We start from the raw sequence: 115343 nt of genomic DNA, 5'->3' as shown, positions 1-115343 counted from the left end.
CAGATCCGGCCGGGTGGCGTGGGTCGACATGCCGGTCGGGCGCGTGTGCGGGACCCCCATCGGGATGGCCATCAGGCCGACGGTCAGACGCACCGCGAAACGGTCGGCGATCTGGCCGACGGCGGCGGCGAAGCGCTCCCACTGCATGTCCGGCTCGGGCCCGGTGAGCAGCAGGAACGTGTTGCCGACCTCGTCGACCATGGCTCGGATGACCAGCTGCGGAGCGTCGTAGTCGATGAAGGCGTTGCGGGCGAAGGTCAACGTGGGGCGCCGGGCGCGGTAGTCGATGAGCTGGTCGACGTCGAAGGTGGCGATCACGGTGCTTTCGAGCTTGTCCAGCAGTTGCGCGACGGCCAGGCTCACCCCGCTGCCGGCGTCGACGTATCCGTCCAGGGCATGCACCAGCACGGGGCTGGCCAGATCCTCGATCTGGGGGACTTCGAGGTGCAGCTCGTAGAGCTCACCCGGTTCGCCGGCCATCACATGGCCCTCCTGAACATCTCGTGTCGCTGTTCGTGCGCAGGTCGCACGCCACCATTGTGCGTCGTGGACGCACCTGTTGGTGGCCAACGGCCGGGGGCTCGTCGACATTCCCGGAATCGGCGACCGGCCGCGTCGGGGACGCCGTCGGTCAGCCGAAGACGACGGTCCGGAGTCCGTCCAGCAGCACCCGGTCCTGCAGGTGGTAGGCCAGACCACGGGCCAGGACGGCCTTCTCGATGTCCCGGCCGCGCCGGGCCATGTCGGCCGCGGAATCGGAGTGGTCGATCCGGATGACGTCCTGGTCGATGATCGGGCCGGCGTCCAGGTCGGCGGTGACGTAGTGGCAGGTGGCGCCGATCATCTTGACGCCGCGGGTGTGCGCCTGGTGGTACGGCCGGGCGCCCTGGAAGGACGGCAGGAACCCGTGGTGGATGTTGATCAGCCGGCCCGACCACTCCGCGCACAGGCGCGGCGGTACCACCTGCATGAACCGGGCCAGCACGATGGCGTCGGGGGAGTGGGTGTCGACCTCCGAGCGGATCCGGTCGAACGCGGCCGCCTTGCCGTCCGGGTCGGTGGGAACCGGGACGTGGACGAACGGCAGCCCGAACATCGACGCGACCCCGGCCAGGTCGGCGTGATTGCCGATGACGCAGGCGATGTCGGCGCCCAGGGCCCCGGAGTGCCACTGGGCCAGCAGCTCGTAGAGGCAGTGGCCCTCCTTGGACACCAGTACGACTGCGGTCTTCCGCACCGCCGAGTCGGTCACCTGCCACTGGTGGGCGTCCAGGTGGTCGGCGATCAGGGCGAACCGGTCGCGCAGCTCGTCGACGCCGAATGACAGCGAGTCGGCCCTGATCACCTGGCGGGTGAAGAAGTTCCCGGAGTCGGGGTCCGAATGGTAGGCCGCCTCGACGATCCAGCCGTCGATGTCGGCCAGGAACGTGGTGATGCGGGCGACGATCCCGGTGGCGTCCGGGCAGCTCAGGGACAGGGTGTATCGGCGCTCCATGGTCAGGAGGTCAGCGCGGCCGCGGTGTAGTCCGCCTCGCGATTGAGCAGGGCCGTGACCTGCTCGACCACGATGCCCTCGATCTTGCCGCCGAACATCGGGATCGGCACGTGGGCCTGACCCTCAACGCTCAGGGTCGATCCGGCCCCCGACGGGGCGAGGGTCATGGTGCCCTTCAGCGTGGCCGGGGCGCCCTTGATGACGACCGTGAACGGCGCGACGTGGCTCTCCCCGTCGGTGTGCCACTCCTCCGTGCGCTCGGTCACCGGATCGCCGGGGATCATCGAGGCCACCATCGACGGCAACGCGGACGACGGGATCGACTGGCGCGTGACGACTTTGGCCGCGGCGCCGTCGACGTCCAGGCTGACCACCGCCGGATCGATGCCGCCGGTCTCGGCGAGGCGGCGCTCCAGGAAGGCGCGGTCGGTCAGCAGCTGGTAGACCGTGGCCGGCGGAGCGGCGAAGTCGTGGGTGACGGACAGAGACGTTGGCACGGGTGCGCTCCTGAGGGTGACGGCCGATTGTCGGTCAACGGTGGGTCGGGCTCAACAGTAGGGCAGCGGGGCCGGAGGTTACTTGCGGGTAACGGAGCCGGGCCCGGACGGGCCGGCCACACCGGGCTTGCGGCGTGGCTGTCCGCCGGAATCCTCCCGATCATCGCCGCCTATATTTTCACGTGGCCGCATCGTCCTGACCACCCGGAGGCATCATGCCCGACACCGCGACGGCGGACATCTGCCCGATGTGCGGACATGCAGTGGTACGGGCCCGAACCGGGCCGTCCTGGTGCCCGGAGTGCGAATGGAATCTCGGGGCCTACGACCGGGGCGAGACGTCCACCGGGATCGGTTGGCAGCGCCCGGACGGATTCCAGCAGCGCATCAATCGCCGCATCGACCGCTTTCAGCATCGTGTGTCGTTCCGGATCAACCAGCGTGAGTCCGACCGGTTGCGCAGCGATCCCCCGGCCGGCGCCCGGCGGTCACCGGCGTTGATCGCCCTGTTGGCCATCTCGGCGGTGACGGTCCTGATCCCGCTGGCTCTGCTGGCCGGGTCCGTTCTCCTCGTCAAGATCGACGCGCCCCTCCCGATCGTGCTCGGAGCGGTGTTGGTCATGCTGGCGGTGTTCCTGCGGCCGCGCTTTCCCCGGTTCCCCGGTACCGAGGGATCTCGGATCCATCGAGCCACTCATCCGGTGCTGTTCGGTCTCATCGATGATGTCGCCGGCCGGATAGGCGCGCCGATCCCCGAGATCGTGGCGGTCGACGGCCAGTTCAATGCGTTCTGCATGCGGGTGGGGGCGCGTCGCACCCGCGTGCTCAACCTCGGCCTCCCGTTGTGGACCGCGCTCGACGCCGACGGCCGGATGGCCCTGCTCGGATACGAACTCGGCCACTTGATCAACGGTGATCCCGATTCCAGGCTGCTGGCGCAGCCCGCCCTGACCACCTATCGGCGCTTGGCCTATCTGTGCAACCCGCGGCGGGTGGTGACCGGCGGCCGCCGTCGCAACGGCTACGGCGAGCGTCTGGGCAGCGAGCTGGCCAGTGTCTTCATGTGGCCGGTGTACCAACTGACGACCCTTCTCGACCTCGGCGTCCACCTGCTGGCGATGCGTTCGGTCCGCCGCGCCGAATATCTGGCCGATGTCTACGCCTGCCGTGCCGGTGGCACATCCGGCGCCGTGAACCTGTTCACCGTTCTGGTGTTGGCCGGCCCGTTGCGCACGGCGATCCGGACGGCCGCCCTGTCCAACGCCGATCCGGGCGAATGGCACGAGGCCGGCTCCCGGACCGTTGCGCAGAAGGGCGCCGATATCCGGCTGTGGGAACAGCGATCGATCCGGGTGGACAGCGGGGTGCTGCACAGTCACCCGCCGGCCGGCCTCCGACTGCGGATGGCTCGGAGCTGGCCCCGGCTGGGCCTCGACCCGGCTGATCGGGACGAGCTCATGCTGACCATCGACCGGGAACTCGGCCTGCAGTACCAACGTGTCGCCCGCGACCTCCGAGGCTGACCGGCGGCAGCGGCTCAGCCTCTACCCTTGGCCGGTGCCCACATCAGTCCGCCTCGCCGACCTGACCACGCTGCGTCTGGGCGGTCCGGCGCCGGAGTTGGTCACGGTGACCACCGCCGACGAGGTGGCCGGGGCGATGCGCGCCTTCGCCGGCCAGGACGTCCTCGTCCTCGGCGGCGGATCGAATCTGGTGGTGGCCGACGCCGGGGTACCCGGCCCGGTGGTCCGCATCGCGGTGTCCGGGGTGCGCATTGCCGAGGACGGCGACGCGGCGCTGGTCACCGTCGGCGCCGGCGAGGACTGGGACGACGTGGTCGCGCAACTCGTCGATGCCGGGTTCACCGGCCTGGCGCCGCTGTCCGGCATTCCCGGGAGTTCGGGAGCGACGCCGGTCCAGAACGTCGGGGCCTACGGCACCGAGATCTCCGAGCTGCTGGAGTCGGTCACCCTGTACGACCGGCTGACCGGCGAGGTCAGGTCGGCGCCGGCGGCGGAGCTGGAACTGGCCTACCGCAGTTCCATCCTTCGGGGCACCGCGCGTGCAATCGTCCTGGACATCACCCTGGCCCTGACCCGGATTCCGACCACCGTCGCCTACGCCGAACTGGCCCGGACGCTGGGGGTCGCACCCGGTGCGACGGCGCCGGAACACCGGATCCGGGAAGCGGTCCTGGCCCTGCGGCGGTCGAAGGGCATGGTCATCGAGGCCGGGGTCGACGATCCGGACACCCGCAGTGCCGGATCGTTCTTCACCAACCCGATCCTGGACGAGGCGCAGCTGGCCGCGGCGGACGCGGCCATCCGGGCCGCTCACGGCCCGGACACGACCTACCCTCGTTATCCCACCGCCGATGGGCGGACCAAACTGTCCGCGGCCTGGTTGATCGAACGAGCCGGATTCGCCAAGGGCTACGACGGGCCGGGTGGTCGGGTCGGGGTCTCCACCAAGCACACGTTGGCCCTGGTGAACCGGGGGGCCGGCTCGACGGCCGACCTGCTCGCCCTCGCCCGGGAGATCCGGGACGGGGTACGGGAACGGTTCAAGGTCCGCCTGCACCCGGAGCCGGTGTTCGTCGGAGTCCAGCTGGACTGAGCCCGGGGTGCGTTCAACGGCGCATTGCAGATGTGTTGCGATCGTTGCGCAAACAGCGTGGGCAGACATGGACTTCACAACGGGCCTCTACCGTTGTGTTCCGACCCGTGATCGTCGGCGGGGCCGCAGGGTAGCCCTGCAGCTCGAGGGAAGTGGAGACATCTTCGTGGGAAAGCGCTCAGCCGCTCTGTTCGGCCGCCGCACGGCCGGCATCACCGTCCTGTTCGCCGCCGCGGCCCTGATCGTGTCGGCGTGCTCGTCCGGCAGCGTCGAGACGGTGACGGTGACGGTGCCCAGCAGCCAGGCGCAGGCCCAGCCGACGGTGGCTGCGCCCGAACTGACCTCCGCCGGGTCGTCGGCGCCCTCCACGGCCGAGTCCTCCTCCACCCAGACGGTTGCCGGCAGCAACGTGCGGATCACCGCCAAGCCGGCCTTCGGGTCCAAGAACGTCCCGCCCAACGACCCGGTGACGATCACCGTGTTCGCCGCGACCCTGGGTGACGTGACGCTCAAGGGCAACGACGGCCGTGTCATCGCCGGCAAGATCGCCTCCGACAAGGGGTCGTGGACCAGCACCCAACGGATGGCCTACAACACCACCTACACCTTCACCGGCACCGCGACCAGCGCCGACGGCAAGACCACCAAGATCAGCGGGAAGATCTCGACGGTGAACCCGAAGTCGACCGAGCGCGCCTCGATCCAGATCCCGGATGGCGCCACCGTGGGGGTCGGCGCGCCGATCATCATCACCTTCTCGGGCAAGGTCACCAACCGCGCGGCGGCCGAGAAGGCGCTGACCGTCACCACATCCGCCGGTTCGGCCGTCCAGGGCAACTGGGCCTGGATGCAGGACGAGCAGATCCAGGCCAACGGCCCGGTCCAGTCGCAGGTGCACTGGCGGCCCACCAAGTCGCCGGTCACCGGAGCCACCCCGTTCTGGCCCAAGGACACGAAGGTGACCGTCCAGGCCAACCTCAGGGGCGTCGACCTCGGCGACGGCCAGTGGGGCCGGGCGGACTTCACCAGCGGCTTCACCGTCGGGCGTTCGCAGATCGTGATCGCCAACGCCTCGACCCACCGGCTGATCATCACCGTCGACGGCCTGGTCACGAAGAACTATGCGGTGTCCTACGGCAAGGAGTCGGTGCCGGGCCGGGCCACCGTCACCGGGATCCACCTGGTCACCGAGAAGTATCCGACGTTCAAGATGTGCAATCCGCAGTTCGACTACTGCAATGCCCTGGAGAAGTGGGCCGTGCGCATCAACAACAACGGCGAGTTCATCCACGAGAATCTCAAGGCGGCGGCGGCCTTCGGTATCGCCAACGTCTCTCACGGGTGCATCAACATGGGCGAGCCGGACGCACAGGACTACTACAACTCGGCGATCTACGGCGACCCGGTGGTGGTGACCAACACCGGTGGACCGGCGATGAGCGAGAAGGACGCCGTCTACGACTGGATCTACTCGCCGACCGACTGGCAGGCACTCTCCGCCCTGTAGCGCGAATCCTTTCCTCGCACACAGGGCACAATCGACCTCGTGACCACCCGGAGTTCTCGACCTGCGCTGCGCCGGCTGGCGGCCATCTCGCTGCACACCTCGCCGCTGGCGCAGCCCGGCACCGGTGACGCCGGGGGGATGAACGTCTACGTCGCCCAGACCGCCGTGACGCTCGCGGCCCGCGGTGTCGAGGTGGAGATCTTCACCCGGGCGACCTCGTCGGACTGTCCACCGACGCAGGAGATGGTGCCCGGGGTGCTCGTGCGGCACATCGCGGCCGGTCCGTTCGAGGGCCTGGACAAGGACGAGTTGCCCGGCCAGCTGTGCTCGTTCGCGGCCGGGGTGATGCGGGCCGAGGCCCGTCAGGAGCCGGGCTACTACGACCTGCTGCACTCCCACTACTGGCTCTCCGGCCAGGTCGGCTACCTGGCCAAGGACCGCTGGGGCGTGCCGCTGGTCCACTCCGCGCACACCCTGGCCAAGGTGAAGAACGCGGCGATGGCCGAATCCGACCAGCCGGAGCCGCGCGGCCGGCTGATCGGTGAGGAGCAGGTGGTGGCCGAGGCCGATCGGCTCATCGCCAACACCGATACCGAGGCCAGGGAGTTGGTCGAGCTCTACGGCGCCGCGCCGGACCGGATTGACGTGGTGCCGCCGGGGGTCGACACCGAGCTGTTCCGTCCGGGGTCGAAGGCGGAGGCTCGGGCGGCGCTCGGCCTGGCCGACGACGAGGTGGTGCTCACTTTCGCGGGCCGGATCCAGCCGTTGAAGGCTCCGGACGTGCTGCTGCGCGCGGTCGCCGTGCTGCGCGACCGGTACCCGGGTCGCCGGTTCCGGGCGGTGGTGGTGGGCGGGGCCTCGGGCACCGGCCGGATCGCGCCCCACCGGTTGTCCGAGCTGACCGCCGAACTCGGCATCAGCGGCCTGGTCGATTTCCTGCCGCCGATGCCTCCGGCGCGTCTGTGCCAGGTGTTCCAGGCCTCGGATGCGGTGGCGGTGCCCAGCTACAACGAGTCGTTCGGGCTGGTCGCGTTGGAGGCGCAGGCCGCCGGGACCCCCGTGGTGGCCGCGGCCGTGGGCGGGCTCCGGGTGGCCGTCGACGACGGAGTCAGTGGCCTGTTGGTGGCCGGGCACCAGCCGCAGCACTGGGCGGACCGGCTGGCCGAGGCGGTGCTCGATCCACGGCGTCAGGCTCGACTGGCGGCGAACGCCCCGGCCCAAGCCGCGAAGTTCTCCTGGGACCGGACGGTCGACGGGCTGCTGGAGTCCTACGACCGGGCGCTCTTCGCCGCCGCTCCGGTGCACGTATGACGACGGCGACCACCGCGGCCCAGATCTCGGCCGCCCTCACCGAACTCGGAGTCACCTTCAGCGCGGAGCCGGACGACGCGTTCCTGCTCACCCTGCCCGGAGAGCGGCGGCACCGGACGTTGCTGTGGCTGCTGGTGGGGTCGCACGAACTGCTGATCGAGTCCTTCGTCTGCCGGGCACCGGACGAGAGCCGGGAAGAGGTCTACCGGTTCCTGTTGCAGCGCAACGCCAAACTCCGGACGGTGGCGTATTCGCTGGACCTGGCGGGCGACATCCACCTGGTCGGTCGGCTCGGGTTGTCCAGCCTCGGGCCGGACCCGGCGGCCGAACTGAACACCGTGCTCGGTGTCGTGCTGACCACCTCCGACGAGGACTTCAACCAGATCCTGGAGCGCGGTTTCGCCGGCGCCATCCGTCGTGAGTGGGCCTGGCGCACGTCCCGCGGCCACTCCCTGCAGAATCTGCAGGCCTTCCGGCACATGATCGAGAACACGCCGTAGACCCGGTGTTCATGGGCCGGGGATCCGTGGCCCAACCGTGACCGACGGCGTGCATCCGCCCGGTCGACTCCGTCCGTCCAGAGTAGTGAACTCACGGCCTCGATCGGGACCGGTCGATGGCCCGCCGCGGCCCGCGGGCCGCCTGCCGATGACGGAGAAGACATGGGACCCAAGCTCTTCGAACGAACGCCGGGCCGCGTGCCCGAGGTCCGCACTCGGCGGTTCGGGGCTCTGATCGCCCTGACCGCGCTGACCCTGCTGCTGGTCGCCTGCACCGGCGCACCGTCGCAGACGACCTCGGCCGCCAACTCAGTGGCCAGCGTGGGTGCCGGCGCGGTCGCAGCGGCGCCGTCCGCGCCCGCCGCCTCGTCAGCCGCCGCTTCCGCCGCGCCGTCGTCCGCCGCCCCATCGGCCGGCGGCGGTTCGGGGGACGCCGGTTCCCCGAACGCGAAGGTGAACGTGGCGGCCGGCGTGCAGGCCGAGAACCGTCAGGTGATCCGGACGGCCAGCGTGACGTTGGAGGTGCGGGTCAAGAGCACGGGCAACAGCGCCGCTCAGGTCGAAGCCGACCAGACCTCGGTGAACAAGGCCGTGTCCGACGCCGCCCTCGAAGTCCGTTCGCTGGCCAACGGTCCCGGTTTCGTCAGTGCGTCCAGCGGCGGCGGAGCCACCGTCTCGATCACGCTCCGGGTACCGGTGACCGGTTACGAGAGCGTGATGAACGCCCTGGCCCGCGACGGCATCGTCACGTCCGTCACCGAGAACACGCAGGACGTGACGGCCCAGATGATCGACATCAACAGCCGGGTGAAGTCGGCCGCCGACGTGATCGCATCGCTTCGTACCCTGCTCGGCAAGGCCACCAAGATCGGCGACATCCTGTCGGTGGAATCCCAGCTGAACAGCCGCGAGGCCGATCTGGAGTCGATGAAGAGCCAGCTGGCCGGTCTGTCCGACCAGACCTCCCTGTCGACCATCACCGTGGTGATCAAGGGGGTGATCACGGACGTCAAACCGGTGGTCCCGCCGAAGAAGCCCGCCCCGCCGGCGGCCCGGTCGGGGTTCCTCGGCGGCCTGGCCAACGGCTGGGACGCCGCCCGTGCCCTCGGGCACGCGGTGCTGACGGTGATCGGCACGGTGATCCCATTCCTGCCGCTGGTACTGGTGCTTTTGATCGCCGGGCTGATCTGGCGTCGGCGCATCCGCCGGGGTCACCAGACGCCGATCCTGGGCACCGGAGATCCCCGCTCGACGGAGTGAGCGGATCGGGCGACCTGGCCGGTCCGGTCACGGTGTGGTCGGGCCGACCGGGGAGGGCCCGATCCGACGCAGGGTGCGTGCGGTCGGTCCCACCACGTACAGCACGAACAACCCGGCCACGCACACGCCGATCACCGTGCCGAGGAACGTGAGGAGCGCATCGGACATGGGGGTCGACAGGTCTCGCGGGCGGTTGAGGACGCCGCGTAGATCGGCCGCCCAGGCGACGACGGTGCCCAGAGCGGTGGCGGTGACGATCCGGAGCACTCGGTGCGCGGAGAGGCGACGCAGGGCGGCGTCCAACTCGGTCCCGGCATCGGCCACGTTCCTTCGCAGCAGGATCTGCCGAAGGGCCACCGCCCCGACCAGCACGGTCGTCCCGAGGAGCATGCAGTCGAACCACACACCGGCTGCGCTCGGTGGGGCCGCGACCGCAAGGGCACAGTGGCTGCAGTTGCTGGCGGCTGCGTTCAGGCCGCCGGCCGTCCCGGAGCCGAAGATCGACCGTCCCGGAGTCGAGAAGACGCTGCTGCGGTTGCTGCCCGCGGTCGGGTCGATCAACACGAAGAACCATGCCGCCAACGCGGTCAGGCCAACCGTGGTGGCCGACCCGACCAGATAGCGGGCCCGGACGATCTCGCGCAGGGTGGCCCGGGACAGCGGCACCACCCCGACCGGTCCGGACTGCCGCGGCCATCGGGTCTCGGCCAGCATCACGATCAGCAGGGCAGCGATCCCGATCGTCCCGACGGCGCTCGCCGAGGACCCGGCCCATCCGAAGGAGCGCTGGGTCAGGGAGGCAGCCGCGAGTACGGCCAGGAGCAACAGCAGCCGCCCGACCGACAGCGTGGCGGCCTGGACGGCGTCCACGGCGGGCCCGGGCCCCAGCGTGGACGCCCTGCGTACCGAGCGGCTCAGCCCGACGAGCAACGCCCCGACCAGGATCGCCCCGACCACCCAGGCGGCCACACTGCCCACGGTCATACCGGCATCGTTTCCCCCTGTGTCGATCGACCACTGATTGAGACATATCGGAGGGGGTTGGGCAAGCCGATCCCGGGTTCGGGACCATCGCCGGTCTGCGGCAGACTGACTGCCATGACTTCGACTCTTATCCTGCTGCGCCACGGCGAGAGCACCTGGAATGCCACCAACCAGTTCACCGGCTGGGTGGATGTCCCGCTGTCCGAGAAGGGTATGGCCGAGGCCCGCCGCGGCGGCGAGCTGCTGGTCGGCGCGGGTCTGCTCCCGGATGTGGTGCACACGTCGCTGCTGCGCCGCGCCATCATGACGGCCAACCTCGCCCTCGACACCGCCGACCGGCACTGGATCCCGGTCCGTCGCACCTGGCTGCTCAACGAGCGCCACTACGGCGACCTGCAGGGCAAGGACAAGAAGGAGACCCTGCAGACCTACGGCGAGGAGCAGTTCATGCTCTGGCGCCGTTCCTACGACGTGCCGCCGCCGCCGATCAGCGACGACAACCCGTACTCGCAGGCCGGCGACCCGCGGTACGCCGAACTGGGCGACCAGGCCCCGAAGACCGAGTGCCTGGCCGATGTCGTGGCCCGGCTCGAGCCGTACCTGCGCGGCCCGGTGGCCGACGACCTGGCGGCCGGCAAGGTCGTGTTGCTGGCCGCACACGGCAACTCGCTGCGGGCCGTCGTGAAGCTGCTCGACGGCATCAGCGACGCCGACATCGCCGGGCTGAACATTCCCACCGGCGTGCCGCTGAGGTACGAGCTGGACGACAACCTGAAGCCGCTGGTGGCCGGCGGGCAGTACCTCGACCCCGATGCCGCCGCGGCCGCCATCCAGGCGGTGGCCAACCAGGGCCGCTGACCCGACGCGCAGCACCGTCTTCGTCGGTGATCGCCCGCCCCGGCCGGGCGATCACCGACCGACCGGCGTCAGGTCTCCAGCTTGTAGCCCAGCCCGCGAACGGTGATCAGGTATCGGGGCGCCGCCGGGTCCGGTTCGATCTTGGAGCGCAATCGCTTCACGTGGACGTCGAGGGTCTTGGTGTCCCCGACGTAGTCGGCACCCCACACCCGGTCGATCAACTGGCCGCGGGTGAGGACCCGTCCGGTGTTGCGCATCAGGTACTCGAGAAGATCGAACTCCTTGAGCGGTAGACCGATCTCGGTGCCGTGCACCGACACGACGTGGCGTTCCACGTCCATCCGCACCGGCCCGGCGGTGAGGGTCGACTCGACGCCCTCCTCGGGTTCCGCCCCACGGCGCAGCACGGCTCGGATCCGGGCGATCAGTTCACGGGTGGAGTACGGCTTGGTGATGTAATCGTCGGCCCCGAGTTCGAGGCCGACGACCTTGTCGATCTCGGAGTCGCGGGCCGTCACCATGATCACCGGAACCGCGGCCCTGGCCCGCAGCTGTCGGCAGACCTCGGTTCCGCTCATCCCGGGCAGCATCAGATCGAGCAGGACGATGTCCGCCCCGGACCGCTCGAACTCGGTCAGCGCCTCCGGTCCGGTGGCCGCGATGGCGGTGGTGAAACCTTCCTTGCGCAGGAGGAAGGCCAACGGATCGGCCATCGATTCCTCGTCCTCGACGATCAGAACCCTGGTCACTGTGCTCCATTCAGGACGGCACCCGCCGAGGCGGGGCCGGTGGTCGGCGGTTGGGCGGCGGGCGTCGCCTCGGGCAGGTAGTGCGGCAATCTGAGGGTGAAGGTCGATCCGGTACCGGGCTTGGACCAGAGGACGGCCGCGCCGCCGTGGTTGGCCGCCACGTGCTTGACGATGGCCAGGCCGAGGCCGGTGCCGCCGGTGGCCCGGGAGCGCGCCGGATCGATCCGGAAGAAGCGCTCGAAGACGCGGCTCTGGTTCTCCGGCGCGATCCCGATGCCCCGGTCGGTGACGGCGACCTCGACGAACCCGCCGCGCACGGCGCGGCTGATCGAGACCGTGCTGCCGGCCGGGGAGTAGTGAACGGCGTTGGCCAGCAGGTTCACCAGGGCCGTGACCAGCATCTGCCGGTCTCCCTTGACCAGCAGTCCGGACGGGGCATCGAGCAGGATCGTCATCCCGGCGTTCTCGGCGACGACGGCCGAGCGGGAATGGGCCTCGTCGACCACCGCGTCGATCTCCAGGACGGCGAGCTCCGGCAGCGGGTCTGCCCCCTGCAACCGCGACAGGGTGATCAATTCGTTGACCAGGGCCCCGAGCCGGACGGACTCCCGGAGCAGCTTCTGGCCGTACTTCTCGACGTGCTCGGGCTCGTCGTAGCCGTCCAGGACGGCCTCGGCCAGCAGTCCGATCGCGGCCACGGGGGTCTTGAGTTCGTGGGAGACGTTGGCGACGAAGTCCCGGCGGACCGCCTCCAGCCGGAGCGCCTCGGTCTCGTCGGCGGCGGACACCACCACGTACCCCTCGGCCGTGGCTCGGACGACGGCCTGGACCGAACTCGGCGGGCGACGGTTGCCGACCAGGTCGGCGATCGGCTCGACGTGCCCGAGTTCGACGTCGATCGGTTCGCGGGCCACCCGGGCCCGACCGACCGCATCGGCGATCCGGTGGTCGACCAGGCCGGCCCGGACCACCCCGAGTTCACTGGCCCTGGCGTTGGCCACCAGGACGTGCCCCTCCGAATCGAGGACGGCGTAGCCCGTGGTCGACGCGGCGAAGGCCACCTCGGCCAGCACTGCCTCGTCGGGTAGTGCCGTCGAGGTACTTCCGGGTTGGCGGCGCAGCGCGGCCAGGGTGATCAGCAACCCGATCAACCCACCGCCGAGGGCGGCCGCCAGATACCCGATCCACGACACAACTCGATGGTAGGTGTCGCGTCAGGCGCATCGGGACGAATGAGCGAGCGAACCGTCAGGCGTTGTCCGATTCGTCGCCCGACGCACCCGATCCGTTCAGCCGACGTTCACCCGTGCGACGGTGACCCGAGCCTTGGCGGGGGCCGACCGGACGAGCCGACGGATCCGCGCTGACCCGGCCGAACGTGACGGCACCGGTAGCGTGGACCCGGTGAGTGACAAGCGGTCGATTCCGGTGGGGCTGTCCACCGCCGCCGTGTTCCCCGAACCGACCGCCGTCGCGTTCCAGCTCGGGGCTGAGGCCGGTTACGACGGCATCGAGGTGATGGTCCAGACGGACCTGACCAGCCAGACTCCGGACGCGCTGATCCGGCTCATCGACCGGCACCAGATCCCGGTGCTGTCCGTGCACTCGCCCTGTCTGCTGATCACCGCCACGGTCTGGTCGTCCGATCCGCTGGTCAAGCTCGCCCGTTCCATCGACATGGCCGAGAAGATCGGCGCGCCAACGGTTGTGGTGCACCCGCCGTTCGTCTGGCAGCGGGCCGCGGCCGCCAGCTTCACCGCGTCGGTGGCCGAACTGCAGGCCCGTACCGACGTGGTGATCGCAGTGGAGAACATGTTCCCGGTCAAGGTGGCCGGCCGGTTGGTCAACAGCTACCGGCCGCACTGGGACCCGGTGTCGGCCGGGCACCAGAACTTCACCCTCGACCTCTCGCACACCGCCACGTCCAGTTCCGATGCCCTGGACATGTACGACCGGATGGGCTCCCGGCTGGCCCACCTGCACCTGGCCGACGGTTCGGGGTCGGCCAAGGACGAACACCTGGTGCCCGGCCGCGGCACCCAACCGTGTGCCGAGATCCTGGCCGCCCTGTCGGCGCCGGCCCGCGAGTTCGCCGGCTCGGTGGTGCTGGAGATCTCCACCCGCTCGGTCAAGGGCGACCAGCGCCGGGTCGACGTGGCCGAGGCGTTGGCCTTCGCCCGCCAACATCTGGGATGACGAATCCGGTTGCGGCGTTCCTGGCCCTCCCGCTGGGCACCCGGGTCGTCGTTCGTCACCGCATCGAAGGCGGCGCGACCGACGTCCTTGGCGAGTTGATCGGTCGGTCCGAGGCCACCTGCCAGGTACGCACCCGGGCCGGGGAGGTGACCATCGTGCTGGCGAACATCATTGCCGCCAAACAGATTCCACCGCCGCCGGCGCCTCGGTCGCGTCGTTCGGCCGCCCCGGACCGGGGGCTCAGGTGAGGACGATCGACCGGGTCAGGTTGCGGGGTGAATCCGGATCGAGCCCCCGATGCAGGGCCAGTGCGATGGCCAGCCGCTGGATGTGCACCAGGGTGGCCATCGGGTCGCCCGGGCTGATCTGCACAGAGGCGCCGGTGGCGGTGATCTGCTCGGCCAGGCCGGGCGGCGGCGTGCCGAGCGACCAGATCAGGCTGTGCGGTTCGGCCAGCGAGATCGGACCGTGCCGATAGTCGTACGACGGGTAGGACTCGGCCCAGGCCAGTGCCGCCTCCCGCATCTTCAGGGCGGCCTCGTTGGCCAGCCCGACGGCGGCGCCGGTACCCAGGAAGGTGAACTGCACCTTGTCCTGCCAGCCGGCCGGCAGCTCGGCCGTGAGGGCCGCCCGGGCCTCGGCGATCGCCGAGGAGAGGTCCTGTCCCAGACCGGCCCGCAACAGCGCCAGCGCGGTGGTGGCGAAACGCGTCTGCACGACCGACTGTTCGTCGGCGAAGTCGAGCAGGACGGTCCGCGTCGCGGCGGTGGCGCCCGGCGTGTTCGGATCGCCGATGATGCCCAACGTCGGCTGCTCGGCGGGCAGCGCCGCCAGCAGCTCCAGGACCTCGGTCGTGGTGCCCGAGCGGGTGATCGCGACGATCAGGTCGTACCGCCGGCCGGCCGGGAACTCCGACGCGGCGAAGGCGTCGGTGACACCGTGCCCGGCCTCCTCCCGGAGGGCGGCGTAGGCCTGGGCCACGAACCAGCTCGTGCCACAGCCGACCACGGCGATCCGCTGCCCGGCCTGGGGCAGCAGGTCGGCGGAGGTCCGGGCCAGCTCGGCCGCGCGAGCCCACATCTGCGGCTGTGTTTCGATCTCGGCCAGAACGTACTGCGCCGGGATGTTCGTCATGAAAGGTCCTTTGCTATTTGACGGCGCCGGCGGTGAGACCGCCGATCAGCCGTTTTTCAATGAAGGCGAAGAGCACGACGACGGGAACGATCGCGACGATCGACACCCCGAACACGTACTGCCATTCGGCGGTGTAAAGACCGAAGAACCGGGGCAGCGAAACGGTCAGGGGCTGCTTGCTGTTCGTCGTCATGATCACCGACGACGCGGCGTACTCGTTCCAGGAGGAGACGAACACGAAGATGATCGCGGTGACGATGCCGGGCCAGACCAGCGGGAGCGAAACCCGGAACAACACCTGAAGTTTCGAGGCACCGTCGAGCACCGCGGCTTCGTCGACCTCCTTCGGCACCGAGGCGAAGAAGGCCTGCATGATCCAGATCGCGAAGGCCAGGTTGAACGCGCCGTTCACCAGGATCATCGCGAACCAGGTGTCGTTGATACCCAGCTGGAGGAATTCCCGGAACAGGCCGACGGCCAGCACGGTGGGCTGCAACATCTGGGTGATCAAGACCAGGAACAGGAAAGCCAATCGGCCCGGGAATCTGAAGCGCGCCAGGTAATAGGCGGCCGGGGTGGCGGCCACCAGCACCAGCAGCGTGGCGAAGACGGAGATCACCACGGTGGCGATCAGGCCGGACAGCGGGTCGACGTCGGAGGACCACATGGTCGCGTAGTTGCTGAACACGAACGCGTGGCCGAAGTAGACCGGCGGGATGTGGGTGATCTCCGGCTGCGTCTTCAGGGACCCGAACAGCATGATCAGGTACGGGGCGACGAACACGGCGACGACGACGATGGAGCCGATCAGCATGCCGATCTTGTTCGGCGGCTTGTTCACGCCCGTGCTGCGCACCTTCTTGGGCTTCGGGGTGACGGTGGCCGGCGGCGGTGCCACGGTGGTGGTCATCTCAACGCTCCTTGGTGGGCTTCACGACGACGAGGTAGATGCCGATGATCAGCAGACAGACCAGGAAGTTGACCACCGAGAGGGCCGACGCGACACCGGGTCCGAGGGTCGTCTTGTACTTGAAGATCAGCGTGGTGGTGATGTCGGAGGCGTAACCGGGCAGTGAGCCGGTCAGCACCTTGAGGATCGGCAGCGAGTTGAACACGTTGATGATGTTGATCAGTACGGCGACCGCGAGGGCCGGCCGCAGGATCGGCAGCACGATCCGGAAGTAGCGGGCGGTCGCGCCGGCCCCGTCGACGTGGGCCGCCTCGATGACATCACCCGGCACCGCCTGCAGCCCGGCCAGGATGGTGTACGTGGTGAACGGCAGCGACACGAAGATCGCCACCACCATGGCCACGATGAACGCCGGCCCCTGTTGCTGGGTGAAACCGTAGGGCGCGGAAAGGATCCCGATGTCGACCAGGAACTTGTTGATGATCCCGTAGTCGGGGTTCAGCCCGTACTGGAACACCGAGGTCGTCATCACCACCGAAGCGGCCCACGGCACGATGACGGCCAGCCGGACGACCTTCCGGCCGCGGAACGCCTTGTTCAGGAACTGGGCCAGGGCCAGGGAGATGACGACGGTGAACGCCACCACCACGATGACCCAGACGAAGGTGTTGACGAAGACGTGCCCGATGTTGACGCCGGGAAAGGTCAGCGCGAGCTTGAAGTTGTTCCAGCCGGCGGCGCCGGTGTCGGTACCGACCTTGGTGATCTTGCGGAACGCCGTGTAGATCATGTAGCCGGCCGGGTACAGCACGACGCCGATGATCAGGATCAGCGCCGGCGTCAGCCACGGCAGCGCCGTCATCGTCTGCCGTGTCCGGCCCGGAGCCTTCGAAGGACGGTCGGTCACCGCCTCTGCCGTCGTCGTCGGGGGTGTCACCGTCGTCGTCATCGCTGGCCTTTCGCCGGGCTGGGCTGGGTAGGGCATGGATCAACTTCGCAGGCATGGATCAACTTCGCCGGCGTGGGACTGGAGTGACGTGAGTCGTCACTTTCGTCCATGCCTGCGAAGTTGATCCATGCCGAACACGGAGGGCGAAGAGGATCAGCCGGCGGCGTCCACCTGGGCCTGAATGGCGTCCAGAGTGGTCTTGCCGTCAGAGGTGGCGATCTCACCACCGTTGGCCTGCAGTGCATCCTGCAGGGCGGACCACTTCGGGTTGCCCTGGGGGAGGTACCGCACGGTCGGCAGAGCCTCGTAGAACGGCTTGTTGGCCGGGGTGGCCGCTTCCTGCAGCTTGATCGCGCCGGTGGTCACCGGGAGCAGACCGGTCGCCGCGGACCACTTGTTATAGACGTCCGGCAGGTAGAAGTAGTCCAGGAACGTCTTGGTCGCTGCCTTGCGGGTGGCGTCCTTGTTGTTGAAGGCCAGGATGAAGTCCGTGACGCCGAGGGCGACCGAGGTGGCGCCGTCCTTGGACGGGACCGGAGCCAGGGCCCACTTGATGTTCGGGAACTTCTTCGTCATGTCGGCGACCAGGCCGGGCTGGGTGACGTACATGCCCAGCTTGCCCTGGTTGAACAGGTCGGCGACATCCTGACGGTTGGACGAACCCGGGTTCGGCTGGGTCGCCTTGGCGTCGATGAAGGTCTTCATCTCGTTGAATGCGGCGATGTTGGCGTCCGAGTTGGCCTTGATGTCCTTGCCCGACAGCCAGTCCCCCTTGTTGCCCCAGATCCACAGGGTCGACTCGACCTGTGCCTCCTCCTTGCCCATCGGCATGCCGTAGCCGGAGATGCCGTTGCCGAGGGCGGCGATCTTCTTGCTGTCGGCCAGCAACTCGTCCCACGTCTTGGGGGCGGTCGCGATGCCGGCCTGCTTGAACAGGTCGGTGTTGTACAGCATGATGCGCGCCGAGGCGATGTCCGGTGCGGCCCACTGGGTTCCGTCGGTGCCCTTGCCGTTGGCGGCGAGGCTCGGAACGATCGAGGAGAACGTCGATGCCGACATGACGTCGGTGATCGGGTACAGCAGGTTGGCCTTCGCCGAGTCGGCGAAGTTGTTGTCGTTCAGGATGTCCGGCGCGTCGTTGCCCTGGATGCGGGTCTGCACCTTGTCGGTGAAACCGGTCCAGGCCTCGATCTGCAGCTTGACGGTGACGTTCGGGTAGAGGGCGTTGTAGCCCTTGATGATCGCCTCCCAGTCGGACTTGGAGCTGTCGGTGTAGGACGGCGCCAGGATGCTGATCGTGGTCTTGAGGCTGGTGTCACCGGTCGGCGCCGCGCCCGAGGCCGACGATCCGCCCGCTGAACTCCCCGCGGACGAGGACCCGGCCGACGAGGATCCGGCGGCACTGGACGACGCGGACGTCGCCGCGGCCGAGCTGGCGGCAGCCGGGCTCGACGACGAGGCGGACGAACTCGAACTCGAACTCGAACTCGAACTCGAGCTCGAGCTCGACCCGCAGGCGGCCAGGGCCAGGCCGCCGACCAGGGTGACGGCGGCCAGCTTGATGGACTTCTTCACGAGCACCTCCATGCTCTTCGACGCCGGGGACTTGCGTGGTGCCCGGTCGAACTGCTGGACTGAATGGATGCAGAAGGCTGATCGTAATGTGGTTGAAACACGCAATTCCAATCACGTAGTTGCAGCATGTTGCATGAAGACCGTGCCGTCAAGACCTGTCGAAAGGCTGTGACTGAAGCGTTGTCATAGGCGACCTGTTCGGATTGGTGACCTGCGGGCGGACGATCGGGACACGACGGGCTCCCGGGATGGTAGGCCGGTTCCGGGCCGAATGGTCGTCGGAGGCGGGGAAGCAGGCGGCGCGCCCCGTACCATGCTCGGGTGAGCCTGCATCTGTACGACACGGCGAGCCGCACTGTGCGGCCCTTCGAGCCACTGCGACCCGGTGTGGTGACGCTGTACAACTGCGGGGCGACCGTCCAGTGGTTTCCGCACATCGGTCACCTGCGCGGCGCCGGCATCGTCTACGACGTGTTGCGGCGCTGGCTCGTCCACTCCGGATACGAAGTGGTGCACGTCCGGAACGTCACCGACATCGACGACAAGATCCTGAACAAGGCGGCCGAGGCCGGGCGTCCCTGGTGGGAATGGGCCACCACGCACGAGCGTGCGTTCTCCGACGCCTACGACACCCTGGGCTGCCTGCGCCCGTCCATCGAACCCCGCGCCACCGGTCACATCCCGCAGATCATCGGCATGATCGCCGAGTTGATCGAGGCCGGCAAGGCCTACGCCGCCGCCGGTGACGTCTACTTCGCGGTGCGCTCGGACGACGAGTACGGCTTCCTCTCCGGGCAGCGGCTGGACGAGATGCAGCAGGGCGAGAGCGAGGGGGCCGGCAAGAAGGACGCGGCCGACTTCACCATGTGGAAGGCGGCCAAGCCGGGCGAACCGTCATGGGACTCGCCCTGGGGGCCAGGGCGTCCTGGCTGGCACATCGAATGTTCGGCCATGGCCCGCAACTATCTGGGCCGCGCCTTCGACATCCACGGCGGGGGACTGGACCTCATCTTCCCGCACCACGAGAACGAGGCCGCCCAGTCGCACGGCGTCGGCGATCCGTTCGCCAACTTCTGGATGCACTCGCACTGGGTGACGATGGCCGGCGAGAAGATGTCGAAGTCGCTGGGCAACGTGTTGTCCGTACCGGCGATCACCGAGCACACCCGGCCCGTCGCCTTGCGGTACTACCTGATCAGCGTCCACTACCGCAGTTCGATCGAGTTCTCCCGCAAGGCCCTGGACGACGCGGCCAAGGCGTTCGCCGGGGTCGAGGGGTTCCTGCACCGGGTGGCCGATCGGGTGGGTGCGGTCGGGACGGCCGAGCTGCCGGCGCCGTTCGTCGAGGCCATGGACGACGATCTCGGGGTGCCGCGGGCCCTGGCCGTGGTGCACGATCGGGTGCGCGTCGGCAATGCCGCGCTGGCGTCCGGGGATCACGCCGCGGCGGCGGCCGAGGCCGCAGTGATCCGGAGCATGCTCGCCGTACTGGGGCTCGACCCGTTCGTGGCCCCGTGGGTGGACGCCGGCAGTGACGACTCGCTGCACGCCGCCACCGACCGGCTGATCGCCCAGTTGCTGGCCGATCGGGCCGCGGCGCGGGCGGCGAAGGATTTCGCCACCGCCGACGCGATCCGGAAGACCTTGGCCCAGGCCGGTTTTGCCATCGAGGACACGGTCGACGGGCCGGTGTGGTCGGTCAATCCCGAGTAGTGGTCCAGGCGCCGCCCGGCCGGTGCCTGGTCAGTTCGGTCCAGATGTAGTGCAGTGTCCAGATGTAGTGCGGTGAAGACGCAAGAAACAGGAAGAGGTGACCCCGACATGGCCGGGAACTCCCAGCGCCGCGGGGCGGTCCGCAAGACAGGTACCAAGAAGGGCGCGGTGGTCGGCTCCGGCGGGCAGTCGCGCCGCGGGGTCAAGCCGAAGGGACCGACGCCTCCGGCTTCGGAGCGGACGGGCCACCCGGCCGCCCGCCGGGCCTCGGCGGCCGCTCGGCGCGAGGCGACGCCGAACGGGCGTCCGCAGCGCAAGGATCGGGGGGACCTGCCCGAGACCGTGGTCGGCCGCAACCCGGTCGTCGAAGCCCTGCGGGCCGGTGTCCCGGCCATGGCTCTGTATGTGGCCCAGGGCATCTCGGTCGACGAGCGGACCGCCGAGGCGGTCGCACTGGCCGGCAACAAGGGCATCTCGCTGCTGGACATCTCGCGGCCCGAGATGGATCGGCTGACCGGGAACGCCATCCATCAGGGATTGGCGCTGCAGGTCCCGCCGTACGACTATGCGCACCCGGACGACCTGCTGGCCCGGGCCCGCGACTCGGGCCGACCGCCGCTGATCGTCGCCGTCGACGGCGTCACCGATCCGCGCAACCTCGGCGCCATCATCCGCTCGGCGGCGGCGTTCGGTGCGCACGGCGTGCTGATCCCGGAACGTCGCTCCGCCGGCGTCACCGCCTCCGCCTGGCGCACCTCCGCCGGTACGGCCGCCCGCATCCGGGTCGCTCGGTGCACGAATCTGGTCCGCGCCCTCAAGGAGTACGCCGCCGATGGCCTCATGATCGCCGGTCTGGACGCCGACGGCACCGTCGACACCGACGACTTCGATCTCGCCACCGGCCCGTTGGTGCTGGTCGTCGGCTCCGAGGGCCGCGGCCTGGCCCGCCTGACCCGCACCGTCTGCGATGTCACGGTGTCGATCCCGATGGCCCGCACGGTCGAGTCGTTGAACGCGTCCGTCGCCACCGGTGTGGTGCTGGCCGAGGTCGCGCGCCGTCGGCGGGTTCTGAAGTAGGGCCGCTCCGGGCGGCGCCGCCGGTCAGGACGTGAGGGTCGGTCAGGACGTGAGGGTGGCCACCAGCCGGTCCAGCACCGTCCGGTCGGCGTGGCGCCCAAGGACGGCGGCCGGACCGCCGGCTTGCGCCACATGCGTCAGCAGGGCGCGGATGGCGCTTTCCGGCGCGTCCGCGATGCCTGGCGGGATGCTGGCCGGGTCGCGTCGGTTCTCCGGCCGAACCATGCCGGTGAGCTGGGCCAACACGGCCGGCAGGGCGTCCGTCGTCCGGACGAAGTCGGCCACGATGACCTCGTGATCGGTCCCGATCAGATCCAGTAGCAGGGCGACCGTGGTGCCGGTGCGGTCCTTGCCCGCCGCGCAGTGCAGCAGGACCGGCCCGCCGTCGGCGACGACCGTGGCCAGTTCGGACAGCCGGACGCCGGCCCGGTCGACGATGGCCCGGTAGAACGCGGCCAGGATGCGGTGCCCCTCCGGGATGGATTCGGGTTCCGGACGCGCGGCCCGGGGCGGCGCCTGCTCGTCCTCCGAGGGCAGGATCTGGTCGGCGACCGGGAGGCGCACCACCCGGACGCCGGAGGGCAGCACCGGAGCCCAGTCCGGGGGCACCTGCTCGTGTGGCTCGCGGAGATCGATGATGGTGCGGATGCCGGCTTGGCTGATCAGGGCCAGGTCGGCCCCATCCAGGTGGAACGGCTGCGCCGAGCGGAACAGGCGTCCCGGTTTCAGAGGGGAGTCGCCCGAGGTGGCGACATCCCGGAAGTTCAGCAAGGCCATCGCTATCAGCTCCGCACGTCGACCCAACGAAAGCCGGCCGGTCGCAGAACCCCCGCTCCGGCCGTGACGGACGCGACTGTACCGGCCACCTCGTCGGAGAAGGCGGGCACGGCCAGGGTCAGGACCGCTGAGGGGCCGTATTCGGTCCCGGTGATCACCACACCGCGGGACCGCAACTCGGACTCCACCCGGCCGGCCACCGCGTGGTCCACGGCGAGGGTCAGTAGCTCCAGTCGTCGCCGGCGAACGGTGACGGCGGCCGCCACCGCTGCGGCGGTGGCCGCGGAGTAGGCCCGCACGAGTCCGCCGGCGCCCAGAAGCGTGCCGCCGAAGTAGCGCGTCACCACGGCGGCCACGTCGGACAGGCCGGCCCCCAGGAGGACCTGCAGGATGGGCAGGCCCGCCGTGCCCGAGGGTTCGCCGTCGTCGCTGGACCGGGTCCGGTCACCTTGCCCGTTCACGTGCAGGACGAAGGCCGAGCAGTGGTGACGGGCGTCGTGATGTTCGCGGCGGGCCTGTCCGAGCAGGGCTTTCGCCCCGTCCTCGGAGTCGATCCGCGCGACGACGGCCAGGAACCGGGACCGCTTCACCTCGATCTCGGCCGACCCCTCACCGTCGGGGGCGATCGTCAACAGGTCCACCGGCCCATCCTCCCCGACCCTGGTCGCGAGCGATCCCATCGGTGGTCTACGATATGAGAACCATTATCAAATGCCGTCGGATTCGGAGTTCCAGACATGTACAGCACCGCCGCCCGGGTCCTATGGGGCCTGCTGCTCGCGGCGACCCTCGCCGCCGCCGGATGCTCCTCCACCTCGTCCACCGGCTCGACCGGGGTGGCCGTCGTCGCCTCGACCGACGTGTGGGGCAACATTGCCGCGGCGATCGGTGGCGACAAGGTCACCGTCACCTCGATCATCACCGACCCGGCCGCCGACCCGCACTCCTACGAGGCGAATGCGCAGAACGTGCTGGCCGTCTCGAAGGCCCGCCTGCTGATCGAGAACGGCGGCGGATACGACGACTTCTTCGACCACCTGATCAGTTCGGCCGGCTCGACGACGAAGGTCCTGAACGCGGTCAAGATCTCCGGTCACACCGGGACGGACGTGAACGAACACGTCTGGTACGACTTCCCGACCGTCGACGCGGTGGCCGAGCAGATCGAGACCGCGCTGGCCGCCGCGGATCCGTCCAATGCCGCCACCTACGCGGCCAACACCAACACCTTCGTGGCGCGGGTGGGCGCGCTCCGGGCCAAGGCGGCGGCGGTCAAGGCGAAGAGCGGGGGTGTCGGGGTCGCGATCACCGAGCCTGTCCCGCTCTACCTGCTGACCGCCTGCGGTTTGGTCGACCGGACGCCGGCGGCGTTCAGCCAGGCCGTCGAGAGCGACAGTGACGCCCCAGCGGCCGTGGTTGCGCAGACCCTCGCTCTGTTCACCGGCCGGCAGGTGAAGGCCCTCGTGTACAACGCCCAGACGACCGGTCCGCAGACCAAGCAGGTACTGGACGCGGCCAAGGCCAACAACGTCAATGTGGTTCCGGTCCGGGAAACCCTGCCCGCCGACACGGACTACGTTTCCTGGATGACGTCCAACCTGGATGCGATCGCGAAGGCCGTGGCGTGAGGGAGGCCGACTCGCAGCGGAAGGCAGTGGTCGAACTCGAGAAGGCCACCCTGGCCTTCGGCGACCGCACCCTCTGGTCCGACCTCGACCTGATCATCGAATCGGGTCAGTTCGTCGCGGTGCTCGGGGCCAACGGGGCCGGCAAGACGAGCCTGCTCAAGGTGCTGCTCGGCGAGCAGTCACTGAACTCCGGGACAGTACGGATCGCCGGATCGCCGGTACGCCGGGGCAGCGACGTGGTCGGCTACGTGCCGCAGCGGGTCGGCATCGACTCGGGCGTCATGGTCAAGGCCCGCGACGTGGTCCGGATGGGCCTGGACGGCCACCGCTGGGGGTTGCCGGTGCAGTTCGGCGCCAAACGCCGGGCGATGCGGCGGACCATCGACGAGATGCTGGCCGCGGTCGGAGCCACCGCGTTCGCCGATGCGCCGGTCTCGATGCTCTCCGGTGGGGAACTGCAGCGCATCCGGATCGCCGAGGCGCTGGCCTGCGACCCGGACCTGCTGATCTGTGACGAACCGCTGGCCGCGCTCGACCTGCGCCACCAGCAGGAGGTCGCGGCCCTGATCGACCGACGCCGTCGCGAGCACGACACCGCCGTGATCTTCGTGACCCACGAGATCAACCCGATCCTGCCGTACGTCGACCAGGTGCTCTACCTCGCCGGCGGCCGATTCCGGCTCGGCCCGCCCGACGAGGTGATGACCTCGGCGTCGCTGTCCGCGCTGTACGACGCGCCGGTCGACGTCATCTCCGCGCACGGCCGGCTGGTGGTGGTCGCGGCCAACGACATGACGGCCGGGCTGCCCCAGTCGCTCGACGACCACGCCGCGCACAGCGGTGACGGCGCGCTGCACGGCCTCCACGATCACGGGCACCACGACCCGGCCGACCGTTCGGCGTGGCGCCGATGAGCATCTGGGAGAAGATGTTCAACTTCGCGAACTACAGCGAACTGCTGCGGCTGGAACACAACTCGATCATCGCCGGGGCGGTCCTTGGCCTGGTCGGCGGTCTGATCGGCGTCTTCGTGATGCTGCGTGACCTGACCTTCGCCGTGCACGGCATCAGCGAGCTCTCGTTCGCCGGGGCGTCCCTGGCCCTGCTGCTGGGCGTCAATCTGGTGGCCGGGTCGGTGGTCGGGTCGCTCATCGCCGCGGTGATCTTCGGGGTGTTCGGTGTGCGGGCGCGGGAGCGCTCGTCGATCATCGGGGTCCTGATGCCCTTCGGTCTCGGGCTCGGCGTGCTGTTCCTGTCGCTGTACAACGGGCGGTCGGCCAACAAGTTCGGTGCGCTGCTCGGCCAGATCGTCGCCGTCGACAGCCCGCAGCTGCTCTGGCTCATCGTGATCTCGGCGATCGTGCTGATCGCGCTGACGATCCTGTGGCGCCCGTTGATGTTCGCCACCGTCGACCCGGACATCGCCGCCGCCCGCGGCGTTCCCGTCCGTGCTCTCTCGCCGATCTTCATGATCGTTCTCGGCCTGACGGTGGCGATGTCGGTCCAGGTGGTGGGGGCGCTGTTGGTGCTCGCCCTGCTGGTCACCCCGGCCGCGGCGGCGATGCGCGTGACGGCGTCCAGCCTGTGGGTGCCGGTGCTGGCGATGATCTTCGCCGTCACCGCGGTGGTCGGTGGCATCTTGCTGGCCATCGGTGGCAGCCTGCCGATCTCGCCCTACGTCACGACCGTGTCGTTCACCATCTACTGCATCTGCCGGGTGACCGGTGCCGTGCGGTCCAGGCGTGGCTGGAGCCGCCGTCCAGCGCCGGCGATCGGACCGGCCGACGCCTGACCCAGCCCCCACCCTCCGCTGCCCTGTACGTGACCTGGGCGGATCGTGGTGCCAGCACCACTGGACCGGTGTGGCCCACCTGCTGGCACGGCCCGGGGGTGGTCGCGGATGCTCGTCCGGTGAAGACAACAACGTTGCCGACCCGCGTCCGCCGCCGTTCGCTCGGACGGGCGGCCGCCGCCATCAGCCTGGCCGCCGTCGCCCTGTGCCTGCTGGGGGCGGCCCCGGCCTCCGCCGCTCCAGCGCCCTCGACCCCGCCTCCCGGGGTATCCAGCGGCTGTACCGCCGGTTCCGGTGCCCAGCTCCGGGAGCATCACTTCTCCCAGTCCGAACTCGACCACCATCCCGACCTGCGCTGCGCCGACCTGCAGAGCGCCGACCTCACCGGCCTGTCGTTGGTCCAGGTCGACCTGACCGGAGCCGACCTGCGACAGGCCCGGATGTCCGGGGCCAACCTGATCCAGGCCACGCTGACCGGAGCCCGGGCCGCCGGGGCGGACCTGTCGAGCGCAAAAATGGGACAGGCGACCCTGACCTCGGCCGACTTCACCGGAGCGGACCTGAGCTACGCCGATCTCAGCCAGGTCGAGGGAGCCAAGGCCACCTTCGTCGATGCCGATCTGTCCCACGCCGACCTGACCCAGGCCCAACTGCGAGGGGCGCACCTGGACCGGGCCAACCTGACCGGAGCCACCTTCACGCAGGCCACGCTGGACGGTGTGACCCTCGCCGGCACCCACGGCGGTGTCCGCTGGGATGTGTGGATCGCGGTCGCCGCGGTGGCGTTGTTCCTGATCTTCGCCCTGCGTCTGCTGGTGGCCGTCGGACGCTCGGGGCTGCGCGGCGCCGCTCGGGCCAAGGTGCTCGGCTTCGGCCTGCTGGGCCGGTTGATCCTCGTCCTGGGCATCCACGTCTTCGTCGCCGGCCTGTACGGCATCGTCAGCTCGGCCACCGGCGGTCCGTCCGTCGCTCTGTGCACCGGACCGCAGTGCGCGGTCGGGGTCGATCTCGGGATGTGGTCACCGTTCGTCGGTGTCGGCGTGGCCCTGGCCGGCCTGGCCGTGTGCACCTACGGCCGGGTGACCCAGCTGGTGGTGCGGCCGGCCCAGCCCGTCCCCTACCAGCCGTACTGACGTCCGCCGGTGCCGATAGGTGCACCGACAGCAAAGCGGGCGGCCCGGGGAAACCCGGACCGCCCGCTGCGCTGCGCGTTGCGCAGGACTACTTGTTGAAGACGACCGCGTCGGCCGGGACGGCGGCGGACGTGTCCAGGCGCAGGCCGGTGGACTTGTCGAACACGTGGATGTGGCGAGCATCCGTGACGGAGGCCCGGATCAGGCCGCCGACGCTCGGGTGGGTGCGGGCTTCGGCGCGGACGATGAAGCGATCGCCCTGCTCGTTGGTGCCGTGCACGAAGGACTCCGCGCCGAGCTCCTCGACGACCGACACGGTGATCGGCATGCCGTGGTCGGCCAGGGTCAGGTTCTCCGGGCGGACACCCAGCACGACGTTCGAGATGCCCTTGCTGGACGCCTCGGCCAGCTGCTCGCGGGTCAGCGGAATGACGATGTCACCGAACTTGACGCCCTCGCTGGTCAGCGTGGAGTCGATCAGGTTCATGGACGGGGAACCGATGAAACCGGCGACGAAGACGTTCGTCGGGCGGTCGTACAGCTCACGCGGGGTGTCGCACTGCTGCAGCACGCCACCGGGGGCCAGGACCGCGACGCGGTGACCCATCGTCATGGCCTCGACCTGGTCGTGGGTGACGTAGACGGTGGTGGTGCCAAGACGGGCCTGCAGGCCGGCGATGTTGGCGCGGGTCTCGACGCGGAGCTTGGCGTCCAGGTTCGAGAGCGGCTCGTCCATCAGGAAGACGGAGGGCTCGCGGACGATGGCCCGACCCATGGCCACGCGCTGGCGCTGGCCGCCGGAGAGGGCCTTCGGCTTGCGGTCCAGGTACTTCTCCAGGTCGAGCAGGCCGGCCGCCTCGCGGACCTTGGCGGCGATCTCGGTCTTGTTGACGCCGCGGAGCTTCAGGGCGAAGCCCATGTTCTCGGCCACCGTCATGTGCGGGTACAGCGCGTACGACTGGAAGACCATCGCGATGTCGCGGTTCTTCGGCGGGACGTTGGTGACGTCGCGGCCACCGATCAGGATGCGGCCCTCGTTGATGTCCTCGAGGCCGGCCAGCATCCGCAGGGCGGTCGACTTGCCCGACCCCGACGGGCCGACCAGGACGAGGAACTCGCCGTCGGCGATCTCCAGGCTCAGCTTGTCGACCGCGCGTACCGGAGGGGTGCCGGGGTAGACCCGGGATGCTTCGTCGTACGTGACGTCTGCCATGAACGTTCCTTCTTCCGATGGACCCGGCGCTCGCGGGCGGGCCCGTATGGGTTGGGCACTGCGGTACTGCGATCGGCGTGGAACACCGCCGACGGGGATGACCAGGACTGAGCCCTGGTGTTGCACGTCACGCTAGCGGCTCGGCGCCGGACTGGAAAGGGCATCTTGGTAAGCGCTTTCCCGATGCTGGCCATATTCACTCGTTCGGCGTAACAAGCGACTCGGTTGGGGTTCGCGGCGGCATCGATCGGGGTATTCCCCGGGCGCGGTGGGGACGGGCCGCCGGTCGAACGCCCCGGGCCGGGGAGTGGCATTGTCGTCGGACCCGGCCGTGCGGCTAACGTGCTTGCATGGAACGCTCCTCGAGGTCAAGGCCGCCGGCCACGCTGGCCTCCTTGGCGGCCGAACTCGGCATCTCCCGCACCACGGTGTCCAACGCGTACAACCGTCCTGATCAGTTGTCGCCGCAGCTGCGGTCGAGGGTGATGGACGCCGCCCGTCGGCTCGGTTACCCGGGCCCGGACCCGGTCGCCCGGTCGCTGCGCACCCGCAAGGCCGGTGCGATCGGCCTGTTGCTGACCGAGCAGATCTCCTACGCCTTCCGCGACCCGGCCGCCGTCGCCTTCCTGGAGGGCCTCACACTCGAATGCGACCTGGCCCGGGTCGGTCTCCTGCTGGTGCCGGCCCGTCCTGATTCGGACGACACCATGGCCGTGTCCAGTGCCGCGGTCGACGGCTTCATCGCCTACTCCATGCCCGACGACGACCCCCATCTGGCGGCCGTGCTGGCCCGGCCGGTCCCGGCGGTCATCTGCGACCAGCCCGCGGTCGCGGGCGCGGACCTGGTCGGCATCGACGATCGGGCCGCGGCCCGCGGCATCGCCGACCACCTGATCGCCCTCGGCCACCGCCGCATCGGTGTCGTGTGCATGCGGCTGGGCCGGGCGAATCGTGACGGCGCCGTGGATCTCGCTCGTCAGCAGGCCGCCCACTATCACGTGCAACGCAACCGCCTGGCCGGCCTGCGGGACGCGTTCACCGCGGCCGGAGTGGCCTGGGATCGGGTGCCGGTGGTGGAACGGTTCGACCACACGCTGGAGGCCGGCGCGTCGGGGGCCGCGCAGGTGCTCTCCCTCGACCCGGGCATCACCGCACTGATCGCGACGTCCGACGTGCTCGCCCTGGGAGCGATCGACGAACTGTCCCGCCGCCGTCAGCGGGTGCCGGACGACGTGTCGGTGACCGGGTTCGACGGGATCCGGGCCGCACTCGACGCCGGCCTGACCACCGTCGCCCAACCGGTGGGGGAGAAGGGCCGTCAGGCCGGACGGATGCTCCTGGACCCGGCCCGCAGTTCACACGGCCGCCGGGTCGTGCTGCCGACGACGTTCCTGCCCGGTGTCACCACCGGGCCGCCCCGCCTGTAGGGCCTGGCGTCAGACGCCCGACGCCTGGGTGCTGATCCGTCCCCGGGCCCGCCGGCGGCTGGCCTCCAGGACACGCAGCAGGTCGGCGACCCGGGACGGGTCGGCGATCCGGACGTCGGCCGCGGTCGTACCGGCGCCGACCTTCACTCCAACGTCCTCGCGGCCGAGGGAGAGGAACGCGTTCTCGTCGGTGATGTCGTCGCCGATGAAGATGATTCCGGTGCAATGGTTGTCGCGGGCCACCTGCTGGAGGGCGCGACCCTTGTCGGTCGCCACCACGGTCAGCTCCAGCACCATCTTGCCGCGCAGCAGGTGAACGCCGGGCCAGGTCGCCGGGTCCTCCTCGATCGCTGTCGTGACCGCCTTCGCGTCCTCGGCGTCGGCGCCGCGCAGATGCACGGCGATACCCGTCGGCTTCGGCTCCAGGGCCACCCCGGGGTACTGGCTGGTGATGCTCTGCAACGCCCGTCGCAACGAGGCCAGACGGGTGGATGCGGTGCTGGAGAGTTCGCTGCGGCCCGTGTGCTCGGGGTGCTGGGAGCCGTCGATGGTCATGGTCGACACCTCGGCCCCGTGGCTGCCGATCAGGTGCATGTTCTCCGTCTCGCCCAGCAGGATCCGCAGATCGGCCAGGGCCCGCCCGGATACGACGGCGACCACCGTGCCGGGGATGGTGGTCAGCGACCGAAGGGCCTCAACCGCCTCCGGGAGAGCCCGCGCCGTTGCCGGGTCGTCGACGATCGGGGCCAGGGTGCCGTCGAAGTCCGTCCCGATCAGGAGCCGCTCGGTCTCGGAGATCTCCATCAGGGCCGCCACCACATCGGCCGGGAGACGGTTGCGGGCCTCGGTCACGTGGTCCCGGGTGCCCTCGAGGGCCGACAGGAAGGACTCGGCCCACCGATCCACGTCGTGGGTCAGCACCTGACGCCGCAGCGAACGCATCTGCCGCCGGGCGGCCACCGTGGTCATGTTCAGGGCGGCGCGCAGGCCGTCCTTGACCCCGTCCGTGTCGTACGGGTTCACCTGGAGGGCCGCCCGCAACTCCCGGGCCGCACCGGTGAACTCGCTCAGGAGCAGGGTCCCGCCGCCGTCCACCCGGCAGGCCACGTACTCCTTGGCCACCAGGTTCATGCCGTCACGCAGCGGCGTCACCGTCATCACGTCGGCCGCGACGTAGAACGCGGCCAGTTCCTCACGGGGCAGGGACTGGTGCAGGTAGTGCACGGCGGGGCGACCGATCTTGCCGAAATCGCCGTTCAGTGAACCGACCTGGCGCTCGATGCCCTCGCGCATCCGGATGTAGGACTCCAGGCGCTCACGGCTGGGCGTGGCGATCTGCACCATCACCGCGTCGTCCACCGACGGATCCTTCTCGGCCAGCAACTCGCGGAAGGCACGCAGTCGGACGTCGATGCCCTTGGTGTAGTCGAGCCGGTCGACGCCCAGGATGATCTTGCTCGGGTTGCCCAGATCGGCCCGGAGCTTGCGGGCCGCGTCGTGCACCTCGGGGGTGGCGGCCAGCGCCGATTGGGCGGCCGAATCGATGGAGATGGGGAAGGCGCCGACCTTGATGGTGCGGCCGTCGTAGTTGAGCCGCCCCCCGCTGGTCGGCACGTCAAGCAGTGACTTGGCCAGCCGGACGAAGTTGCGGGTACCGCCGGGCAGCTGGAATCCGATCAGGTCCGCGCCGAGCAGTCCGGCGACGATCTGCCGACGCCACGGCAACCGGTTGAACAGTTCGGCCGGCGGAAACGGGATGTGCAGGAAGAAGCCGATGCGCACGTCCGGACGCAGCGCCCGCAGCATCTGCGGCACGAGTTGCAGCTGGTAGTCGTGGATCCACACCGTCGCTCCGGGGGCCGCCACTTCGGCCGCGCGGCGGGCGAACCGGTCGTTGACCCTGCGGTACGCCTCCCACCAGGGGCGATGGAACTCCGACGGCGCGACGGCGTCGTGGTACAACGGCCACAGGGTGGCGTTGGAGAAGCCCTCGTAGTACTGGTCCACCTCGTCCGAGGTCAGCGAGATCGGCTCGAGGGTGAGGCCGTCGGTGGTGGTCGCCTCGAGTTCGGTGTCGGGCGTCCCGGGCCAGCCGACCCAGGCGCCTTCGCGCCGGGAGAGGATGGGCTGCAACGCGGTGACCAGGCCGCCGGGAGCCTGCCGGGCCTTGGTGGTTCCGTCGGGCTGCGGCTCCAGATCGAACGGGAGGCGGTTGGCCAGCACCACCATCGAGGCCTGGCGCGGCGTGGTCGAGTCGTTCGTCTGCGGATGTGGCGAAGGCGGGACATCGGTTACCGGCACATACCTCACCTTACGGCGGTCCAGGACGGGCCCGTGCAGTGACGACGCGGACCGGCCGCTCAGTGCCCGAACGGATCGGCGTCGCGCCCGGGCAGCCAGGAACGCCCGGGGACGCCCCAACCGTTGGCCTTGACCATCTTCCGGGCGGCGCGTGCGTTCCGTCCGACCAGACGGTCTAGGTAGAGGTACCCGTCCAGGTGGTCCGTCTCGTGCTGCAGGCAGCGGGCGAAGAAGCCCGTTCCCTCCACCTCGACCGGCTGATTGTCCTTGTCGACCCCGGTCACCTTGGCCCATTGGGCCCGTCCGGTGGGGAAGTTCTCGCCCGGAACCGAGAGGCAGCCCTCGTAGTCGTCGTCCGGGTCGGGCATCGTCTCGGGGATGGCCGAGGTCTGAAGGACCGGATTGACGACGTAGCCCTTGTGCCGGACACCCTCGTCGTCGGGGCAGTCGTAGATGAAGACCCGTCGATCGTCGCCGATCTGGTTGGCGGCCAGGCCGGCCCCGTTGGCCGCTGTGTTCGTCTCGAAGAGATCGTCGATGAATGCCGCCAGTTCCGCATCGAACACCGTGACCGGGGTGGTCGGGCGGTGCAGAACGGGTTCGCCGCAGATGACGATGGGATGGATGGTCACGACGCAATGTTAACGGGGCCCGTCGCATCGTCCGCGGCGCCGACCTCCCCGCCGCTGACGGCAAGGCTCACCAAACCCAGCCCGGTGGATCATACGTCCCGACCTCCGTTCGGGGCGGCGCAATGTGTGCAGTTCACCGCCCTGAGCGTGATCCGGGGCACAGGAGGCCGACTTCTCCCGGATCGCGGTTGGGTGTAGCGTCCCCATAGATAGGTCAGCCTTACCAAACGGTTCGATGGCCCCCTTGGGGGTCACACCCCCGGACCGACCGTTCTCATCCCGGAGGCCCGCATGCTGGCGACGCTCGTGATCGGCCTGCGCGAGGGCCTCGAGGCAGCGCTCATCGTGGGCATCATCGCCGCGTTCCTGAAGCAGAGTGGTCGCACGGACGCGCTGAAGAAGATGTGGGCCGGTGTCATCGTCGCCGTGCTGCTGTGTCTGGCCGTCGGGATCGTCCTGCAGAGCGTCAACTCCTCGCTGCCCCAGCGTCAGCAGGAGATGTTGGAGTGCGTGGTCGCCGCGATCGCGGTCGTCATGGTGTCCTACATGGTCCTGTGGATGCGGGCCCATTCCCGGAGCCTCAAGGCCGACCTGCACCGGGCGGCCGGCGGCGCCCTGGCCAGCGGCAGCGCGACGGCGCTGGTGGTGATGGCCTTCCTGGCCGTGTTCCGCGAAGGGTTCGAGACGGCCGTCTTCCTGCTGGCCGCGTTCCAGTCGGCGGTTTCGCCGGTCCAGGCGGCCAGCGGAGCGGTGGTCGGAATCGTCGTCGCGGTGGGCCTGGGCTACTTGATCTACCGCGGCGGCGTCCGTCTGAACCTGTCCAGATTCTTCCGGATCACCGGCGCGGTCCTGGTCCTGGTCGCCGCCGGCCTGGTGGTCAGTACGTTCCGGGCCGCCTACGAGGCGGGATGGCTCACGGTCGGGCAGCAGCACGCGGTGTCGCTGTCCCTGATCGCCCGGCCCGGCACGATCCAGGAGTCGCTCCTCACCGGCGTGCTCGGAATCCGTTCCTCGATGCCGGTCATCGAGGTCCTGGCCTACCTGCTCTACGTGGTGCCCATGCTGGCCGTCGTGTTGTGGCCGGCCGGACGGGCGCTGACCGGACGGGCGCTGGGCCGACTGCTCGCCGGGGTGGCCGCCCCCGCACTGGTCGTCGCCGCCGGGTTGATCCTGCTGGCCCCGTCGGCGCCGTCCACGGCGCCGGCCGCGCTGACCGTGAACCTGACCACCGCCGGCACCGATCCGGCCACCGGAGCCGCGTCCGGCGGCACCACCACGGGTCAGCTGACCGCCACCGTCTCGGGGTCGAACAGCACGGCCGGGCTGACCGGCGCGTTGGCCGGGACGTCGGCCCTGCAGATCTCCGGTCACAGCACGGTCGGCGGGGTGTCGGCCGCCCGGTACACCGGGGCGCCGATCACCACCGGGAGCGCCGGGACCGCGCTCCCGGAGAGCTTGACGCTGAAGCAGGTGGCGGCCCTCGGTGACGGGCGGATGCCGATCGGGCTGTCGACCAACGGCAGCTCGAACGGCACCGTGCGGGCGGCGTACACCGACACGACCACGCCGACCGTGACGATCGATCCGACCAGCGGCGTCGTGCTCGAGGTCGAAGCCACCCGGGTGCGCACGCTCACGGTGACCAGTGCCTCCGGCGCGACCTTCCCGGTCGGCACCATCGCGACGACGACCATCACGACCGCCGCCGATTCGGTCTCCCAGCAGGTCCTTGCGGTTGGCCGCTTCACCGGTCGGCAGGCCGACCACCAGGTCCTGGGTGAGGTGATGCCCGGTCTGCTGGTCGTGTTCGCGATCGTTCTCGGTGGATTCGCGGCTCCACACCTGTTGCGCCGCAAGCCGACCGCTGCCCCGTTGTCGCCGACGGCGGGCCGTCACGAGACGTTGTCGCCGGTTTCGGCCGGTTCCCCCGAGAGCACCTGAACCCTCCCATCACCTGACCGAGACCGTGCCGACCCGGCCCGGCCCGGCTGTTCCGACCCCGAAAAAGCCCACCCGAGGAGATCACCTATGTTCACCCTGCGACGCGATCACCGCGCGGCCACGGCCGCCGGTTTGCTGACCGCCACCGCGCTCCTGCTCTCTGCCTGCGGGTCGAGCTCGTCCGGCGCCCCAGCGGGATCGACGACGGCCGCCTCGGCCGGTGCCACCGCCTCCGGGCCGACCGCGTCCGGCGGGGCATCGACCTCCGCGGCGGTCTCCTCCGGTGCCGCCGGGACCTCTGCGGTCGCGAGCAGTGCGTCGGCCGGCGGGACGTCCAAGGTCAGCATCAGCATCACCGACGCCAAGGGTTGTACCGCGACGCCGGACACCGTCCCGGCCGGCGTGGTCACCTTCACCGTCAAGAATGTCGACGCCACCGGCGTCACCGAACTCGAGCTGATCTCCGACCAACGCATCGTCGGGGAACGGGAGAACCTGACCCCGGGCTTCGACTCCACCTTCACGGTTCGGGTCGACGGCGGCTCTTACCAGATCTACTGCCCGGGCGGCGCGACCGAGAAGGTCCCGTTCACCGTGACCGGAAAGGCCGCCGCGGCCGACACCGGCGACACCGCCGCGTTGTTGCACCAGGCGACCATCGACTACGCGACCTACGTCGACGACCAGATCGAGTTCCTGATCCCGCCGGTGCAGGACCTCCTGGCCGCGATCAAGGTCGGGAACCTCAAGGCCGCGCAGGCCGCCTACGCCAAGGCCCGCCCGTTCTACGAGCGGATCGAACCGGTCGCCGAATCCTTCCCGGACCTGGACTCCGCGATCGATCTGCGGATCGGTGACGTCGAGGCCGGCACCCCGTGGACCGGCTTCCACCCGATCGAGAAGGGGCTGTTCCAGGCCAAGTCGACCAAGGGTCTGGAGACTCTGGCCGCCGGTCTGCTCGCCAACGTCAAGGATCTGCAGGCCAAGGCCGGTCAGCTGGCCGCGGACACGACCGCCAAGAACGGCAAGGGCTACCAGCCGTTCGAGATCGCCAACGGCGCGTCCGGCCTGATGGACGAGGTGTTGAAGTCGAAGATCACCGGGGAGGAGGAGGCCTACTCCCGTATCGACCTGCTCGACTTCGAGGCCAACGTCGAGGGTTCGCTGCAGGCGTTCGCCACGTTGCAGCCCGCGCTGAACAAGATCGACCCGACGGTCGTGCCGGCCATCTCGGCCAAGTTCACGGCGCTCACCAAGGTCCTCGACACCTACCGCGACCCGAAGGCGCTCGGCGGGTGGACGCCGTACGAGGATCTGACCGCCGCCGACAAGACCAAGCTGACCAACGCTCTGCTGGCCGTCCAGGAGCCGTTGGCCGCCGTCTCGGCCAAGATCACCCGGTGACGAAGCCGGCGAGCGGGATATCGCGATGAACGACAACATGCCCACCGGCGGCCGGGACGATGCGTCCGAGACGTCCGGCGTTCCCGGCTCCGCCACCCCCGGCGAATCCAGCGTCGGCGGGGGTGAGCGACCCGGTCCGAGCCGACGGCGATTCTTCGGCACGGCCGCCGCGACCGCCGCCGCCGCGCTGGCCGCCGGTGGGGTCGGCGGTTACGCGATCAAGGCGTCCAACGACCGCGACGCCACGTCGTCCGGCGCTGCGTCGTCCGCCACTGCGTCGTCCGCCGCCGAAGGCACGGGCGCGGCGAAGCCGGGCGGGGCGACCAGCACGGACCGGTCGGCGCTGATCGTCCCCTTCTACGGCGTGAAACAGGCCGGGATCACCACGGCGCAGCAGGAGCGAATGATGTTCGCCTCGCTCGACGTCACCAGCACCGATCCGAAGGACCTGCAGTTCCTTCTCGGCCGATGGGCCGCCCTGGCCGCGCGGTTCACCGCGGGAAAGTCCGTGAGTTCATCGCCCGACGACCCGGCGGCGCCCCCGCTGGACACCGGCGAGGCGCTGGATTCCGGTCCCTATTCGCTGACCATCACGGTCGGACTCGGGGCCAGCCTGTTCGACGACCGGTTCGGATTGGCCGGCCAGATGCCGGCCGCACTGGAGCCCCTCGGCACCATTCCGGGTGACGCCGTCCTGCAACCGGCGCTGACCGGCGGCGACCTCTGCATCCAGGCCTGTGCCGACGATCCGCAGGTGGTGTTCCACGCGGTCCGCAACATGGTCAGGGCGGCCCGCGGCACCGCCGTCCTGAGGTGGTCCCAACTGGGTTTCGGCCGTGCCTCGGCGACGGGCGCCGGCCAGACCACGCCGCGCAACCTGATGGGCTTCAAGGACGGCACGAACAACATCCACGCCGACGACGTACCGGCCACGTCGGAGCACGTCTGGGTCGGGGACGAGACCGACCAGGCTTGGATGAAGGGCGGCTCGTACCTGGTGGCCCGAAAGATCCGGATGGAGATCGAGTCGTGGGACACGGACGACCTGGACGACCAGGAGAAGATCTTCGGACGGACGAAGGTCAACGGTGATCCCCTCAGCGGCGGCACCGAGTTCACCCCGATCGACTTCGACAAGAAGGCCGCCGACGGCACGCCGGTGATCGATGTGCGGTCGCACGTCCGTTTGGCGTCGCCCGAAGCGAACGGCGGCGTACGGATCCTGCGTCGGGGCTACAACTACACCGACGGGCAGGACCCGGAGACGGGAAAGCTCGCGGCCGGTCTCTTCTTCATCTCCTATCAGCGGAACCCACACACCCAGTTCAAGGTCCTGCAGTCCCGGCTGGGGGCATCGGACCTGCTCAACGAGTACATAGCCCACGTCGGCGGCGGCATCTGGGCCTGCCCGCCGGGCGTGACGGCAGCCGGTGACTGGTACGCGAAGTCGCTCTTCAGGGCCATCTGAAGGCCGGGCGGCCGCTGCTCCGGATGAAGTTCACTCTCTCGAGTTGACTACGCCGTACGGGGAGAATTCAGGAGGAAATCCGCTGGCAACGCCCCCATCTGCTACGGAACGTAGCTGTGCAAACACAATACACTGCTCCGAAAGGGTAGTGCTGGGTGCTCTCGTGTGATTAGATGAGTTGTCGCCGCCCATGGCGACCACTGATCGGGTCATTCTCACCGGCACTGCGATCCGCCGCCGCTGGAACGGGTCCTGTGTCGAGGCGTACGCGCCGGCCGTGACGGGCCGGTGTGGCCCGGTACCGGTGAGCGACAACCATCGGAGACACCACATGAGCCAGGCCGTAGATTCGTGGTCCAAGGAGATGTTCGCGGCCGCCGTCTGTCGTTTGCTCCGTGACTCTCGGCGTCGGCAGAAACTGACCCAGGCCCAGGTGGCCGAACGTACCGGCGGCCTGATCTCCAAGGCGGCGCTGGCCAACTACGAAACCGGCCATCGGTCCTTGCGGGTGGATGTGCTCTGGGTGATCGCCAAGGCCCTCGGCGAGAACATCGGCAATCTGGTGGCCAACGCCGAACGCGGTATCGGGTACCGCCAGGACGCCGACGGCACGACCCCGATCACCATCGACATCGAGGAGATCCGGGACAACGGGGATCCCCGCCTCGGCCCGGTCCGGCGCTGGGTCGAACTGCAGCAGGGTGTCCGGCCGGCGGCCGGCGGGGTGATGACCTTGGATGCCGGTGCCGTCGCCGCACTCTCGTCGCTGATGGGCGTCACGGCCCCGGAGTGCCGGGCCATCCTGATGACGGTCGCCGGACGCTTCGACCATGCCGGCCAAGAGATCGCCCGCGAGAACGCCTCGGTCTGAGCGGTCCCGGCCGCCAGTTGGTCCCGGCGCGGTGAATCACCTGAGCCGCCGAGGGGACTTGAACCCCTAACCCCCGCATTACAAGTGCGGTGCGCTACCAATTGCGCCACGGCGGCGTGCTCGCAGTGGTACGCGAACTCGCCGCTGAGTTTAGGGCATCCGCCGGCCGTCGTCGGCCGCGAGCGGCGCACACGAGGGTGAGCGTCGACCGTCTTCTGGCACAGTGAACTGGTGCAGCAGCCAGGTCGGATCCAGATCGGGATCCTCGGCCCTCTACGGGTGGCCGTGGCCGGCCGACCGGTGGAGATCGCCGGGTCCCGGGTGCGGCGGCTGCTCGTGCGCCTGGCTGCCGACGCGGGACGCACGGTATCGGTCGGCGAGCTGCTCGACGCGGTCTGGCCGGATCACGAGGAACTCCCCGATGGCGCGACGAATGCCTTGCAGTCGTTGGTGTCCCGGCTCCGTCGGGCACTGGGCGACCCCAGCCTTGTCGTCGCTCGCCCCGGCGGTTATCGCCTCGCCGTCGAGCGGAACGACGTCGACGGCTATCGGTTCACCGACCTGGCCGCGGACGGGCGCCGGGAACTGCGGGCCGGCCGGCCGGAGGCTGCCCTGACCACGCTGGAGTCGGCGCTGGAATTGTGGCAGGGCAACCCCCTGACCGACGCCGACGATGCGGAGTACGCCGGCGCGGTCATCGCCCGGCTCGGGGAGCAGCGCATCCAGGCCGCCGGTGATCTCTTCGACGCCCACATCGCACTCGGTCGCGCGGCCGACGTGGTCGCGCCGCTGGAGGAGCTGGCCGCCGGAGACTCCTCGCCGGAGGCGTTCACCGGCCGCCTGATGACGGCGCTGGCCGCCGCCGGACGGACGGCCGATGCCCTGGCCGCCTACGAGCGGCTGCGCGAACGCCTGGCCGACGAACTCGGGGTCGACCCCGATCCTCGCCTGCAGGCGCAACACCTGGCCCTGTTGCGAGGCCAGACAGCAACGGTCGCAACCGATACCGAACGGGCCGGGGATCCGCCGCCGACTCGACGGGCGACCAACATACCGACCGCGCTGACCAGCTTCATCGGCCGGGAAGCCGAGCTGGAACGACTCGGTGACCTGCTGGACCACGGCCGGCTGACCACCATCATCGGTCCCGGTGGCGCCGGCAAGACCCGGTTGTCGGCGCAGGTCGCCTCGGCCTGGGTGGACCGGTGTCACGACGGCGTCTGGATGATCGAACTGGCGCCGGTCACCGATGAGGTCAACATCCCCCAGGCGGTGCTCGGCGCGCTGGGCCTCAAGGAAGTGAAGCTGCTGGACCGACGGGGCGACGGCAGCCCCCGGGACGCGGCCGACCGGTTGTTCGAGACATTGCGGGACGCGGACACGCTGCTGGTCGTCGACAACTGTGAGCACCTGATCGCCGCGCTGGCCACGTGGGTCGACGAGGTGCTGGCCCGGTGCCCGAAGGTGAAGATCCTGGCCACCAGCCGGGAGCCGCGGGCATCGTCGGTGAATCGCTGTGCGTGATCCCGCCGCTCGGCCTGCCGCCGGCCGACGTGACCGCCGATCGAGCGCCCGACTACCCCGCCGTGCGGTTGCTGATCGAACGGGGGGAGGCGGTCAGCGCCGGGTGGAAGGTCGACGAGTCGAACGTGCGGGCCGTGGTCGAGATCGTCCGCCGGCTGGACGGTCTGCCCCTGGCCATCGAACTGGCGGCGGCCCGCTTGCGGGTGTTGCCGGTGGCCGAGATCGCCGCTCGGCTGGGTGACCGGTTCAGGCTGTTGACCGGGGGCAATCGGGCCGCGATGCCTCGGCACCGCACGCTGCGGGCCGTCGTGGAATGGTCGTGGGACCTGCTCAGCCCGGCCGAACGCCTTCTGGCCGAGCGATTGTCGGTGTTTCCGGCCGGTGTCACCGATCAGACCGCAGTGGCTGTCTGTGCCGACGACCGGCTCTCGGCGGAGGAGATCCCCGACCTGCTACTGACGCTGGTGGACAAGTCCCTGCTGCAGGTGGTGCCGTCGGCGACGCTGCGGTACCGGATGTTGGAGACGATCCGGGAGTACGGCGTCGAGCGGCTGGCCGAGCGACGCGAAGTGGTGGCCGCCCGGACGGCGCACGGCCGGTACTTCGCCGATCTGGCGGTCCGGTTGGAGCCCGCGCTGCGATCGCGCGACCAACTGCGGGCCATGGCCGTGATCACCGACGAGCAGGACAACATGGCCGCGGCACTGCGCTTCCTCGGGGAATCCGGGGATCTGGAGCGCGCCGTCGAGATGGCGCTGGCCCAGATCTGGCACTGGAGTGCGACCGGCCGGGACAGCGAGGTCGTGGCCTGGATGGAGTTCCTGCTCGGTCTGCCCGGAGGAGCCGAGCATCGGTGGGCCCCACTGATGAAGGCGTCCCGGGTGCGGTCGGAATTGTCGACCGGGCGCGGCGAAGGCCCGACCGAGGGCAGCGAGCGGCAGCGCGAGATGCGGGCCATCGGCGACGAACTGGAGGCCATGACGTCGCCGTCCCCGTTCGACGCGCTGGAGCTGGCGGCCCCGTTGCTCTTCTTCTTCAGCGGCGATCACAAGCGGGCCGCCGCGTGGACGGACGCCCTGATCGACTCGCCGGCACCGTGGATCAGGGCCACGGTGCGGACGATGCGGGCCGCCTTCGCGGAGAACGTGGGCGACGTCGACTCGATGCGCCGCGAGGTCGAACTCGCCCTGGCCGACTTCGACGAGATCGGCGATCGGTGGGGGTTGGCCACGGCATTGGATGCGCGGGGCTGGATCCGCACCATCGACGGTGACACCCAGGGTGCGATCGAGGACTACCAGCGTGCCATCGGCTACTTCACCGCCCTCGGTGGGCAGGAGGACAACCTGATGGCCCACATGCGGCTGTCCGGGTTGTACTCGCGGATCGGAGATCTCGATGCTGCTCGCCGCAGCCTGGCCATGGCTCGCGATGGTGGCGACTGCGGCCCGCACATGGCGGTGCGAGAGTTGATCCTCGACGGAGTCGACGCCGTGCTGCACGAACGCGAGGGGGACATCGCCGGTGCTCGGGCGAGAGCGGCGGCCCTGCGGCAGCAGGTGCGGGCCCGCGAACCCTCGCATTGGATGCGCAGCCACCTGGCGGCACTGACCCTGTCCAGCACAGCCGGGATCGCCTTGCGCACCGGTGACGTCGACCAGGCGGCAGCCGATCTGGTGGAGGTGTACCCGGTGGTGCGCGAAATTCAGGACATGCCGATCGTGGCGTTGGTGGGTATCTCGGTCGCCGGCCTGGCCGCGGTCCGCGGGCACCACTGGGAAGCCGCGACCATCGTGGGGGCGGCGGCCCGGCTCCGCGGAGGGGACGATTTCGCCGATCCAGCGGTCGCCTGGGTGATCGAGAAGATCGATGCCTCCGGCTTCGCCGAATTCGAACCGGCCTACGCGCAGGGCAAGGTGCTGCCGATCGAGGCCTGCCTGGCCGTCATGGATCCGACACCCTTCGTCTAGTCCCTTCCCGGCGTGTCCGACGGCCGTAGTCGGGGTCGGGGGTGCGGGACGTTGCAGCGTCGGCCATGATCGTCACCGTGACCGACTCGCACCCGCTACCTGATCCGGACTCGCTCGCCGAAGCGCTGGCCTACTACGCGTCGTATCTGGAGTTCCAGCAGAAGCTCAGCCGGATCCCCGGCGTCCAGGCCGCCGTGTACGCGCGGGGGGCGGTGGAGCTGTCGGTCGCGTTCGGGCGGGCCGACGTCGAAACCGACACCGCGCTGACCACGGACCATCTGTTCCGGATCGCCTCGCACTCCAAAACGTTCACCGCCACCGCCGTCTTCCAGTTGCTGGAGGCGGGCCGACTGCGGCTGGACGACACCGCCGGGTCGTTGGTTCCCGCCGTCGCGGGCGGGCCGGCCGCCGCATTGACCGTGCGGGAGCTGCTCGGCCATTCCTCGGGTCTGACCCGCGACGGCCGCGACGGCGACTTCTGGCAGCTCGACCGGGCCTTTCCGGACGCGGCCGAACTGCTCGACGTACTGGCCGAACCGTCGGCGACCGTCATCGACGCGAACGAGCGATTCAAGTACTCCAACATCGCGTACTCGTTGCTGGGTCTGATCATCGAGGCGGTGACCGGGCGAAGCTATGCAGACGTCGTGACCTCCGAAATCGTCGACCGCCTGGGCCTGGCCTCGGTCGGACCGGAGTACGACCCCGCCCGGGCCGACCGGTACGCGACCGGCTACTCCTCGATGCAGTACTCCCAGCAGCGTCGGCCGATCGATCACGTGGACACCAAGGCCATGGCGGCGGCGACCGGTTTCTACTCCACCGCCAGCGATCTCGTCACCTACTTCTCGGCTCACTTCCGCGGCGACGACCGCCTGCTGACCGATGCCTCGCGACGGCAGATGCAGCACGTGGCCTGGTCCGTCGGCCAGGAGGACGAGGGCCGGTACGGACTCGGTCTGGCCGTGTCGAAGGTGGGCGACCGGGAAATGATCGGGCACGGCGGCGGCTACCCGGGCCACATCACGTCGTCCGTGGTCGATCCGGGCGCCGGGCTGGCGGTGTCGGTACTGACCAATTGCATCGACGGCCCGGCGCAGGCACTCGCCCACGCCGGGGTCAAGATCATCGACCGGGCCGGGGCGAAGCCGCGTCCGGAGCCGGGCATCGACCCGTCCCGGTTCGCCGGCCGGTACGCGTCGCTGTGGGGCGTGATCGACATCGCCCTGCTGGGCGGGCGACTGTACGAGATCGCCCCGGCCGCAGTCGATCCCACCGCTGCGGTGGCCGAATTGGAGATCGTCGACGAACACACGTTGAAGGTGATCGCCGGGCCCGGCTACGGGTCGTTCGGCGAGCACTACCGGTTCACCTTCGGTGACGACGGGACCGTCCGTTCGTTCCGTGGCGGCAGCGGTTCGACCCTGGTGCCCCTGGTGGATTACGTTCTGCCGGAGCGTATCTCGCGGCCGTAGGGCCGGCTCGGTCAGGCGCGCCGCCGGTAGCCGCGCAGGGCCAATGGGACGAACACGGCCAGCAGGACGCCCATCCAGCCCAAGGTCCAGAGCAGGTCCTTGGTCACCGGCCCCCCGGTCAGCAGGCCGCGGACGGTCGACACCAAGTGCGAGAGCGGGTTGACCTTGACGAACGCCTGAAGCCATCCGGGCATGGTGGCGGGATTGACATAGGTGTTGGACCCGAAGCTCAACGGCAGGACGAGGAGGAACATGATGCCCTGCACCGACCCGGCGGTCCGGGCGATCATGCCGATCCAGACCGACACCCAGCAGAAACAGAGGGCGAAGCCGATGGCCAATGCGATCGCGGCCAATGTGGCGAGCAGGCCGGTTTCGATCCGGAACCCCATGATGTAGCCGAAGCCCAGAGTGATCACGCACAGGATCAGGTAGCGGACGAAATCGGCCGCCACCGCACCGACCAGCGGTACCGAGCGGGCGATCGGCAATGAGCGGAACCGGTCGAACACGCCCTTCTCGATGTCGGCGTTCAGGTTCTGCCCGATGGCCACACCGGCCATGGCGATCGACTGGGCCAGCAGCCCGGGCAACAGGTACTGCAGGTAGTTGCCGGTCGATCCGCCGGCAATGGCGCCGCCGAAGATGTAGGTGAACAGGGCCAGGAAGACGATCGGTTGGACGGTGACGTCGATCAACGCCTCCGGGGTGCGCAGGGTCTTGATCAGGCTGCGCTTGGCCAGCGCCCGCACATGCCGGAAGAAATTTGCCCCGGATGTACCGTCGGCGCCGGAAAGCGTTGTCTGGTAGGTGGTTTCGAGTACCGAAGGGTTGGACTGGGTGGTGGTCACGCTGCGGTCTCCTCATCGGATGTGGTCTTGCCGGTCAGGGTCATGAAGACCTCGTCCAGGCTGGGCAGGTGGAGGGACAGCTCGGTCAGGGCAATTCCGGCGGCCGCCAGTGCGGAAACGGCGACCGGCAACGATTCCTCGCCCGGGACCGGGACGGACAGCCGATTGCGCCCGGACACGACCGGGGTGGCGCCCCCGATGCGGGCCAGGATGCGGTTGACCTCGTCCAGCTGTGCCGGATCGGTGGGCCGGACCTCGATCCGCTGCCCGCCGATGACGCGCTTGAGCCCGTCCGGGGTGTCGTGGGCGATGACCCGCCCGTGATCGATGACGCTGATCTCGTCGGCCAGTGCGTCGGCCTCCTCCAGGTACTGGGTGGTGAGCAGCACGGTGGCGCCGTCGGCCACGAGACGACGGACGACGTCCCACATGTCCTCGCGCTTGGCCGGGTCGAGGCCGGTGGTCGGCTCGTCCAGGAAGATCACGCTCGGTCGGCCGACCAGGCTGGCGGCCAGGTCGAGACGCCGGCGCATGCCACCGGAGAAGGTCTTCGCCGGGCGGGAGGCGGCATCGGACAGATCGAACCACTCGAGCAGTTCGGCCGCGCGAGCCTTCGCGTCGCGGGTCGTCAGGTTCAGCAGCTGGCCGATCAGGATCAGGTTCTGGGTGCCGGTCAGGTCCTCGTCGACCGAGGCGTACTGGCCGGTCAGGCCGATGGTCTGACGCACTTTGTGCGCGTCCTTGATCACGTCGTACCCGGCGACGGTGACCCGGCCGGAGTCGGCGCGGAGCAGCGTGGCCAAGATACGGACCGCGGTCGTCTTGCCGGCCCCGTTGGGCCCGAGCACACCCAGCACGGTCCCGGCCCGGGCCGCCAGGTCGACGCCGTCCAGGGCCTGGGTGGTGCCGAATCGTTTTCTGAGGCCCTCGGCCTCGATCACGTAGGTCATATCGTCTCCTGTGGTTCTGGGATTCTGTGGGTTGGTTCCGTCCGCACTATGCAAACCCGACCCGCTGACACCACTCGCACACGCCGCTGACAGCGTTGCCCGGTCGTCGGCGTGCGCGCGCTCGGCCGGGGACTGTCGGTGCTGGGTCGTACACTTGTTCGCATGGGGATGGACGAGATCGGCGCTGGTCAGCGCACTGGTGGGACGACCGAGCGGTCCGGGGACGGGTATTTCGACCCGGCTGGAGCGGGTGCGGCGCTGACCGCCGTGGCGGCGGCGATCGATCTCCTGGCCGCCGCCGATCTGTCACTGCCGGGTACCGGCGGGGTGCTCGATCTGCTGCGCGGGGTCGAGCGGCAGACGCGCCGGCTGTACGGATTGTCAGTGGCCTTGGTGGGTCAGGTCGAGCAGCGCGGCCTGGCCGCGCCGACGGGCCAGACATCCACGGCGTCGTTGCTGCGGCAGGTCCTGAACATCGGCCGGGGGGACGCGGCGGCGCGAGTCCGGCTGGCTGCGAAGGTGTGCCCAGCCACCGGCTTTTCTGGGGGAGAGGTGCTGCCGGCTCTGGGCCACCTGGCGGCGGCGGTCGGGACGGGAGCGGTGGGGGCGCGGTGCGCGGACATCATCGTGCACACCTTCAAGGCGATGCCGACCGGGACCGATCCGGAATTGCTCGACTCGGTCGGGGAGTTCCTCGTGGAACAGGCCGAACTGCTGGATCCCAAGACGTTCGACGGGGTGGCCCGTCGAGTCCAGCTGGCCGCCAACCCGGACGGCACGGATGACGAGAAGGACGCGCACGAACGTCAGGAGTTCCACATCGGGCCGCGTCGACCCAGCGGTCTGACGAAGGTCTGGGGCCTCCTTGACGACCTCACCGTGGAGGCACTGAGGACTGCCTTCGGCGCGGTGGGCGCGCCGGCCGCACAGCGGAGTCGATACGCCCAGCCCGATGTCGACGGCGCGACCGATGCTGAACCGGCTGCCACGACGCCGGCCGATGCTGGACCGGCGGACGGTGGGCTGGCCGATGCTGGACCGGCGGACGGTGGGTCGGCCGAGCCGATCCCGAACCGGATCGACGTCGCCCAGGAGCGGGGCCCGCTGGATCGGCCACCGTCTGCTCGGCCGCCGGACGCTGCGACGTTGAACGTCGGGGCGCCGGCCCCGTTGCCGGACCGACGAAAGTCTGGTGCCCCGCCTGATCCGCCCAAATCGGTTGGAGGGCAGGACGTCTGGGATTCAGCCAGGCCAGTTTTGGGCGCGGCCGGGGGCGCGCCCGAATCGTCAGGGGCCGCTCCGAGCGACGCGCCGATCTGGCGCCCCAGCCGCCCGCCCTACGAGTGGGCGCCGCTGGGCACGCTGCCCGGCGACTACCCCCCGCTGACTCCGCGCCTGTTCCCGGAGGAGCCGCCGGGCGGCCAATGCGAGGATCCGAACGTTCCGCCGGACCGGCGTACGGCCGGATGTCGGCGAGCCCAGGCCCTCGGGCTGATGATCCGCCAGTTCCTGGAATCCGGGACGGCCCCGACCCAAGGCGGCCAACGGCCGCAGCTGCTCGTCGTCGTCGACTAGGAATCGCTGCGGAGCCGGACCGGTGCGGGCACTCTCGGGTACGGCGAACAACTTCCCATCGAGCAGGTCAGGATGTTGGCCTGCGACAGCCGCGTCCTCCCCGCCGTGATGCGCGGCAAGACCGAACTGCTGGAGATGGGCCGATCGATGCGGGCCTTCAACGCGGCGACCGGAGCGGCCCTGCTGCTTCGGGATCGCGGTTGCGTCTTCCCGGGGTGCGACATCCCGGGTCAGTGGGCCGAGCGCCACCACATCCGGCACTGGGCGGACGGAGGCCCGTCGGACTACGGCAACGGCTGCCTCCTCTGCCGCCGCCACCACAGCCTGGTCCACCAAGGTGACTGGGAAGTCCTCCTCGACACCGACGGGACAGCCAGGGTGAAACCGCCCGGATCCGTCGACCCGCAGCGACGACCGCTCCGCAACACCCTGCACCGACCTCCGGAGTTCCCGTGGCCGGGTCGGGGTGGGGGAGCGACTATTGCGTGACCTGTACAACGTGATCGTGCACAGCGTGATCGTGCACAGCGTGACCCTGTACAGCGAGGCCCCGATCGGCGTGGTGCCGGGTCGGCCGAGATCGACCCGCCCCGCTCAGGCGGGGATCTCCCAACGGCCGCGCAGGGTGTCGACCCATTCCCGGACGTCGGCCACCATGTCGATGGCCGGGCGGCCGTCCTCGCCCGGGGGCAACGCCAGCCACTGGATCTGCAGGCCGTCGAGCACGGCGATGGTCATCTGGACGATGCGATCCACCGGCGCATCGGCCCGCACCGTGCCGGCTGCCTGTCCTTCGTGCAGGGCTTCGGTCAGTGTCGCCGTCGTGGCCATGAGGTGGTCCTGCAACCAGGCGCGAGCGGGGTGGTCGGGTTCGATCGCCTCCCCGGCCATGGTGGTGTAGAGCTGCACCAGGCCCGGCCGCTCGGCGTTCACCCGCACCAGTTCGACCAGCAGCTCGAACCGGTCCCAACCGGACTTGCCGGGCCCGCGCAGGGCCAGGTCCTTGCCGTCCATCTCGTCGCGTCGACGCAGCACCTCGGCCAGCAGATGAAGCTTCGACGGGAAATGGTGGAGCAGACCGGCCTGGCTCAGACCGGCCCGCTCCGCGATCTTGCCGAGTGACGTCCCGCGGAACCCGGCCGCGGCGAACTGCTCCACCGCGGCGTCCAGCAAGTTCGACCGGGTGCGATCCCCGTCGCCGCCGCGTGGGCGGCCGGGCCCGCGGCGCGCGGGTACGGGGGTCGTCATGTTCGGCACCCTAGTTCACCCACTCCGGTCACAACTCGATCGTGGCTCTGATGTCGCCCAGACCCCTTGCGAGAAGCAACCTTCCGCGGCCCGACAGCGTGCTCCATCGATCGGCCGTCGAGTCCCATCGTCGCCACATTCGGGCGTCGGCCGTGATCTCGACGGTGGCCCGAGCGCCGGCGGTCACCAGCACCGCCGTCCACCCGACCAGCCGCACCGGTTGGTCGGCCTCCTCCGGCTGGAAGTAGACCTGGACCACCTCGCGGCTGTCCCGACCGCCCGTATTGGTCACCGTGGCCCGCAGTGTCGGCGGCGTCGTGGCGGTCAGCGTGACGTCGCTGTACTCCCAGGTGCTGTAGCCGAGCCCGTGGCCCAACCAGAACAGCGGAGCCGGAGCATGTCCGGCGGCGTGGCCGCGGTACCCGATGAAGGTGCCCTCGGTGTAGGCGACGGTGCCCTCGACCGGTGTCACGTTCCAGGCCGGGGTGGCGGCGTCGGCGGTCGGGAAGGTGGTGACCAACCGGCCGGCCGGTTCGATCAGGCCAGTCAGGGCGGCGGCGATGGCATGGCCACCCTCCTGCCCCGGCAACCCGGCCCAGAGCACCGCATCGACCTGGTCCAGCCACGGCATCAGCACCGGGGTGGCCGCGTTGACGACGACCACCGTCCGCCGGGCCGCGGCCGCCACCGCGGAGACCAGCGCGTCCTGGTCGCCGGGCAGCGCCAGCGTGGTCTTGTCGACCGACTCGGTCTCCTGCTCCTCGGTCAGCCCGACCACCACCACCGCCAGGTCGGCCTGCCGTGCCGCCTCCACGGCCGTCGCCAGGGCGGTGTCGAGGGGCAACGGGGCCGGCCGGGCGATGAGGCTCAGCAACCCGAAGGACAGCAGTTCGTGGCCGGCCCCGCCGCCCGGTTCGGGCCGCAGGTCGGCGACGGCGACGATCTCCAGCTCGCCGGCCGCCTGCATGGTGATGGTGTGGGCCGGGGGACGCAGCACCGCTTCGCCCGGGTCGGTGGAGGTGGCCTTCACGGTCACCGAGAAGTGCTCGCCGCCGGCCGTCACTTCCCAGCGGGCGATCCCCATGACGCCGATCTCCACCGGCCCGTCGGCGGTGATCTTGGCGCGGAACTCGGCCCGGGCAGCCGGGCGCGGGAGATCATCGTCGAGCCCGACCATGATCGTCGGGCGGTCGTACTCGATCAGCGTGCCGCCGTTCTCGTCGGTCAGGGTGACGTGCGCCCCCGGCTCACCGGTGAGGGGGTTGACGACGAACCCGGGCCGGGCCGCCACCGGGCGGTGGCGGACCTCCACACCGTCGGTCACCGTGACCCGATCGCCGAGCAGCTCGCGCAGTCCCTGGGCCGCGCTGACCTGGTAGGGCGGGTTGACCTGGGCGCTGCCGCCGCCCATGTCGATCGTCTCGACAGCGTGACGGCCGATCAGGGCCACGGACGTGGTGTCGGCCAACGGGAGCACTCCGTTGTTGGTGAGCACCGTCATGCCGTCGGCGGCCAGTCGGGTCAGCTGTGCGCGTCGGATCGGGCTGTCCGGGGTGGGTAGGTGCGCCGGGAAGTCACGGGGCTCACCCAGGGCGCCGACCCGCCGGGCCAGCACCAGGATGCGTCGTAGGTGATCGTCGATCACCGATTCCGCGACCTCGCCGGCCCGCACCGCGGCGGCCAGGACGGCACCCCACGGGCCATCCGGGCCGGGCATCACCAGATCGAGACCGCCGTTCGCGGCCGGACCGGCGGTCTTGGTGGCGAACCAGTCGGACATGATCAGCCCGTCGAACTTCCATTCGCCCTTGACGATCCCGTTCTGGACGTGATCCTGCTCGGTGGCGGCCACGCCGTTGACGTCGTTGTAGGCGGCCATGATCGACCACGGTTGGGACTCGGTGACGGCGATCTCGAACGGGAGCAGGTACAGCTCGCGAAGGGTGGTCTCGTCGAGCCGGCTGTTCATCGAGTTGCGCAGGGTCTCGGACTCGTTGGCCACCAGGTGCTTGAGACACGCGCCGATGCCGCGGCGCTGCAACCCGCGGACGTAGGCGGCGGCGATCTTGCCGGTCAGCAGCGGGTCCTCGGAATAGGCCTCGAACAGACGGCCGCCCAGCAGGGACCGGTGCAGGTTGATGGTCGGCCCGAGGACGACGTGGATGTGCTGGGTCATCGCCTCTTCGGCGAGCAGGCCACCGACCAGCTCAGCCGTCTCCTCGCTCCAGGCGGAGGCCAGGAGCGTGGCGTTGGGGAACAGCGACACCTGGCGGCCGCCGGTGAATTTCAGGCCGCGGACCCCGGTCGGGCCGTCGGACAGAGCGATCTCGCCGAGACCGATCGACGGCTCGGGTGTCATGGTGAAAGTGGTGTGCCCGGTCAGCAGTTCGACCTTGCGCTCCAGGGACAGGGTGGCGATGAGCGAATCCAGGTCGTCGGCGACGGATGGGGTGGTCGCGGTCATGGGCGGGCCTTCTCGGTGTGGGGCGCGGCTCCCGGCCGGCCGGGCGGGACGATCCCCGGAGCGGACCCGAACGTGGCGTCGGGTGAACGACGCAGCGTGGGTGCCGCTGGGGAGTGGATGCATTGTGTCCGACTAATAAACTGATCGCTAGGTTAGTTATGTGTTCGTTACATGCGATGCCTGTGGTGCCCGAGTTTCGCGACGGCGTCTGGGGCGGGGCGGGCGGCATGGCGGACGGGGGCGGGCGGCCGGCTGGACGGGGCGGGCGGCTGGCTGGACGGGGCGGGCGGCATGGTCGACGTGGCGGCCGGCTGGCGGGCAAGGCGGGCCTGGCGCCCTGCTCTGAGCTTCCGTCTTGCCCGGTTGTGCCCGTTACGGCCCGACTGAGGTACGACGAGCGTCCGATCTGCCCGTCCGCTTGCGCCGGGCGGGCCCACCACCCAGACTCAAACGGACCGGAACGGGCGCAAGTCCACCGATGCGGGCAGGGCAGCGCGGCAATGGCGACGGGAGCGTGGGCATGAGCGAGACGGACGGGATCCGTTACGCGGTCGAGCGCCGTCAGCAGATCCTGACGCTGGCCCGTCAGGACGGCCGGGTCGCGGTCAACGATCTGGCCGCGTCGCTCCGGGTGGCACCCGAGACCGTTCGTCGTGACCTGGCCGATCTGGAGAAACAGGGTCTGGTGCAACGGGTTCACGGCGGCGCGCTGCCGGTGGACCGGATCGGCTTCGAGGGCACGGTCAGTTCGCGGGCCGAGCGGAACCAGCCGGAGAAGGCCCGCATCGCCGCCAAGGCGTTGACCGAGATCCGCGACGCCGAGGTGATCTTCCTCGACGAGGGGTCGACCGCCGTCATGCTGGCCCGCGCGCTTGATCCCGAACGACCACTGACCGTGGTGACCGGATCCATCCCGGTCATCACCGAGCTCAGCGCCCATCCTCGGATCTCGGCCATCCTGCTGGGTGGCCCGCTCCGGTCCGGTTCGATGGCCGCGTCCGGTTCGTGGCCGGCTCGCATGCTGGCCGAGATCGTGGTCGACGTCGCCTTCATCGGCACCAACGGCCTGACCGTCGAGCGCGGGCTCACGTGCCCGGATCTGGGCGTGGCCACCGTCAAGCGTGCGGCCGTCGCCGCCGCCCGACGAAGCGTGCTGCTGGCCGACGCCACCAAGTTCGGCCGGGACTCGTTCGCGGTCTTCGCCAAGGTGCCCGAGATGGACCTCGTCATCTCGGAAACGTCGGCCCCCCGCATGGTTGTCGAGCAGATCAGAAAGCAGGGCACCCCAGTGATCCTCACGTGATCATCACCGTCACGCCGGCCCCCGGGTTGGACCGGACCTACCGGGCCACCGAGTTCGTCGAAGGACGCGTCAACCGGGCGACCTCGAGCGAGGTGGAAGCCAGCGGCAAGGGGGTCAACGTGTCCCGGGCCCTGGCCGCCGCGGCCGCGGCGACCGTGGCCGTCCTCCCGCTGGGCGGCCCCGAGGGCCGTCACCTGGCCGAGTTGCTGACTGCCGACGGTGTCCCGTTCCTCGCCGTTCAGACGGACGTGCCGACCCGGACGAACACCACCCTGGCCGTCGCCGGCCGTCGCACGACCAAGATGAACGCCCCGTCGCCGGCGCTGCCGGACCAGGTGTGGGCCGACATCGAGCGAATCGTCGACGACCTGCTGCTCCAGCATCCCGGAGCCTGGGTGCTGTGTTCCGGGTCGGTTCCCGCTGGGGCGCAACACGTCCCAGCTCGGTTGGTGGAACTTGCCCGTCGTCACGGGGCCCGGAGCGCGGTGGACTCCTCCGGGACGGCACTGGAACTCGCCCTGGCCGCGAAGCCCGACCTGATCGCCCCGAACCACCTGGAGCTGGCCGAACTGGTCGGCGTGGATCCGCACACCCTCGATCCGGACGGTGGAGCAACCGGCCTGGTCGACCTGGCGGCGGGCTGGGCCCAGCAGATGTCCGCGCGCATCGACGGTGCCGTGCTGGCCACCCTGGGCTCCAGTGGCGCTGTCTATGCCGACGCGTCCGGCCGCTGGCACGGCGTCGCCCCGCCGATCGTCCCGGTCAACACGGTCGGCGCCGGTGATGCGCTGCTGGCCGGCTTCCTATCGGTCGCCGGGTCCGTCCGGCCGGGCCACGTCGCCGACCCCGGCGGGGCGCTGGCCACCGCCGTCGCCTGGGGCACCGCCGCGTGTGCCATGGAGAGCACCTCTGGTGACGTGGCCGCCGGGGCCGACATCGCCGCCGTCACGATCACCCAACTGCGCACTACCTGAGGGGAAACATCATGTCCGACAAGACATCTGCTCTCGATCTGCTGATCGTCGGTGACGGGTTCATCCCGGTCGACGCCTACAGCGACGCGTTGGCCCAGCTGCCGGCGCCGGACGCGGCCCGACTCCACCTGCGGGGTATCGCCCTGGCCGGCACCAAGTCCGAACATCATGCGGCCCAAGCCATCATGGAGGTCAAGGGGGCGAACGGAGTACCGGCGTCACCCGAGTTGCTCGCCGCCGTGCCCGGCGCCGCGATCCTCGGTCTGCACTTCGCGCCGGTCGGCGCCGACGTCATCGAGGCCGGCACCGACCTCAAGCTCATCTCCGTGGCCCGCGCCGGCCTGGAGAACATCGACATCGCCGCGGCCACCGCCCGTGGCATCGGCGTCGTCCCGGCCATGGGCCGCAACGCCGGCGCCGTGGCCGAGTTGCAGATCGGTCTGATGCTGGCCGAGACGCGGAACATCGCCCGCGCCGACCAGTCCATCAAGTCCGGCGGCTGGCGCAAGGAGTTCCCGGGCAGCCGGGTCGAGATCGCCCACTCCACCGTCGGTATGGTCGGATTCGGGCACGTCGGGAAGGTCTTCTCCCAGCGGGTTTCCGGCTTCGGCCCGAAACTGATCGCCTACGATCCGTACGCCTCGGCCGAGCTGCTCGCCGAGTCCGGAGTCACCAAGGTCGAGAAACTCAACGATGTCTTCGAGCAGTCCGATTTCATTCTCGTCCTGGCCCGCCTGTCGCCGGAGACCTCGCGGTTCATCGGCAAGGAGCAGTTCGCGGCGATGAAACCGAGCGCCTACTTCATCAACGGCGCCCGCTCGCGACTGGTCGACTACGACGCCCTCTACGACGTGCTGGCCTCCGGTGCGATTTCCGGTGCCGCCCTTGACGTCTTCGACGACGAACCCCTGCCGGCCGACTCGCCGTGGCGCGCCCTGGACAACGTCACCATGACGACCCACTTCGGCGGCGACACCACCGGTACCAACATCACCTCGGCCCAGATGGTGGTCGGCGCAGCGGCCGAATTCGCCGCCACCGGCAAGGTCCTCAAGGCGGTCAACGCGAAAGACCTGGGCTGGGTGTGACCGCCGCTCTCATCGACCGCACCCACGCTGACCGACGAGGTTCTGGGATCGGTGTGGCCCACGTGGTCGTCCTTGTCGCGGCCGAACGGTCGGAAGCGGCATGAACGCGCCAGACGGCGCGAGCCGTGACTACCTGATCGGCATCGACGCCGGACACACCGTGATCAAGGCAGCCGTGTTCGACGTCCGGGGCGCCGAGATCGGCCGGGGCGCGCGCCCCACGGCCACGTTCAGCCTCCATCCGCGATGGCAGGAACGCGACATGGACGTCGTCTGGCAGTCGGCGGCCGGAGCCATCGCCGATGCCCTGGTCGACGCCGGGATCAGCGGCCGCCAGGTCGCCGCGGTCGGCATCGGCGCCCACGGTGACGGCCTCTACCTGGTCGACGCGGACCGGCGTCCGGTGCGGGCCGCGATCCTGGCCACCGACACCCGGGCCGCGGCCTACTCCGAGCGGTGGAACACCGGCGCGGTGGCCGACGAGCTGATCTCGATCACCGGACAGGTGCCGGCCCCGTACTCGCCGCCGGCCACGCTGAACTGGTTGCGGGACAACGAGCCGGAGAACTTCGCGCGGGCCGCGCACATGTTGTTCTGCAAGGATTGGCTGCGGTTGCAGCTGACCGGGGAAGTGGCCACCGATCCTACCGAGGCAGCCGCCGGCTTCTGCGACGTCCGCGCCCGGGCCTGGTCGGCGCGGGCCACCGAGATCTGCGGGCTGGCCGATGCCGCCCACCTGCTGCCGCCGATCCTGGACAGCGGGGCGATCGCCGGGCACGTGACCGAAGAAGCAGCAGCGGTCACGACTCTGGCCGTCGGCACGCCGGTGATCACCGGCAGCCACGACGTGCACGCGGCCGCCCTCGGCATCGGCGCCCTGACCCCGGGCAGCGTCAGCGCCATCCTCGGCACGTTCAACATCAACCAACTGGTGACCACCGAGGCCCTGCCGTCCTGGCAGTGGCAGGCCAGGGGTTCCCTGGCGCCGGACCGGTTCCTGGTGATGTCGACCTCCCCGGCCGGAGCGACGGCCGTCGACTGGGTACGGCAGGTGACGGCGCAGCCGTCCGGCCTGGTCGCCGACGCGGTCTCGGCCGCCCTGGCCGACCGCGACGGCGTCGGGGTGCACGAGGACGATCCGTACTTCCTGCCGTTCGTGTACGGCACCATGCTCAGCCCGGCCATTCGCGGTGCGTTCACCGGGCTCGGCAGCTGGCACGGTCCAACCGACCTGCTCCGGGCCGGGCTGGAAGGTGTGGTGTTCACCCACCGGTACCACCTGGAGGCGCTGCGCGGCGCCGGGCCGATCGACGTCCGTCCGGTGCGGCTTTCCGGGGGCGGCACGCGGAGCGAGGAGTGGACGCAGCTGTTCGCCGATGCCACCGGATTGTCGGTCCAGGTGACGGACGCGGTGGAGTCCGGGGCCCGCGGGTCGGCGATGTTGGCCGGGGTCGGGGTCGGGTTGTTCGTCGATGTCGACCAGGCGGCGCGGGCCTGTGTCACCGTGGTCCGGACCCAGCACCCCCGGGCAGATCGGAAGGCCCTGCTCGATCGGCGCTATCTCCAATGGAGCCGGATCGCCGCCGCCCTGCAGTCCGCCGCCTCGTGACGACGGTGCCCCGGTGCCTCATGCGGCCGCCCTTGTGCGCATACAGTTCTGCCCGGCGCGCATCGAACTGCCCGGAAAGCGCCGGAGATCCGGCGCGCCGGGCAGTTCGGTATGCGCATCCACGTCAGCCGCCCGCGCCGCCCGAGCACTGAACCGCACGAGCACTGAAACCCGCACGAGCACTGAAACCCGCATGAGCACTGAATCCCGAACGAAGGAGTCGCTGTGACCCTGTCCGACCCCCGCCCGCTGCTGGCCGCGGCCCGATCCGGTGGATACGCGATCGGCGCGTTCAACGTGATCCAGATCGAGCACGCCGAGGCCATCGTGGCCGGGGCCGAGCAGGCCGGCCTGCCGGTGGTCCTGCAGGTCTCGGAGAACACGGCCGCCTTCCACCGCGGGCTGGCCGGGATCGGTGCCGCCTCCCTCGCGATCGCCGCGGCGGCCACCGTCCCGGTCGTGGTGCACCTCGACCACGCCGAGAGCGAGGACCTCATCGACCAGGCGGTGGCGCTCGGGTTCACCTCGGTGATGTTCGACGGCGCCAAGCTCGACTACGCCGACAACCAGGCCCGGACGGCCGACGTGGTCGCCCGGTGCCACGCGGCCGGGGTGGCGGTGGAGGCCGAACTCGGTGAGGTCGGCGGCAAGGACGGCGCCCACGCGCCCGGCGTCCGGACCGACCCGATCGAGGCGGCCGCTTTCGTCGCCGCCACCGGCGTGGACAGCCTGGCCGTCGCGGTCGGTACCTCCCACGCCATGGCCAACCGCTCGGCGCAGGTCGACCTGGAACTGGTGCGGTCCCTGCGCGCCGGCGTACCGGTGCCGCTGGTGCTGCACGGATCGTCCGGCGTGGACGATCCGGGCCTGGTCACGGCGGTCAGGGCCGGTATGACGAAGGTCAACATCGCGACGCGGCTGAACCAGGTCATGACGGCCGTCGTCCGTGAGGTGCTGGCCGAGAACCCGGGCGTCACCGATCCCCGCAAGTACCTGGGCCCCGGTCGCGACGCCGTGGCGAACGAGGTCGCGTTGTTGCTGCGGCTGCTCCGCGGCTGACCGTTCTCGCCGCTGGTCACGCTCGGTCCACCCGGTCCGGTGGGGTCCACCCGGTCCGGTGCCCGCCGCCGGGCACCGCCGCCGCAACGCGGGCGACGCGCCTAGGATCGTCACCGACGGGAAGTAGTCGGACCGGCAGCGAGGCCGGCGGATCAGAGAGTGAGAATCATGTCCACCATCACCGCGTCGCGTATCTCCGAGGTCGTCGAAGCGGTCCCCACCGGGCTGTTCATCGGTGGGGCGTGGCTGGACGGGGACGGCGGGGTGCCGGTCGAGGATCCGTCCAACGGCTCCATCCTGGCCGAGGTGGCCGATGCCACTCCGGCCCAGGGGCTGCTGGCCCTCGACGCCGCCGTGGCGGCGCAGAAGGATTGGGCGGCAACGGATCCCCGGCAGCGGGGGGAGATCCTGCGGAAGGCGTACGAGCTGCTCGTCGCGCGGACCGAGGAGTTCGCCCTGCTGATGACGCTCGAGATGGGCAAGCCGCTGGCCGAGGCCAGGGGCGAGGTCGCCTACGGTGCCGAGTTCTTCCGCTGGTTCTCCGAGGAGGCGGTCCGGATCGCCGGCCGGTACGCGGTCGCTCCGTCCGGCGGAACCCGGCTGATGACCATGAAGCAGCCCGTCGGCCCGGTCTACGCCATCACCCCGTGGAACTTCCCGCTGGCCATGGGTACCCGCAAGATCGGGCCCGCCCTGGCCGCCGGCTGCACTGTCGTCATCAAGCCGGCCGCGCAGACCCCGCTCACCACTCTGGCCCTGGCCAAGTTGCTGACCGAGGCCGGCGTCCCGGGCGGGGTGGTCAACGTGATCACCACCTCGCGTTCGGGTGCGGTCTCGGAACCGATCATCCGCGACCCGCGGCTGCGGAAGCTCACCTTCACCGGGTCGACCCCGGTCGGGCAGCGGCTGATCGAGCAGTCGGCCCAGCAGGTGCTCAAGGTCAGCATGGAACTCGGCGGCAACGCGCCGTTCGTCGTCTTCGCCGACGCCAACCTCGACCGCGCGGTCGACGGGGCGATGCTGGCCAAGATGCGCAACATCGGCGAGGCCTGCACGGCGGCGAACCGCTTCATCGTCCACGAGTCGGTGGCGGCGGAGTTCTCCGAGCGGCTGGCCCAGCGGATGGGGGCGATGAAGATCGGCCCCGGCATCGACGACGGGGTCCAGGTCGGCCCGCTGGTCGACGCGGCCGCCGTGGCCAAGGTCTCCGAGCTCGTGGCCGACGCCCTTGACTCCGGGGCCAAGGTGCTGACCGGCGCGAAGACGGTGGGGGACAAGGGCTACTTCTACGCCCCGACCGTGCTGACCGACGTGCCGCCGACGGCCGACATGTTCCACCAGGAGATTTTCGGCCCGGTCGCCCCGATCACCACCTTCAGCACCGACGACGAGGGCATCCTGCTGGCCAACGACACCGAATACGGTCTGGTCGCCTACGCGTTCACCGAGAACCTGACCAGGGCGCTCACCGTGGCCGAGCGGTTGGAGACCGGCATGGTCGGCATCAACCAGGGCATCGTGTCCAACCCGGCCGCTCCGTTCGGCGGCGTCAAGGCCTCCGGTATCGGTCGCGAGGGTGGCCTCGAGGGCATCGAGGAGTACCTGGAGACCAAGTACGTCGGCATCGCCCTGTAGCCGGCCCGAGGCCGGCGCTGGCCCGGGTTCAGACCTGGCCCGGGGCCATCCCGTACCGGGCCAGCGGTTCGACCAGGGCCCGTTCCTCGTACGACAGGTGCGAGAGCAGGGTGTCGGTCAGCGAGTCGACGGCCCGCTGCAGCCCGGCGTGGGTCGACGGGTCGCGGATGAACATCACCAGGGCCGCGTCCACGTCCTCCAGCACGTCGTGGATCACCAGGTGTTCGGCCTGCAGGCGGTCGATGGTCGGGGCAACGGCGGCGTCGGCGTGGCGCAGGTGAGGGAAGATCCCGCTGTCCTCCAGCGAGTGGTGGGTGGTGACCAACCGGCAGTACGACGCGCAGAACGCCCCCACCGTCCACTCGTTCTGCCGCATGGTCATCGCGTTGATGGCCGAGCGGGCGACCCCGGGGTCCAGCAACCCCGCCCGGACCTGCGCGATGACGTCGCGGAGCTGCTCCAGCTCGGACCGCAGATGGTTGTGCACGTCGATCAGATGGCCGGCGACGGCCCGCCCTCGGTCGGAGTAACGGATGCCATCGGGAATCGGTGGGAACGGCCGGGCCGACTCGTCCCACCGCGTGGTCGGCAGCAGCCGGGCGCCGTCGTCCGGCGTCGGCGTCACACCCAATGCGGCCGGTACCGTGACCTCCCCCGTTACCGGCCGGGCGAACTCCCCCGTTACCGGCCCGGCGACCTCCACCGGTCCGTGCTCGGCGGGTGCCGGTTCCGGCGGCGGCGCCTGGGTGCGTGCCCGTTCGACCGACTCCCTGACCGCCGGGGCGATCTCGGCCGCGTAGTGCTCGATCGTGCGCAGGTCGTCGCCGGGGGCGATGAACACGCTGACCCCGTACTCCAGCGCCCAGTCGGCCAGCCGGTTGACGTCGACGTCCTCCGGCCGGATGTTCAGCAACCGCCTGATCCTTCGCGGATCGCGTCCCGCGGTGGCGGCAGCCTCGTCGATCTCGGCGTTGCCGTCGGCCAGCGCGCCGATCGACGGGAGATACCCGACCGACGGCAGCCAGCCGTCGGCCAGGGAGCCGACCAGCCGCAGCATCCGCGGCTTGTAGGCGCCCAACCAGATCGAGATGTCGTGCTGCGGAGCCGGTCCGCGCTTCGCGCCGTGGACCGGATAGTGCTCGCCCGAACGGAAGACGCCACCTTTCTCGGAGGTGTCCCAGATGGCCCGGATGACGCCGATCGCCTCCGCGAGCGCCTCCACCGACTCGCCGGGGGTGCGCCGGCGCCCGCCCATGGCGTCGATCGCGTCCCAGAAGGCGCCGCTCCCCAGCCCCAGCTCGACCCGGCCGCCGGACAGGCGATCGAGAGCGGCGGCGGCCCTGGCCAGCACGGCGGGTGGCCGGAGCGGCAGGTTGAGGACGTTGCCGGTGATGCGGATCCGGGTGGTGCGCGCGGCCACGTAGGACATCAGAGTCCAGGTGTCCAGCAGGGCCGGCTGGTAGGGGTGATCCTGGAATGTGACGAGGTCGAGGCCGGCTTCGTCGGCGGCGACGGCCAGTTCGACGGCGCCGTCCGGATCGGCGGACGAGGATGCCCCGAAGGTCCCGAAGAGCAGGTCGTGTTGATAGTCCGGCATGGCAGTCCCTCGTGAATCAGACGGCGGCCCAGTGGCGGGCCCGCGGTCAGAGGGAACGGTACCGGCCGGCTCTTCGCTCGCTGCGCCCGTGGACGGCCAGGTCGGTCACGGCATCGATCTCCACGGCGAGCACGTTCCCCAGCCGCCGGCAGAACGCGGCCACCTCGCCCCCCGCGTGCCCGTACTCCGGAACGATCCGGTCGACCAGGCCGGACGCGCGCAGGTCGACGGCCCTGACCCGTTGCCGCGCAGCCAGTTCCGCGGCGAAACGGGTGTCACCGTCGTGGACGATCGCACTGGCCCCCTCCGGCGGCAACGGCGACAACCAGGCATGACGGGCCGCGACCACCCGGTCGGCCGGCAGCAGCGCCAGCGCGGCTCCCCCGGAGCCCTGACCCAGCAGCAGACATACCGTGGGCGCGGCCAGCTCGACCAGATCGGCCAGACAGCGGGCGATCTCTCCGGCCAGGCCGCCCTCCTCGGCCTCCTTGGACAGTGCGGCCCCTGGGGTGTCGACCACCGACACCAGCGGCAGGTGCAGTTCGGCGGCCAGTCGCATCCCGCGTCGCGCCGTGCGCAGCGCGGCCGGACCGAGCAGGCTGCTGCCGGCCTGCACCGACCGGTCCTGCCCGAGCAGCACGCACGACCGGCCGGAGAACCGGGCCAGGACCAACTGCAGGCCGGCCTGCTGCTCGCCCTGCCCGGTACCGGAGAGCGGTACCACGTCGGTGGCCGCGAACCGCAGCAGCTCCCGTACCCCAGGTCGATCGGGCCGGCGGGTCAGCCCGATGGACTCCCAAGCGGGAACATTCGCCTGCCGGTCGTCGTCGATGGGGTCCACCGGCGGTACCGGCCCGGCCGGCTGCAGCACCGTCAGGGTCCGAGAGGCGATGTCGGCCAACCGATCCGGCGGCAACACGGCGTCCAGCAAACCGTGGGCCAACAGATTCTCCGCGGTCTGCACGCCGGACGGGAACGGGTCCCCGTACAGCGCGGCGTAAACCTTCGGGCCGAGAAACCCGATCAGCGCGCCCGGCTCGCCGACGCTGACGTGACCGAGTGAACCCCACGAGGCGAACACGCCGCCGGTGGTCGGATGCCGCAGGTAGACCAGGTAGGGCAGGCCGGCCGCCTTGTGGGCGCTGATCGCGTCCGTGATCCGCACCATCTGCACGAACGCCGGCGTGCCCTCCTGCATCCTGGTCCCACCCGACGCGGTGGCGGCCAACAGCGGCAACCGCTCCTTCGTGGCCCGCCGGATGGCCGACTCCAGACGGTCGGCCGCCGCCACCCCGATCGACCCGCCCAGGAAGCGGAACTCCCCGGCCAGCACCGCCACCGGACGCCCGCGCAGGCGGCCGGCGCCGGTCAGCACCGACTCGTCCGTGCCGGCCTTTCGCGCCGCTAGGAGCAGTTCCTCGGCGTAACCCGGATCGATGTCGACCGGCCGGGTGACCGGGGCGTCCCAGCTGACGAAGGAGCCGGGGTCGAGCACGGCGCTGATCAGGTCGACCGCCCCCAGGCGAGGCGTTCCGCTCATCGTCGCAACGTAGTCCACCCACCGGGAATCCGATCCGGCCCGGCGGGGTTGGACCGGAGGAAACGACCGACCATCGAGGAGCCCGACCCATGAGCGAACTGCTGGACCTGCCCGTCACCACCCTGTCCGGTGAACCGACCACCTTCGGTGCCCTGGCCGCCGGCCGCGCCGCGCTGGTGGTCAACGTGGCCAGCCGGTGCGGGCTCACCCCGCAGTACGGCAAGCTCGAAGCCCTGCACGAGGAATTCGTCGGGCGGGGACTGACCGTCATCGGATTCCCCACCAACCAGTTCGCCGGTCAGGAGCCGGGGACGGCCGAGGAGATCGCCGAGTTCTGCTCGACGACCTACGGGGTCACCTTCCCGATGACCGACAAGATCGACGTCAACGGTGAGGGGCGCGACCCGATCTACGCGACGCTCACCGAGGCTCCGGACGCCGATGGGCGGACCGGTGACATCCAGTGGAACTTCGAGAAGTTCCTGGTCGCCGCGGACGGCCGGGTGGTCGGCCGCTACGGCCCGCGCACGGAGCCCGACGCGCCGCAGATCCGGGCCGACATCGAAGCGCTGCTGGCCTGACGTAGGGCGGCCGGCCGGACGTATCACGTGCCGGCCGCGGGCCTCCTGATGGGCAGAGGAAACGGGGAGCAGGAACACAGAACGGCCACCCTGCACCATCTTCAGCGGCGACCGGCATGCCGCCGGTTGCCGCCGGACCTCCCGGTCCGCCGCTCCGCCACTGATCCGGCGCCGGATCAGCCAGTACCCCGACGCGGGTACGGCGGCGCCGCTGGAGATGGCATCACCCGCCGTACCGCATGGCTGCGGCCTCCCAGGCCGCGTCGGCCTCGGGATCGGGTTCCTCCTCGTCGTCGTCCGGGTTCATCAGGCCGTTGCCCATCAGATCCGGGTCGAGCAGCGCCTGCTCGTCCGGGCGGAACCGCAACACGTTGTCCACGTACGACTTCACCGCGTCCTCGATGGAAACCTCGTGGCCGGCCGCCTCGGACAGGAACCATCGGTGCTCCAGCACCTCGTGGAAAATCTCGGCCGGTTCCAGTTTGGCGGCCAGATCCGGGGGGACGGCCTCCAGGACCGGCTCGAACACGTCCGTCACCCAATGCCGGGCGACGGTGTCCTCGTCCACCTCGGTCTCCGGCATGACGGCCCGCGAGCGGTAGGTGTCCAGGTCGTTGAGGACCCGCCGGGCCTGGTTCTCCTGCATCTCCAGACCGGTCAGGTTGAACATGCGGCGACGGTGGTGTCCGGCCTCGACGACCTGCGTCTGCACCAGGATGTGCGGGTCGCCGTCCTTCTCGTTGATCTGGATCTGGGCCACGTCGTAACCGAGCTGATTGAGGCGGGCCAGCCGCTTCTCGATGCGCCACCACTCGTCCTCGCCCATGGTCTGCGGCTGGGTGAGTTCGGCCCACAGTCGCTCGTACTTCTCGATCACGGACACCGCGGTGGCCAGCGGATCCACCGACTCCGACAGCAACCCGGACATCTGCAGATCGAGCAACTCACCGGCCAGATTGGTCTCGGCGATGTCCAGGTCCTGCTGGCGCTGCCCGTCGGACAGAGAGGGCCGCATCTCGCCGGTCTCGGCGTCGACCAGGTAGGCGGCGAGGGCACCGGCGTCCCGGCGGAACAGCGTGTTCGACAGTGAGCAGTCCTTCCAGGCGAACCCGACCAGGTGGAGCCGCACCAGGAGCTCGGCCAGGGCGTCCAGCAGCTTCGGCTCGAGGTCGACGTCCAGCCGCCGGGAGAACAGCGCCCGGTAGGGCAGCGAGAACCGCAGGTGCTTGGTGACCAGGGCGGCATCCAGTGGCTCGCCCTCGGGGGTGGTGCGATTGGCGACCACGCCGACCGCCTGCACCACCGGGATGCCGGCCTTGGCCAGATCCCGCAGCAGCTCGTACTCGTGCTCGGCCAGGCCCTGGCTGATCTCCTTGATGGCGTAGACGATCCCGCCCATCCGGACGAACCGGACGACGTGTCGGGAGATGCCCCGGGGCAGGCTGACCAGTTTCTCCTTGGGCCAGTCCTCCAGCGGGGTTGACCACGGCAGGGTCAGCAGGTCCGTCGGGTCGGGGCCGGTCGCGAATTGCATACGCACGCGGCAAGCGTGGCACAGCTCGGCGCCCGGTGCCGCCACGACTCCACTAACGGGGTATTCGCACCATCGTCGAGTCGATCCGATCCAACCGTCCGGCGCCGCAGGCCGCCATCGTCTGCCGGAATTCGGCGATCAGCCGGGACAGCACCGAGGTGACGCCGGGCTCCCCGGCCGCGCCCAGACCCCACAGCACCGGACGGCCCACTCCGACCGCGGTGGCGCCTAACGCGATGGCCCGCAGCACATCCGCCCCGGTCCGGACACCGCCGTCGACCAGCACCGGAACGCGGCCGGCCACCGCCTCCACCACATCGGCCAGCACGGCGGCGGTGGACACCACTCCGGACGCCTGACGGCGACCGTGGTTGGAGACGATGACGCCGGCCGCTCCGGCGTCGACGGCGATACGGGCATCGTCCGGGTGCAGGATGCCCTTGACGTGTACCGGCAGCCCGCTGGCGGCGGCCAGCTCGGCGATGTGTTCGGGCCGCAGATCGGAGTCGATCTGGGACGACATCTGTTCCCAGACCAGGCCCGGGAAGTTGCCCGGGCGGGCCGACATCCGGGGCTGGGTCTCGGTGCGGAACGGTGCGTTGGCCACCGAACCGGCCAGATCCACGGTGAGCACCAGGGCGCTCGCCCCGGCCGCCACGGCCTGCGCGACATAGCGATCACTGAGCCGACGGTCCCGCATCAGGTACACCTGGGCCCACCACGGGCCGGGCGCGGCGGCGCCGAACGTCGTCACGTCGACGGTCGCCGAACTGGAGTAGACCATCAGGGCGCCGACCGAGGCCGCCGCCCGCGCGGTGGCGACCTCGCCGTCGTCGTTGGCCAACCCGTGACCGGCGGTCGCGGCGACCATGATCGGGGTCTTCAGGTGGGCCCCGCCGAGAGTGAGGGACTGATCGATCGTGGCCAGCCCCTGCATCACCCGCGGCACCAGAGCGATCTGCTGCCAGGCGATCTGGTCGGCCTCGGGGTCCCCGTCCGCGGTGCCCTGGTAGTAGCTCCAGGCCACCGGGTCCAGTTGCGCCTGCGCGGTGGCCCGCAGAGTGATGAAGTCCATGGGTCAACCCGCCGCCGCGGCCAACGCCTGGAACAACCGCATGTCGGACCCGGTCTCCGGATGCCATTGCACGGCAACGACGAACCGGTCGGTCACGGTCTCCATGGCCTCCGGGATGCCGTCGTCGGCGGCGGCGCTGAAGACGAAACCGGGGGCGTCGAGCACCGACTGGTGGTGGTGGCAGGGGACGGTCAGGTCCCGACCGACGATGCCGGCCAGCCTGGAACCGTCCACCGTGGTCACGGCGACCGGGCCGTATTCGCCCGGACCGGGGGAGTGCTTGTCGTGGCCCACCAGATCGGGAACGTGCTGACACAGGTGACCGCCGGCGCGCGCGGCCAGCACCTGCATGCCCCGGCAGATGCCCAGCACCGGCAGGCCGAGGTCCTCGGCCGCGTCGAGCAGGGCGTACTCGGAGACGTCCCGGTCGTCACGCCACCCGGAGGTGTGGGCCTCCGGGTGCTGCCCGTAGCGCGCCGGGTTGACGTCGGCGCCACCGGCGATGACCAGACCGTCGAGGCGGCTCACCAGTTGCGCCGCATCGTCGTTCGGCCCGAGGGGCGGCAGCAGCACCGGAGTGCCGCCGCCGGCCCGTACGGCGTCCACGTACCGGGCCGGGACCAGCGCGGCCGGCACCTGCTGCCACTGACCCCAGGTCGCCGGTTCGCGGTACGTGCTGATGCCGATGATCGGGCGCGTCATACCGACCATCGTCCCTCATGCCCGAACACGCCTGCGCGTCAGTCCAGGGGCGTGACGTAGGCGCCGGAGATGCCTCCGTCGACCAGGAACTGCGACGCGGTGATGAAGCTGGATTCGTCCGAGGCCAGGAACAGCACCGCGTTGGCGATCTCCTCGGCCTCGCCGAACCGGCCCATCGGGATGTGCACCAGGCGGCGGGCGGCGCGCTCCGGGTCCTTCGCGAACAGCTCCTGCAGCAGCGGCGTGTTCACCGGTCCGGGGCACAGGGCGTTGACCCGGATCCCCTTGCGGGCGAACTGGACGCCGAGTTCGCGGCTCATCGCCAGTACGCCGCCCTTGGAGGCGGTGTAGCTGATCTGCGACGTGGCCGCCCCGAGGACGGCGACGAACGACGCGGTGTTGATGATCGATCCCTTGCCCTGCTCGATCATGTAGGGCAGGGCCGCCTTGCAGCACAGGTACACGCTGGTCAGGTTGACCTCCTGCACCTTGCGCCAGGCGGCCAGGTCGGTGGTCAGGATGGAGTCGTCCTCCGGCGGGGAGATCCCGGCGTTGTTGAACGCGATGTCCACACTGCCGTAGGCGCTCTTGGCCAGCGCGAACAGGGCGTTCACCTCGTCCGGGTCGGTGACGTTCGTGCGCAGGTAGCGCCCGCCGAGTTCCTCCGCGACGACCGGCCCGCGGGCGTCGTCGATGTCACCGATGACGACCTTGGCGCCCTCGGTGACGAATTTCCTGGCGGTGGCCAGGCCCAGGCCGGAGCAGCCTCCGGTGATGACCGCGACCTTGCCGGCAAGACGACCAGACATGTTGGCGTTGATTTCCCTTCTTGGGTGGGGCGAAGCGTGGAGGGGTGGAGCGGGACCGCAGCGTCCGCGCTCGGTGGTCGCGGTTGCGACCCCGAGACGGGACGGCGCGAAGGTTCAGGTGGCGATGAAGACGTTCTTGACCTCGGAGAACGCGTCCGGCGCGTCCGGCCCGAGTTCGCGGCCGAGGCCGGACTGCTTGAAGCCGCCGAACGGCGTCCAGTAGCGGACGGACGAGTGCGAGTTGACCGAAAGGTTGCCGGCCTCCACCCCTCGCGAGACGCGGATCGCCCGGCCAACGTCGGAGGTGAAGATGGACCCCGAGAGGCCGAACTCGCTGTCGTTGGCCATCTGGATGGCCTCGTGCTCATCCGAGAACGGCAGCACCGCGACGACCGGGCCGAACACCTCTTCACGCCAGATGCGGTCCTGGGTGGAGGAGGGAAGGACGACGGTCGGCGGGAACCAGAAACCGTCCCCGCCCGGGGTCGAGCCCGCGAACGCGACGTTCGTGCCCTGGACGTAGGCGCTCACCGAGGCGTGCTGACCGGCGGTGATCAGCGGCCCCATCTCGGCCTCCGGGTCGGACGGCGGCCGCACCCGGAACCCGGTGACGGCCGGCTCCAGCAGTTCCAGGAAACGGTCGTACACGCTGCGCTGCACCAGGATCCGGGACCGGGCACAGCAGTCCTGCCCGGCGTTGTCGAACACCGACCCCGGCGCCGAGGCCGCGGCCAGCTCCAGATCGGCGTCGGCGAAGATGATGTTGGCGCTCTTGCCGCCCAGCTCCAGGGTGACCGGCTTGACCTGATCGGCCGCCCCGCGCATGACCCCCTTGCCCACGTCGGTCGAGCCGGTGAAGCAGACCTTGCGGACCAGGGGGTGGGTGACGAACCGCTCGCCGACGATCGAGCCCTTGCCCGGGATGACGGTGAAGACGCCGTCCGGGATCCCGGCCTCCAGGGCCAGCTCGGCCAGCCGGATCGCGGTCAGCGGCGTCACCTCGGCCGGCTTGAGGACCACGGTGTTGCCGGCGGCCAGGGCCGGCCCGAACCCCCAACCGGCGATGGGCATCGGGAAGTTCCACGGCACGATGATGCCGACCACGCCGAGCGGCTCGTGGAAGGTGATGTCGATGCCTCCGGCGACCGGGATCTGGCGGCCGAACTGCCGCTCGGGCGCGGCCGAGTAGTAGTGCAGGACGTCCCGGACGTTGCCGGCCTCCCAGGTCGCGTTGCCGATGGTGTGCCCGGCGTTGCGCACCTCCAGGTCGGCCAACTCGGACAGGTGCTCGTCGACCACGGTGGCGAACCGGCGCAGCAGCCGGGCCCGATCACCCGGTGCGACCGCCCGCCACGCCGGGAAGGCCCGATGGGCCTTCTCGATGGCGGCATCGGTCTCGGCCAGCGAGGCCCGGGGGAGGGTGGTCAGTTCCAGCGCGGTCGCCGGGTCGATCAGGGTGGTGGTGCCGCCGTCCCCGGACAGCGGACCGGAGTAGCGCAGGGCGGTGGAGTTGGCGTGGGTCACGTGCTCAGAACCTTTCGAAGCCGCGACGCAGCTCCCAGTCGGTGACGGTCGATTCGAAGGCGGCCAGCTCGACATCGGCGGCGTGCACGTAGTGTTCGACCACGTCATCGCCGAACGCGGCCCGGCCGATGGATGAGGCCGCGAACAGGTCGCGGGCCTCACGCAGGGTCGTCGGCACCGTCGGCTTCCCCGAGGTGTACGCGTTGCCGACCAGGGCCGGTTCCAGCTCCAGTTCGTTCTCGATCCCGTACAGGCCGCCGGCCATCATGGCCGCGATGGCCAGGTACGGGTTGACGTCGCCGCCGGGCAGGCGGTTCTCCAGCCGGGCCGAATTGCCCTGACCGACCAGCCGGACCGAGCAGGTCCGGTTGTCCAGCCCCCACGCCACGGCGGTCGGAGCGAACGAGCCGAGAGCGAACCGCTTGTAGGAGTTGACGTTCGGCGCGTACAGGAGGGTGAACTCACGCATGGTGTGCAGGATCCCGGCGATGAAGTGGTCGTACAGCGGCGTCCGCTCACCCTTGTCCTTGTCCCAGAACACCAGGCTGCCGTCGGTGCCCCGGAGGGAGAGGTGGATGTGGCAGGAGTTGCCCTCCCGCTCGTCGAACTTGGCCATGAAGGTCAACGCCCGGCCGTGCTGCTCGGCGATCTCCTTGGCCGTGTTCTTGTAGACCACGTGGTTGTCGGCGGTGGCCAGCACCTCCTCGAAGCGGAACGCGATCTCGTGCTGGCCGAGGTTGCACTCACCCTTCGCCGATTCGACGGTCAGGCCGGCCGCGTACATGGTGTTGCGGATGTCGCGCAGCAGCGGCTCGATCCGGGTGGTACCCAGGATCGAGTAGTCGATGTTGTACTGGTTGGCCGGAGTCAGGCCCTTGTAGCCGGCGTCCCAGGCGTCCTCGTAGGTGTCGTTGAACAGGATGAACTCCAGCTCGGTGCCGGCGAACGCGGTGAATCCGGCCGCCGCCGCCCTGGCCTGCTGGGCCTTGAGGATCGACCGGGGCGACTGGTGCACCAGTTCCCCGTCCAGCCAGGTCAGGTCGGTCTGGATCATCACCGACCCGGGCAGGTGCGGCAGATGGCGAATGGTGTCCAGGTCGAGGGCGAAGATCATGTCTCCGTAGCCCTTCTCCCAGGACGACATCTCGTAACCGGGCACGGTGTTCATGTCGACGTCGACCGACAGGAGGTAGTTGCACCCTTCGGTGCCGTGGGCCAGTGCCTCGTCCAGGAAGAACTGGGCGTGCAACCGTTTGCCCTGCAGCCGACCCTGCATGTCGGTGAAGGCGACCACCACCGTGTCCACCTCGCCGCTGCGGATCAGGTCCTTGAGGGCGTCGATGCTGAGCAATCGGGGATTTCGAGGATGGTCGGTCACGTCAACTTGCCCTTCGTTTGGCCGAGGGTCCCGGCGAATCTTCAGGCGCGCTTGCGGGCGCACCAAAGGAGCGTACAAACATCGATGGTCCAGGTCACGTCGGTGGGTGGCCGATGGCCGCCGTCGAGCCGCGGAACACGAAACCGCGGGGCGGGCCTCGGATCGGTAGATCCTCGGCCCGCCCCGCGGGAGACGCCAGGTCTACTGCTCGCTCAGTTCCGCGAGCGCCTCGACCTGCTTGATCGGTCCGGTGAACCACTTCTTCACGCTGACGTGCCAGAAGATCCAGAGCAGGATCAGCACCCCGCCGACCAGGATCGGCGTGTAGTTGACGAACTTCCACGAGAAGCTCGGGTCCCACGGCATGCCGCCGAGTGAGTACGGGAACAGGGCGATGATCGACGTGAGGACGATCTCGATCAACGCCAGCGGGGCCATCCACTTGTACTTGCGGCCCAGGTTCCAGCTCCCGACCTTGAAGTTGTCGCCCTGGCGCCACCGGTAGTAGATGGGGATCGCGAAGGCGAGGTACAGCCCGACCACGCCGATGGATACGACGGCGCCGAAGGCGACCGGAGTCGGAACGCCGTTGATGTCCACCGGGACCAGTGCCGGAAGGGTGATCAGGATGGCGATGACGGCGGACAACATGACGCCGTTGGCCGGTACCTTCCGGCTGCTCAGCTTGGACCACAGCTTGGCGCCGGGGACGGCGCGGTCGCGGCTGAACGCGAACAGCATTCGCGACGAGCTGGTGAGGCAGGCGGTCGCACAGAAGAACTGGCCGGCCGTGGAAACCAGCAGAATCGTTCCGCCCCAACCGGAATTGAGGGCCTGGGCGATGATGGCGCCCGCGCCGCCACCGGCCGCGCTGATCTTGTCCGAGTCCTGCACGGCGAACAGCAGGGCGAGAAGCAGGATCCATCCGCCGAGGGCCGAGTACAGGATCGACTGCCAGATGCCCTTGGCGGCGGCGTTCGAAGCGCCCTTGGTCTCTTCGGAGAGGTGCGCCGAGGCGTCGTACCCGGTGATCGTGTACTGGGTCAGGATTGCGGAGATGGGCAGGACGAACAGGATGAAGGCGAATCCCTTGTTCCCACTGAAGATGCCCGTGTTGTTGATGACCTTGGTGAAGACGTCGCCGATGGTGGCGTGGTGGCTGGGGACGAGCACCAGGATGAGGATGATCGCCGCGGCCCCGAACACGTGCCACCAGACGGAGACGTTGTTGATGACGGCGAGCAGATGGCTGGAGAAGATGTTCACCAGCGCGGCGATCACCAGGATGGCCAGGAAGTAGATGAAGATGCGGCCCAGCTTGCCTGAGGTGTAGCCGGAATCGAAGACCCCGATGGTGATGTCGAGGAAGGTTGCGCACCCGTAGGCGACCGAAGCCACGATGGCGATCAGGCCAATCAGGTTGAGCCAGCCGGTGTAGTAACCGGCCTTGGCGCCCCCGAGCTTGCTGGCCCACCAGTAGATACCGCCGGATGTCGGGTAGGCCGATACCAGTTCGGACATGCACAGACCGATGATGAGGATGAACGCCGCCACAATGGGCCAGCCCCACGCGATGGCCGCCGGGCCGCCGTTGTTCCACCCCAGGAAGAACGACGTGAAACAACCGGCCAGGATGGAGATGATCGAGAACGAGATGGCGAAATTCGAGAACCCGGACCAGGAACGGGACAGCTCCTGGGTGTAACCGAGTTCGGCGAGCTGGCGCTCGTCCTCGTTCAGGTGATGGGTGGCCGTCACTGTGGATCTCCTTCAATGGTGGGGCAAGGCAGGGGAGGTGAGGACTGACGCGACATGGTACGGACAGGGCCACTCACGGCGGTGCCGCGGCGGCCAGAAGGCGCTCGAAATCCGGCGAGCCGAATGTCGCGACCGCGCGGACGTACTTCTGGATCGCCCAGTCCCAGAAATCGAAGTCGATCTCGCTGACCGAGTTCTGGATGACGCCCCAGAGGGTCCATCCGTATTGCGATGCCAGGGCCTGCAGCCGGCAGCGGGCCAGGAAGGTCTCGTCGTGGCGGCCGAGGTAGGCATCGGCCAACACTCCGAGGTGTTCGGGGGGCAGCGCCGCCTCGCTCCAGATGTTCCCCAGTTCGAAGCTGGGATCGTTGTTGCCGGAATATTCGTAGTCGATCAACCAGGTCTGGGTGCCGTCGTCGATCAGGTTGGCGGCCAGCAGGTCGTTGTGGCACGGAACCGTGACCGCGGGATGCATGGAGAGCACCGTAGCGACCCGGTCGAACGCCGGTATGAAATCCAGATACCGATCGGGTAACCGAAATCCGTGCGTCCTGGCCGTGTGGAGGTACTGTCGCTGCATATCGAACATGTTGAAGTCCGAGACGAAACGTGGCGAAGCATGCAGGCGCCGGCAGGAGCGGGCGATGCCGGCCAGTACAGCTGGTTCCCGGAGATCGGTCGGCTCCAGAGTGTGGCCCTTCACCCACTCGATCACCAGAACCCCGGCGCTGGCGACGTATTCGACAACTTGTGGGGCAATACCGGTGGAGGCTGCGGCAACCGAGTTACGGAATTCGGCCTCGCGGTCGATCGACAGGAAATCCGCGGACGGCCGGGACAACCGGGCCACGTAAGTCCCGGATGTCGTGGTGACCTTGCAATTGGTGTTGGTCAGGCCGCCGGGAAGTGGTTCCACCACGCGGGCCGGATCGGCGAGAGCAGCCACCTGATCGAGCCGTTCCTCCACGGAAGGCGTCCCGTCCCGCAACCAGGCGCCGTCGTCTGCGGGATCGGTCAACGTCGGCACCTCCAGCTCTGATTGCGCAAGTGACCCGGACGGCAGTCCGAGCGGGCCACCGACGTCTCCCGCAACACTGGGGATGGCGAGATGGTAGGGCAAAGGGACCCACACGGTCTAGACCGAACACGGAGTGACCGCTACGTTGGGCGTGCTCGAGCCGCCGACCGGAAGGCCAATTTCCATGACCACGATCGGCCGGACGCAAGTCCGTCAACCGTCATTGCCCGCGCGGGCCCGTGTCGTCGTCATCGGGGGCGGGGTAGGCGGTGCGAGCATCGCCTATCACCTGGCCGAGCTGGGCGAGCGGGATGTGCTGCTGCTGGACCGGGGTGAACTGACCAGCGGCTCGACCTTCCATTCGGCCGGGTTAGTCGGACAGCTGCGTTCGGATCCGACGCTGACCCGGATGAACATGTACTCGGTCGAGCTGTACCGCAAGCTCCAGCGGAGTGACGCGCCGCCGAGCTGGGTGGAGAGCGGGAGCATCCGGCTCGCCTCGAGCCCGGAGCGGCTCCTGGAATTGCGGCGACAGTTGGCCTGGGCCAACGTGTTCGGGCTGCCGATGGAGGAGATCTCGGCCGCCCGGGCGCAGGAGCTCTTTCCCCTGATGAGCACCGATGGCGTGCTCGGCGGCGTCTACCTTCCCTCCGACGGCCAGGTCGATCCCTCGCAGTTGTGTTATTCATTGGCCGCCGGTGCGCGGGCCGGGGGTGTGCAGATCGTGCAGCAGGTCCGGGTCACCGGGATCGTGGTGGACGGCGGGCGGGTCCGTGGGGTCCGGACCGACGGCGGCGACGTCGAGGCCGAGATCGTGGTGAACTGCGGCGGCATCTACGCGGCCGAGATCGGTCGGCTGGCCGGCCTCCGGATCCCGGTGGTGCCGATGTCCCACCAGTACGTGGTCACCGAGCCGATGTCCGGTGTGCCGGAGCCGGGCGGCCCCGTCCTGCCCAGCCTGCGGGATCCGGACCTGCTGGTCTACTACCGCCAGGAGGGCCGCGGCCTGCTGATGGGCGGGTACGAACGGAACCCGCTGCCGTTCACCGCCGACGCCACCCACTACGACCGGGTGCCGGCCGACTTCAACGCCAAACTCCTACCCGACGACTGGGACCGGTTCACCGAGATCGCCGACAACTCCGCGATTCGCGTTCCGGCCATGGGTGACGCCCGGATCCGTCGTCTGATCAACGGCCCGGAGGCGTTCACTCACGACAACGAGTTCTGCCTGGGCCAGACCGAGGTCGACGGCCTGTTCGTCTCGGCCGGCTTCTGCGCCCACGGTATCGCCGGGGCGGGCGGGGTCGGGAAGCTGATGGCGGAATGGATCGTCAGCGGTGAGCCGTCGATGGAAGTGGCGCACATGGACATCAACCGGTTCGGGCGTCAATACACCTCGCCGTCGTTCACCCTGAAGCGGGTGCTGGAGAACTACCGGACCTACTACGACATCCGCTATCCCGGTGACGAGAGGCAGGCCGGTCGTCCGCTGCGCCGCTCACCGGCGTACGCCTGGCACGTTGCGCACGGGGCCTCCTTCGGGGAGAAGAGTGGCTGGGAGCGGGTGAACTTCTACGCGAGCAACGAAGCGGCCGGCGACCGCCTCGCTCGGCCGAAAGGCTGGGCTGGGCAGAACTTCTCGCCGGCCGTCTCGGCCGAACACCGGGCCGCGCGGGAGTCGGTGGCGATGTTCGACCAGTCGTCGTTCAGCAAGATCACCGTCACCGGGCCGGACGCCGCGAAGTTCCTCGAATGGGTGTGCGACAACAAGGTGGCCCGCGGGGTCGGTCGGGTCACGTACACGCAGATGCTCAACCACCGCGGCGGTATCGAGGCCGATGTCACCGTCACCCGGCTCGGCCCGGAGACGTTCTGGGTCGTCACCGGAACCGCGTTCGGTTCTCGCGACGGTGCGTGGCTCCGCCGCCAGGCCAGAGCCGGGGCGAGCGGAGCGACGGGGGATGGGACCGGGGCGAGCGGAGCGACGGGGGATGTGTCCGGGGCGAGCGGAGCGACGCCCCGGCCGTTCGACGTGACGATCACCGACGTCAGCGGCGGGTATGTGTGTTTCGCCGTCTGGGGCCCGCGGGCGCGGGACCTGCTGGCCACCCTCACCGCGGCCGACCTGAGCCACACCGCCTTTCCGTTCATGACATCGCAGGAACTGCCCGTCGGCGACATCCCGTTGCGGGCGCAGCGGGTGACGTTCGTGGGCGAGCTGGGCTGGGAGCTGTACGCGCCGGCCGAGTACGGCGCGACCCTGTGGGAGTTGTTGTGGGACGCGGGCGCCGAGTTCGGCATCCGGGCCGCGGGCTATCGGGCCATCGAGAGCCTGCGTCTGGAGAAGGCCTACCGGGTCTGGGGTGCCGACATCACGGGGGAGACCGATCCGCTGTCGGCCGGACTGGGCTTCTGCGTGTCGTGGGACAAGGAATTCCTCGGCCGGGAGGCGGTGGAGCGGGTCCGCACGGCCGGACCGTCCCGGAAGCTCTGCTGTCTGACCCTGGACGACCCGTCCCGGCTGGTGCTCGGCGGCGAACCGGTCCGGATCAACGGCGAACTGGCCGGGCGCGTCACCTCCGGCGGCTTCGGCTACACGGTGGGCCGATCCATCGCGTTCGCCTACCTTCCGGTGGCTCTGACCATCCCCGGGACCAGGCTCGAGGTCGACCTGTTCGGCGAGTGGCTCTCCGGGCAGGTCGCCGACGACGTGCTGCACGACCCGTCGGGGGCGAACATCCGGCGGTGAGGGTCACACCGTGCCGCAGGCGCACCACGCCTGGGCGGTCGAGCGGAACGGGCCGTCGGGTGCGCCAAGGGCGTCCCGGGCCAACTCCCGCCATTGCTCGCGCTGGACCTCGTCGAGCGACCGGTAGAACAGGCCCATCGGTCCCACCCCGAGCGGCACCGGGCTCCACCAGTCGTCGAATCCGTCATACTCGGCGGTGGCCTGGATGATCTGTTGATGTGGATCGGCGACGCCGGCCGCCCGGAGGACCGAGACCAGCTCACCGTCCCTGGTCCCCAGCCGTCGATCTTCGGCTCCCTGGGCCGGGTCGAACCGGGCCGCGGTGGTGAACAGGGTGCGCAGCAGCGGCATCTCGGCGTAGTTCCAGAAGCACAGGGCCACGGTGCCACCGGGCCTGGTCACCCGCGCCATCTCGCGGACGCCGGCGATCGGGTCGGTCATGAAACCGACCACCAGGCTGGCCAGGGTGACATCGAATGTCGCGTCCTCGAAGGGCAGTTCCTCGGCCACGCCGAGCCGGACGTCGACCCCCGGGTTGGCCGCCGCGCACGCCTGCACGAACGATTCGGAGGGGTCCAATGCGCTGACCGCGGCCGGGCCGGCGCGACGGGCCAGCTCGCGGGTCAGCCCGCCGGGCCCGCAGCCCACGTCCAGCACCCGGAGACCGCCCACGACGCCGGCCGCGTCGGCGAACGCCGGGGCCAGGGTGCCGAGGTAACGGCCGATCAGCTTCTGGTAGGCCGTCGCCGGAACGTCGAAGGCCGCGCGCGTGCGGTTCGTCTCGTCATTGGTCACGTCTTGCCTCTCCTGTCTTGTAGGGGTCCAACGTTTCTCCCCGCGGTCAGGCCCGCGGATCCGCGGTCCAGTGGCTGCGCACCGAGATGCGGATGCGGTCGGGGCGGAACAGGTCGGTGGCGTACTCGACGGCCAGACCGGCCGCCGTGTGCGCGGTGCGCTCGATCCGCATGACGGCCGATCCCGGGGCCACGCCGAGGTGACCGGCTTGTTCGTCGTCGACGGTGGCCGGCTCAAGGTGTTCCACCGCGGTGTGCGGGCGCTGTCGATAGCGATTGCCGAGCAGGCCGTACAGCGACCCGGTGAGGCGCCGGTCGAGCAGATCGGGGAACACCTCGGCCGGAAACCACGAATGCTCGAGAGCCAGTGGAACCGCGCCGCCGAAACGGATCCGCACGATCTCGTGGACCGGGCCGCCTCGGCGCAATCCCAGCGCCGCGGCGACCGGGACGCCGGCCGGGACGGTTGCCGCCAGCAGCACTTTGGCCCGGGCCCTGACCTCGGCCCGCCGGAGTTGCTCGGTGAATCCGGTGAGGCCGGTGACGTCGCAGTCGATGACCGGCTCGACGATGTAGGTCCCGCCCGAACGGCCAGGCACTCGCTCCAGTAGTCCACGGGCATCCAGGCCGGACAGGGCTTGCCGCAACGTCATCCGGCTCACTCCGAAGAAGCGTGCGACTTCCGCCTCGGCCGGCAACCGGTCACCGGGCGAGAGGTGTCCGTCCCGCAGGGCATCGGTGAACCACCGTTGGATCTCCTGGTGGGCGGGGGACCCGGGATGCCGGGTCAGGGTCGCCCGGCCGTCGAAGAGATCCATGGACAACCTCCCTCCAGCTCCGGGCCGACCCCTGAATCAAACCCCATCGGAGCCGCGGCGGAGATCCGGTCCCGGAAATTGCTTGACAGCCGGGGCCAGCGGCGAGATAGTCAGAACATGACTAGTGAGGGCATGACGCGGGCGCGGCGCCCGGCTGTCAAGCCGACCCCACTGGCCCTGATGGTGCTCGGGCTACTGGCCGAACGTCCGATGCACCCGTACGAGATGCAGCGTCTGATGATCGAGCGCGCCAAGGACAAGGTCATCAACGTCCAGCGTGGGTCGCTCTATCCAGCGGTCGAGCGTCTGGTCAAGGCCCGTCTGGTGGAGCCGGCCGAGACCAGTCGTGAAGGACGCCGGCCCGAGCGCACCACCTACCAGCTCACGCCCGATGGCCGGGACACCGTTGCCGAATGGATGGTGTCCATGCTCAGGACACCGAAGGTGGAGTATCCGGAATTCGCCGCCGCCCTGGCCTTTCTGCCCCTGGTGACGCACGCCGATGCGCTCGCCGCCCTGGACGCCCGCAATCGCCGGCTCACGGCCGAACTCGCCGCACTCGAGGCCACCCTGGGCCTGCTGCCGACCGACTTCCCGCGCCTCTTCCTGGTCGAGACCGAGTATCAGCTGGCCATGTTGCGAGCCGAGAAGAACTGGGTCACCGGAATCCTCGACGATCTGAGGTCGGGTCGCCTGGCCTGGGATCTCGATCGGATCCGGGCCTGGTCGGAGCAGCTGGGGGCGGCCGGTGTCATCGCCCCGCCGACCTGATCGGCGGTACACACCTTCCGTTGGAGAAAGCTCCCGTAGGAGAAAAAAATGTCCGAACCGTCAGTATTGACGACCGCCACCGGTGTGCCGATCCGTGGTCACCGTCCGGTGCGTCCGGGCCTGATCATCGCCGTATTCTGTCTCGGTCTGTTCATGACCTTGCTCGACATCACCATCGTCAACATCGCCATTCCCGATATCGTCACCGAATTGCGGGCCAGCCTCGACACCGTGCTGTGGATCGGTTCGGCCTATTCGCTGGTGTATGCCGTGCTGCTGATCACGGCCGGGCGGGTCGGCGACATCCTCGGGCCGCGGACCATGTTCCTGGCCGGGATCGCGCTGTTCACCGTGGCCAGCTTCGCATCCGGCCTGTCGAGCGATTCCGCACAGCTCATCGCGTTCCGCGCCCTGCAGGGATTGGGCGCCGCACTCCTTGCACCGCAAGGGCTTCCGATCATCACGTCCACGCTGCCCGCGGCCCGACGCGGTCCGGCGTTCGCTGCCACCGGGATCATGTCGGGGCTCGGTGTCCTGCTCGGGCCGACCCTCGGCGGCTTCATCGTGACGCATTTCGGTTGGCGGTGGATCTTCTTCATCAACATCCCGGTCGGGGCGGCCACCCTGGTGCTGGCCTTCGCGTTCATGCCGGACATCCGGCCGGGGCTACGCCACCGACTCGACATCGCCGGCGTCGGCCTGCTGACGCTCGCCCTGCTGGGCATGGTCTTCGGGTTGATCGAGGGGCAGCGGTACGGCTGGGGCACCATTTCCGGACCCATTTCCATTCCGCTGGTCATCGCTGTCGGCGCGGTGTTCCTGGGGCTTTTCGTGTGGCGTCAGATTCGGCGGCAGAAGCTGGAGCCGTTGCTGCCGTTCTCGATCTTCCGCGACCGGACGTTCACCATCATGACGTTGGTGCTGCTGGCCATGGGTTTCGCCATGGTCGGCGTGTTCCTCCCGATGACCATCTTTTACCAATCGGTGCTCGGGTTGTCCGCGGTGGCCGCCGGCGTGGTGATCGGCACGCAGTCGCTGGCCATGATGATCACCTCCGGCATCGTCGGCGGCGCCGGCGGCTCGGGTCGGCTCAACCTGAAGTGGGTGCTGTTCACCGGGCTGGTGTTGTTCGCCCTCGGCGTCTCCTACGTTCTGCTGGTCGCTGCCCCGGACGTCTCCCGGTGGGCGTTCGTTCCCGGACTGGTCGTCTCTGGCCTCGGGCTGGGGTGCGTCTGGACCCCGTTGTTCGGGCTGGCCACGCGCGATCTGGATCCGGCGCGGTCCGGCGTGGCGGCCGGAGTGCTCGACACCCTGCAGGAGTTCGGCTCGGTGCTGGCCACGGCCGTGCTGGGTGCGGTCCTGGCCGGCCGGTTGTCGGTGGATTGGCACAACCGGGCCGTGATCGCTGCCGCCGCTCTGCCCGAACCGTCCAGGTCGCAGTTCCTGACCGGGATCGGTCAAGCAGCGGGCGGCGGGCTCCAGGTCGGGGCCGGGCAGGCGGCCCAGCTCACCCTGCCGTCCGACGTCGCCGCGGCGACGGCCGATCAGATCAGGACCGTGGCGGCCGAGACCTTCGGCGCCGGCTTCACCGATGCGATGCGTCCGACCATGTTGATACCGGTGGCGGTGATCCTGGCCGCGGCGGGAGCGGTGCTGTTCGTCCGCGACCGATCGACGACCGTGGGGAAGTCGCCGGGAGACTGAGACTTTCGGGCCTCGTCCGATGGTCGGCCCGGGTCGGCCGGCACATGTGAGCCGCCCCACCCGGGCTCAACGCGAGCCGATCGGTGCCGTCTTCTTGTGGAAGCATGATCCACGCAGAAGTGAAGAGACCCGACCAGAAATGCTCGACGAGACACCAGACAAGGCACGGAACCAAGATGAGCACGGCTCGGCCCCGCGCCGCACTCCCGACAAATCCGGCAACCGGAGCAGCGACGCGAAAGCCGCTCGCCGGATGTCTGGCCCCGCTGACCCCCAACCGTCCGCACCTGCGGTAGGACGCGGCCCGCGGATCGAACTCAGTCTCACCCAGATCCTGGGCAGCACCGCGGCCGCCGTCACGGCCGCCTTCCTCGGATCCCGTCTCGGCGTCGTCGGCACCCTGATCGGTGCGGCCCTGGCGTCCGTCATCTCGGTGGTCGGTGGCGCGATCTACACGACGTCGATCAAGGCCACCCGACTGCGCATGGCCCAGGCGCTCGTCGCCGCGCGTGGCCTGGACGACCGCCCCGGAACGCGGCCGCCGGTGGTGGTCACCCCGTCGGGCACGAGAGATCCGGCGCGCCCGCGACGGGTGCCGGGACGCCGGCCGGTCCTGCGCGGCATCCTGGTCGGATCGCTCATCTCGGCCGGCGTGTTCGCCGGCGCGATCGCGGTGGTCACCGGGGTCGAGACGGTCAGCGGCAGTGCCCTGTCCGGCGGCACCGCCGGCAGCCTGACCATCCTCGGCGGCGGTCCGGGTCGTCCTGATGTCCGGCCGGCCACGAAGACCGACCCGTCATCGTCGAGCCGGTCGCCGACGTCCGCTTCGACCGTGACGCGGACCGTGACTCGCACGGGGACATCGACCGCCGCGCCGACCGCGGATCGGATGTCCTCGTCCTCGTCCTCGTCCACGTCGACGCCGGCCACCACGGCCGCGGTCACCGCGACCGGGACAGCCACTGCGACACCGTCTGCCCCGACGACCGCTACCTCGACCACGAGCCCGTCGACGACGGGGACCACCGGGCCAACGTCCACCCCGACCGGTTCCACCGCCACCGCGTCGGCCACGGCCGCTCCCGCGTCGGGGACGGCCGGTTCCGGCGTCGCGGGCAACACCGCTCGCTGACCCGGCTGGGTCGCCGCCGACGCCCTACGCTGGTCGTCATGGACCGGCGGTGGAGTGGGGCGGCCGTCGTCCTGGTCGGGTTGATCCTCGCCGCGATCGTGCCGGTCGCCGTCGTTGGTCGTCACATCGCCGGATCGCCGACCGCGCTGGACGTGCCCGGACCCCCGGCCGCCGGGGATTGTCTGATCGGCCCGATCGGCGCGTCCAAAGGGGACACCTATCCGACGCTGGTGGCCGCGCCGTGCACCGGCCTGCGGATGGGCGAGGTGATCAGCACGTACACCGACCAGCGGCGTCCATCGGTCCGGACCGGCGACGGCTACCCGAACGACGATGCCTGCACGAGCGCAATCGACGGGTACCTCGGTCACACCCTCGGACCGTCGGCCGGCGGGTGGGAACTGCCCACCACACTGGCCGGTGTCGTCGAGCAGCCGTCCGCACTGCAGGCCGCGGTGGGGCAGCACTGGCTGGCGTGCGTGCTGGTGCTGCTGGGACCTGATCAGAGCCCGACCTCATGGTCCGGGACGGCCCGGAACGCGCTCGCGCCCGGGGTCAGGCCGCCAGCCGGGTTCGCCACCTGCCTGAGGATGTCCAGCTTGATCAACTACCAGCGGGTGGATTGTGCGAGGGCCCATGCGGCCGAGGCGTTCGGGTTGATGTCCACCGCCCGGGACGGGCTCACCCAGCGGGGGCTGGACGCTTCGTGCCTGACGCAGGTGCGCCGCCGGACCGCGATGCCGGATCCCACCGCCGGCGGGGTCCTGAGCGTGAAGGCGGTCGCGGTGCACGGAGCGGACGGGCCCCCGCGGGCCGGCCTCGGCAGCGCCACCGACGACAGCGGATTCGCTCTGTGCGAGCTCGTGACATCGGCCGGCCGCACCCTGGTCGGTCCCCTGCTCGGCCTGGGCACGGGGCCGGTCCCGCTGTCCGGCTGACCCTTGCGGCGCACCTCGGCCGACGGCCACCCCGATACTCCTGTGACTGATGAACGGTCGCGGGACGGGAGTGCCGTGGTCCCCGGCGAGCCGCGGCCCGGACACGCCGGATGCGCTGGACCCGGCTCCGCCGGGCGTGCCACCATGGAGCCGGAATGACACGCTTGTGATTCAACGGCCGCTCGGCCGGCGAAGTTCCGGGAGGACTTGATGGACAACTCAGCCGCACGGCCGGTGCCGGAGGATGTCGCGACGGACGACGGCGCCACCTCGGCCCAGGGTCTGTCCCGCCGGGACCGCGAAATCCTGGGTTTCGAACGACAGTGGTGGCAGTACGCAGGGCTCAAGGAGCAGGCGATCAAGGAGATGTTCGACCTCTCGCCGACCCGCTACTACCAGGTGCTGAACAACGTCATCGACAACCCGGCGGCACTGGCCGAGGACCCGCTCCTGGTTCGCCGTCTGCGCCGGCTCCGCTCGACCCGGCAGAAGACCCGATCGGCCCGCCGGCTCGGCTTCGACGCCTGATCGGACGTCGTTCCCCCGGACGGGCCTGGCCGTCATCTCAGGCGGCGGCGCTCCTGCACGCGACCGCGCACCTGGCCCAGCGCGCCCCGGCGCCGAGCGGAGGGCAGCGGAGTGCCGTCGGACGCCCGGCCGGCCACCCGGCGGCGGCGTGGCATCCGCACCGACAGCCGGATACGCCGGGTCGATGACCGGAAGATCCGCTGCTTGCGCGCGTCCATCCACAGCTCGGGATGGCGCTTGAGGTACTGGAACTTCCAGCTCGCGTAGGGCAGGTGCAGCAGATACAGGCCCAGGCCGATGGCCATGACCAGCTGCGGCTCGTAGAACTCCAGGGCCACCGCCGCCACCAGCAGCACCAGCAACGGGACGATGAGGCCGGTCGGCACGCGCACCGACTTCGGCGAAATGGTCGGCAGCCGTGACACAGCCAGCGACCCGACGACGACCAGCCAGCCGGCCACCACCCACTGGCTGCTGAACCAGTGGTGATCGCCCAGCCGGATGGCCAGCAGCAGGGGGGCCATCGCCAGCAGCCCGCCTCCGGGGGCCGGGATGCCGGTGAAGAAGCCCTTCGCATACGGCTTGGGGGTGTCGTCGTCCAGCAACGAGTTGAAGCGAGCGAGCCGCAGCGCCATGCAGACGGCGAACATCAGGCAGAAGGCCCAGCCGAAGCTGATCGAGTTGCCGTCGTTGAACCGCCAGACGTAGACGACCAGGGCGGGCGCGACGCCGAACGACACCAGGTCCGACAGCGAGTCCAGCTCGGCGCCGATCCGGCTGGTCGAGTTCAGCAGCCGGGCCGCCGGGCCGTCCAGGGAATCCAGGATCGCCGCGATGCCGATGGCCACGATCGCCGGGAACCAGTGGTGATCCAGCGCGAAGGCCACCGAGGTGAGCCCGGCGCACAGGGCCAGGACGGTGATCGCGTTCGGGAGGAACCGGACGCCGGGGACAGTCGCCATCTACGCGGGCCCCATCACGAGGCGACGGTGGGCAGATGGGCCAGCACCGTCTCACCGCCGATGGTGCGCTGCCCGAGGATCGCGTCGACCGTCGATCCGGCGGGCAAGTACGTGTCGACCCGTGACCCGAACCGGATCAGGCCGTAGGTGGCCCCGGCCAGCACCGAGGCGCCCGGCCTGACGTCGCACACGATGCGGCGGGCGATGAGCCCGGCGATCTGGGTGACGATGACCTCCGGTCCGTGGGTGGACCGGATGACCAGCGAGTTCCGCTCGTTGACCTCGGACGCCTTGTCCAGGTCGGCCGAGAGGAACTTCCCGGGCTTGTACGCGGCCTGGGTGATGACGCCGTCGACCGGGATCCGCTGCACGTGCACGTCGAACACCGACAGGAAGATCGACACCCGGGTCCGCGGCTGCGGGCCGAGGCCCAACTCCGACGGTGGAACCGCGTCCTCGATCAGTGAGATCAGGCCGTCGGCGGCGGCCACCACCAGCGAGCTGTCGGTGGGCGTCACCCGGCGCGGGGCGCGGAAGAACACCGCGGAGGCCGCCGTCCCGGTGAGCCCGATCCGCCCGACGAGCGACCCTAACTTCTTCAGCCCGACCGCTCGGAGCAGGAACCGCAGGCCCAGCGATCCGGCCAACGCGCCGAGCACGATCGGTCGGCCGCCGGGGTGGATCGGTGGCACGGTGGAGCGGATCAACTGCACCAGGTGGGAACCGGCGGTAGCACCACCCAGCGGCTGGGAACCGGAGGCCATGGAAGTTCTCGCCTGCACTTTCTGCGGTCGCACGTCTCGTCACGCCACCGGGCGGACCCGTCGGCGTTGGCGCGAAGGGCACGCCGATCAACACCGATACGGTATCGGAGTCGAGCGACGATCAGGCTCGATCCCCGGCGGGGGACGCGATCGCACAGGCAGATCTCACACGGTGACGCCGAAGTCCTGGGCGATGCCGGACAGACCGGAGGCGTAACCCTGGCCGATGGCGCGGAACTTCCACTCGGCCCCGTTGCGGTACAGCTCGCCGAAGACCATCGCCGTCTCGGTGGAGGCGTCCTCGGAGAGGTCGTACCGCGCCAACTCGACCTGATCGGCCTGGTTGACCACCCGGATGTAGGCGTTGCGGACCTGGCCGAAGGACAGTCCCTTGGTGTCGGCATCGTAGATCGAAACGGCGACGGCGACCTTGTCGATATTCGGCGGCACGGCGGCCACGTTCACCGTGATCACCTCGTCGTCGCCGGAACCCTCTCCGGTCAGGTTGTCGCCGCCGTGCTCGATGGCGCCGTCGGGCGACCGCTTGTTGTTGTAGAAAACGAAGTGCTCGTTCGAGACGATCTTGCCGTCGGCGCCGAGGCCGAGCGCGCTGGCGTCGAGGTCGAAGCTGCTGCCGTCGGTCGTGCGGGCGTCCCAGCCGAGACCGAGGGTGACCACGCTCAGGCCCGGCGCCGCCTTGGTGAGTGAGACGTTGCCGCCCTTGGTGAGATTCACGCCCATGTGTCGATTCCTCCAGCTTGTGCGTGGGCCGGCTGTTCCGGTCCCGCCTGCCCTACACAATGACCGATCCGGTCTGCGCGCGCTGGGCAAACGGCGGATTCGGGTGCGGAGCATCCGTGGGCATACGGTTGCCGGCATGACTGAGGCACGGGCCACCATGCCCCCTGGAGCGGGCGTGGTGATGCCCATCGGCGGCGCGGAGGACAAGCTCGGCCGGATGACCATCCTGCGTGAGGTGATCCGACTGGCCGGCGGCAGCGCGGCGCGCATCGTCGTGATCTCCACGGCCTCCTCCCTCGGTGACGAGATCACCCACGCCTACCTCCAGCTCTTCGCCGGCCTCGGGGTGTCGGACGTCGTCGGGATCCGGCCGGAGAATCGGGACCAGGCCGGCGATGCCGCTCTGGTCGCGACCATCGACCGGGCCACCGCGGTGTTCATGACGGGCGGCAACCAGACGAAACTGGCCACCGTCATCGTCGGGACGCCGGTCGGAGACGCGATCCGGGCCGCTCATCTGCGCGGAGCGGTGGTGGCCGGGACGTCGGCCGGGGCCAGCATCTGCAGCGAGCACATGGTGTCGTTCGGCAGCGGCGGTTCGACCCCGAAGTTCCGGGTCGGACAGGTGTCACAGGGGCTCGGGCTGCTGTCCGGCGTCGTCGTCGACCAGCACTTCACCCAGCGGAACCGGTTCGGCCGGCTGCTGGCGTTGGTGGCCGCCAACCCCGGACAGCTCGGAGTCGGCATCGACGAGGACACGGCCGCGATCGTGTCGGCCTCGGGCCGGTTGGAGGTCAAGGGCCGCGGAGTGGTGACGATCATCGACGGCGCCGACGTGATCACCACCGCCTACACCGCGACCGGCACCCAGCCCTTGATGATGTCGGGACTCACACTGCACACGCTGCCCCGGGGAGCGATCTTCGACCTGACCACGCGCCGGCTGGTCTCCGCTCCCGGTCTGCCCGACGAGACCGAACCGCCGAAGGTGGCCACCCTGGCCGACGTTCCGGAGGACATGCGCCCGCGGACCCGCCGGATCGCGGCCGAGGGGGCGCACACCACGACGGCCGAGCTGCGGCGCCGGCCCGCTTCGTCCTGAGCGGTCCGGCGGCACCGGGCCTTCACCGGGAGCCGTGACGTAGGCGATGATCAACCCCTCAGCTGTTGGCCCGTCAGCGAAAGGCCCCCCATGACCAAGCCCACGTCGGAAGACCAGCAGCGCGCGATCAAGATCCGGGAACTGCGGGTCTACCGCGGCCCGAACTACTACTCCTACGAGCCGTCGATCCACATGGTGATCGACCTCGGCCCCCTGGAGGCGGCCCCGACCGACCTGCTTCCGGGCTTCACCGAGCAACTGGTCGCCCTGCTCCCCGGGCTGCACGATCACCAGTGCTCCCGCGGGCACGACGGCGGGTTCGTCGAACGGCTGGTCGAGGGCACCTGGACCGGGCATGTCGCCGAGCACGTGGCGCTGGAGTTGCAGCGCACCGCCGGCCACGAGATGACCAGGGGCAAGACCCGCTCCACCGGTGAGCGCGGCGTCTACAACGTCATCTTCGGCTACCTGGACGAGACGGTGGCGACGCTGGCCGGGCGGCTGGCCGTGAAGCTGGTCAACCACCTGATCAGCGTCGTCGACGCCGAAACCGACGTCGAGGGCGCGGTCCCGGTCGATCTCGACTTCGACTTCACGGCCGAGCACGAGGCGTTCCTGCTGACCAGCCAGCGGGTGGCGTTCGGGCCGTCGACCCAGGCCATCCTGGACGAGGCGATCTCGCGCGACATCCCCTGGCAGCGGCTCAACTCCGGCTCGCTGGTGCAACTCGGGCACGGCAAGCTGCAGCAGCGGATACGCGCCACCATGACGTCCATGACGGGCTCCCTCGCCGTCGACATCGCGTCCGACAAGGAGCTGACCAGCCGGCTGTTGGCCGCGGCCGGGCTTCCGGTTCCCTCGTCCGAGGTGGTCCGGAACGCCGACGACGCGGTCCGGATGGCCCGCCGCATCGGATATCCGGTGGTACTCAAACCGCTGGACGGGAACCATGGCCGCGGTGTGGCCATCAATCTCAGCACCGAGGACGAGGTGCGCGCGGCGTTCGAGGAGGCCTACGACCAGTCCCGCCGCGGGTACGTGCTGGTCGAGTCGTTCATCACCGGTAAGGACTACCGGGTGTTGGTGATCGGCGGCAACATGGTCGCCATCGCCGAACGGATGCCCGCCCACGTCATCGGGGACGGCGTGAGAAGTGTTGCCGCGCTGGTGGAACAGACCAACGCCGATCCCCGGCGCGGCGTCGGCCACGAGAAGGTGCTCACCCGCATCGAAGTCACCGATTCGGCGGTGGAACTTGTTCGGGCCCAAGGGTTCGAGATGGCCGACGTGCCGCCGCCCGGTGAGATGGTCAAGCTCGCCCTGACCGGCAACATGTCCACCGGCGGGATCTCCATCGACCGCACGTTCGAGGCCCATCCGGACAACGTGGACATCGCCGAGGAGGCGGCGCGGGTGGTCGGCCTCGACATCGCCGGTATCGACTTCATCTGCCCCGACATCACCCAGCCGGTCCGCGAGACCGGCGGTGCCATCTGCGAGGTGAATGCCGCCCCCGGCTTCCGGATGCACACCCATCCGACCATCGGCGAGCCCCAGTTCGTCGCCAAACCGGTGGTGGACCTGCTGTTCCCACCCGGGACGGCGTCGCGCATCCCGATCGTCGCCGTCACCGGCACCAACGGCAAGACCACCACCAGCCGGATGATCGGTCACATCTTCAAGGGCATCGGTCGCAAGGTGGGCATGACCTCGACCGACGGTGTCGTCATCGACGACCGCCTCGTCATCCGGTCCGATGCGTCCGGCCCGCGGTCGGCGCGAATGGTCCTGCAGAATCCGCGCGTCGACTTCGCGGTGTTCGAGGTGGCTCGGGGCGGCATTCTCCGGGAAGGTCTGGGCTACACCCGCAATGACGTCGCCGTCGTGCTCAACGTGGCGCCGGACCACCTCGGGTTGCGGGGCATCAACTCGGTCGAGCAGCTGGCGAAGGTCAAGCAGGTGATCGTCGAGGCGGTGCCCAAGAACGGCGCCGCGGTGCTGAACGCCGACGACGTGCTGGTGGCCGAGATGCGACGCGCGTGCAGCGGCGAGATCGTCTGGTTCTCGATCAAGCCCAACAACCGGATGATCGCCGACCACTGCCGTCGCGGCGGAAAGGCGATCATCCTGGAGAAGGTCGAGCTCGGCGACCAGATCGTGCTGGTCCACGGGCGGCGCCGGATGCCGTTGGCCTACACCCACCTGCTGCCGGTGACCTTCGGTGGCAAGGCGATGTTCAACGTGCAGAACGCGATGGCGGCGGCCGCCGCGGCGTACTGCGCCGGGGCCCACCTGCACGACATCCGGGCCGGCCTGCGGTCGTTCACGTCGTCGTTCTACCAGGCCCCGGGGCGGATGAATCTGACCGAGGTGCGCGGCGTGAAGGTGATCGTCGACTACTGCCACAACGCCCCGGCCATGATCGCGCTCGGCGACTTCGTCGACCGGTTCTTCGAGGACAGCGTCGGGACGACGGTCGAACGGCCGCAACGGATCGGCGTCGTGGCCACCGCCGGTGACCGCCGGGACCAGGACATGGTCGATCTCGGCTATCAGGCCGGAAAGCACTTCGACCGGATCATCGTCCGCGAGGACGAACGCCTGCGCGGACGCCAGCCCGGCGAGACAGCGGGGTTGATCGTCGACGGCGTGCGCCGCGCGCAGGGCGAGGGGGCCAGGGTCAAGGAGGTCGAGGTGGTGCTGGACGAGATCGACGCCACCCGGGTCGGGCTGGAACGGGCCAACGCCGGTGACCTGGTGGTGCTGTGCGTCGACCGGGCCCGGGCCGTGTGGGACCAGCTGCAGACCATCGGCAACGTCGCCCAGGCCGGCGCCGGCGAGGAGTTCAGCGACGCGTGAGTGGCGCGGCGGGTGGTCACTCCACCCGGCGCCGCGTCACCAGGTTGATGATCAGGAGCAACAGCAGCGAACCGAGCACGGCGACGCCGAAACTCGACCAGTGCCAACCGAAGTCCCACTTCTTGCCGGTCGTGAGCTGATAGATGAAGCCGCCCAGCAGGGCGCCGAGGATGCCCGTCACCATGTTGGTCAGGCAACCGCGGTGTTTGTCCCGGATCACCAGGGACGCGACCCAGCCGGCCAGGGCGCCGAACACGATCCAACCGAGAACATTCATGCCGATCCCTCCTGGGTACTCGGGCGTGCGGCGATCACGTCCCGCAGGTTCTGCACCGCGGTGGTGGGGCTCATCCCGTTGGCGACCGCCAGCCCGACCAGGTAGCAGGTGAGGGGACCGGCGATCCGGGCCACGCCGTGGGCCACCTCGCGGGTGAGGTCGAGCAGGTCATCCCGCAGGTCGACCGTCATCGGTGCCGGGGGCAGCGCCAACGCCTGTGCGGCGTCGGCCATCCAATCGTCCAGGGTGCTCATCGTCCCAAGGTAGCGGCCGGCGGTGCCGTCGGCATCAGGGATGTCACTGATCGTCGAGTGGCGGCCGGCTCGAAGGTGGTGGCAGGGCGGCGCCGCTCAGCCACCGCGGAGCGCAGCGACGGCCAGGTCGACGTCGTCGGTGGTGTTGTAGAGGTGGAAGGAGGCCCGGACCCGGCCCGCGCGAACCGCGGTTCGGACCCCGGCCGCCGCCAGTCGCTCGGCCCCGGCCGCGTCGACGGTCACGATGGCGCTGGGGCCTGGCGGCTGGTCGAGGGCGGCCAGGAACCGGTTGGCCAGGGCGACGTTGTGCTGGTGGACCGCTACCGGATCGAGCTCGGCGAGCAACTCGAGGGCCTCGGCGGCGCCCAGCCAGGCGAACCAGGCCGGCGAGAGGTCGAACCGGCGAGCGCTGCTGGCCAACCGCAGCGGTGAGCCGTAGATGGAGTCCCACGGATCTTCGCCCGCGTACCAACCGCCGGCCAGTGGTCGGAGGGTGTCCATGGCACCGGGGTGCACCGCCAGGTAGGCGGTGCCGCGGGGCGACAGCAGCCATTTGTAGCCGCCGCAGACGACGAAGTCGAAGGCCGAACAGTCCAGGGGCAGCCATCCTGCCGACTGGGTGGTGTCCACCAGGAGTCTCGCGCCCGACGCGGTGGTCGCGTTCCGGATTGCCGCGAGGTCGGCCAGTCGCCCGTCGGAGGACTGCACGGCACTGACGGCCACGAGATCCGCGCGGCCCGCTTCGGCCGCGAGCGATTCGAGCGGTACTTCCCGCACGGTGATTCCGCGGTCCGCGTGAACCAGGAACGGAAAGACGAGTGAGGTGAATTCACCTTGCGCGATCACCACTCTCGCGCCGTCCGGCAGGCCGGCGGCGACGAGTCCGACGAATTCGGAGACCGTGCTGCCGATGGCCACCTGATCGGTCGGCACGTTGCTGATTGACGCCCACGCGGTGCGGGCCCGGTTGACGCAGAGGTCGAATTCCGGTGGGTGCAGTTGGCCCTTGGCCCAGCGCCGGTGGACCTCCGCGAGCTTGTCGACGGCCCGGTTCGGCGGCACCCCGAGCGACGCGGTGTTCAGGTAACCGGGGTCGGGAGCGAATTCGTGGGCGACGGCGTCGATCACCCGAGCAACCAGACCTCGACCGGGGCGCCGGCGTCGAGGTGGGTGACGCCTGCCTCGACCACGATCATGGCGTCCGCTCCGGCCAGCCAGGACAGCAGGTGGGAGCCGGGCCCGCCCCACGGTGCGACGGTGCCGTTGGCGGCGTCGAGAACGCCCCGCCGGAACTGCCGTTTGCCGGCCGGGGAGTCGATCGGCTGCGACAGGGGTAGGCGCAGTGCCGGGCGCGTCAGCTGCTCGTATCCCATGGCCGCCCGGATGGCCGGTCGCAGGAACACCTCGAAGGACACGTACGAGCTGACCGGGTTGCCCGGCAGGGTGACCATCGGAATTCCGTGGAAATGGCCGGCGCCCTGCGGCATTCCCGGTTGCATGGCCACCTTGGCGAATTCCACGCCCCGGCCGGTCAGGGCATCCTTGACCACCTCGTACGCGCCGGCCGACACCCCCCCAGAGGTGACGATGAGGTCCACGCCGGTGCTCGCCGCCGACAGGGCCGAGTTGAAGGCATCGACGTCGTCCGCGACGAAGTGCGCGATCCGCGCGTGGGCACCGGCGGCGGTGACGGACGCGGCCAGCATGTACGAGTTGGACTCGTAGATCTGCCCCGGACCCAGTGGTTGGCCAGGGGTGACCAGCTCGGTTCCGGTGGAGAGCACCAGCACCTCCAGCGGCCGGCGCACGGGAAGCTCGGCGAAACCGAGCGCGGCGGCCACGCCGATCTGCGGCCCGGCGATCACCGCACCGGCGTGCAGTACGACCGCTCCGGTCCGCACGTCCTCGCCTCGGGTTCGGACGTGGATGCCGGCCGGGGGTGCATCGTCGATCCGGACGGTTTCCGTTCCGCCGTCGGTCTTCTCGACCTGGACGATGGTGTCCGCCCCGTCCGGCATCGGCGCCCCCGTCATGATCCGGGCGGCCGTCCCCGGAGTCAGCGGCCCGGTGTCCTGCCGCCCGGCCGGAATGTCCTGCGATACCGGCAGGGTGATGGGGAAGGACGGGAGGTCCGCCGCACGCACGGCATAACCGTCCATCGCCGAGTTGGGGAAGGGGGGCAGGTCGATGGGGGCGATGAGGTCGTGGGCGAGGACCAACCCGGCCGCGTCGTGCAGCGACACGTTGACGCTTGGGCTGGGGGACAGCAGGTCGCTGACGATCTTGGCGTGTTCTTCGACGGAGCGCATGGCCTCATCCTGCCTTGCACGGCCAGGCGGCCGTGCGGTGGTCGATCGGTCAGAAGGGTGGCGTGTCGGGGTCGGGCCGGGCGGCGGCGAGGGCGGTTCGGATGGCGGTGGTGAGCTCGGTGCGGTAGCGGTGGGAGAACTGGCGGCGGTGCAGGTACTCGGCCAGGGTTTCGTCGGGGTCCTTCCCGGGTCGGTCGGGTCGGTGGTGCAGGTGCACGGTGGAAGGTGGGGTCACGATGTGGGGCGGCCGAGGAGGTCCCGGACCCGTTGTGCGGTGCGGGTTTCGATCTCGGCGGCCGAGACGGCCTGCGCGTGATCGGGTGGTTGCTCTCCGTGACCGTTGCCGCGCAACAGCTCGACGATCATTTCCGCGCCGGCTACTCCTGTTCAACCGGCCACTCGCTCCGCCACCTGCTCGGCGCTCATCTCCGAACCGCCACGACGCAGGATGTCGGCCGCCATTTCGGCCCGCTGCTCGAGGGCGCAGACCGCGATCGACGACCCTGCGGGCAGGCCGAGATCCAGCAGATATCGCAGTGCCGAGAGCTCGTCCGGTTCCTCGGTGACCTCCAGCACGCCGGCCTCGGCGGCCCCGGACCGCCACAGGCCTTCCATCTCACCCGGTTCGCGACCGCGCAGGTACTTGTGACGGGCCGCGATGACCATCACATCCGATCCGGCGGCGGCCATCTCGCCCATGGCGTGGATCGCCTCGTCGGTCCGGTCGCCGGCCGTGCCGACCACCACCGCCAGCGACCCGCCGGCCAGACGGAGCGCCCCGGACACCTCCAGCAGTGACTCCAGCGACGCTTCGTTGTGGGCCAGGTCGAGCACGACGGCCAGCCCGGAAACCAGGTACACGTTCAGCCGTCCGGCGTTGTGTTCGGCTCCGGACGTGAACGAACGGAGGCCGGCGCGGACGGCCTCCAGGGACGCACCCACCCCGAGCGCCGCCGCCGTCGCGGCCAGCACGTTCGACACGTTCACCCGTGACGTGCCGGCCAGGGTCAGCGGCACCTGCGCCACCGGCAGTACCCGGGTCGGGTCGAGACCCCTTGACAGCACCACGATGTCGCCGTCGATCACGGTGATCGCCTTGCCGCCGGCCTCGAGAGCGTCGTCCAGGAAAGGGTTGTCCGGATCGGGGGAGTAGAACCAGGGCCGGGCGCGGGACACCAGCCGCATCTCGCGGACGAGCGGATCGTCGGCGTTCAGCACGGTCCAGCCGCTCGGTTTGGTGATCCGGGCGACCACCGACTTCACCTCGGCCAGTTGCTCGACGGTGTGCACCCCGAGAAGGCCCAGGTGATCCGCGCTGATGTTCGTCACCACCGACACGTCGTTGGCCGCCGTGCCGACGCCCCGCAGAAGGATTCCACCGCGGGCGGTTTCGGTCACGGCAACCGTCACCGACGGATCGGACAGCACCCGCGCCGCCCCGCCCGGGCCGGACCAGTCGCCCGTTTCGACCTCGACGCCGTTGATGACGATCCCGTCCGTCGACGACCAGCCGGGTATCCGGCCGTCGGCCTGCATGAGGTGGGAGATCAGCCGGGTGGTCGTGGTCTTGCCATTGGTCCCGGTCACCGCGATCACCGGGATCGTCGGACGCAGCGGCGTCACGACCTCGCCCGGATCCACCCCGGCCATCGCGACGGCGACGTCGGCCAATGCCACCTGCGCATCCACGCCGCCGCGGGTGATGCGGTCGAAGGCCACCGCCACCGCCTCGCCGAAATGCTCGGCCAGGCCGCGGCGCCGGAAGGGGAACGCGACCACGACCGTGCGGCCGTCGCCCCCGCGGCCGACGGCCGGGACCCGGGTGTCGATGACACCGCCGCTGCGCCGGACGACCGCTGCGGCCAACTCCGCCGCGGCATCGACCCGAACGGCCGAATCGGCCATCCCGACCGACGGGTTGCGCACCCGAAGGGCGCGCTGCCATCCGACGACGGTCGCCGGGTCGGCCTCCATCACCCCCGAGGCGTCCAGGGTGAGCTTCACCGCCGGTCGCGGGAAATACAGGTTCGGGCCGGTCAGCACCCTCAGCTCGATGGGCACCTCGGGGTGCTCGCCAGTCATGCGCCGAACCCTACGACCGCAAGGCCGGACGCGACATCGGGGTCCATCCGGCGAAGCCGCCGTGACGACGAGCCGGCCCATCTAGGCTGGGCCTGTGTCGGTCGACCTCACTGGGCAGCGCCTGGGCCATTACCTGGTGCAGGAGGTGATCGGCCGGGGCGGGATGAGCGTCGTCTATCGAGCGGTGGATGAGCGCCTCGAGCGGGCCGTCGCACTGAAGGTGATGAGCGAGAATCTGTCCACCGACCCGGAGTTCCGGGCCCGGTTCATCGAGGAGGCACGGGCCGCCTCGGCCATCGACCACGTCAACGTGGTGCCGTTGTACGACTTCGGTGAGGTCGACGGCGCCCTGTTCATCGCGATGCGCCTGGTCGACGGCACCGACCTGGCCCGCGAACTGGCCCGCGGCCAGATGCCCGTTCGTCGGGCGCTGGCCCTGCTCGGCCAGGTCGGCGCCGCCCTTGACGTGCTCCACGAGCGGGGCCTGGTGCACCTCGACGTCAAACCGGCCAACGTGCTGATCACGCGGAACGAGTCGGTCGGCCAGGAACACGTCTACCTGGCCGACTTCGGATTGACCAGACGGGGGGTCACCGGCCACCAGACCGCGTCCGGTGACTTCCTCGGCTCGCCCACCTACGCGTCCCCGGAGCACCTCCGCGGACAGGAAGTCGGACCGTGGTCCGACGAGTACTCCCTGACCTGCGTGCTGTTCACCGCGCTGGCCGGGCGGGCGCCGTACGTCGGGGATGTCCGGACGGTGATCACCGGCCATCTGTCGGGCGTGGTCCCGTCGCTCTCGGCGCTGGCCGGCCTGCCGCCGGCGATCGACCGGGTCATCGCCCGTGGGCTGGCCGCCGACCCGGCGTTGCGCTACGGCACCTGTGCCGACCTGCTGAGCGCGGCCCGGCGGGCCATCGGGTCGCACCCCGACGACGAACGGACGCGCGGCACCGCCGAGGCGACGAACCGACCGGCCGATCGACCGGCGGAGCAACGCAGCGGCCCTGGATTGTCGGCCGAGCCGACCGGATGGCGCCCCCAGCCGAACCCGACGTGGACGCAGATCCACGCTGCCGGGGCGCGTCCGCCCGGACCGGGGACGCCTCCGCCTCCGCCACCGCCCGGCGTCCGGCCCCCCGTCGGCCGGGGCCAGTTCCTGGCCTCGCAGTTCAGCCCCGAGATCACCGGCCGCCGCCCGTCGAGCCACCGGATCGAGCCGGTCTCGCCGAAGAAGCGTTGGCCCTGGTATCTCGGCGGCGGTGTCCTGGTGGTCGCCGCCGTTGTGGTGGTCGTCCTGACCAACGGTGCCTCCGGCGTCACCGATCAGCCGACCGTGTCGCCGGGCGGCCTGCCAAGTACGTCGGCCGGCTCCGGGGCGGTCACCCCTCGATCTACGGCGACCCTGCTGCAGCCGTCCGTCATACCGACCGGACTCACCACGGTCAGCGGTCTGCCGAATCCGCTCACGGGCGCAGGCTGAATCGGCGGGAGCTATCGTCGGCCGACGAATGCCTTCCCGTTGGCGTCCACGGCCACGCAGAAGGCGTTCGACGAGCACGACACGGAGGTCAGGTTGCTCGCCCCGCGTACCGCCGTGGGTGCGGTCCAGGTGCCGTTGCTGCGCAGCGTCGTCACCCGACCCTTGTTGTCGACCGCCGCGCAGAAGGACGACACCGGGCACGACACGGACAGGTCGAAGACTCCCGGACTTCGGTCGATGGACCGCGCCGCACGCCAGGCCGAACCGCTGAACGTGTACGCCCTACCGGCGCCGTCAACGGCGACACAGAACGTCGTCGACGAACAGGACACCTCGGTCAGCGAGTTCGTGTCGTCGAACAACGTCCGTGATCTGCGCCAGGACGTCCCGTTGAACACCATCGCCGTCGCTCCTTGCAACCCGACGCAGAAGCTTGCCGACACACAGGACACCGACCGGAGGGATTCGCCGACGAACCGGGGGGCGGACCACGTGGAACCGTTGAACGTGACCACGTAACCCGGGTTGGTCACGCCGGCGCAGAAGTGACTCGACGGGCAGGACACCGACACCAGACGGGCCACGGGGTTGGGCGCCGGCGCCGTCCAGCCGGTTCCGTTGAAGGTGACGACATCCGAGGAATCCTCGTCGTCGCTGAGCGCTGCGCAGAAGGAGCTGGACGTGCAGGACACCGTCACCAGGTTCCGGCCCGGGGCGGCACTGACCGGAGGGGACCATGACGTGCCGTTGAACGTCACCGCGTCGCCCAGCTGGCCGACCGCCGCGCAGAACGTTCGGCTCGAGCAGGACACGGACGACAAGCGCGGATTCGCCTTCGGCAGAGTGGTGACGGTGAAGACCGAGCCGTTCAGGACGGCCGCCTTGCCGGTGCCGTCGACGGCGGCGCAGAACGTCGGGCCCGCGCACGAGAGCGACGGCGAGCCGAGGCCGGTGGCGACCGGAGAACTCCAGGTGACCCCGTCGTAGATGACCGCCAGGCCGGCGAAGTTGACCGCCACACACCTGGTTCGACTGGTGCAGGCCACTGCGGTCAGCCCGAAGCTGTCGTCGATGACGGGTGCGTCCTGGTCGAAGGCGGTACCGTCGAAGGTGATCGCATGGGCACCGTCGAGCACCTCGCAGAACGTGCGGGAGATGCAGGAGATGGCCCGGACGTTGTCGGCCGGGAACCCCGGTCGGTTGTTCCAGGTCGAGCCGTCGAACACGGAGACGCCGCCGCCGCTGCCGAAGACGCAGAAGCCGACTTCGGGACACGAGACCGACGTCGCGGCGGTGGCGGACAGGTACGTCGGACCGGACCACGTCGCTCCGTCGAACGAAACGGCGAACCCGTTGGACTCCGGACTCTGGAACACCGGCTCCGCACCGCCGGCCACACAGAAGGACGGCGACGCGCAGGACACCGAGCCCAGGAAGGTGCCGGCCGGCGTGATCTCTTTCGGGGCGCTCCAGGTCTGCCCGTCGAACGTCAGCGCAACGTTCTGCCCGACCGCGAGGCAGAAGCCAACGGTCGGGCACGAGAGGGCAGTCAGGCCGGAGCCATCGATCGGGACCGCTCGGGTCCAGCTGGTGCCGTTGTAGATCATGCTGCTCGCGCGGTCGATGGCAACGCAGTACGTGCTGCTCGGACAGGAGATCAGATTCGGCCGGGCGGCACCGGACGGGATGGCCGTCCCGGTCCACTTGAAGGGCTGGGCCGACGCGGCGACGGCCTGCCTTCCGGTCGGTCCGGCCGCAACGGCCACACTTGTCTCGACTAGCCCGAACGAGGCAACCACGGCGACAACGAAGAGTGTGAACAGTGCAAAAGGACGGAAATTGCTCCGCCGAACTACACGTAGGAGTGAGACAGGTCGCGCATTCGACGTGGACACTGTCACAGTATGTCACTGAACGACCGTGGTGAGAAGGGGTCGGAGCCTGTGGTCCGGCCGTTCTCCCGGTTGGCGCGGGACGAGCCGTACCGGTCGCCACTTCTTGCACTCACGGCCCCCGAGTGCTAAACCTGAATTGGCACTCGAGTAGTGTGAGTGCCAGGTCGAACCGGTGAGTACCGGCCGATCCATTGGCCTCCGATGGTCAAGGACCGGAAGGTGCGTCCGTCGCGGGCATCGTCGAGACCGACCACACGCCAATTGCTTACCGACTTCTTGACGCTGACCGGCGGAGAAGAGGTCGGCCGATCTGGAGGATCTACACCTCATGGCCAAGCTGATCGCTTTCAACGAGGAAGCGCGTCGCGGGCTCGAGCGCGGGATGAACATCCTCGCCGACGCCGTCAAGGTGACGTTGGGGCCGCGCGGCCGCAACGTCGTTCTGGAGAAGAAGTGGGGCGCGCCGACCATCACCAACGATGGTGTGTCGATCGCCAAGGAGATCGAGCTCGAGGACCCGTACGAGAAGATCGGTGCCGAGCTCGTCAAGGAAGTTGCCAAGAAGACCGACGATGTTGCCGGTGACGGCACCACCACGGCCACCGTTCTGGCTCAGGCCCTGGTTCGCGAAGGTCTGCGCAACGTCGCGGCCGGCGCCAACCCGCTGGCTCTGAAGCGCGGCATCGAGAAGGCCGTCGAGGCCATCTCGGCTCAGCTGCTCGAAGACGCCGTCGAGATCGAGACCAAGGAGCAGATCGCGGCCACCGCCTCGATCTCCGCCGCCGACGCCACCATCGGCGAGCTCATCGCCGAGGCGATGGACAAGGTCGGCAAGGAAGGTGTCATCACCGTCGAGGAGAGCAACACCTTCGGCCTGGAGCTCGAGCTCACCGAGGGCATGCGCTTCGACAAGGGCTACGTCTCGCTGTACTTCGCGACCGACGCCGAGCGCCAGGAAGCCGTCCTGGACGACCCGTACATCCTGCTCTACGGCTCGAAGATCTCCGCGGTCAAGGACCTGCTGCCGATCCTCGAGAAGATCATGCAGTCCGGCAAGCCGCTGCTGATCATCGCCGAGGACGTCGACGGCGAAGCCCTCGCGACCCTGGTCGTCAACAAGATCCGTGGCACCTTCAAGTCCGTCGCCGTCAAGGCTCCTGGCTTCGGTGACCGCCGCAAGGCCATGCTGCAGGACATCGCGATCCTGACCGGTGGCCAGGTCATCTCCGAGGACGTCGGGCTCAAGCTCGACTCGGTCGATGTCGCCCTGCTGGGTACCGCCCGCAAGGTCGTCGTCACCAAGGACGAGACCACGATCGTCGACGGTGCCGGCGACGCCGAGCAGATCGCCGGCCGCGTGGCCCAGATCCGGGCCGAGATCGACAAGTCGGACTCGGACTACGACCGCGAGAAGCTGCAGGAGCGGTTGGCCAAGCTGGCCGGCGGCGTTGCCGTCATCAAGGCCGGTGCCGCTACCGAGGTCGAGCTGAAGGAGCGCAAGCACCGCATCGAAGATGCTGTGCGGAACGCCAAGGCCGCCGTCGAAGAGGGCATCGTCGCGGGCGGTGGCGTCGGACTGCTGCAGGCCGGCACCAAGGCGCTGGCCACCCTGACGCTGACCGGTGACGAGGCGACGGGCGCGAACATCGTCCGGGTCGCCATCGAGGCGCCGCTGAAGCAGATCGCCATCAACGCCGGCCTCGAGGGCGGCGTCGTTGCGGACAAGGTCAAGAACCTGCCTGCGGGCCAGGGCCTGGACGCCGCCACCGGCGAGTACAAGGACCTGATCGCGGCCGGCATCATCGACCCGGCCAAGGTCACCCGCTCGGCGCTGCAGAACGCCGCGTCCATCGCCGCCCTGTTCCTGACGACCGAAGCGGTCGTCGCGGACAAGCCGGAGAAGTCCGCTGCCCCGGCCATGCCGGGTGGCGGGGACATGGACTTCTGAGTCCGAGCGCTCCCGCTCCACGCACCACTCGCAAGGGCGGTCCCACCACGGTGGGGCCGCCCTTGCGGCGTCCCGGCCCGGCGCCGGCCGTCCCGCCGAGACCCAGCCCGATCAGGCGTCAGCCGCCGGCGTAACGGGCCGGGGACACCCCGAAGGCGGCGGTGAAGTCGCGGGTCAGGTGAGCCTGGTCGCTGAAACCGAGGGATCGGGCCACGTCGGCCCAGGCCACCGGGCGTCCCTCGGATGCCGCCTCGGCCGCCTCCAGCAGCCGGTACCGCCGGATCACCCGCTTGGGTGGGAAGCCGACACACTCCCGGAAGAGGCGCTGCAGCGAGCGGGTCTCGATCCCGGTCCGCGCCACCAGGTCTTCCACCCGGCACAGCGTGCGGTCGGAGGCGATCAACTCCGAGGCGGCGACGGCGTCCTGCACGTCAGCCGGTACGGCGGACGGCGCCAGCCCGGCCATGAAGGACCGCAGCAGATCCGCCCGCGAGCGATCCACCTCGTCCGACGAGCCGGGCACCTGGGAGATCCGGTCGGCCAAGCCGGCGCCGGCGGCCCCCAGCCGGTCGATCGGAACCACCCGGTCCACCCACTCTCGCAGGGCGGCATCCAGGAACGGCCGGGCCGCCCCGGGCCGGAACATCGCCGCGACGGCCCACCCGGCTCCGGACAGGTGCTGCCGCCCCAACCGACTGGTCGGTCCGTAGACCGCACCGCGGCCCGGCTCGACGACCACGTTGACCACCGGATGGGCGAGAACCGGCTGCTCGAACGATTCCCCCGGGGGCAGATCCCAGCTCACGCACCAGAAGCGGTCGACGTACGGTCCCAGGGTCTCGCCGGCCGGGAACCGATGCAGCTGGAAGTGCTCGAAAGCCCGTTGTGGGTGCAGGATTCCCCGGGTGTCGGTCACGCCGTCAGACTAGAGCCGGAACCGTTCGACGGCCCGGTGTGCCCGGCCGCGGTCACCCCGCCGGCCGGCGGGCACCCGAGAGCTAGCGGGGCGAGCGTCCGGCGAACCCCAGGAACCGGTCAAGGCCGGAGGCGTCGTCCGGCACCTCGACGATGTGACCGAACGGCATGCCCGGACCGCGGTACTCGGGGGACAGGAGCGGGGTGAGGCCGATGCGGGCCGCCTCGGCCTCGGCGTCGGTGTACTCGACCGGTTGGCCGGTGGCCCGCGCGAGGTCCCAGCCGTGGGCCAGGTACTCGCCGGTCATCATGGCCACCGAGGCCGCCGCCGGCATCGACCCGGAACTGAGGGTGACCGGGGCGTCGTCATCGAGTTTCGCGTATCCGGCCACGGCCTTCGCCGCGGCCCGCTCGAACTCGGCCGAGGCATTGTCGATGGTCTGCCCCTCCGGGTCCTTCGGCTGCGGGTCCCCGGCCCCGGCGTTGGCGAAAACCTTGACCCAGCTGACGATGTGGTGCACCAGCTGATCAACCGAATAGTCCTCACAGGGTGTCCGTAGTTGGCCCTGGTCGGGTCGGACGCCGGCCACGATGGCCCCGGTCTTCCGCAGGACGGATTCCAGGGTGGTGGTATCAGTCATGTTCCCCACGCTAATCCGCCGCTGCCCGCCCGGCTTGAAGGAATGCGACAGCCTTGCGGTCCGGCCCCGGGCCGGGACGATCCACGACGGACACCTCACGGAAACGTCCGGTCCCTACCGTCGTCGGGATGACCGAACTCGCCGTTCCGCCGGTCACCGGACCCGTTGCCCCGGACACGGTGGCCGGGCACGTCATCGTGTGCGGCTTGCGCGGTATCGGGCTGCGGATCGTCGAGCAGCTGCATCGCTCGGGGGAACGGGTGGTGGTGCTGGCCGAGTACGCCGATCGCACGCAGCTCGAGGTGGTGGCCGCGTGGGGGGTCGGAATCGTGGTCTCCCAGGGCAACTCGGCGGCCACGTTGACCGCGGCCGGCATCTCGGCCGCCCGGGCGGTGGTGTGTGTGGTCGAGAGCGAGATCGCGAACCTGGAGATCTCGCTCGTCGCCCGGGAGTTGCGCGACGACGTCCGGGTCGTCGCGCAACTCAGCAACCAGGCCATCGGTCGGGCGGTGGCCGGTGGCAACGGTCCAGGTGCCGTCCTGGACGTCGCCGACCTGGCCGTGCCGGGAATCGTCGAGGCCTGTCTGCGCCGCCGCATCCACGCGATGGAGATCGGTGACGAGACGTTCCTCCTCGCCCGGCTCCCAGTGGATCGCCCCTCGACCCTCCGCGGCCTGTTCGGCCCGCTGGCTCCGATCGCCGTGCTCCGTCCGGCGGCGGGCCACCTCGCGGCGACGGTGGTGGACTGCCCGGGCCGGGACTTCCCGGTGCGGCCGGGCGACGTCGCGGCCATGCTCGGCACGGCCGAGGACTTCGCCCACCAGAACGTCGATCTCGAACACGATGCGGTCGATGCGGTCCGGGTTCGGCCGGGCCGCCTCCGGCGGGGGCTGACCGCGATCGTCGGCGTCCTGCGCGACTTCGACCGCGGCCTGTACAAGGCAGTCGCGGTGCTGGCCGGCCTGGTCGTGCTGTCCAGCCTCGTGCTGTCCGTCGGCTACGCCTCGCCGAAGATGAGCTGGCTGGATGCCTGGTACTTCAGCACGGAGACGGTGGCCACCGTCGGCTACGGCGATTTCAGCTTCGTCGACCAGGCGCCGTGGTTGCGGATCTGGGCCATCTTCCTGATGTGTGCCGGCATCACCTGCACCGCGGTGCTGATGGCGTTCCTGACCGACATGCTGGTCAGCCGGCGACTCGGCGATTCGATCGGCCGCCGCCGGGCCCGCAACCTGTCCGGGCACGTGGTGGTGGTCGGGCTGGGCACGTTCGGCATCAGGGTGGCCGCCGCGCTGGTCGCCTCCGGCCGGGCGGTGGTGGTGGTGGAACGGGACTCCGGCAACCGCTTCCTGGCCGACGCCCGGGAGCTCGGCGTCCCGGTGATCTTCGGCGACTCGACCCTGCGGTCCACCCTGGATGCGGCCCGGGTGGCCGAGTCGAGTGCGGTGGCCGTGATGACGAGCAATGACATGGTGAACATCGAGACGGCGATCGCCGTCCGGGACATGTTCAGCGCCCAATGGGCCGGAACCGGGGCCGTACCGGTGGTGACCAGGGTGTTCGACCGGTCCCTGGGACGCACCGTGGCCCGGCGGTTCGGGTTCGAGAACGTCCAGTCGACCGAGGAGCTCACCGCCCCGTACTTCGTCGGCGCCGCACTCGGCCTCGAGGTGCTCGGGTCGTTCCCGGTGGCTCAGCAGACGTTCATGGTCAGCCGGCTGACGGTCGAGCCCGGCAGTTCGCTCGCTGGTCTGGCCATGAACGAACTCTCCGCCAACACCCGCGTGATTGCCCTGACCAGGGCGGACACCTGTCGCATGGAGCACCCGCCGCGCCGGGGCACCCGATTCAAGGCCGGAGACCTGGCCTATCTGGTGGGACCGTACGAGGAGTTGCTCGGAGTGCTGCACCGGGCTCGGCTCGCCGATGACCCGCTCGCCGTCGACCGTCCGGCGGTCCCCGACGTCACCGGGTGAGCCGCACCCACAGGAACGTGCCGTAGCCGATGAGCACCAGCACCAGGGCCCACAACAGCTGGTCCCACTGCAGCGGGATGTCGGTGACGACGCTGATCACGGCCGCACCGATCAGGATCAGCAATGCGATCAGCCCCAGCAGAACCACGCCGAATCGGCGCTTGTCGTGCGCCGACCGGCGACCCTCTGGCCCGAACTCGTCGATCTGCGCCAGGTGCGGGTGCGGATGCCTGCCCATGAATCCAGTGTCCGCCGGCGACGGTGAGATCGCCACTGCGGCGCTGACCGTCCCGGAGCCGGCAGTGGCCCTGGCGACGGCCGGTCGAATCGTTTGAAATGATGCCGGTGTGATGGAGCGACGGCAGCGGAGCATTGCCCTCCTGGTGGCCGGCACGTTCTTCATGGAGAACCTGGACGGCACCATCGTGTCCACGGCGGCACCCTCGATGGCCCGGTCGCTCGGCGTCACGTCGGCCGACATCGGCGTCACGATCACGGCGTACCTGCTCACCCTGGCCGTACTCATCCCGCTCAGCGGTTGGATCACCCAGCGTCTCGGCGTCCGGCGGGTCTTCCTCAGCGCCATCGCCGTGTTCACCCTGGCGTCGGTGCTGTGCGCGCTCAGCACGAACGTCGTCGAGCTGACCGCCTTCCGGGTTCTCCAAGGCATCGGCGGGGCCATGATGGTGCCAGTCGGACGCCTGGCCGTGCTGCGCAGCACGGCCAAGGCCGACGTCATCCGGGCCATTGCCCTGCTGACCTGGCCGGCCCTGGCCGCGCCGGTGATCGCCCCGCTGCTCGGCGGCCTGTTCACCGCCTACCTCACCTGGCACTGGATCTTCCTGGTCAACGTGCCTCTTGGCGTCGTGGCGTTCGTCGTGGCCCTCCGGTTGATCCCGCAGCGGGCGGAGCAACCGCCCCCCGGACTGGACTGGGCCGGCCTGGCGCTGACCTGCCTGGCCGTGGCTGCCCTGGTCGTACTGGCCGACATGCTGGCCAGCGCGGACGTGGTGCCGGCCGCATCGGCGGCCGTCGCGGTGGTCGCGATCGTGCTGGTGGTGGCCTCCGTCGTGCATCTGCGCCGGACCGCACACCCGTTGCTGGAGTTGACCATCCTGCGGGTGCCGACCTTCCTGGTGTCCCACCGCGGGGGCGCGGTGTTCCGGGTGACCGTCAACGCCGTGCCCTTCCTGCTGCCGCTGATGTTCCAGGACGCCTTCGGCTGGTCGCCCGTGAAGGCAGGCGCGATGGTGCTGTTCGTCTTCGTCGGCAACCTGGCCATCAAGCCGGCCACCACGCCGCTGCTGATGCGGTTCGGCTTCCGCCCGGTGATGGTCGCCGCGACCGCGGGAGCCGCACTGAGCATGGCGCTCGAGGGTCTGCTGCGGTCGGACACCTCGCTGGTGCTGGTGATCCTCGTCCTGACGTTCGGCGGCATGGCCCGTTCGGTCGGGTTCACCGCCTACAACACGATCGCGTTCGCCGACGTCGAGGAGCCGCAGCTGCCCGGAGCGAACACGCTGTCCTCCACGGTTCAGCAGGTGGCGATCGGCTTCGGCGTGGCCGTCGGCGCGGTGGCGCTGCGGGCCGGTGACCCGATCGCCGGATGGACCCATCTGGCCGAGCCGGACGGTGCCTACCGCATCGCATTCTTCGTCATCGCCGCATTGACCCTGTTCCCGGTGGTCGAGGCCCTCCGGGCCGACCGCAACTCCGGCGACGCGTTGCGGGCGCGGGCCTGAGACGTCAGCGGGCCGGGACGTAGTCGGCGATACCGGGTGCGGTCTGCAGCCAGATCAGCGGTCGCAGGCCGGCCGGGGCGCTGGGATCGGCTCGTGCGATCGAGGAGACCCGAGTGGCGGGCAGGGCCGAACCCACCACCAACCCGGGATCGCTGGGCCCGAACAGGGAATCGACCGAGGCCGGCCCGACCGTCGTCATGGCCGTCACCACACCCTGGTGGGTCAGGGTGCGGGCGGAGCAGGCCTGCGTGAGGATCCGCCCCCACGCGGCGCCGACCCCGTAGCCGGCGATGAGTTCGGCTCCCGGACTGGTCTGCCCGGAGGCGACGAACTCCTTGGCCACGGCGGCCGCGCCCGGGTTGTCCGATCCGTAGGCCGGGGTGGGCAGGGTGACCAGCAGGCGGCCGCCCGGCGCGGTGATGGTGCCGGGGTCGTAACCGCGGAGGTCGGTGACGATGTCGACGTCGTTCCTGGTGGCATCGACGGTGGCCACCACCTGCGCCGCCGGTGCCATCACCAGGACCGCTCGAACCGATCCCCAATCGGTCGGAACAGTCGACGCGGCAACCATTTTCGCGTTGATCGACACGGAGTTCCTGGCCGCCCACCAGCGGGCCCCGGCCAACGCGTTGGCGGCGTCGACCGACGAGTCGGTCAGCACCCCCAGCGTGCTCCCGGACGGCAGCCGACCGACCGAGCGGAGGTAGGCCAGGGCGTTGATGGCCTCGATGTCGGCGGTGGCGCCGATGACCACCGGCCCGGTCCGGGTGAGGGTCGACGAACTGCCGCCGAGGGTCAGGGTGGGGATCTGGTCGGCGCTGGACAGCGCGGCCAGGGTCGGGGTCTCGGCTTCCGAGGGGAGGGTGATCAACCCGAGCGTGGCGCCTGCGATCCGGGCGTAGGCGTAGGCCAGGGACTCGGAGGGCCGGTTGGCGGTGGTCTGGACGCGCCGCCCGCAGATGCCGCCCGCGCTGTTGGCCGTCTTCTCCCACAAGGCCACACCGGTGCTGAATCCGCGGTCCTCGGTGGCGTTGACCAGCATGCCCAAGGTGATCGTGCGGTCGGTGACGCCGGCCCCGGCGAGAAGACCGTTCGGGGTGACCGGGGTCAGCGTCATGCTGCTGGACGCGGTGGCCGCGGTGGTCCGGCCCGGCGACGGTGGGGCGCTGAGGCTCACCGTGCCGGTCGAGCCGAGCGTGGCGCCTGACGTGCACCCGGCGGCCCCCACCGCCAAGGTCATCACCACGGCGGTCGCGAGCGACAACGATCGGCGGGACACGGATTCACGGTACCGGCTGTCCGGCACCGTCCGGCCCTGCCCCGTACGGGTGATGGAGGGGGCGTTCGGGTCCACCCCGGGTAACGGTTGGGTGGGGATCGGGGCTCGTCAGCAACGGTCCGGATGTGATTGGGTGAACGAAGCGCACACGACTCGTGCCGCTGACCACCTTGTGCCGCGGCTGCGAGCAAGAACATATGGGGTGAGGGATGGCGGCGATACCGCAGAGGCTCCGGCCTGCCCTGTCCCGGGTGCGCCGGTATGCCTCGCGGATCGGGCCCGGCCGCGGCGTCGCCGGAGTGTGCGCGGTCGCCCTGGTCGGCATCGGGGTGGTCGCGGCGACCCAGCACGGATTCGCCCAGCAACCGCCGGCACCGGTCAACCGTTCGGCCTGGGTCCTCAACGCCGACAAGAGCCTGGTCGGCCGGATCAACCCGAGCGCCGCCGAACTCGACTCGGCCCTGACCGTCAGGGGTTCGGTCGCCCTGTTCCAGGACCCGGTCGTCGGTACCCCGCTGTTGCTGGACAAGGCCGCCCATGAGTTGACCCTCGTCGATCAGGCGACCGTCACCGTCGGAGCCCGGGCCGCCGTTCCGGACAACGCCGAGGTGGCGATCGCCGGCGGCGTGGTCGCGGTCGCCGACCGGAATGACGGCCGCCTGTGGTTCGGTGCAGCCACCGCCGTCGCCTCGGTCGATTCGCACCTGGTCAAGCAGAAGGCGACGATCGGGGCCCGCCCGACGCTGGCCGTCACCACCGCCGGCACGGTCCTGGCCGTGGCGCCCGGCTCGGACCGGATCACGGTCGGGCGCCTGGACGGGTCGGTCGGCACCGTCCCGGTGGCCGGTGGACGGACCGCGGGCGCGTCGCCGTCCGGGTCCGACATCCAGCTGACCGCGGTCGGGGAAACGCCCGTCGTCCTCGACCGGACGGATCGGACCCTTCGGGTGGCCGGCCACCGCTTCGTGCTGCCCCTTGGCCAACGCATCGAGGCCGCGGTGCTGCAGCAGCCGGGGCCGGCGGCGTCCATGGTGTACCTGCAGACGCCGACCAGCCTGCTGTCGGTCGACCTGGACTCCGGGGCGGTGACCACGTCCGCCGTCGTGACCGGCACCGCTGGTGCCGTCCGCCCCGTCGTCGCCGGTGGGTGCGTCTACGCCGTCTGGGGCGGGACCCTGACGGCGGGGGAGCGGCTCTGTCCAGGTGCTCCGGCCATCCCGCGGCGCCTTGACGGCACCACCGGCGCATCGGTCCTGCACCTGGCGGCCGTCGGTGACGTCGTCACCGTGAACGACTCCGTCACCGGCCTGAGCTTCCTCGCCTCGGACGATTTCCGGGTGGTGGACAACTGGAACGACGTTGCGCCGCCGGCTGTCTCCGATCCCGACAAGACCGGTGTGCAGAATCAGAACGCCTCCGACCAGACCCCGCCACCCCCGCCGAGCTGCACCTCGGTGCCGATCGGCAAGCCACACGCACAGAATGACGAGTACGGGGTCAGGGCCGGTCGGGAGACCGTGCTGCGGGTGCTCGACAACGACCCGACGACCGACTGCACGTCGGTGGTGATCACCGGGGTCTCGGCCTGGCCGGCCTCGGTCGGCACGGTCAGCGTGGTCGCCGGCGGGACCGCGCTGCAGGTCAGCACCGCCCCGGAGGCGACCGGAGTGTTGCCGGTGCTGCGGTACCAGGTCGGCAACGGCCGCGGCGGCACCGCCGAGGCGTCGGTCACCGTCACCGTTGCCCCGCCCGGCGAGTCGAAGGCGCCGGTCCGGATCCGCCGCCCGGCGGCCGACGTCGAGGCCGGGGCGACCATCACCTACAACGTCCTGGACGACTACTACTCGCCGGTCGGTGACGACCTGTACCTGGAGTCGGCCGTCACCGACGCCGGTGATGTGGTGTCCTTCCGCCCGGATGGATCGATCACCTATCGCAGCACCGGTACCGGAATCGGCTCTGACCGTCGGGTGCAGTTCGTCGTGTCCGACGGCCGGACCCGGACCTCCGGGGTGATGGCGGTCAGCATCACCGACGTCGGTTCCAGCGCGCCGGTCTCGTTCCCGGTCTATGCGCACGGTCGGGCCGGGTCCACGATCCAGACCGACCCCACCCGCACCCTGACCACCGCCTCGGCCAAGCCGGTGGTCATCAGCAAGGTCACCGCAGAGGGGCCGGACGCAGGGGCCACGGCGACGGTCAGCCCGGACGGTCGACGGATCTCCGTCTCGTCTTCGGCCGCTGGCACCTACTACTTCAGCTTCGAGGCCGCGACCGGTGACCATGCCACCACCGGAGTGCTCCGGGCCGACTTCACCGCCGGCGCCGCGGCCGCGGTCCCGATGGTCGACGTGGCCTACCTCCCAGCCGGCGGTTCGGCCGTGGTCGACCCACTGGCCAACGACTCCGACCCGGCTGGCGCCGGCCTGGCCGTACGCCGGGTCGACGTCCCGGCCTGGGCCGGCCTGACCGCCGCGGTGTCGGACCTGCACCTGGTGCGGATCGAGTCGCCGCGTCAGCTCGCCCGCGAGGTCACCCTCGCCTACGACCTCTACGACGGCCACGCCGATCAACCGGGACAGATCCGAGTGGTGCCGGTACCGGCCACCGCTGCGGCACCGCCCCCGGTCGCGACGCCCATCTCGGTGACCGTCCGGGCCGGGGATGCGGTGACCATCCCGGTGGCCGATCACGCCTACGCGCAGGACGGCACCCAGGTCACCGCCGTCCTGGACGCCGCGGAGGTCGCCGCGATTCCGGGCCGGGCGTTCTCCACCGGGAGCGAGATCCGCTATCTGGCCCCGGCGATCGCTCCGGCCGGACCGATCACCTTCGGCTACACCGCGATGGCCGCGTCGAGTACACCCACCGAACCGGTGCAGGCTCGCTCCGCGGTGAGCATCACCGTGGTGGGGGCCGACGCGTCCGTCGACCGGCCGCCGGCGTCGCCCGCCCCGGTCGTGGCCCGGGTGTTCGCCGGGGGGTCGATCACAGTCGCCCTGCCCCTGGACGGCATCGATCCGGACGGCGACTGGGTGGTCACCTCGTCGCTGCAGCAACCGGAGGCGCCCCTGGGATCGGTCTCCCTTTCCGGCGCGGACTCGTTGTCCTACACCGCTTTCCGGACGCCCGGGGTGGATCGCATCAGTTACCGGGTGACCGACCCGTACGGCAAGACCGCGGTCGGCACGGCCACCGTACTGGTGGTCCCGCCGCTCCAGGAGGCCGCGCCGCCGATCGCCCCCGATCTGAGCGCGTCCGTCCGGCCCGGCCGCAGCATCCGCATCGAGCCGTTGGCCAGCGTCGTCGATCCGGGCGGCCGGAGCGTCACGTTCGCGTCCCCGGCCTTCGAGGCGCCGAGCGGGGTGAGTGTGGTTCGCGACGGCGACGGCCTGGTGGTGACCGCACCGAACAGACCGACGCAGATCAGCCTGCGCTACAACGTGATCAACACCCAGCACCTGGCCGCGACCGGGGCCATCAGCCTCACGGTGAGCAAGGACGCGCCTGTCCCGCCGCCGGAGGCGACCGACGTCTTCGTCCCGCCGTCGGCCATCCAGGCGGGCGCCGCGACCGTGAACGTCGACGTGTCCGACCACGTCACCAACCGCAGCGGCCGGCGTGACCAGCTGACCATCTCGGTCGACCCGGTGTCGGCGACGGTCGCCGTCATGGACGGCCGGTACAGCCTGCGGGTGACGCTGTCGGACCACCGGCAGGTGGTCGCCTACCGCGCCCGCAACAACGACGGCGGCACGGCGACCGCGTTCGTGGTGGTCCCACCGCGGACCCAGCTCGACCCGCCGCGACTTCTCGTCGGTGCCCCGGTCATCTCGCTAGAAGCCGGGGGATCGGTCACCGTGCTGATCGCCGACCAGGTGGCCGTGGCCACCGGGACGCCACAGATCGCTGCCGACCCGGCGCTGCGCGCCACCCAGGGTGCGGCGATCCGGCTGTCCGCCAACGCTTTCCGGTTGACCGCGCCGGCCACCGCCGGCGGGGCCGCAGTGGTCTACGTGCCGATCAACAGCGGCTCGGGGCCACCGGTCGTGCTCGGTCTGGCCGTGACCATCGTGCCGAAGGTGATCCCGGCGCCGCAGCTGGACAACACGCTGCTGCCGGTGGAGGTGGGCCAGTCGGCTCAGGTCGACCTGCGGCCGCTGACCACCACGTTCGACACCTCGCAGGCGGCGGGGCTGGTGTACTCGGCCGGAGCTACGCCGGCCGGGGTCACCGACTCGATCAACGGCAGCGTCCTGACCGTCACCGTCCCGCTCGGTGTCCCTCGCGGGACCGAGTTCACCCTGCCGGTCCAGGTCACCGACGACCAGGGCAAGATCGGCCGCGCGGTGGTCACCGCCCGGGCCACCGGATCCCGTAAACCGTTGGCCACCTTGGTCTCCCAGCACATCAGCGGCGGCCGCGGCGGCGTGCCGGTGACGGCCGACGTCCTGACCGGCAGTTCCGACCCGATCGGACTCGGCCTGACCGTCGGGTCGGTGAAGGTGACCGCAGGCGCGGCCGGGGTACGCAGCGGGCCGACTCTGAGCGGCTCGAAGATCACCGTGGTCCCGTCGCCCGGATACGTCGGGGACATCGTCATCGGCTTCCAGGTCACCGACGGGACGAAGGACCAGGACCGGGCGGTCGCCGGGACCCTGACCGTCACCACCCAGGACGTCCCGTCGGCACCGGGCACGCCGTCGGTCGTCGCCGGCACCCTGTCCGCGCACAGCGTGGAGCTCACCTGGGCGGCGGCCGATCCGAACGGTGCCCCGATCACCGGTTACACGGTCAGCGGCAACGGCATCAGCCAGACCTGTCCAGGGAACGCCCCATCCTGTCGGCTGGACGGCCTGCAGGCGGGCGACGGTTACCGATTCAGCGTGATCGCCCACAACGCGATCGGGAACTCGCCACCGTCGCCGGTGTCGGCAGCGGTGGTCCCCGATGCCCTCCCGGCCGCTCCGGCCGCTCCGGTCGCCGCCTACCTGGGCCGCGGCACGGTCCGGGTCACCTGGACCCAGCCCACCGGGGATTTCACACCGGTCACCACGATGACCCTCCGAGAGGTGATCGACGGCACCGTGGTGGCGACGGTGACCGGCCGGACGAGTCCGTTCCAGGCGTCCGGGTTGGACAGTGCAAGCCAGTACCAGTTCCAGGTCAGGGCGACCAACGCGTTCGGTGACGGGCCATGGTCGGAGCTCAGCGCGCCGGTGATCCCGTCCGGGGTGCCGGCCGCCCCGATCGGCGTGGTCGCGACCTATCTGTACGACGGATCGATGCAGCGCGTCCGCATCACCTGGTCGGCGCCCCCGGACGACGGCGGAGTGGCTGTGTCGTCCTACCGCTTATTGCAGGACGGCCTGCCGGTCGACCAGCACGCCGACAGCCCCACCATCCGCTCCGTGTCGGGCACGGCACCGGTCACGTTCAGCGTGGCGGCCATGAACAGCCGCGGTGTCGGGCCGGAGTCGGCCCGGGTGGTCATCGATCCGTGGATCACGCCGACCGCACCGGGGCCGCCGCAACTGACCCCGGGTGACACCACCGTTGCGGTCGGGGCGAGCGGGGGGACCACCCCGGGAAGCACCGTGCGCGGCTACCAGTACCAGGTCGGGGGCGGCGGCTGGCGGGACCTGGCGTCCGACGCCTCGGCTGTCCTCACCGGTCTGACCAACGGTCACCCGTACTCCGTGGCCGTCCGCGTCTGCAACACCGAGTCCGGGCCGTCCACCCTGACCTGTTCGCCGGCCAGCCCGTCCGTCACCGTCACCCCGTTCGGACCGCCGGGCAAGCCGGTGATCACCGACATCTCCGCGCCCGACAGCGCACCGACCACGGTGACCGTGCGCTGGACGTGGCCCGATTCCGGCGGCCGGCCGGTCGGAGCCCGCACTGTCACCATCAAGGTCGGCGGTACGGAGGTCGCCGGGGTCGACGCCGGGAGCGGGACCTGGACCGGCGACGCCCACTGGGGCACGACGGTGACCGCCGACGCCAGGTTCTGCGTCACCGATCCCGCCACCTGCACCGACGCCGACCAGAAGTCCTACTCGACCCCGCCGGTGTTCTCCTACCAGGTGGACGGCGGCAGCCTGGGTGGCACCTGCGCCGCATCGGCTTCCTACGGCGGTGACTGGGTGCTCGACCGGGCGTCCTGTGACGGGACCTGGCAGCCCAACGGAACGACGGTGCAGGTGCGGTACTGCCGGACCGGGGCGACCTACAACCAGGACCCGGGGGATGATCACCCGGTCTCCACCCCGCCGACCACCGGCCCGACGACGCCGACCGATCCGACCACCCCGACGACGCCGACCACGACGACCTCACCGCCCACGTCGTCGAACTGGTACGTCGACGTCGACGGGCTCTGGTACCGGGCCCCGGCGTTGACCGGGTCAGGCGCGTCCGGATGCTGAGCCGTCGCCTTCCGACAGCCCGGCCGGCCCCCGAACCGCCCCGCACACCGAACTTCCAGCGTGAGGAACACACCGTGACCGCCGTTGCCGCCCCCGTCCTGAGCGTCGAAGAGGCCGCGGCCTTCCACGACCACTTCGAGCAGCTGGTCGGCCATGTCGGGCGCGTGGTGGTGGGCAAGCCCGACGTGATCCGGCTGGCCTTCGTGTGTCTGCTGGCCGAGGGTCACCTGCTGCTCGAGGATGTGCCCGGCACCGGTAAGACGACCCTGGCCAAGGCCTTGGCGTCGAGCATCTCCGGCACCAGTTCGCGGATCCAGTTCACCCCCGACCTGCTGCCGTCCGACCTCACCGGCGTCACCGTGTTCGACCAGCGGACGAGCGAGTTCGAGTTCCACCCGGGCCCGATCTTCGCCTCCATCGTGCTGGCCGACGAGATCAACCGCGCGTCACCCAAGACGCAGTCCGCCCTGCTGGAGGTGATGGAGGAGGCGGCGGTGACCGTCGACGGCGTCACCCGGCCGGTCGGGGCTCCGTTCATGGTGATCGGCACCCAGAACCCGATAGAGCAGGCCGGCACCTACCGGTTGCCGGAAGCGCAACTCGACCGGTTCCTGATGCGAACCGGCCTCGGGCATCCCGGCACCGACGCGGCGCTGTCCATCCTGGGCGCGGTCGGCACCCGGTCGAGCCGGCTGACCCTGTCCGCCATGACCACCCCGGCGGTCATCCTGGACATGACCGGCGACGCATCGCGCGTTCACGTCGACCCGGCCCTGTTCCGCTACATCACCGCCCTGGTGGAGGCCACCAGGGCCGTCGACGACGTGGCGCTCGGTGTCTCGCAGCGCGGCGCCATCGCGCTGCTGCGGACGGCGAAGGTCAGAGCGGCCTCGCAGGGCCGCAACTACGTGACCCCCGACGATGTGAAGGTCCTCGTGCGGCCCGTCCTGACCCACCGGATCGCGGTGCACGCCGAGGCCGAGTTCAACGGCGTCAGCGCCGACGACGTGATCACCGCGGTGCTGGCCCAGGTACCGCCGCCGCGGACCGACACCTGATGACCGGCCGGCGGTCCGCCCCGGTGTCGAGGCACCGGGTCCAGCGTCCCCCGTCTCCCCCGGAGGAGGACTCGGCCACCCCGTTCGACGCGGCCGGCGACGGCTGGCGCGGGGCGTTGCGCGTGGTCACCTCGCTCGGCTGGACGGTACTGGTCGCCATGGTCGTGTCGATCGCCGTCGGGGTCGCCACCGGGTGGACCGAATGGACCGGCATCGGCCTGGCGCTGGCCCTGATCTTCCTGGTTTGCGTCGCGATGTCATTGGGCCGCTTCGCCTTCGCCCTTCAGCTGCGCGTGTCCGACCGCCGGCTGGTGGCCGGCGAGCCGGGCCGGGTCGGCGTGCGGGTGCAGAACACCTCGCGCCGACGACTGATGCCGGCCGCGATGGAACTGAAGGTGCGCAGCTCGGCCGACGTGGACGCGCCGGCCACCTTCACCGTGACCATCCCGTCGCTGCCCGGGCACGGCGCCCACGACGTCATCCTGCCGGTGCCGACCCAGCGGCGGACCGTGCTGGTCGTCGGCCCGGTCCGGGCGATCCGCGGTGACGTCCTCGGCCTGATCCGCCGGGTGGTCGGGTGGCCGCTGGCCGAGAAGGTGTACGTCCACCCGAGGACGGTCCGGTCGGCCACCACCCTGGCCGGTTTCGTCCGCGACCTGGAGGGCGAGGAGTCGAGCGTACGGACGGCCAGCGACCTGTCGTTCCATTCGCTGCGGGACTACGTGCCCGGAGACGACCGTCGGCACGTCCACTGGAAGAAGACGGCCCGCACCGGGACGCTGCTGGTCCGGGAGTTCCTCCAGACGCGTCGGTCGATGGTCGTGGTGGTGCTGTCCACCGACCCGGCGGACTACTTCGACGACGACGAGTTCGAGCTGGCCGTGAGTTGCGCGGCATCGATCACCGGGGACCTGCTGCGCGCCGGGCGCGAGGTGGTCGGGGGAGTCGCGGCGGGCGACATCCGCGGGGTCGCGGTGCCCGGGGTCCTCGACCAGTACGCGGCCCTGCAGAAACTGAGCGGAGCGGGCGCCCTGGTTCCGACGGCCAAGGCGGCCGTTCGTCGTCATCCGAACCTGTCGTTGCTGATCCAGGTGTTCGGCTCGACCGTCACCGCGGCGCAGGTGCGGGCGGCCTACGACACGAAGCCGCCCGGTGCGACGCTCCTCGGCGTCCGCGTGCACGGGGCGGCCTCGGATGTCCAGGGCGGATATCTGGCCGGAGACACCGTCACCGTCCGCGAACTGGCCGAACTACCCATCGCGCTGCGCTCGGGCGCCACCGGGCGGGGGGTCCGCCGGTGACCTCGGAGTTGCGGTACCGGCTGGTGGATCTGGGCGTTCTGGTGCTCCTGGCCGTACTCCCGACACTGCTGCTGGTGCCGGTGTACGGCGGGGTGGCCCCGGTGGCGGCCGCGGCCACCGGCGCGCTGCTGGTCGGTCTCGTCTTCGCCGCGGCCACCCGGTTGGGTTGGTCCGGATTAGTGGCCGCACCGATCGCCGCCCTGCTGGTGGTGCTGGCCGGTTCCTGGGTCGCCGTCCTGTCCGGTCCGCAGGTCACCGTGCGCGGCCTGGTCACGGGCTGGCGCGACATGTTGACCGTGGCCGCACCGATCGGCACCACCGGAGACCTGCTCGTGCCGCCGCTGCTGATCGGCGCGCTGGTCACCGGAGTGGCCGGGCTGATCGCCGACACCCGCCGTCACCAGTTCGCGCTGCTCCCGGTGGCCGCCGGGTTCGCCGGATGCGCGTTGCTGGGCCAGGCGTCGGGCGTCGGCTCCGCGGCGGCGGCGGTGGGCGGCGGCTGCGTCGTGGTCGCGTTCGGCTGGCTGAGCTGGCGTCGTCAGCAGGAGGTGCAGCGAGTCGGGTCCGCCGCGGCCCGCTGGCGCCGCCCGTTCACCGCGGTGGCCCTGCTGCTGGTGGCCGGGCTGGTCGCGTCCTGGGTCGGTGTCTCCGGCGCGGCCACACCCGGCGGCGGCTCGGCCCGGTTGGCGCTGCGCACCGATCTGGCCGTCCCGGTCGACCCGGCGATGCTGCCGAGCCCGTTGTCGGACTTCCGCCGGAACGTCAAGGACGACGCCGCGACCATCGACTTCGAGGTGACGGGGGTGGTCGCGGGCGATCGGCTCCGACTGGCCTCGCTCGACTCCTATGACGGTCAGGTCTTCACCGCCACCGCCGCCGAAGGTCCGTTCGCCCGAATCGGCGACCGCACCGATCGTCCGGTGATCGACTCGTCGGTCGGCACCGCGCGGACCGTGCAGGTGCAGGTGGCCGGCTATCACGGCGCGTACGCACCGATGCTGGGCCAGCTCCGGTCGGTGACCTTCTCCGGTCCGCGGGCCGGTGCGCTGACCGAGGGATTCCGGTACTCGGTTCCGGCGTCGACCGGACTGCTCGCGGACGGGTGGCAGGTCGGCGACACCTGGACCGAATCGACGGTGGTCCCCGCCGTTCCGGCGGTCCAGCAGCTGGCCGGCCGTTCGATCGCCGCCGTTGGGTTCCCGGCCACGCCCCCGATCCCGGACGCGTTGCGGGTGATCGCCGGCCGGTACACCGTCGGGGTGTCAGGGCCGGCCGCCCAACTCGCGGCGCTCGCCACCGGTCTGGCCCGGGACGGGTACTTCAGTGACGGCAAGGGCGGCCAACTGCGCTCCCCGTCCGGGCACGGGCTCGACCGCCTGCTGGGTATGGTCGCCGGATCCGGCATGGTCGGTGATCAGGAGCAGTACGCCGCCCTGATGGCCGTCCTGGCCCGGTCGCTCGGTATTCCGGCCCGGGTGGCCGTCGGCTACCTGGTTCCGGCCGGCGCGCAGGGGACCGTCCCGCTGACCGGCGCGGACGTCACGGCCTGGGTCGAGGTGCCGTTCGACGGCTGGGGGTGGGTGGCGTTCGATCCGACCCCGTCGCGGACCCGGACGAGCCTGGACCAGCAACCTCAGGCTCAGGCGGGCCGGCACGTGAGCAACAACCAACCGCCACCGGCCGCGGCCGGAGCCGATTCGGCGACGATCGGGTCCAGTGACTCCCAGCATCTGCGGGACCCAGCCGCCCCGGCCCCGCCGCGTCTTCCGGCCGCACCGCACGTGACGCCGTGGTGGGTCTGGGTGGCCCTGGCCCTCGCGGCGCTGCTGGTGCTGCTCGCCGGGCCGGTGCTGCTGATACTGGGCGTCAAGGCGCTGCGGCGCCGACGCCGCAGCCGGATCGCCGAGCCCGGGGCGCGGATCAGATCGGCCTGGCGCGAGGTGCTCGACGCGGCGGTGGACGCCGGCTACCGGCCCGGCGCGGCCCAGACCCGAACCGAGATCGCGGCCGGCCTGGCCGCCGCGCTGGCGATCGACTCGGGGTACATGGCCACCGTCGCCGACGCCGCGGAGTTCTCGCCCGCCGCCGTGGCCGAACATGTGGCCGTGACCCAATGGTTGACGGTGGCCGATCGGAGGCGGGACATCCTGCGCGGCCTGCCCTTCGCCGCCCGCTGGCGGGCCCGGGTGTCCCTGGCGTCGTTCGCCTCCGCCGGCCGCTGAGTCACGGCCCGGGTCGGTCGGCTCAGCCGCCGCGGACCTGGTCGGTCATTCGCCGCCCGGGACGGCCGGGCCCAGCAGGTCGTCCGCGTCCGTGATCCGGTAGGCGTAGCCCTGCTCGGCCAGGAACCGCTGACGGTGCGCCGCGTAATCGGTGTCCAGGGTGTCGCGGGAGACCACCGAGTAGAAGTGGGCTTGGCGCCCATCACCTTTCGGGCGCAACAGGCGACCGAGGCGCTGGGCCTCCTCCTGCCTCGAACCGAAGGTCCCCGACACCTGGACGGCGATCGTCGCCTCCGGCAGGTCGATGGAGAAGTTGGCCACCTTGGACACGACCAGGGTCGTGATCTCCCCGGACCGGAAGGCGTCGAACAGCCGCTCCCGCTCGACGTTCTTGGTCGAGCCCTGGATGATCGGTGCGTCCAGGGCCGCCCCCAGTTCCTCCAGCTGGTCGAGGTAGGCGCCGATGACGAGGGTCGGCTCACCGCGGTGCTTGTCCAGGATCGCCTGCA

At 70.1% G+C, this 115343-nt stretch carries 95 protein-coding genes and 1 tRNA gene (2 of these 96 cut by a window edge); 48 read left to right on the top strand and 48 right to left on the bottom strand.

Translation table 11 applies throughout. The features are described 5' to 3' along the window. The 3 genes from BLS97_RS04495 to BLS97_RS04485 form a co-directional block, all read right to left on the bottom strand. A protein-coding gene (locus BLS97_RS04495; protein WP_090474778.1) for a proteasome assembly chaperone family protein crosses the window boundary here: on the bottom strand, positions 1-480 show its 5' portion. The gene continues 429 nt to the left of window position 1, outside the view; 480 of the gene's 909 nt are visible here — the first part of the coding sequence; the start codon lies at positions 478-480; its stop codon lies beyond the left edge, outside the window. A gap of 151 nt (positions 481-631) precedes the next feature. Beyond that, a complete protein-coding gene (purU, locus tag BLS97_RS04490) occupies positions 632-1495 on the bottom strand; it encodes a formyltetrahydrofolate deformylase (protein WP_090474777.1) in 864 nt (287 codons plus the stop codon). A gap of 2 nt (positions 1496-1497) precedes the next feature. Further along, a complete protein-coding gene (locus BLS97_RS04485) occupies positions 1498-1992 on the bottom strand; it encodes a DUF2505 domain-containing protein (protein ID WP_090474776.1) in 495 nt (164 codons plus the stop codon). Positions 1993-2207: 215 nt separating this feature from the next. Between BLS97_RS04485 and BLS97_RS04480 the strand changes: the two genes are divergently transcribed. The 6 genes from BLS97_RS04480 (at position 2208) to BLS97_RS04455 (ending at position 9186) form a co-directional block, all read left to right on the top strand. Then, positions 2208-3515 carry a M48 family metalloprotease gene (locus tag BLS97_RS04480; RefSeq protein WP_090474775.1) on the top strand — a complete coding sequence of 436 codons (1308 nt, stop codon included), beginning with the start codon at positions 2208-2210 and terminating at the stop codon, positions 3513-3515. A gap of 34 nt (positions 3516-3549) precedes the next feature. After that, positions 3550-4608, top strand: a complete 1059-nt coding sequence (locus BLS97_RS04475; protein WP_090481304.1) for a UDP-N-acetylmuramate dehydrogenase — start codon at positions 3550-3552, stop codon at positions 4606-4608. Positions 4609-4774: 166 nt separating this feature from the next. After that, entirely contained in the window at positions 4775-6115 is a 1341-nt protein-coding gene (locus BLS97_RS04470) for a L,D-transpeptidase (protein ID WP_157695177.1), read from the top strand. 30 nt (positions 6116-6145) lie between these two features. Then, entirely contained in the window at positions 6146-7426 is a 1281-nt protein-coding gene (gene mshA, locus BLS97_RS04465; protein WP_197676555.1) for a D-inositol-3-phosphate glycosyltransferase, read from the top strand. Further along, positions 7423-7926 carry a type III secretion system chaperone family protein gene (locus BLS97_RS04460; RefSeq protein ID WP_090474773.1) on the top strand — a complete coding sequence of 168 codons (504 nt, stop codon included), beginning with the start codon at positions 7423-7425 and terminating at the stop codon, positions 7924-7926. The genes mshA and BLS97_RS04460 overlap by 4 nt, the downstream gene beginning before the upstream one ends. A gap of 162 nt (positions 7927-8088) precedes the next feature. Then, positions 8089-9186 (top strand): DUF4349 domain-containing protein, encoded by a 1098-nt coding sequence (locus tag BLS97_RS04455; protein WP_090474772.1) that lies wholly within the window; start codon positions 8089-8091, stop codon positions 9184-9186. Between the two features lie 27 nt (positions 9187-9213). Here BLS97_RS04455 and BLS97_RS04450 read toward each other — a convergent pair whose 3' ends face one another. Continuing rightward, positions 9214-10170 (bottom strand): hypothetical protein, encoded by a 957-nt coding sequence (locus BLS97_RS04450; RefSeq protein WP_090474771.1) that lies wholly within the window; start codon positions 10168-10170, stop codon positions 9214-9216. 114 nt (positions 10171-10284) lie between these two features. Between BLS97_RS04450 and BLS97_RS04445 the strand changes: the two genes are divergently transcribed. Then, a complete protein-coding gene (locus tag BLS97_RS04445; protein ID WP_090481298.1) occupies positions 10285-11028 on the top strand; it encodes a phosphoglyceromutase in 744 nt (247 codons plus the stop codon). 68 nt (positions 11029-11096) lie between these two features. Here the strand turns inward: BLS97_RS04445 and BLS97_RS04440 are convergent, their stop codons facing one another. Both BLS97_RS04440 and BLS97_RS04435 read right to left on the bottom strand, forming a co-directional pair. Then, a complete protein-coding gene (locus BLS97_RS04440) occupies positions 11097-11777 on the bottom strand; it encodes a response regulator transcription factor (RefSeq protein ID WP_090474770.1) in 681 nt (226 codons plus the stop codon). Further along, the gene (locus BLS97_RS04435; protein ID WP_231988349.1) at positions 11774-12970 is read right to left on the bottom strand and encodes a sensor histidine kinase; all 1197 of its coding nucleotides are present in this window, start codon (positions 12968-12970) and stop codon (positions 11774-11776) included. Before BLS97_RS04435 ends, BLS97_RS04440 begins: the two co-directional genes overlap by 4 nt. Positions 12971-13181: 211 nt before the next feature. Between BLS97_RS04435 and BLS97_RS04430 the strand changes: the two genes are divergently transcribed. After that, on the top strand, positions 13182-13973 hold the full coding sequence (locus BLS97_RS04430; protein WP_090481293.1) for a sugar phosphate isomerase/epimerase family protein: 792 nt from the start codon (positions 13182-13184) through the stop codon (positions 13971-13973). Then, a complete protein-coding gene (locus BLS97_RS04425) occupies positions 13970-14221 on the top strand; it encodes a putative acetyltransferase (RefSeq protein WP_090474769.1) in 252 nt (83 codons plus the stop codon). The genes BLS97_RS04430 and BLS97_RS04425 overlap by 4 nt, the downstream gene beginning before the upstream one ends. On the opposite strand, the gene BLS97_RS04420 is transcribed toward BLS97_RS04425, so the two are convergent. The 4 genes from BLS97_RS04420 to BLS97_RS04405 form a co-directional block, all read right to left on the bottom strand. Then, on the bottom strand, positions 14214-15107 hold the full coding sequence (locus BLS97_RS04420; protein ID WP_090474768.1) for an SIS domain-containing protein: 894 nt from the start codon (positions 15105-15107) through the stop codon (positions 14214-14216). The two genes, BLS97_RS04425 and BLS97_RS04420, sit on opposite strands and share 8 nt — an antisense overlap. Positions 15108-15120: 13 nt before the next feature. After that, the gene (locus BLS97_RS04415) at positions 15121-16017 is read right to left on the bottom strand and encodes a carbohydrate ABC transporter permease (RefSeq protein ID WP_090474767.1); all 897 of its coding nucleotides are present in this window, start codon (positions 16015-16017) and stop codon (positions 15121-15123) included. A 1-nt stretch (position 16018) separates the two neighbouring features. Next, positions 16019-16879 carry a carbohydrate ABC transporter permease gene (locus BLS97_RS04410; protein ID WP_197676403.1) on the bottom strand — a complete coding sequence of 287 codons (861 nt, stop codon included), beginning with the start codon at positions 16877-16879 and terminating at the stop codon, positions 16019-16021. A gap of 240 nt (positions 16880-17119) precedes the next feature. Further along, positions 17120-18541, bottom strand: coding sequence for an extracellular solute-binding protein (locus BLS97_RS04405; protein ID WP_157695176.1), 1422 nt, complete (start codon positions 18539-18541; stop codon positions 17120-17122). 321 nt (positions 18542-18862) lie between these two features. Here BLS97_RS04405 and cysS point away from each other — a divergent pair, with 321 nt between their 5' ends. Next, the gene (gene cysS, locus BLS97_RS04400) at positions 18863-20254 is read left to right on the top strand and encodes a cysteine--tRNA ligase (protein ID WP_090474764.1); all 1392 of its coding nucleotides are present in this window, start codon (positions 18863-18865) and stop codon (positions 20252-20254) included. A gap of 108 nt (positions 20255-20362) precedes the next feature. After that, positions 20363-21331 carry a 23S rRNA (guanosine(2251)-2'-O)-methyltransferase RlmB gene (rlmB, locus tag BLS97_RS04395; RefSeq protein WP_090474763.1) on the top strand — a complete coding sequence of 323 codons (969 nt, stop codon included), beginning with the start codon at positions 20363-20365 and terminating at the stop codon, positions 21329-21331. Positions 21332-21373: 42 nt separating this feature from the next. Here rlmB and BLS97_RS04390 read toward each other — a convergent pair whose 3' ends face one another. Both BLS97_RS04390 and BLS97_RS04385 read right to left on the bottom strand, forming a co-directional pair. Next, positions 21374-22108, bottom strand: a complete 735-nt coding sequence (locus BLS97_RS04390) for a tyrosine-protein phosphatase (RefSeq protein WP_090474762.1) — start codon at positions 22106-22108, stop codon at positions 21374-21376. A 5-nt stretch (positions 22109-22113) separates the two neighbouring features. After that, positions 22114-22788: an IMPACT family protein gene (locus BLS97_RS04385; protein ID WP_090474761.1), complete on the bottom strand. Its 675-nt coding sequence runs from the start codon at positions 22786-22788 to the stop codon at positions 22114-22116. 57 nt (positions 22789-22845) lie between these two features. On the opposite strand from BLS97_RS04385, the gene BLS97_RS04380 reads away from it, so the two are divergent. The 4 genes from BLS97_RS04380 (at position 22846) to BLS97_RS04365 (ending at position 26661) form a co-directional block, all read left to right on the top strand. Next, positions 22846-23736, top strand: a complete 891-nt coding sequence (locus BLS97_RS04380; protein ID WP_090474760.1) for a metal ABC transporter solute-binding protein, Zn/Mn family — start codon at positions 22846-22848, stop codon at positions 23734-23736. Continuing rightward, positions 23733-24650 (top strand): metal ABC transporter ATP-binding protein, encoded by a 918-nt coding sequence (locus tag BLS97_RS04375; RefSeq protein ID WP_172832208.1) that lies wholly within the window; start codon positions 23733-23735, stop codon positions 24648-24650. Before BLS97_RS04380 ends, BLS97_RS04375 begins: the two co-directional genes overlap by 4 nt. Then, complete coding sequence (locus tag BLS97_RS04370; RefSeq protein ID WP_090481290.1) at positions 24647-25528, top strand: metal ABC transporter permease; 882 nt, start codon at positions 24647-24649, stop codon at positions 25526-25528. The genes BLS97_RS04375 and BLS97_RS04370 overlap by 4 nt, the downstream gene beginning before the upstream one ends. Positions 25529-25647: 119 nt before the next feature. Beyond that, entirely contained in the window at positions 25648-26661 is a 1014-nt protein-coding gene (locus tag BLS97_RS04365; RefSeq protein WP_157695175.1) for a pentapeptide repeat-containing protein, read from the top strand. An 88-nt stretch (positions 26662-26749) separates the two neighbouring features. On the opposite strand, the gene BLS97_RS04360 is transcribed toward BLS97_RS04365, so the two are convergent. Beyond that, positions 26750-27874 (bottom strand): ABC transporter ATP-binding protein, encoded by a 1125-nt coding sequence (locus BLS97_RS04360; RefSeq protein ID WP_090474757.1) that lies wholly within the window; start codon positions 27872-27874, stop codon positions 26750-26752. 350 nt (positions 27875-28224) lie between these two features. On the opposite strand from BLS97_RS04360, the gene BLS97_RS04355 reads away from it, so the two are divergent. Beyond that, positions 28225-29301, top strand: coding sequence for a LacI family DNA-binding transcriptional regulator (locus BLS97_RS04355; RefSeq protein WP_090474756.1), 1077 nt, complete (start codon positions 28225-28227; stop codon positions 29299-29301). A gap of 9 nt (positions 29302-29310) precedes the next feature. On the opposite strand, the gene BLS97_RS04350 is transcribed toward BLS97_RS04355, so the two are convergent. Continuing rightward, positions 29311-31626: a bifunctional alpha,alpha-trehalose-phosphate synthase (UDP-forming)/trehalose-phosphatase gene (locus tag BLS97_RS04350; RefSeq protein ID WP_407938041.1), complete on the bottom strand. Its 2316-nt coding sequence runs from the start codon at positions 31624-31626 to the stop codon at positions 29311-29313. 35 nt (positions 31627-31661) lie between these two features. Then, positions 31662-32234 (bottom strand): peptide deformylase, encoded by a 573-nt coding sequence (locus BLS97_RS04345; protein ID WP_090474754.1) that lies wholly within the window; start codon positions 32232-32234, stop codon positions 31662-31664. Between the two features lie 291 nt (positions 32235-32525). Between BLS97_RS04345 and efeU the strand changes: the two genes are divergently transcribed. The 4 genes from efeU (at position 32526) to BLS97_RS04325 (ending at position 37918) form a co-directional block, all read left to right on the top strand. Further along, entirely contained in the window at positions 32526-34175 is a 1650-nt protein-coding gene (gene efeU, locus BLS97_RS04340) for an iron uptake transporter permease EfeU (protein ID WP_090474753.1), read from the top strand. Positions 34176-34262: 87 nt separating this feature from the next. Then, complete coding sequence (gene efeO / locus BLS97_RS04335; RefSeq protein ID WP_090474752.1) at positions 34263-35579, top strand: iron uptake system protein EfeO; 1317 nt, start codon at positions 34263-34265, stop codon at positions 35577-35579. Positions 35580-35604: 25 nt separating this feature from the next. Further along, positions 35605-37047, top strand: coding sequence for an iron uptake transporter deferrochelatase/peroxidase subunit (efeB, locus tag BLS97_RS04330; protein WP_231988348.1), 1443 nt, complete (start codon positions 35605-35607; stop codon positions 37045-37047). A 331-nt stretch (positions 37048-37378) separates the two neighbouring features. Beyond that, the gene (locus BLS97_RS04325; RefSeq protein WP_157695174.1) at positions 37379-37918 is read left to right on the top strand and encodes a helix-turn-helix domain-containing protein; all 540 of its coding nucleotides are present in this window, start codon (positions 37379-37381) and stop codon (positions 37916-37918) included. 43 nt (positions 37919-37961) lie between these two features. Here the strand turns inward: BLS97_RS04325 and BLS97_RS04320 are convergent. Next, positions 37962-38034: transfer RNA gene (locus tag BLS97_RS04320), tRNA-Thr, on the bottom strand. A 115-nt stretch (positions 38035-38149) separates the two neighbouring features. Between BLS97_RS04320 and BLS97_RS04315 the strand changes: the two genes are divergently transcribed. The 3 genes from BLS97_RS04315 (at position 38150) to BLS97_RS04305 (ending at position 42887) form a co-directional block, all read left to right on the top strand. Further along, complete coding sequence (locus BLS97_RS04315; protein WP_090474750.1) at positions 38150-39442, top strand: AfsR/SARP family transcriptional regulator; 1293 nt, start codon at positions 38150-38152, stop codon at positions 39440-39442. Then, the gene (locus tag BLS97_RS04310; protein WP_157695173.1) at positions 39373-41412 is read left to right on the top strand and encodes an ATP-binding protein; all 2040 of its coding nucleotides are present in this window, start codon (positions 39373-39375) and stop codon (positions 41410-41412) included. Before BLS97_RS04315 ends, BLS97_RS04310 begins: the two co-directional genes overlap by 70 nt. 77 nt (positions 41413-41489) lie before the next feature. After that, a complete protein-coding gene (locus BLS97_RS04305; protein ID WP_197676401.1) occupies positions 41490-42887 on the top strand; it encodes a serine hydrolase domain-containing protein in 1398 nt (465 codons plus the stop codon). An 11-nt stretch (positions 42888-42898) separates the two neighbouring features. On the opposite strand, the gene BLS97_RS04300 is transcribed toward BLS97_RS04305, so the two are convergent. Both BLS97_RS04300 and BLS97_RS04295 read right to left on the bottom strand, forming a co-directional pair. Beyond that, a complete protein-coding gene (locus BLS97_RS04300; protein ID WP_090474747.1) occupies positions 42899-43738 on the bottom strand; it encodes an ABC transporter permease in 840 nt (279 codons plus the stop codon). After that, positions 43735-44688 carry an ATP-binding cassette domain-containing protein gene (locus BLS97_RS04295; RefSeq protein WP_090474746.1) on the bottom strand — a complete coding sequence of 318 codons (954 nt, stop codon included), beginning with the start codon at positions 44686-44688 and terminating at the stop codon, positions 43735-43737. The genes BLS97_RS04300 and BLS97_RS04295 overlap by 4 nt, the downstream gene beginning before the upstream one ends. Positions 44689-44850: 162 nt before the next feature. Between BLS97_RS04295 and BLS97_RS04290 the strand changes: the two genes are divergently transcribed. Continuing rightward, positions 44851-46263, top strand: coding sequence for a DUF222 domain-containing protein (locus tag BLS97_RS04290; RefSeq protein ID WP_090474745.1), 1413 nt, complete (start codon positions 44851-44853; stop codon positions 46261-46263). Between the two features lie 72 nt (positions 46264-46335). Beyond that, on the top strand, positions 46336-46752 hold the full coding sequence (locus BLS97_RS04285; RefSeq protein WP_090474744.1) for an HNH endonuclease signature motif containing protein: 417 nt from the start codon (positions 46336-46338) through the stop codon (positions 46750-46752). Between the two features lie 105 nt (positions 46753-46857). Here the strand turns inward: BLS97_RS04285 and BLS97_RS04280 are convergent, their stop codons facing one another. Together BLS97_RS04280 and BLS97_RS04275 are read right to left on the bottom strand one after the other, a co-directional pair. After that, positions 46858-47511 (bottom strand): TetR/AcrR family transcriptional regulator, encoded by a 654-nt coding sequence (locus tag BLS97_RS04280; protein ID WP_157695172.1) that lies wholly within the window; start codon positions 47509-47511, stop codon positions 46858-46860. Between the two features lie 28 nt (positions 47512-47539). Then, the gene (locus BLS97_RS04275) at positions 47540-49975 is read right to left on the bottom strand and encodes a beta-glucosidase family protein (RefSeq protein ID WP_090474742.1); all 2436 of its coding nucleotides are present in this window, start codon (positions 49973-49975) and stop codon (positions 47540-47542) included. A 520-nt stretch (positions 49976-50495) separates the two neighbouring features. Here BLS97_RS04275 and BLS97_RS04270 point away from each other — a divergent pair. The 6 genes from BLS97_RS04270 to BLS97_RS04245 all read left to right on the top strand — a co-directional run bounded on the left by BLS97_RS04270 (position 50496) and on the right by BLS97_RS04245 (position 57643). After that, entirely contained in the window at positions 50496-51278 is a 783-nt protein-coding gene (locus tag BLS97_RS04270; RefSeq protein ID WP_090481284.1) for a DeoR/GlpR family DNA-binding transcription regulator, read from the top strand. Next, on the top strand, positions 51275-52252 hold the full coding sequence (locus BLS97_RS04265) for a 1-phosphofructokinase family hexose kinase (protein WP_090474741.1): 978 nt from the start codon (positions 51275-51277) through the stop codon (positions 52250-52252). Before BLS97_RS04270 ends, BLS97_RS04265 begins: the two co-directional genes overlap by 4 nt. Positions 52253-52263: 11 nt before the next feature. Then, a complete protein-coding gene (locus BLS97_RS04260) occupies positions 52264-53340 on the top strand; it encodes an NAD(P)-dependent oxidoreductase (protein WP_090474740.1) in 1077 nt (358 codons plus the stop codon). A 100-nt stretch (positions 53341-53440) separates the two neighbouring features. Continuing rightward, a complete protein-coding gene (locus tag BLS97_RS04255) occupies positions 53441-54949 on the top strand; it encodes an FGGY-family carbohydrate kinase (protein WP_090474739.1) in 1509 nt (502 codons plus the stop codon). Between the two features lie 225 nt (positions 54950-55174). Continuing rightward, entirely contained in the window at positions 55175-56008 is an 834-nt protein-coding gene (locus tag BLS97_RS04250; RefSeq protein ID WP_090474738.1) for a class II fructose-bisphosphate aldolase, read from the top strand. A 168-nt stretch (positions 56009-56176) separates the two neighbouring features. Further along, positions 56177-57643, top strand: a complete 1467-nt coding sequence (locus BLS97_RS04245) for an NAD-dependent succinate-semialdehyde dehydrogenase (RefSeq protein ID WP_090474737.1) — start codon at positions 56177-56179, stop codon at positions 57641-57643. Positions 57644-57671: 28 nt separating this feature from the next. Here BLS97_RS04245 and BLS97_RS04240 read toward each other — a convergent pair whose 3' ends face one another. Together BLS97_RS04240 and BLS97_RS04235 are read right to left on the bottom strand one after the other, a co-directional pair. After that, entirely contained in the window at positions 57672-59240 is a 1569-nt protein-coding gene (locus BLS97_RS04240) for an LLM class flavin-dependent oxidoreductase (protein WP_090474736.1), read from the bottom strand. Between the two features lie 46 nt (positions 59241-59286). After that, entirely contained in the window at positions 59287-60780 is a 1494-nt protein-coding gene (locus BLS97_RS04235) for a carboxyl transferase domain-containing protein (RefSeq protein WP_090481281.1), read from the bottom strand. An 89-nt stretch (positions 60781-60869) separates the two neighbouring features. Here BLS97_RS04235 and BLS97_RS04230 point away from each other — a divergent pair, with 89 nt between their 5' ends. Continuing rightward, positions 60870-61361: a glutathione peroxidase gene (locus BLS97_RS04230; RefSeq protein ID WP_090474735.1), complete on the top strand. Its 492-nt coding sequence runs from the start codon at positions 60870-60872 to the stop codon at positions 61359-61361. 223 nt (positions 61362-61584) lie between these two features. Here BLS97_RS04230 and BLS97_RS04225 read toward each other — a convergent pair whose 3' ends face one another. The 8 genes from BLS97_RS04225 to BLS97_RS04190 form a co-directional block, all read right to left on the bottom strand. Then, the gene (locus BLS97_RS04225) at positions 61585-62895 is read right to left on the bottom strand and encodes a DUF4032 domain-containing protein (RefSeq protein WP_090474734.1); all 1311 of its coding nucleotides are present in this window, start codon (positions 62893-62895) and stop codon (positions 61585-61587) included. Between the two features lie 52 nt (positions 62896-62947). Continuing rightward, positions 62948-63970 (bottom strand): alpha-hydroxy acid oxidase, encoded by a 1023-nt coding sequence (locus BLS97_RS04220; RefSeq protein WP_090474733.1) that lies wholly within the window; start codon positions 63968-63970, stop codon positions 62948-62950. Between the two features lie 3 nt (positions 63971-63973). Further along, positions 63974-64672, bottom strand: coding sequence for a gamma-glutamyl-gamma-aminobutyrate hydrolase family protein (locus BLS97_RS04215; protein WP_090481278.1), 699 nt, complete (start codon positions 64670-64672; stop codon positions 63974-63976). Positions 64673-64710: 38 nt separating this feature from the next. Further along, positions 64711-65481 carry a 3-oxoacyl-ACP reductase gene (locus BLS97_RS04210; RefSeq protein ID WP_090474732.1) on the bottom strand — a complete coding sequence of 257 codons (771 nt, stop codon included), beginning with the start codon at positions 65479-65481 and terminating at the stop codon, positions 64711-64713. A gap of 114 nt (positions 65482-65595) precedes the next feature. Continuing rightward, positions 65596-66963 (bottom strand): aldehyde dehydrogenase family protein, encoded by a 1368-nt coding sequence (locus BLS97_RS04205; protein ID WP_407938040.1) that lies wholly within the window; start codon positions 66961-66963, stop codon positions 65596-65598. 46 nt (positions 66964-67009) lie between these two features. Beyond that, on the bottom strand, positions 67010-68383 hold the full coding sequence (locus BLS97_RS04200) for a glutamine synthetase family protein (protein ID WP_231988346.1): 1374 nt from the start codon (positions 68381-68383) through the stop codon (positions 67010-67012). Between the two features lie 201 nt (positions 68384-68584). Then, a complete protein-coding gene (locus BLS97_RS04195; protein WP_090474730.1) occupies positions 68585-70141 on the bottom strand; it encodes an amino acid permease in 1557 nt (518 codons plus the stop codon). Positions 70142-70214: 73 nt separating this feature from the next. Further along, positions 70215-71159 carry a choline/ethanolamine kinase family protein gene (locus BLS97_RS04190; RefSeq protein ID WP_197676400.1) on the bottom strand — a complete coding sequence of 315 codons (945 nt, stop codon included), beginning with the start codon at positions 71157-71159 and terminating at the stop codon, positions 70215-70217. Positions 71160-71343: 184 nt separating this feature from the next. Between BLS97_RS04190 and BLS97_RS04185 the strand changes: the two genes are divergently transcribed. After that, positions 71344-73911 carry a GcvT family protein gene (locus BLS97_RS04185; protein WP_172832207.1) on the top strand — a complete coding sequence of 856 codons (2568 nt, stop codon included), beginning with the start codon at positions 71344-71346 and terminating at the stop codon, positions 73909-73911. A gap of 3 nt (positions 73912-73914) precedes the next feature. Here BLS97_RS04185 and BLS97_RS04180 read toward each other — a convergent pair whose 3' ends face one another. Both BLS97_RS04180 and BLS97_RS04175 read right to left on the bottom strand, forming a co-directional pair. Further along, entirely contained in the window at positions 73915-74706 is a 792-nt protein-coding gene (locus BLS97_RS04180) for a class I SAM-dependent methyltransferase (RefSeq protein ID WP_090474729.1), read from the bottom strand. A 46-nt stretch (positions 74707-74752) separates the two neighbouring features. Next, entirely contained in the window at positions 74753-75523 is a 771-nt protein-coding gene (locus BLS97_RS04175) for a GntR family transcriptional regulator (RefSeq protein ID WP_090474728.1), read from the bottom strand. Positions 75524-75640: 117 nt separating this feature from the next. Here BLS97_RS04175 and BLS97_RS04170 point away from each other — a divergent pair, with 117 nt between their 5' ends. From BLS97_RS04170 to BLS97_RS04150, 5 genes are all read left to right on the top strand, one after another. Further along, positions 75641-76294 carry a PadR family transcriptional regulator gene (locus BLS97_RS04170; RefSeq protein WP_157695171.1) on the top strand — a complete coding sequence of 218 codons (654 nt, stop codon included), beginning with the start codon at positions 75641-75643 and terminating at the stop codon, positions 76292-76294. Between the two features lie 48 nt (positions 76295-76342). Next, on the top strand, positions 76343-77998 hold the full coding sequence (locus BLS97_RS04165) for a DHA2 family efflux MFS transporter permease subunit (RefSeq protein WP_090474727.1): 1656 nt from the start codon (positions 76343-76345) through the stop codon (positions 77996-77998). Between the two features lie 253 nt (positions 77999-78251). Beyond that, entirely contained in the window at positions 78252-79130 is an 879-nt protein-coding gene (locus BLS97_RS04160; RefSeq protein ID WP_157695170.1) for a hypothetical protein, read from the top strand. 38 nt (positions 79131-79168) lie between these two features. Beyond that, complete coding sequence (locus BLS97_RS04155) at positions 79169-80068, top strand: septum formation family protein (RefSeq protein WP_090474725.1); 900 nt, start codon at positions 79169-79171, stop codon at positions 80066-80068. 210 nt (positions 80069-80278) lie between these two features. After that, a complete protein-coding gene (locus tag BLS97_RS04150; RefSeq protein WP_090474724.1) occupies positions 80279-80596 on the top strand; it encodes a DUF3263 domain-containing protein in 318 nt (105 codons plus the stop codon). 32 nt (positions 80597-80628) lie between these two features. Here the strand turns inward: BLS97_RS04150 and BLS97_RS04145 are convergent, their stop codons facing one another. The 3 genes from BLS97_RS04145 to BLS97_RS04135 form a co-directional block, all read right to left on the bottom strand. After that, entirely contained in the window at positions 80629-81558 is a 930-nt protein-coding gene (locus BLS97_RS04145; RefSeq protein ID WP_090474723.1) for a CDP-alcohol phosphatidyltransferase family protein, read from the bottom strand. Between the two features lie 14 nt (positions 81559-81572). Beyond that, the gene (locus tag BLS97_RS04140) at positions 81573-82322 is read right to left on the bottom strand and encodes a phosphatidylserine decarboxylase (protein WP_090474722.1); all 750 of its coding nucleotides are present in this window, start codon (positions 82320-82322) and stop codon (positions 81573-81575) included. Positions 82323-82487: 165 nt separating this feature from the next. Next, positions 82488-83063, bottom strand: coding sequence for a TerD family protein (locus BLS97_RS04135; RefSeq protein WP_090474721.1), 576 nt, complete (start codon positions 83061-83063; stop codon positions 82488-82490). 136 nt (positions 83064-83199) lie between these two features. On the opposite strand from BLS97_RS04135, the gene BLS97_RS04130 reads away from it, so the two are divergent. Both BLS97_RS04130 and cphA read left to right on the top strand, forming a co-directional pair. Next, positions 83200-84165 carry a cyanophycinase gene (locus tag BLS97_RS04130; RefSeq protein ID WP_090474720.1) on the top strand — a complete coding sequence of 322 codons (966 nt, stop codon included), beginning with the start codon at positions 83200-83202 and terminating at the stop codon, positions 84163-84165. Between the two features lie 90 nt (positions 84166-84255). Then, positions 84256-87024 carry a cyanophycin synthetase gene (gene cphA / locus BLS97_RS04125; protein ID WP_090474719.1) on the top strand — a complete coding sequence of 923 codons (2769 nt, stop codon included), beginning with the start codon at positions 84256-84258 and terminating at the stop codon, positions 87022-87024. A gap of 16 nt (positions 87025-87040) precedes the next feature. Here cphA and BLS97_RS04120 read toward each other — a convergent pair whose 3' ends face one another. The 7 genes from BLS97_RS04120 to BLS97_RS04100 form a co-directional block, all read right to left on the bottom strand. Continuing rightward, positions 87041-87301 carry a GlsB/YeaQ/YmgE family stress response membrane protein gene (locus BLS97_RS04120; RefSeq protein ID WP_090474718.1) on the bottom strand — a complete coding sequence of 87 codons (261 nt, stop codon included), beginning with the start codon at positions 87299-87301 and terminating at the stop codon, positions 87041-87043. After that, positions 87298-87555 (bottom strand): DUF6457 domain-containing protein, encoded by a 258-nt coding sequence (locus BLS97_RS04115; protein ID WP_090474717.1) that lies wholly within the window; start codon positions 87553-87555, stop codon positions 87298-87300. Before BLS97_RS04115 ends, BLS97_RS04120 begins: the two co-directional genes overlap by 4 nt. A 96-nt stretch (positions 87556-87651) precedes the next feature. Continuing rightward, positions 87652-88683: an aminotransferase class V-fold PLP-dependent enzyme gene (locus BLS97_RS04110; RefSeq protein WP_090474716.1), complete on the bottom strand. Its 1032-nt coding sequence runs from the start codon at positions 88681-88683 to the stop codon at positions 87652-87654. After that, positions 88680-89864, bottom strand: coding sequence for a molybdopterin molybdotransferase MoeA (gene moeA / locus BLS97_RS04105; protein WP_090474715.1), 1185 nt, complete (start codon positions 89862-89864; stop codon positions 88680-88682). Before moeA ends, BLS97_RS04110 begins: the two co-directional genes overlap by 4 nt. A 49-nt stretch (positions 89865-89913) precedes the next feature. Beyond that, a complete protein-coding gene (locus BLS97_RS22630; protein WP_157695169.1) occupies positions 89914-90099 on the bottom strand; it encodes a hypothetical protein in 186 nt (61 codons plus the stop codon). Continuing rightward, a complete protein-coding gene (locus BLS97_RS24150) occupies positions 90096-90230 on the bottom strand; it encodes a hypothetical protein (protein ID WP_269457492.1) in 135 nt (44 codons plus the stop codon). The genes BLS97_RS22630 and BLS97_RS24150 overlap by 4 nt, the downstream gene beginning before the upstream one ends. Before the next feature lie 21 nt (positions 90231-90251). Continuing rightward, a complete protein-coding gene (locus tag BLS97_RS04100; RefSeq protein ID WP_157695168.1) occupies positions 90252-91946 on the bottom strand; it encodes a Mur ligase family protein in 1695 nt (564 codons plus the stop codon). A 94-nt stretch (positions 91947-92040) separates the two neighbouring features. On the opposite strand from BLS97_RS04100, the gene BLS97_RS24145 reads away from it, so the two are divergent. Beyond that, the gene (locus BLS97_RS24145) at positions 92041-93429 is read left to right on the top strand and encodes a serine/threonine-protein kinase (RefSeq protein WP_090474713.1); all 1389 of its coding nucleotides are present in this window, start codon (positions 92041-92043) and stop codon (positions 93427-93429) included. Positions 93430-93440: 11 nt separating this feature from the next. Here the strand turns inward: BLS97_RS24145 and BLS97_RS04090 are convergent, their stop codons facing one another. Further along, positions 93441-95195, bottom strand: coding sequence for a hypothetical protein (locus tag BLS97_RS04090; protein WP_090474712.1), 1755 nt, complete (start codon positions 95193-95195; stop codon positions 93441-93443). A 457-nt stretch (positions 95196-95652) separates the two neighbouring features. On the opposite strand from BLS97_RS04090, the gene groL reads away from it, so the two are divergent. Further along, positions 95653-97272: a chaperonin GroEL gene (gene groL, locus BLS97_RS04085; protein WP_090474711.1), complete on the top strand. Its 1620-nt coding sequence runs from the start codon at positions 95653-95655 to the stop codon at positions 97270-97272. A 118-nt stretch (positions 97273-97390) separates the two neighbouring features. On the opposite strand, the gene BLS97_RS04080 is transcribed toward groL, so the two are convergent. Continuing rightward, the gene (locus BLS97_RS04080) at positions 97391-98188 is read right to left on the bottom strand and encodes a helix-turn-helix domain-containing protein (protein ID WP_090474710.1); all 798 of its coding nucleotides are present in this window, start codon (positions 98186-98188) and stop codon (positions 97391-97393) included. Positions 98189-98270: 82 nt separating this feature from the next. Next, entirely contained in the window at positions 98271-98828 is a 558-nt protein-coding gene (locus tag BLS97_RS04075) for a TIGR03086 family metal-binding protein (RefSeq protein WP_090474709.1), read from the bottom strand. A 128-nt stretch (positions 98829-98956) separates the two neighbouring features. Here BLS97_RS04075 and BLS97_RS04070 point away from each other — a divergent pair, with 128 nt between their 5' ends. Then, on the top strand, positions 98957-100804 hold the full coding sequence (locus BLS97_RS04070; RefSeq protein ID WP_172832206.1) for an NAD-binding protein: 1848 nt from the start codon (positions 98957-98959) through the stop codon (positions 100802-100804). Here BLS97_RS04070 and BLS97_RS04065 read toward each other — a convergent pair. Continuing rightward, positions 100794-101042, bottom strand: a complete 249-nt coding sequence (locus BLS97_RS04065; protein WP_090474708.1) for a hypothetical protein — start codon at positions 101040-101042, stop codon at positions 100794-100796. The two genes, BLS97_RS04070 and BLS97_RS04065, sit on opposite strands and share 11 nt — an antisense overlap. A 112-nt stretch (positions 101043-101154) precedes the next feature. Between BLS97_RS04065 and BLS97_RS04060 the strand changes: the two genes are divergently transcribed. Further along, positions 101155-102546: an MFS transporter gene (locus BLS97_RS04060; protein ID WP_090474707.1), complete on the top strand. Its 1392-nt coding sequence runs from the start codon at positions 101155-101157 to the stop codon at positions 102544-102546. A 4-nt stretch (positions 102547-102550) separates the two neighbouring features. Here the strand turns inward: BLS97_RS04060 and BLS97_RS04055 are convergent, their stop codons facing one another. Beyond that, complete coding sequence (locus BLS97_RS04055) at positions 102551-103825, bottom strand: type 1 periplasmic-binding domain-containing protein (protein ID WP_157695167.1); 1275 nt, start codon at positions 103823-103825, stop codon at positions 102551-102553. Between the two features lie 209 nt (positions 103826-104034). Between BLS97_RS04055 and BLS97_RS24140 the strand changes: the two genes are divergently transcribed. From BLS97_RS24140 to BLS97_RS04035, 4 genes are all read left to right on the top strand, one after another. Then, positions 104035-110253 carry a fibronectin type III domain-containing protein gene (locus BLS97_RS24140; RefSeq protein ID WP_090474705.1) on the top strand — a complete coding sequence of 2073 codons (6219 nt, stop codon included), beginning with the start codon at positions 104035-104037 and terminating at the stop codon, positions 110251-110253. Between the two features lie 74 nt (positions 110254-110327). Then, positions 110328-111311: an AAA family ATPase gene (locus tag BLS97_RS04045; RefSeq protein ID WP_231988345.1), complete on the top strand. Its 984-nt coding sequence runs from the start codon at positions 110328-110330 to the stop codon at positions 111309-111311. Next, a complete protein-coding gene (locus BLS97_RS04040; RefSeq protein ID WP_090474703.1) occupies positions 111311-112612 on the top strand; it encodes a DUF58 domain-containing protein in 1302 nt (433 codons plus the stop codon). Before BLS97_RS04045 ends, BLS97_RS04040 begins: the two co-directional genes overlap by 1 nt. Further along, entirely contained in the window at positions 112609-114834 is a 2226-nt protein-coding gene (locus BLS97_RS04035) for a transglutaminase-like domain-containing protein (protein WP_090474702.1), read from the top strand. Before BLS97_RS04040 ends, BLS97_RS04035 begins: the two co-directional genes overlap by 4 nt. Before the next feature lie 45 nt (positions 114835-114879). Here BLS97_RS04035 and BLS97_RS04030 read toward each other — a convergent pair whose 3' ends face one another. After that, positions 114880-115343 carry the 3' end of a DNA repair helicase XPB gene (locus BLS97_RS04030; protein ID WP_172832205.1) on the bottom strand. 1198 nt of this gene lie beyond the right edge of the window, so the window shows 464 of its 1662 coding nt (coding positions 1199-1662); its start codon lies beyond the right edge, outside the window; the stop codon is at positions 114880-114882.

It is taken from the genome of Nakamurella panacisegetis (assembly GCF_900104535.1).
GTDB classification, from domain to species: Bacteria; Actinomycetota; Actinomycetes; order Mycobacteriales; family Nakamurellaceae; genus Nakamurella; species Nakamurella panacisegetis.
The sequence above is the reverse complement of the archived record's forward strand: the minus strand, read 5'-3'. Positions and strand labels throughout refer to the sequence as shown.

Excerpts from the sequence above, each read along its gene's own strand:
- purU (WP_090474777.1), bottom strand. The coding sequence starts at position 1,495 with ATGGAGCGCCGATACACCCTGTCCCTGAGCTGCCCGGACGCCACCGGG.
- BLS97_RS04480 (WP_090474775.1), top strand. The coding sequence starts at position 2,208 with ATGCCCGACACCGCGACGGCGGACATCTGCCCGATGTGCGGACATGCA.
- BLS97_RS04460 (WP_090474773.1), top strand. The coding sequence starts at position 7,423 with ATGACGACGGCGACCACCGCGGCCCAGATCTCGGCCGCCCTCACCGAA.
- BLS97_RS04455 (WP_090474772.1), top strand. The coding sequence starts at position 8,089 with ATGGGACCCAAGCTCTTCGAACGAACGCCGGGCCGCGTGCCCGAGGTC.
- BLS97_RS04450 (WP_090474771.1), bottom strand. The coding sequence starts at position 10,170 with ATGACCGTGGGCAGTGTGGCCGCCTGGGTGGTCGGGGCGATCCTGGTC.
- BLS97_RS04445 (WP_090481298.1), top strand. The coding sequence starts at position 10,285 with ATGACTTCGACTCTTATCCTGCTGCGCCACGGCGAGAGCACCTGGAAT.
- BLS97_RS04425 (WP_090474769.1), top strand. The coding sequence starts at position 13,970 with ATGACGAATCCGGTTGCGGCGTTCCTGGCCCTCCCGCTGGGCACCCGG.
- BLS97_RS04420 (WP_090474768.1), bottom strand. The coding sequence starts at position 15,107 with ATGACGAACATCCCGGCGCAGTACGTTCTGGCCGAGATCGAAACACAG.
- BLS97_RS04415 (WP_090474767.1), bottom strand. The coding sequence starts at position 16,017 with ATGACCACCACCGTGGCACCGCCGCCGGCCACCGTCACCCCGAAGCCC.
- BLS97_RS04410 (WP_197676403.1), bottom strand. The coding sequence starts at position 16,879 with ATGACGGCGCTGCCGTGGCTGACGCCGGCGCTGATCCTGATCATCGGC.
- rlmB (WP_090474763.1), top strand. The coding sequence starts at position 20,363 with ATGGCCGGGAACTCCCAGCGCCGCGGGGCGGTCCGCAAGACAGGTACC.
- BLS97_RS04390 (WP_090474762.1), bottom strand. The coding sequence starts at position 22,108 with ATGGCCTTGCTGAACTTCCGGGATGTCGCCACCTCGGGCGACTCCCCT.
- BLS97_RS04385 (WP_090474761.1), bottom strand. The coding sequence starts at position 22,788 with ATGGGATCGCTCGCGACCAGGGTCGGGGAGGATGGGCCGGTGGACCTG.
- BLS97_RS04380 (WP_090474760.1), top strand. The coding sequence starts at position 22,846 with ATGTACAGCACCGCCGCCCGGGTCCTATGGGGCCTGCTGCTCGCGGCG.
- BLS97_RS04370 (WP_090481290.1), top strand. The coding sequence starts at position 24,647 with ATGAGCATCTGGGAGAAGATGTTCAACTTCGCGAACTACAGCGAACTG.
- BLS97_RS04360 (WP_090474757.1), bottom strand. The coding sequence starts at position 27,874 with ATGGCAGACGTCACGTACGACGAAGCATCCCGGGTCTACCCCGGCACC.
- BLS97_RS04355 (WP_090474756.1), top strand. The coding sequence starts at position 28,225 with ATGGAACGCTCCTCGAGGTCAAGGCCGCCGGCCACGCTGGCCTCCTTG.
- efeU (WP_090474753.1), top strand. The coding sequence starts at position 32,526 with ATGCTGGCGACGCTCGTGATCGGCCTGCGCGAGGGCCTCGAGGCAGCG.
- efeO (WP_090474752.1), top strand. The coding sequence starts at position 34,263 with ATGTTCACCCTGCGACGCGATCACCGCGCGGCCACGGCCGCCGGTTTG.
- efeB (WP_231988348.1), top strand. The coding sequence starts at position 35,605 with ATGAACGACAACATGCCCACCGGCGGCCGGGACGATGCGTCCGAGACG.
- BLS97_RS04325 (WP_157695174.1), top strand. The coding sequence starts at position 37,379 with ATGAGCCAGGCCGTAGATTCGTGGTCCAAGGAGATGTTCGCGGCCGCC.
- BLS97_RS04295 (WP_090474746.1), bottom strand. The coding sequence starts at position 44,688 with ATGACCTACGTGATCGAGGCCGAGGGCCTCAGAAAACGATTCGGCACC.
- BLS97_RS04290 (WP_090474745.1), top strand. The coding sequence starts at position 44,851 with ATGGGGATGGACGAGATCGGCGCTGGTCAGCGCACTGGTGGGACGACC.
- BLS97_RS04285 (WP_090474744.1), top strand. The coding sequence starts at position 46,336 with ATGTTGGCCTGCGACAGCCGCGTCCTCCCCGCCGTGATGCGCGGCAAG.
- BLS97_RS04280 (WP_157695172.1), bottom strand. The coding sequence starts at position 47,511 with ATGACGACCCCCGTACCCGCGCGCCGCGGGCCCGGCCGCCCACGCGGC.
- BLS97_RS04275 (WP_090474742.1), bottom strand. The coding sequence starts at position 49,975 with ATGACCGCGACCACCCCATCCGTCGCCGACGACCTGGATTCGCTCATC.
- BLS97_RS04270 (WP_090481284.1), top strand. The coding sequence starts at position 50,496 with ATGAGCGAGACGGACGGGATCCGTTACGCGGTCGAGCGCCGTCAGCAG.
- BLS97_RS04260 (WP_090474740.1), top strand. The coding sequence starts at position 52,264 with ATGTCCGACAAGACATCTGCTCTCGATCTGCTGATCGTCGGTGACGGG.
- BLS97_RS04255 (WP_090474739.1), top strand. The coding sequence starts at position 53,441 with ATGAACGCGCCAGACGGCGCGAGCCGTGACTACCTGATCGGCATCGAC.
- BLS97_RS04245 (WP_090474737.1), top strand. The coding sequence starts at position 56,177 with ATGTCCACCATCACCGCGTCGCGTATCTCCGAGGTCGTCGAAGCGGTC.
- BLS97_RS04240 (WP_090474736.1), bottom strand. The coding sequence starts at position 59,240 with ATGCCGGACTATCAACACGACCTGCTCTTCGGGACCTTCGGGGCATCC.
- BLS97_RS04235 (WP_090481281.1), bottom strand. The coding sequence starts at position 60,780 with ATGAGCGGAACGCCTCGCCTGGGGGCGGTCGACCTGATCAGCGCCGTG.
- BLS97_RS04230 (WP_090474735.1), top strand. The coding sequence starts at position 60,870 with ATGAGCGAACTGCTGGACCTGCCCGTCACCACCCTGTCCGGTGAACCG.
- BLS97_RS04225 (WP_090474734.1), bottom strand. The coding sequence starts at position 62,895 with ATGCAATTCGCGACCGGCCCCGACCCGACGGACCTGCTGACCCTGCCG.
- BLS97_RS04220 (WP_090474733.1), bottom strand. The coding sequence starts at position 63,970 with ATGGACTTCATCACTCTGCGGGCCACCGCGCAGGCGCAACTGGACCCG.
- BLS97_RS04215 (WP_090481278.1), bottom strand. The coding sequence starts at position 64,672 with ATGACGCGCCCGATCATCGGCATCAGCACGTACCGCGAACCGGCGACC.
- BLS97_RS04210 (WP_090474732.1), bottom strand. The coding sequence starts at position 65,481 with ATGTCTGGTCGTCTTGCCGGCAAGGTCGCGGTCATCACCGGAGGCTGC.
- BLS97_RS04185 (WP_172832207.1), top strand. The coding sequence starts at position 71,344 with ATGACCACGATCGGCCGGACGCAAGTCCGTCAACCGTCATTGCCCGCG.
- BLS97_RS04175 (WP_090474728.1), bottom strand. The coding sequence starts at position 75,523 with ATGGATCTCTTCGACGGCCGGGCGACCCTGACCCGGCATCCCGGGTCC.
- BLS97_RS04170 (WP_157695171.1), top strand. The coding sequence starts at position 75,641 with ATGACTAGTGAGGGCATGACGCGGGCGCGGCGCCCGGCTGTCAAGCCG.
- BLS97_RS04165 (WP_090474727.1), top strand. The coding sequence starts at position 76,343 with ATGTCCGAACCGTCAGTATTGACGACCGCCACCGGTGTGCCGATCCGT.
- BLS97_RS04160 (WP_157695170.1), top strand. The coding sequence starts at position 78,252 with ATGTCTGGCCCCGCTGACCCCCAACCGTCCGCACCTGCGGTAGGACGC.
- BLS97_RS04155 (WP_090474725.1), top strand. The coding sequence starts at position 79,169 with ATGGACCGGCGGTGGAGTGGGGCGGCCGTCGTCCTGGTCGGGTTGATC.
- BLS97_RS04150 (WP_090474724.1), top strand. The coding sequence starts at position 80,279 with ATGGACAACTCAGCCGCACGGCCGGTGCCGGAGGATGTCGCGACGGAC.
- BLS97_RS04145 (WP_090474723.1), bottom strand. The coding sequence starts at position 81,558 with ATGGCGACTGTCCCCGGCGTCCGGTTCCTCCCGAACGCGATCACCGTC.
- BLS97_RS04140 (WP_090474722.1), bottom strand. The coding sequence starts at position 82,322 with ATGGCCTCCGGTTCCCAGCCGCTGGGTGGTGCTACCGCCGGTTCCCAC.
- BLS97_RS04135 (WP_090474721.1), bottom strand. The coding sequence starts at position 83,063 with ATGGGCGTGAATCTCACCAAGGGCGGCAACGTCTCACTCACCAAGGCG.
- BLS97_RS04130 (WP_090474720.1), top strand. The coding sequence starts at position 83,200 with ATGACTGAGGCACGGGCCACCATGCCCCCTGGAGCGGGCGTGGTGATG.
- cphA (WP_090474719.1), top strand. The coding sequence starts at position 84,256 with ATGACCAAGCCCACGTCGGAAGACCAGCAGCGCGCGATCAAGATCCGG.
- BLS97_RS04120 (WP_090474718.1), bottom strand. The coding sequence starts at position 87,301 with ATGAATGTTCTCGGTTGGATCGTGTTCGGCGCCCTGGCCGGCTGGGTC.
- BLS97_RS04115 (WP_090474717.1), bottom strand. The coding sequence starts at position 87,555 with ATGAGCACCCTGGACGATTGGATGGCCGACGCCGCACAGGCGTTGGCG.
- moeA (WP_090474715.1), bottom strand. The coding sequence starts at position 89,864 with ATGCGCTCCGTCGAAGAACACGCCAAGATCGTCAGCGACCTGCTGTCC.
- BLS97_RS24150 (WP_269457492.1), bottom strand. The coding sequence starts at position 90,230 with ATGATCGTCGAGCTGTTGCGCGGCAACGGTCACGGAGAGCAACCACCC.
- BLS97_RS04100 (WP_157695168.1), bottom strand. The coding sequence starts at position 91,946 with ATGACTGGCGAGCACCCCGAGGTGCCCATCGAGCTGAGGGTGCTGACC.
- groL (WP_090474711.1), top strand. The coding sequence starts at position 95,653 with ATGGCCAAGCTGATCGCTTTCAACGAGGAAGCGCGTCGCGGGCTCGAG.
- BLS97_RS04075 (WP_090474709.1), bottom strand. The coding sequence starts at position 98,828 with ATGACTGATACCACCACCCTGGAATCCGTCCTGCGGAAGACCGGGGCC.
- BLS97_RS04070 (WP_172832206.1), top strand. The coding sequence starts at position 98,957 with ATGACCGAACTCGCCGTTCCGCCGGTCACCGGACCCGTTGCCCCGGAC.
- BLS97_RS04065 (WP_090474708.1), bottom strand. The coding sequence starts at position 101,042 with ATGGGCAGGCATCCGCACCCGCACCTGGCGCAGATCGACGAGTTCGGG.
- BLS97_RS04060 (WP_090474707.1), top strand. The coding sequence starts at position 101,155 with ATGGAGCGACGGCAGCGGAGCATTGCCCTCCTGGTGGCCGGCACGTTC.
- BLS97_RS24140 (WP_090474705.1), top strand. The coding sequence starts at position 104,035 with ATGGCGGCGATACCGCAGAGGCTCCGGCCTGCCCTGTCCCGGGTGCGC.
- BLS97_RS04040 (WP_090474703.1), top strand. The coding sequence starts at position 111,311 with ATGACCGGCCGGCGGTCCGCCCCGGTGTCGAGGCACCGGGTCCAGCGT.